The following is a 109339-nucleotide window of genomic DNA, read 5'->3' on the forward strand; positions in this document are numbered from 1 at the left end:
GATGCCGTGTCCCGATCCGCTACACCGACATCGACCACAACCAGGACTGGGCCAATGGTGGAAAGACCGACATCAGCAATCTTGCCCCGCTGTGTCGCCGGCATCACACGTTGAAGACCAGCGCCGGATGGAAGATCACCCCACACCCCGGCGGTGTCGTCGAATACATCACCCCAGCCGGCTACCACTACACCGAAGACCCCGAACCCCACACCGTCACCATCCCCACCCACCCCGGCGGTGGCGATATAGGCGGCCGCAACAGCGGAACATCATCCGACGGCGAACCACCCTGGTGAGCCTCATCAAGCTGAGTTATCGGCTCATCCGCCCTGAGCTGACTTCGCCAGGCGAGGGGGTGTCCGAGTGGACCTTACGTGGGAGGTGAATCGCGGGGGATGCGGGGAATGCGGGGGAGTGGAACGCTCACCTCGCCCATAGCGTGACGGACGGCGTCTGTGACCAGCGTGCGCGGATCGGCGCCGTACAGGGGCTCGCCGCGCCAGCGAGCGTCGAACGTGCCGACCTCGAGATCCACCACGATGCGGAAGCGGTGCGGCGTTGACGGGAGCACTACATCGCAGATGAGCTCCGTTGGGGTACGCGTTGCCCGAGCGACCACGGCGACGGTGCCCGTCGATCGGTCGGATCGACGGGCAGGTTTCCACCACCGAGGCCGCCAATCGCTCCGGCGATCCAGCCACCGCGAGCAGCATGGATGGTCGCTGTCTCGTTGTCAGCGAAGGTGAGATCGAAGCGGAACGCATCGTGATCGGCGTCGACCCGCAGCCCGGTGAGCGGCAGGTGGGCAGCGGAGAAGCCCGTCCAGAGAGCGCTGACCCCCGTTGGGCTCGCTGGCGTGTACGTCCGGGACGCGGCGTCGGTCGTGCTGCCACCGATGGCGTTGGTCTCGCTGCCACCGAAGGCGTCGGTCTCGCTGGCACCGAAGGCGTCGGTCTCGTTGGCACCGACGGCGTTGATGTCGCTGGTGACCTCGGCGCCACCGCGCGGCGCCGACAGCTCGATCGTGCGCGTGACCGTCCGCTCGACGGGGAGCTCGATGACGGGGAACAGGTGCTGCCACACGCGCTCCAACAGGGCCTTCGTCGTACCCTCGGTCTGCTCGCTGGTGATCGCGATGACCACGTCCTGCTCGGGAAGGACGAGCACGAACTGGCCGTATGCGCCGTCTGCGCGGAACCCGTGGCGCGAACGCCAGAGCTGCAGACCATAGCCGGCGCTCCAGTCCGGAGAGTCCGCCTCATAGTTGTCGATCTGAGAGCGAGTGAGCTCGTCGACGAGCTCAGCCGACACGATGCGCCGGCCCGCTGCCACTCCGCGGTCGCGGAGAAGCATGCCGATACGGGCCATGTCGGAGATCGTCAGGTGCAGCCCGCTGAAACCCTCGTCATCGCCGGCGGCGCGGAACCAGGCGAACTCGCCGATGCCGAGAGGCGCGAACACTCGGGTGCGGACCCGGTCCGCCAGCGACTCGCCGGTGACATGACGCACCAGCGCGCCGAGCACGTACGTTGCTCCGCTGTCATAGCTGAACGTCGACCCCGGCTCGGTGTCCAGCGGGAGCCGGAACCAGGCATCGACGAGCGAAATGCCTTCACGCGCGGCCAGCTCCAGCATGGGGTCGAGGGAGTCTGAGCTGTGGCCGGACGACATGCGCGCCAGATGGCGGACCGTCAGTCGCGCGGCGTCGGGATCGGCGTTCGTGATGCCGAGCGCGGTGACCGCGATCGCGATGTCATCGAGCCCGATGAGGCCATCGTCGATCGCCGTCGCGAGGGCGATCATCGTCACCGTCTTGCTGACGGAGTACACCAGGCGACGGTCGCCGAGCGATCGAGGCGTCGCCTCGAGCTCGGCGATGACGGCATCGCCTCGCACGATGAGCATGCTGTGCAGCTCGAGCGCATCATCGGTGAGGCCGGTGAGGAAGTCGTCGAGTGCGGAGTCGAGGTGCGTGATCGCCGGCATGCGCCACAGTCTACGAGGCGGCGCCGCACCGGATCAGACACCAGGTGATCCGTGTTGTGAGCGTCGGATCAGGGCTCGGGGTGCTCTCCGTCGTACGCACGGAAACGGGGGTTGAGCCGGGCCAGCACCGCGATGAGCACCACGATGATCAGACCGCCGAGCAGCGGCGGGAACCACTCCGCCAGCAAGGTTGCCAGCAGACCGCACCAGAGTGCGCCCAGACGCGGGCCGCCGGTGACGACGACCGTGAAGATGCCCTGCAGTCGGCCCCGCATCGCGTCGGGAACGGCGGCCTGCATCATGGTGCTGCGGAAGATCGAACTGATGTTGTCGGCCGCGCCGGACACGGCAAGCGCCACACACGCGAACACGATGAGGGCGACGTTCGCGTGAGCCGCATCCACGGTGGGAGGGGCGAGGAAACCGAGCCAGCCCGCCAGAACGATCGCCCCGAACACCGCGATTGTGACGCCGTAGACGATGATCGAGCGTTCGATGCCGCGACCATGCCACCGGTACCGGCTGACGGGACCGGAGAACAGACTCGAGAGGAACGCACCGACCGCGACGGCCGCCGTCAGGATTCCCGTGGTGATCGGACCGCCGCCCAGGATGGTCGCGCCGATGGCCGGGAGCAGCGCCATCGGCTGGCCGAACGTCATGGCAATGATGTCCATCAGGTACTGCACCCGGATGTTGCCGGCGCGCTTGAGGAAGCGCACGCCATCTTTCAACGAATCCAGACCAGGGCGGACGATCTCACCCTCGGGCTTGAGGGCGGGCAGGGTCCACAGCCCGAGGAAGAGACCGAACATCAGGATGACGTCGATCGAGTACGTCCAGGCGTAGCCGGTGGTGGCCACCAGAACGCCGGCGAGTGCTGGACCGACCATCACCATGATCCCGATGGTGATGCCGCCCAGCGCCGATGCCGCCGGAAGCAGCTCGCGCGGCAGCAGCCGCGGCGTGATGGCGCTGCGCGTGGCCATCACGATGGAGTTCGCGGAGGCGTTCACGATGGACAGGCCGTACAGCCACCACTCCGTCTCACGACCGCTCCACGCCAGCACGGCAAGGATCACCGTCGAGCAGAACGTGACGGATGCCGCCAGCAGCGCCACCTTGCGTCGGTCGAACGCATCGGCGAGCATTCCGCCGTACAAGCCCGCGAACACCATCGGCACGAGTCCGGCGACGGCGATCATCGACACCGCGAAGGTCGAACCCGTGAGGGCGAACATGTGGAGCATGATCGCGGCGATGGTCAGCTGACCGCCCAGGCCGCTGAGCGTCGAGCCGATCCACATCCGCGCGAACGCTGGCGAAGCGCGGAAGGGGGAGAGGTCGATGAAGGCGCTGCCGCTCATGCGCGGCCAGCCGTGTGGGACGGAGCGGACGCGGCGCAGAGCATGAAGTCCAGGATATCCGCGCCGGTCGGCCTGCGGATCGCAGGGAGTGCTGACTCTGCGGAACGCGAGCGAGGGTGGTTCAGTGGAGCGGGAGCGGGGTTGGTTCTGCGGAGCGGGAGTGGGGTTGGTTCTGCGGAGCGCGAGCGGGGGTGATTCAGCGGAGCGCGAGCAGGGGTGATTCAGCGGAGCGCGACCGGGGCTAGTTCAGCGGAGCCCGAGCGCAGACGGAGCGTCGTCGGCTGTGTCGACCAGGCGAATTCGCTCTCCCAGCGTGCGCTGCGCGCCGAGCGCTTGAAGAAGTGGCCACGCGGGCAGATCCTGCGTCCACTGCTGGGTTCCGACGAGCACCATTGGAGCCACGTCGCGCACATCGGCGTAGTAGTTCTCGCACGCGTCCGCGAAGATCTCCGACACCGTGCCGGCCGCTCCCGGCAGGAACACGATTCCGCCGTCACAGCGCGCCAGAAGCGTCGCCTCCCGGATGGGGTTGGCGAAGTACTTCGCGATCGCCGTCGCGAACTGCCCGGGCGGCTCATGACCGTAGAACCAGGTCGGGATGCCGACGGAGCGAGTGCCGTGCGGCCACCGAAGGCGCACCTCCCGCGCGGTGCTCACCCAAGCATCGATGTCGTTGTGGAAGTCGGGAGCCACCGCCAGCAGCTCGATGGCCGCGTCGAGAGCGCCGTCGTCTTCGCCTGCCAGGTAGGCACCGAGGTTCGTCGCCTCCATGGCGCCGGGGCCACCGCCGGTGAGCACCGTGCGGCCGAGCCGTGCGAGGTCTCGACCGAGACCCGCCGCGGCGCGATACTGGTCGTCGCCACGCTGCACGCCGTGTCCGCCCATCACTCCGACGACCGCGCCACGCGCACTGTCGGCGAGCTCGGCATCGAGCGCTGCGGAGATCGAATGATCGTGGAGCGCCACCGCGAGGGAGGCGGAAACCGTCGAATGCGGGGTGTGGGTGCGTGACCAGGCGTACACGATGCCGTCGAGGCTCGCAGCATACCGATCCATGCCATACAGCTCGTCCGCCGTGTAGAGCTCGCCGCGATAGGGGTCGAACGGCACATGGGGGATCCGCGGAAACACCAGAGCGCCGGCGCGACGCAGGCGTTCGTCGACCTCACCCACGAACAAGCACCCCAGGAAGACCGCGCCGGAAACCGCGGCTGACAGGAGTTCGTCGCTGCGGTCGCGTAAGTCGAGCGACTCAATCACACTTCCGCGCAGCGAGGGTCGGCCAGCCACGTCGCTGAACTCCGCGTCGAAGGCGGCGAGGGTGTCGATGCGTCGCACGTGCCGGGGCATGCCAGCACCCTAGCCGGTGTCCTCTCGATCACGATCGAGCGGTCGCGGCCCGTGTCGGCCGTGACGCTTCGGGTGGGGTAAGCTGTTGAGGTTGCCGTTTGATCGGCCGCGGATAAGAGAGCTCACGGATTCACCGATGGGCACCGCGCAACGAGAGAAAGGGGATCGTTCTATGGCACTGGAAGCAGACGTCAAGAAGGCGATCATCGAAGAGTACGCGACGCACCCCGGTGACACCGGATCCCCCGAGGTGCAGGTCGCGATGCTGACGCAGCGCATCAAGGACCTCACCGAGCACCTCAAGGAGCACAAGCACGACCACCACTCGCGTCGTGGTCTGTTCCTGCTCGTCGGTCAGCGCCGTCGCCTGCTGGGTTACCTGCAGGACGTGGACATCAACCGTTACCGCTCGCTCATCGAGCGTCTCGGTCTTCGCCGCTAAGCAGCGCAGCCGCGTACAATCGCGCAGAACATTCTTGGAGAGCCGCCCCACGGTGTGGGGCGGCTCTCGCTGTGTGTACCGGGCGATCCCGAGGAAAGAAGTCGACGAGCTACGGCAACTCCAGCGCGCTGAGCATCACTGCCGGTTTTCGCGATCAGGTGGTGGCGACGTTCGAGACGACCACCGATGACCGCGCCGGCGGCTAAGCGTTGTCCTCAGAGCTTCGGAGCACCCGGTCCCGATATTCCTGGAAGTCTGCGAATCCGCGGCCGAGCGCGGACGCCAGTTCCTCGGCGCTGTCGATGAGTACGGCGTCCTCGGCGTCGGGGAAGACCGCAGGATCGTGTACGCCGACGATGCCGACGTACATGGGCGAGCCCTGGGCGTTGATGATCATCAGGCGGCCGGCTCGGCAGAGGCCGAAGACGAACGAGCACTCATCGGCGGTCAGGGTGGCGTGTGCCAGGGATCCGGTCACGGGCTCGTCCTGGTCGAGCGGATCCAACGTGAGATCGGTCCAGGAGCCGTCGAAGGACAGCGCTGACTCGTCGCTCGTGCGATACAGGCCGGAACCGTCCGCATGAACGGCGAGACCCGCCGTATCGAGGAAAGCGGCGAGTCCCGCACGATCAGGTTCGACGAGTCGGTCGCGTTCGACCGGCATGAAATGGAGGGAGAAGCCCATCCGCCGACTCTAGCGGTGCGGCTGGCGCGGGCACGTCGTCCGGATCCGCGCGGAGAACAGCCGGCTCCGGGTCAAGCGCGGGCGGCGAGGAGGTCGGCGTGGTGGCGGGCTGCGACGTCCGGATGGGCGCGCAGGCGGGACTTCAGCGCGTTCTCGCCATAGAGGGCGTGGATCGGGTTGGTGGGATCGTCGGTGACGCCGCGGGCTTCCGCCGCCAACTCGGCCGGCAGGTCGATGATCGGCAGGCGCGCGTCCAGGGCGGGATTGAAGAAGAACGGGATCGAGATCCGGTCATCGGGCAGACGCGGCGAGACCACGCGGTGATTTGTGGCGATGAGGTATCCCTGCGTGGCGTACTCCAGCAGCTCGCCGATGTTCACCACGAACGCACCAGGCACTGACGGCGCGTCGACCCACTCGCCATCTCGGTGCACCTGGAGGCCGCCCTTGCCCGGCTCCACCCAGAGCAGCGTGAGAACGCCCGAGTCCTTGTGCGCGCCGACGCCCTGCTGGGGTTCCGGCGCGTCGGTGCCGGGGTAGCGGACGATCTTCAGCAGCGTCGAGGGCTCACCGAAGTGCCTGTCGAAGTAGTTCTCCTCCGCGCCGAGGGCCAGCGCCCACGCCCGCAGCAGCTTGCGCGCGACGCCGGTGAGATGGTCCTGCCAGAGCGAGACGACCTCACGCAGCTCCGGCTGCGCCGCGGGCCACAGGTTCGGTCCGATGAGACGGGAGTAGCCCGGTGCGGATTCGTCGGTGGTCGCGTCGTGCTCGGGTCCGATGTCGATCTGCTCGCGCCAGTCCACCTGTCCCTGAGTGCGCTCGCCGCCGACGCGGGTGTAGCCGCGAAACTGGGGGCTGTTGATGTTCTCGATCGCAAGCTTGTCGGCTTCGGGCAGCTCGAAGAACTCGCGGGCGGTGCGGTGCAGGCGTGCTTCGAACTCGGCGGGAATGCCGGTGCCGGTGAGGTAGAAGAAGCCGACGTCGTGCGTTGCGGCACGGAGCTGATCACGGAATGCGGCGGCGGATTCCGGGCCGCCGTCCAGCAGCGAGAGGTCAAGGACGGGGAGCGAGAGATCGGTCATGGCATGACCATAGGCGGCTCCGCGGGCCAGGTCATCCTGAGATGACAGACGGCTTCATCTGGCGTCACGCGACGTTATCTGGCCGGATCGGGCGCGACGACGGCCCGGTGTGACACTGCCGATCGGGAGCATGCGCGCGTATCCCAACTTGTCATCAGATGAAAGTAAGGCGTACCTTAGTCAAGCCCCTTCTGGGTGCAGTCGTGCCTGTGCCGTCTGCCTGATCAACGGAAGTTTCTGCTGTGCTCGGCTCTCTGCTCATCGGCCTTCGCGAAGGCTTGGAAGCTGCCCTCATCGTCGGCATTCTGGTCGCCTACCTCAGCCGCCTGGGCCGTCGCGATGTGCTGCCCCGCCTCTGGGCCGGCGTCGGTCTCGCCCTGGCCATCTCGCTCGGCATCGGAGCGATCCTGACGTTCGGCGCCTACGAACTGACCTTCCAGGCGCAGGAGATCATCGGCGGCACACTGTCGCTCGTGGCCGTGGGCTTCGTCACCTGGATGGTCTTCTGGATGCAGAAGACCGCTCGCACCATGAAGAAGTCGTTGGAGGGCGGCGTGGATCGGGCCCTCGCCACCGGCGGGCTCTGGGGCATCGTGGTGCTGGGATTCGTCTCCGTCATTCGCGAGGGTGTGGAGACGACGCTGATGCTGTGGTCCGTCGTGCAGTCTGCGGGCAACGCGCCCGCCAGCCTCACGGGCGCGCTGATCGGATTCGCGATCTCGATCACCGCCGGAGCCCTGCTCTCGCGCGGCATGCTGCGACTGAATCTCGGAACGTTCTTCACCTGGACCGGTGGCATCCTCGTCGTCGTCGCGGCCGGCGTCCTCGCCTATGCGCTGCACGATCTGCAGGAATCCGGCGTGCTGCCGGGGCCGTGGGGCGCTCTGGCGCCGCTCGCCGTGGCGGGCGCCGCCGCCGTGGGTGGCGTCGCGGTGGGACCCGCCGGCTTCCCGTTTGGCTACGCGTTCGACGTCTCCGCCGTGGTGCACCCGGGGGAGTGGCTGGCCGTCCTCGGTCAGGCCACCGTCGGATTCATGCCCACGATGACCTGGCTTCAGGTGATCGCCTGGATCCTCTACGTCGCGATCGTCGGCACGCTGTTCGTGCGCCGCGTGACCCGACGAGCTCCGCGGGTGCAGACGGCGTCCGTGTCGGCACCCGCCCCCGTTCCCGCGTGAACTGATACGTCGCCCGACTCTCCTCGCTCTTTGTCCTGATCTCCACACCGAACCTCCCCTAACCTCGTCCGGCTCGCCGGATCGGAAGGAACCGATGTCCTCGCTGCGCCCCCGTGCCCTGGCCGCCACCGCCGGTATTGCACTGTCTGCCCTCGCCCTCGCCGGTTGCGTCGCCAAGGCGGACATCGCCGCCGGTGGCAGCCTCTCCGTGGCCGCCGACGACTCGTCGTGCGCCGTCTCGACGGACACCGCAACCAGCGGAACCGTCACGTTCGCGATCGAGAACTCCTCATCGAAGGTGAACGAGTTCTACCTGCTCGCCTCCGATGGACTGCGCATCGTCGGCGAGGTGGAGAACATCGCGCCCGGCGCCTCCCGCACGCTCACCGTCGTCGCCCAACCCGGTGACTACTTCACGGTCTGCAAGCCGGGGATGATCGGCGACGGCGTGGGCAAGACCGCCTTCACCGTCACGGGTGACACGGTCGCGGCCACGGGCGACGACGCGGAGCAGATGACCCAGGCGGTCGACCTCTATGCGGCGTTCGTGAAGGAGCAGGTCTCCCAGCTCGTTCCGCAGGTGCAGGCTCTCGTCGACGCGTACGAGTCCGGCGACGATGAGACGGCGCGTTCGCTGTTCGCCTCTACGCGCGTGTCGTACGAGCGCATCGAGCCCATCGCCGAGGCGCTCGGCGATCTTGACCCGCGCATCGACTACCGCGAGGTGGATGCCGTGGCCGAGGGCTTGGACTGGACCGGCTTCCACCGCATCGAGAAGGACCTCTGGGTGCCGGCGAAGGATGCGCTGAACTCGGACGATGTCACGCCCGCATGGCAGGACTGGAACCCGTCGACCACCGAGGAGCGCAAGTCGTTCGGTGACCAGCTGGTCACCGACATCCAGGAGCTGTACGACTACGTGCACTCCGACGATTTCGCCTCCACGCTCGAGGCGCAGGGCGTCGCATCGCTGTCCAACGGCGCGATCGCTCTGCTGGACGAGGTCGCCACCGGCAAGATCTCGGGTGAAGAGGACTGGTGGAGCCACACCGACCTCTCTGACTTCGCCGCCAACGTCGAGGGCTCCAAGATGGCCTTCTCGCTGGTTCAGGACTTCGCCGAGACAAAGGGCGATGACGCGAAGAAGCTTGTCAGTGAGATCGCGGACGGCTATGCCAACCTGGAATCCGCCCTCGCGACCTACGGTTCGCTGGACACGGGCTTCGTGTCCTACCTCGAGCTCACCGATGCCGACCGCAAGACGCTGACCGATGAGGTCAACGCGCTCGCGGAGCCGCTGTCGCAGCTCACCTCAACCATCCTGGAGTGACGTGACCGGTATCCCGCATTCTGTTGGGACCGTCGTCTTGCCCCTTTCAACCATCCTGGAGTGATGTGACTGGTATCCCGTCGGGCGATTCGGTGCCCTCATCAACGGCTCCGCGCGGGCTGTCCCGTCGAGCGCTGCTCGGACTCGCCGCGGGTGCCGCGGGGCTCGTCGTGGGCGGTGGCGCCGGCGCTGCCGTCGCCACCTCGGTGGCGTCCGGAGGCGCGCGCGCTGCGGGCGACGTCCATCCCTTCTTCGGCCAGCACCAGGCGGGCATCTCCACGCCGGTGCAGGACCATATGCATTTCGCTGCGTTCGACATGATGGCCCGCACGTCGCGCGACGACCTCATCGAGCTGCTGACGGACTGGACCTATGCGGCCTCGCGCATGACACAGGGGCTGGACGTGTCCGCCACCGGCGCGGTCGGCGGCTCTCCCGAGGCACCGCCGGATGACACCGGGGAGGCTCTGGGCCTTCCGGCCAGCAACCTCACCATCACCTTCGGATTCGGGCCGGGCCTGTTCGAACATGACGGCGTCGACCGCTACGGGATCGCGGATCGTCGACCGGCGTCGCTCGAGCGCCTTCCCGCGTTCCTGAACGATGAGCTGGTGCCGCAGCTCAGCGACGGCGATCTGTGCATCCAGGCCTGCGCCGACGATCCCCAGGTCGCCGTGCACGCGATCCGCAACCTCAGCCGCATCGCCTTCGGCCGCGCGACGATCCGGTGGTCGCAGCTGGGATTCGGCCGCACCTCCAAGACGACCTCAGATCAGTCCACTCCGCGCAACCTTTTCGGGTTCAAGGACGGCACGGCGAACATCCTCGCCACCGATTCGGCCGCTCTGAAACAGCATGTGTGGGCCGCTGACGACGATGTGGCGTGGATGGCTGGCGGCTCCTACCTCGTCGCCCGCAAGATCGCGATGACCATCGAGACCTGGGACCGCGTCCGCCTCGCGGAGCAGGATCGGATCATCGGACGGGACAAGGCGATCGGTGCCCCGCTCTCGTCGCCGGGTGGAGCGGAGACGGCCGAGCCGGACTTCACTGCCCCCGATGCCGCGGGCAAGCCGCTGATCGATCCGGTCAGCCACGTCCGTCTCGCGCACCCGACATTCAACGACGGCATCCGCATCCTCCGCCGCGGCTACAACTATGTGGATGGCAACGACGCGCTCGGCAAGCTCAGCGCGGGGCTGTTCTTCCTCTCCTATCAGCGCACGCCGGAGCATTTCATCACTCTCCAGCGCGCGCTCGCGAAGGACGCGATGTCCGAGTACATCCGTCACATCGGCTCCGGCCTCTGGGCCGTGCCCGCGGGTGTGTCGGAGGGCTCGTACATCGGGTCTGCGCTGTTCGCGTAGTTGTCGGGAACACGGCAGTTCTCAGCTCAACGATCATCGGGAGTACTTCTCGGGGACATGCGTTACAGCGGGCTCGTGCATTCGACCCGCACTGTTCTCGTCGCTATCGAGATCATCGGGAATACTTCTCGGGGACATGCGTTACAGTCGATGTATTCACACGCATGGAAAATGAGGAGCGATCGTGAACGAGAACACGACTCAGGCAGCCCAGACCCCGGGAGCCTGGCCGGGTATGCAGTTCGGCCTGATGTCGGTCTCCGACATCACCCAGGACCCGATCACCGGACGCACGCCGTCCGAGGGTGAGCGCATTCAGGCCGCGGTGACCATCGCCAAGCACGCCGACGAGGCGGGGCTTGACGTCTTCGCCATCGGCGAGCACCACAACCCGCCGTTTTTCTCCTCGTCGCCGACCACGCTGTTGGCCGCGATCGCCGCGCAGACCGAGCGTCTGATCGTGTCCACCTCCACCACGCTGATCACCACGAACGACCCGGTGCGCATCGCCGAGGAGTACGCGATGCTGCAGCACCTGTCCGGCGGCCGCATGGACCTCATGATGGGGCGCGGCAACACCGGCCCGGTCTACCCGTGGTTCGGCCAGGACATCCGCCAGGGATTGCCGTTGGCGATCGAGAACTACGCCCTGCTGCACGAGCTGTGGACCAAGGACGTCGTCGACTGGGAGGGCAAGTTCCGCACCCCGTTGCAGGGCTTCACCTCCACGCCGCGGCCGCTGGACTTCGTACCGCCGTTCGTCTGGCACGGCTCCATTCGCACGCCGGAGATCGCCGAGCAGGCCGCGTACTACGGTGACGGCTTCTTCGCCAATAACATCTTCTGGCCGGCCGAGCACTACCAGCGCCTGATCAACCTCTACCGTCAGCGCTGGGAGCACTACGGTCACGGTGCCCCGGAGACGGCGATCGTCGGTCTCGGCGGCCAGGCGTTCATCCGCAAGAACTCGCAGGATGCCAAGAACGAGTTCCGTCCCTACTTCGATAACGCGCCGGTGTACGGTCACGGACCGTCGATGGAGGACTTCACCAGGATGACCCCGCTGACGGTGGGATCGCCGCAGGAGGTCATCGACCGCTACGCCGGCATGCGCGACCTGTTCGGCGACTACCAGCGCCAGCTGTTCCTCGTGGACCACGCGGGACTGCCGCTGAAGATCGTGCTGGAGCAGATCGATCTGCTCGCCGAAGAGGTCGTCCCGGTGCTGCGCAAGGAGCTTCAGGTGAACCGTCCGGCCACGACGCCGGACGCCCCCACGCACGCCGGTCGTCGGTTCGCCAAGTACGGTGACGATGCGCCTCGCGAGGCGGTTCCCAACCCCAACCGCGGTGACAACCTCACCGTCGGCTCGCCCTACCAGGACACCGACGCCGTCAACACGACCAAGCCCGGCGCCGCCTTCGGCGCTGCGGCCGTGAAGTGAACGAGGAGGATCAGATCATGACCGACCGTCGAATCGTCGTCGTCGCCGCAGGGCTCTCCAACCCGTCCTCGACGCGGATGCTGGCCGACCGGATGGCGGCGGCCGCCGTCGCTCAGCTCGCGGAGCGAAGCATCACCGCCTCCGTCGAGATCTTCGAGCTGCGCGACTACGCACACCAGATCATCGACAACATGCTGACAGGCTTCGCGCAGAAGGAACTGGAGTCGATGATCGAGAAGGTGGTGGGCGCGGACGCGCTCATCGTGGTGACACCCGTCTTCTCGACGAGCTACTCGGGACTGTTCAAGTCGTGGATCGATGTGCTGGATCCCGACTCGCTCTCCGGCAAGCCGGTGTGGATCGGCGCGAACGCCGGAACGGCGCGTCACTCCCTAGCCATCGACTACGCGGTGCGGCCGCTGTTCGCGTACCTGCACGCCGACACGATCTCCTCCGGAGTCTTCGCCGCCTCCAGCGACTGGGGCGCCAACGCCGATGAGGTCGCACCGCTGTCCAAGCGGGTGGAGAAGGGGGCGCGCGAGCTCGCCGAGGCGATCGCGGCACGCGAACCCGTCACCGACCTCGACCCGTTCGACCCGGCAAACTACCTGGGCGAGGGCAAGAGCTTCGGGCACCTGCTCGGGGGCCTCGCGGGGGAGTGATCCCAGCGCACTCGGTCAGCTTCGATTCGTCAGCGCCCGCTGCGACCAGGAGAATGCCGTCGGCTCCGGCCGGCGGCATTCGCGTTCTCACTCGCCGGAGTCGGTGCGTGCCGTGCGCTCGCGCCGTCGATTCACGAACGTGACGGCGAGATCGGCGAGCGCGCCGAGAGTGAGGGCCACCGCGATCGACACGACCACGGCCAGGATCGGCTCCCCGGGAATGAGTCGTGCCACCAGCGCTCCCACGACGGCCTGATACGCGCCCCACGCCACCGCGGCGACAGCGACGACCGGGAGGTAGCGCAGCGCTCGCACCCGGGTGGCCCCGGCGGCGACATTCACGGCGAGCCGGGCGAACGGAACGAACCGGGCCGTGAAGACGACGGTGGCTGTTCCGGCCTGCAGACGCACGCGTGCCCAGTCCAACGCCGTGCGGACGCGTCGGTGCCTCATCCACCGCCGCTCGGTGCTGCCGACGGAGCGACCCACCCAGAAGCAGCACGCATCGCCGGCGAAGGCGGCGATCGACGCGCACACGATGATCGCCCACAGGGGCGGCGTTCCGCTCACAGCCGAGACGGCGCCGAGGGCGGAGACCGCGATCTCGCCGGGAACAACCACGAGGAACGCATCGGCGAACACGAGCAGGACCATCAGGGACAGCCCCCACGGACCGCCGAGCAGGTCAAGGATCTGCGGCACACCCCACCGTCGCACCCGCCAGCCATCAGGGGGCGACGGGCGGGTGTCCGGTGATCGGAGATCGGATGAACAGCACATGAGGCGGCGCGAAGCTCGTCGGCCAGAGGGGAGCCTGCGCCCGGCAACGGGCGGGTGTCCGGTGATCGCAGATCGAGTGAACAGTACGTGAGATCACGGTGATCCGGCCGCCGACCGAGTGCGGATGCGCCACCCTGGTCGCGTGAGAGTCGCGATTGTCGCAGAGTCCTTCCTCCCGCATATGAATGGCGTGACCCGCTCCGTCATGGAGATCGCCGCACACCTGCACCGCCAGGGGCACCAGGCACTGATCATCGCGCCGACGGCTGCGGGCATTCCCGATGACCTGCATGGCGCTGCCGTAGTGGGCGTAGCCAGCGTTCCCCTGCCGGGCTACACGGATGTTCGCGTGGCAGCGACCGGGGTGGCGAGCATCGGCCGCATCCTCGATCGATTCGCGCCCGACGTCGTGCACCTCGCCTCGCCTTTCGCCCTCGGCTCCCGCGCCGTGGCCGCCGCACGGCAGCGCGGGGTCCCGGTCGTGGCCGCCTATCAGACCGACGTCATCGCCTACGCGGGCCGCTACGGCGTGGGCGTCACGACCGCAGCGGCCGCGCAGCACGTCGCACGACTGCATCGCCGCGCAACGCTCACGCTGGTGCCCTCATCAGCGTCGGAACGCCAGCTGGTGGGGCTCGGGATCGATCGGCTTCGGCGATGGGGGCGCGGCGTGGATACGACGCGATTCTCTCCCCGCCACCGGTCGGACGCGTGGCGCGAGCGCGTCGCTCCCGGTGCGGTGGTCATCGGCTACGTCGGCCGGCTTGCCGCGGAGAAGCAGGTGCACGACCTGGCGGTGCTGGGGGATCTGCCTGGCGCTCGGCTCGTGATCGTCGGCGACGGACCGGAGCGCGCCGCCCTTCAGAAGCGGCTGCCGCACGCGGTCTTCCTCGGCCACCTCGACGGCGCGGATCTCGCCGAGGCCGTGGCCTCGTTTGATGTCTTCGTGCACCCGGGGGAGAGCGAGACCTTCGGGCAGACGCTGCAGGAGGCGCACGCCAGCGGGGTGCCGGTCGTGGCCGTCGGCCGCGGCGGTCCGGTGGATCTGGTTCGCTCCAGCATCGATGGCTGGCTCTATCGTCCGGGCGATCTCGCCGATCTGCGGGCGCGCGTCAGCGACCTCGTGGGCGATGCTCGCAAACGTCGCGCGTTCGGCGCGGCGGGCATGGAGGCCGTCAGCGGGCGCTCGTGGACGGCACTGTGCGATCAGCTGCTCGGATACTTCACCGAGGCGATCGAGCTGGCAGCCGTGGATGGCGCGACGAGAGTGCGCCGCACCGTGCGAGCTGAACCGAGCGAGCCGGCGGCGCCCGTGCGATGGCACCGGGTCGTGGCCCTCGGCGACTCACTCACCGAGGGCCTGTGCGATCCGGATCCCGACGGCGCGCTGCGCGGCTGGGTGGATCGGCTGGCGATGCTCCTCGCCGGGGCGGGCACGATGTCCTATGCCAACCTGGCGGTTCGCTCCCGCCGCGTTGACGACCTGGCCGAACGGCAGCTCGCCCAGGCGCGCCGGCTGCGCCCGGAGCTGGTGACCATCCTGATCGGCTCGAACGATCTGGTGAAGCTGCGCCCCGACATCCCGGCTCTCGCCGCTCGCGTGGAGGAAGCGGTGCTGCGGCTGCGCGCGGACGGAGCGGACGTGCTCCTCGTGACGCCGTTCCTCCCGTCGCGGCCGGAGTCGCGCCCCCTCGCTCGTGCCTTCGCCGGCTTCGCCACCGCGCTCTCTGGCGTCGCCGCACGCACCGGTGCCCTGTTGCTGGACACCGATCTCATTCCCGAGCTGGGACGACGCGAGAACTGGGCCGATGACCTCGTGCACCTGTCGCCGGCCGGGCACCGCCTGCTGGCCTATCGGGCGGCGTCACTGCTGGGCGTCGCGCATGCCGACGAGCTGGCCGGCCTCGATGAGACCTTCCATGCCGCCGCCAATCAGCTGCCGCGGCGGGAGTGGTGGCGCCGACACGCGCTGCCCTGGCTGTGGCGTCGCGCGCGGGGACGATCCGCGGGGGACGGGCTGGGGCCCAAGCATGACGGCTATGTCCTCATCGGCGCCCACGGGACGAGTTCTCGTCGCCGTCAGGGTGCCTGAAACCCAAGGTGCCTGAGATAGAAGGGGCGTGAGACAGGAGGACGTCGTCCGGAGTGATCCGAACGACGTCCTCCTGTCGGACGACTGAGTGAACTCAGCCGCCGGACTTGCGACGGAACTCGCGCTTGTGGCCAGCAGCACCGTGGGTCTGGCCCACGGAACCCCTGCCGTCCAGGTGCGACTCGCCCGTGCGGCTGTGCGCGTTCTTCTTCTCGAGGGCCTCGCGGAACTTCCGCTTCAGGTCATCCTCGGGTGCATTCTGCTCGGACATGGCGTCAGTCTATGGCGCAGAGCGTGCAATGTGTAGGAGCGCGGTGGCGGTTCGCGGCCGGGACTGACGAATGTCGGAGGCCCAGAGCATGATGGGACCTGCGCTGGTGACGACGCCGGCAAGGAGGAAGAGATGGACATCAAGATCGAGGTCATTTTCGTTCCGGTCACCGATGTGGATCGCGCGAAGGAGTTCTACGTCGACAAGCTCGGTTTCAATCCGGACCACGACCAGCGTGTGAGCGAGGACCTGCGTTTCGTGCAGCTCACCCCACCCGGATCCGCGTGCTCCATCGCCATCGGCACAGGACTCGGGCACACGATCGCCCCGGGCAGCCTGGACGCGATCATGGCGGTCATCCCCGACGCCGATGCATTCCTCGCCGAGATGCGGGAGAAGGGCGTGGAGGCGGACGGTGTCGATGAGCAGGCGTGGGGCCGCTTCGTCACGGTGAAAGACCCGGACGGCAACACCTGGACCTTCCAGCAGCTGCCCTCCTGGTCCTGACCGAATCCGGCACCGGAGTCTCTTCGATGAGAGCGGGACCCGACGTCCGTGTCCCGCTCTCACCGACAGCCTGAGGGGCGCGGGGCTCGTCGCCGCACCCGGCACGCCCGGCGCACATGGTGCATTCGGGCGCGCCTGATAGGATCGCGTCGGTGGCACCCATGCGCCACCGGACAACTGAACACAGACTGGAGCAGGCTCGGCAGGAAGCTGGTCCCCTGAAGTGGATTCCCCGCGGTGAACACGGGTGATCTTCTCCTGGTGGCCAGCGCAGGTGAGCGAGAACTTCCCGCGCGCCCATATCTGCCTGCTCTGCTCCTTCGAGGAAACTCGCCCGTCACACGGATGGACGAGTCAAAACAAAGAAGGAGAGACCTCTTGGAAGGTCCTGAAATCACCGCAGCCGAGGCCGTTCTCGACAACGGACGCTTCGGCAAGCGCACGATCCGCTTCGAGACGGGTCGTCTGGCGCAGCAGGCACAGGGTGCCGTTGCCGCGTACCTCGACGACGAGACCATGCTTCTGTCGGCCACCAGCGCGAGCAAGCAGCCGCGCGACGGCTTCGACTTCTTCCCGCTGACCGTGGATGTCGAGGAGCGTTCATACGCTGCCGGCAAGATCCCCGGTTCGTTCTTCCGCCGCGAGGGCCGTCCCTCCACCGAGGCGATCCTGGTGTGCCGTCTGATCGACCGCCCGCTGCGTCCGTCGTTCGTCGACGGCCTCCGCAACGAGGTCCAGATCGTCGTCACCGTGCTGTCGATCGCTCCGGGCGAGTACTACGACGCGCTCGCGATCAACGCCGCTTCGGCGTCGACGCAGATCTCCGGTCTGCCCTTCTCCGGCCCGATCGCCGGTGTGCGCCTCGCGCTCATCCCCGGCTACGGCCAGCACGAAGACCAGTGGGTCGCGTTCCCCAACGTCGAGCAGGTCGCTCAGGCCGTCTTCGACCTCATGGTCGCCGGCCGCGTCGTCAAGAACGCCGACGGCTCCGAGGACGTCGCCATCATGATGGTGGAGGCCGAGGCTACCGAGGACAGCTGGAACCACATCCGCGGCGGTGCCGTGAAGCCCAGCGAGGAGATCGTCGCCGGCGGCCTGGAGGCGGCGAAGCCGTTCATCAAGCAGCTCGTCGAGGCGCAGGCCGAGATGGCTCAGCACTCGTCGAAGGAGCCGGGCGTGTACCCGGTCTTCCTGCCGTACGCGCAGGAGACCTACGACTTCGTGTCCAACAGCGCATACGCGGACCTGGAGAAGGTCTACGTCATCGCTGACAAGCAGGAGCGCCAGAGCGCCGATGACGAGGTCAAGGACCGCGTCAAGGCCGAGGTCGCTGCCGCTGTCGAGGCCGGCACGCTGCCCGCGTCGGCGCTCGGTGAGGTCTCTGCCGCCTACAAGTCGGTCACCAAGGCCATCGTCCGCGGTCGCATCCTCAGCGAGGGCGTGCGCATGGACGGTCGTGGCCTGGCGGACATCCGTCCGCTGGACGCCGAGGTGCAGGTCATCCCGCGCGTGCACGGCTCCGCCATCTTCCAGCGCGGCGAGACCCAGATCCTGGGTGTCACCACGCTGAACATGCTGAAGATGGAGCAGCAGATCGACTCGCTGTCGCCCACGACCAGCAAGCGCTACCTGCACCACTACAACTTCCCGCCCTACTCGACCGGTGAGACCGGCCGTGTCGGCAGCCCGAAGCGTCGCGAGATCGGTCACGGCTTCCTGGCCGAGCGGGCGCTCGTTCCCGTGCTGCCCAGCCGCGAGGAGTTCCCGTACGCCATCCGCCAGGTGTCCGAGGCGCTGAGCTCCAACGGCTCGACGTCGATGGGTTCTGTCTGTGCGTCCACCCTGTCGCTGCTGAACGCTGGTGTGCCGCTGCGCGCCGCTGTCGCCGGCATCGCCATGGGCCTCGTGTCCGACACCGTCAACGGAGAGACCCGTTACGCTGCCCTCACCGACATCCTCGGTGCCGAGGACGCGCTGGGCGACATGGACTTCAAGGTCGCCGGTACCAGTGAGTTCATCACGGCCATCCAGCTCGACACCAAGCTCGACGGCATCCCGTCGTCGGTGCTGTCGGCCGCGCTGCAGCAGGCTCATGACGCCCGCACCACGATCCTCGGCGTGCTCAACGCCGCGATCGACGGTCCGGACGAGATGGCGCCCACCGCTCCGCGCGTGATCTCGGTGCAGATCCCGGTCGACAAGATCGGCGAGCTGATCGGCCCGAAGGGCAAGACGATCAACGCCATCCAGGATGAGACCGGCGCTCAGATCTCCATCGAGGAAGACGGCACCGTCTACATCGGCGCCGTCGACGGTCCGTCCGCCGAGGCCGCCCGTGCGCAGGTCAACGCGATCGCCAACCCCACCAACCCGGAGGTCGGCGAGCAGTTCCTCGGAACCGTCGTGAACCTGCGCGATGGCCTGGGCGCGTTCGTCTCCCTGCTGCCCGGCAAGGATGGTCTGCTTCACATCAGCGAGGTCCGCAAGCTCAACGGCAACAAGCGTGTCGAGGAGCTCGGCTCGGTGCTGTCGGTGGGTCAGAAGATCCTGGTGCGCATCACGAAGATCGACGACCGCGGCAAGCTGTCGCTGGAGCCGGTCCTCGAAGAGGCTGCCGAGTCGGCTGAGGCTCCGGCCGAGGCCTGATCGGTTCGATCGACGGCCCGTCCCGCGCTGCGGGGCGGGCCGTCGGCGTTCGCTGGACCGTTACGGAAATGTCATCGGGAAGGCTCAGAATGCCTCGGCGCGCGCGGCGGAAGCCCGTACTCTAGCAACAACACGGCCCCGCGTGCGTGCGGGCCGCCCCTCTGGGAGGGGAACGGGGAACGCTTTCGGATCCTCGAGAACGGGGGAACGATGGACGCGTCAGCGGTAGGCGCCGTGCCGCAGGCCTCCGTTGCCGGTGCGGCCCACCCCTCACACCTGATCGACGTTCAGGCTCCGGGTGTCGGCACCGCTGTGCGCGTGCCCCTGGGGGAGTCGGGTCTCACCGTCTTCCCGCTCATGCTCGGCGGTGCCGAGTTCGGCTGGACCATCGATCGCGAACATGCCTTCGAGGTGCTCGACCGCTATCGCGCCCTCGGCGGTAATGCGCTGCACACCGCGGATGGATTCGCGAGCGGTCGCAGCGAGTACATCATCGGTCAGTGGCTGGCCGCTCGTTCCTGCCGTGACGAGATGGCGGTCACGGTGCGGATCGGCTCGCATCCCGACAACCCCGGTCTCGGCTCGGTCAACCTGGTGCGCGCCGTCGAGGCTTCGCTCACGCGCCTCGGTGTGGACCACCTCGACCTCATGTACCTCGACGGCACGGACTCCCGCGCGAACCTCGAGGACGTCCTGGCGACGTCCGAATGGCTCGTGGAGACCGGCAAGGTGCGCTCGATCGGGGCATACGCGTTCTCGCCCGAGCGCCTGGTCGAAGCGCGGATCCTCGTCTCGGCCGGCTACCCGCGCATTCACGTGCTCGACGTCGCCTACAACGCGCTGCGCCGCGGCGACTATGAGGGCGACATCCGCCTGATCGTGGGTGCGCAGGGACTCGCCGTCACGCCGTCTCACGCCCTTGAGCACGGATTCCTCTCCGGCGTGCACCGTTCCCGCTCGCGGCTGCAGGGCACGCGCGGGATGCAGTTGCTGAACAACCTGAATCGCCGCGGAACGAAGCTGCTTCGTGTCCTCGATGCGATCGGCGCCGAGCTGGGTGTCGCCGATGCGGCCGTGGCCCTCGCCTGGCTGCGCGCGCAACGTGGCATCGTCGCGCCGATCGTGAACGCGTACGCGCCCGCGCACGTCGACGAGCTCGTCCAGAGTGTCGGCGTGTCGCTGGGACGTGGACATCTCGCCGACATCGCCCGCGCCATCGCCTGAGTTCCCAGGCACGGAGCCGGAGAGTCGGCCTGCGTGTGCTGCACATGTGCACACCTGTGCGCAAGGCCCCACCCCGCGCGAGAGGCATCGGTTAGGCTGGAGGAGAACCTGCCTGACAACGAAGCGAGCTCTGACTGTGACCCACTGGATCTACATGGTGCGGCACGGCGAACAGCAAGACGCGGAGTACGGCCTCGATGACGGTCCGCTCTCGGCGCGTGGTCGTCGCCAGGCCGAATTGATCGCCGCGCGCTTGTCGGGTGTTCCCTTCGATGCCGTCTCGCACTCGCCGCTGGTTCGGGCCGCCGAGACCGCGCGCGTGATCGCCGATCGGATGCCCGCGATCGATCCGCAGCCGAACGCGCTGCTGTTCGACTGCGTCCCCACCGGGATGACGGAGGACACTCCTGCTTCCTACGAGTCCTTCTTCGGCTCGATCACGGAGGCCGAGACCGAGGCGGGGCACGCGCAGATGGCCGACGCCGTGGGGGAGTTCCTGGTGCGCAAGCCCGGTGATGTCCACGAGCTGCTGATCACCCACAACTTCGTGATCGCCTGGTTCGTCCGCGAGGTACTGGGAGCGCCGGAGTGGCGATGGATGACCCTCAATCAGGCCAACTGCGGCCTCACGGTGCTCGCCCAGAAGCCCGGACGACCCTGGACTCTGGTCTCGCACAACGACCTGTCGCACCTGCCGTTCGAGCTGCGGACCGGGCTCCCGGAGAACGCTCTGGTCTGAGCCGACGGTCTGCCGGCAGGCCGACGTCGGAGAATGCCGCGGCGGCCGGTGGCACAGGGCCAGCCACCTAGGATTGAATTATGGCCACGCGCGTCGCCCTGGTGGGGGCATCCGGAAAGCTCGGCACGGTGATCGGCGCAGTTCTTGCCGATCTTCCCGACTTCGATATCGTCCACGCTCTCGGATCGAAAGGCGATCTGAGCCTCATCGCTGACGTCGATCTCGTGGTCGATGCCACCACGCCTGAGGTGAGTGCGGACGTGGTGCGGCGCGCTGCCGACGTCGGCGTCAACGTCCTGGTGGCAACGTCCGGATGGTCCGAGTCGCGGCTGACGGAGATCCGTGCGCGGGTGGAGGCATCAGGGATCGGCGTGGTCGTCATCCCGAACTTCTCGCTCGGCTCGGTGCTCGGCACCGCCATCGCGACCGTTGCCGGACGCTTTTTCGACTCCATCGAGATCATCGAGTCGCATCGCGATACCAAGATCGACTCGCCGAGCGGAACGGCCGTGCGCACAGCCGAGCTGATCCAAGCCGCCCGGACGTTGCCGGTGGACGCTCCGCACGTGGACCAGCAGGCCCGCGGCGAGCAGATCGCCGGCATCCCGGTTCACTCGCTGCGGCGTCCGGGCGTGATCGCGCGTCAGGACGTCGTCCTGTCCGGCCCGGGTGAGAGCCTGACGATCACGCACGACACCGTGGATTCGGCGGCGGCATACGCTCCCGGCATCCGCATCGCCGCCCGAGCCGCGGTGTCTGCACGCGGCATCATCGTGGGTCTGGACTCATTTATCGACCTTGGGATCTCCGCTCCGGTGCTCGCGGAGGGTTCCGAATGAGCGCACGCATCGGTGTGATCGTCATGACGATCGCCCTGGTGCTGTACTTCATCCTGGCGGGACAACGTGCCTGGCTGTGGATGATGTCGGGTGAGCCGATCGCCGTGGCGATGGGCGTCGCGATGCTGTTCTTCCCCGTGCTGGCGGCATGGGGCATCGGTCGTGAGCTGATGTTCGGCGTCAGCGCCCAGCGCCTGGGGCGGCGACTCGAGGCGGAAGGTGCCCTGCCGGAGGAAGACGTCGCGACCTACGTCTCGGGGCGAGTGCGCCGCGATGAGGGCGACGCTCTGTTCCCGAAGTATCGCGACGCGGTGGAAGCCGCCCCCGACGACTGGCGCGCGTGGTACCGCATGGGGCTAGTCTACGATGCCGCCGGTGACCGGCGCCGAGCCCGCGAGGCGGTGCGGCAGTCCATCACCCTGGAGCGTCGCCAACGACGCGAGCGCCCGACAGGCTAGACACAGACTGTCGCGCTGGTGTGCCGGCCAGCGGTGGGGCTCTTCTTGCGCGATCCGATCAGCCTCGCGCGGACCGGGTGATCGCGTCGATGATGCGCTCGCGTCCATACCGGTAGGCGGCTTCCAGATCGCCTCCCAGCGCGAACCCGTCGGCACGCGCGCGGCTGATGAAGCCGAACAGCCACGACGTCACCGTCCGAGCGGCGTGCAGCGCATCCTCGTCCCCGGCCAGCTCCGCACATGCACTGAGCAGGGGAGCAGCGGTGGACGCGGTAGCCGGGTGAGGTGTGCGATGCGCTTCCGTGGGGTCGGAGATCGGGCGGAAGATCAGGTCGTAGGTGTGCGGGCGTTCATCGGCGAACGCTCGGGTGGCATCAGCGAACCCCGCGATCCGCTGCCGAGCGTCCGTCTCCTGGACGGCGAGGAGCGCCGCGCTCAACTCGCTGAAGGCCTGCGAACGCACGAGGGCGATGAGCCCATCGCGATCGCGCACGTGCTTGTACAGCGACGGGGCGCGTACCCCGAGCCGGGTGGCTACAGCGGCCATGGTGAGCGACGCCAGGCCGCCCTCTTCCAGCTGAGCGCTGGCGGCGGCGATCAGCTCGTCGCTGCGGACCTTCGTGGGTGCGGGCATCAGTCCTCCGCGACCAGTATAGCTATTGACAGTAGCCATGAAAGCTACGTATCGTAGCGTTCATGGAGATCGCACCCGGACTGCACCGCGTCGGTGACGACGTCATCGCCGCCTACCTTATGGTCGACGACGCGGGGGTGACCGTCGTCGACGCGGGTCTGCCCGGCTATCGCCGGGAGCTTCGCCGTGAACTCGCGGCGATCGGACGCACGGAACACGACATCCGAGCGATTCTGCTCACCCACGCGGATGCCGACCATGTGGGCTTTGCCGAGGCCGTTCGTGCAGACAGCGGCGCGCGCGTGTATTCCTCCGCGGCCGACGTGGAGCGCGCGACCGGAAGGGAGCGGGCACCGAAGACGCGGATGCCACGAGCGAAGCTCGCACCGACGCTTCGATTCATCTGGACCGGCCTCACCCACGCGGGGCGTTCTCGGCCGATCGCCGAGGTGACGGCGGTCGCTGACGGCGAAACGCTCGCGGTCCCCGGCCGTCCACGGGCCGTCGCGGTCCCGGGGCACACGCCCGGAAGCATCTGCTGGGTCAGCGAGGATCTCGACGCCGTGTTCGTCGGAGATGCACTCACCACTCGTCACGTGCTGACCGGGCACAGGGGCCCGCAGGACGCACCGTTCTCCGAGGACGAGTCGCTGGCTCGGCAGTCGCTTGACCGCCTGCGTGGGCTGGCGGTTCGTCACGTCCTTCCCGGGCACGGTCCCGTGTGGTCCGGCGGAGTGCCGAGCCTCCTGGCGGAGATTCAGGCATCGCGGCGCGCACCGACGGGCGGGGCATGAGCCTCAGGCTCTCTGAGGTGGCGGCGCATCCGTCACGGGGCCAGTCGCGACGCCTACCTGTCGGGTGACGCGAGCGCGTCCCGGACCGCGGACTCTGCGGTCCGGTGTCGCCACTCGAACCCACTGTCCGTGAGAACTGCGGGGGCGATATCGGAGTCGACCAGCAGGAGGTCCTCTGCCGCAGCTCCGAGGGCGAGACGCAGTGCGAACGCAGGCATCGGGATGAAGTACGGACGATTCAGCTCGCGGGCGATGGCGAACCCGATGTCGTTCTCTGACGCTCGCTCGGGACCCACCACGTTCACAGGACCGGTGAGATCGTGCTCGATGATGTGGCACAGCGCCGCGACCGTGTCATCCAGCGATGCCCACGGCCAGCTCTGACGTCCGGAGCCGAGCGGGCCGGCCACGCCGAGACGCGCCAGGATCATGAGCGGCTTCAGCACTCCATCCGGATGGATCACGGGGGAGAGCCGAACGTGTGCCACGCGCTGGCCCGCGTGATCCGCTGCCGCTTCCCACTCCGCGCAGAGATCGGCGAGGAAGCCGACGCCTCGCGCCTGGTCCTCATCGATGCGCCGCCCGGGCCGACTTCCGTAGAAGCCCGAAGCCGAGGCCGCCACGAACAGTGGGGGATCGTCGAGCCTGCGCAGCGCGTCCGCCAGCGTGCGTGTCGGGGTGACGCGCGACCACAGCAGCTCGGAGCGGTAGCGGCTTGTCCACGGCAATCGACCGATGGAGGCGCCATTGAGGCCCACCACGGCACGGGCACCGTCGAGTACGGCCGGATCCAGCGGTCCGGCGGGATCCCAGCGGACTTCATCGTTCGCTGCAGGTTCGCGACGCACCAGCTGTGTCACCACGGATCCTGACCCCCGCAGCGATGCGATGAGGGCGCGCCCGATCAGACCGGACGCGCCCGCGACGACGACCCGGTCTCCCGGGCCCAGCGGCTGATCAGCCAAGCGTGGCTTCCAGGGTGATGTCGATACCCGACAGTGCCTGCGAGACCGGGCAACCGGCCTTCGCCTCTGCCGCCAGGCGCTGGAAGTCGGCCTCGGAGAGTCCGGGAACCGACGCGTTGAGGTTCAGGTGGCTGCCGGTGATGCCGGTGCCGGGCTGGAACGTGACGGACGCCGTCACATTGAGCTTCTCCGGCGGGGTTCCGTTGCCGGACAGCGCGTGCGAGAGCGCCATCGCAAAGCACGATGCGTGTGCGGCGGCGATCAGCTCCTCCGGCGTGGTGGTGCTGCTGGAACCCTCGCTGCGAGCCTTCCAGTTCACATCGAAGCTGCCGATGCGCGAGCTGTCGAAGGTGACGGTTCCCGCCCCCTCCGTGAGGGATCCGCTCCAGACAGTGGTCGCTTCGCTCGTGACAGACATGGTGTCTCCTCCCGGTGGGTGTTTCGAACGCCAGCCTAGTGTCCGTGCGCCTGCGATGCGACGGTCAGGCCGTACGGGGCTGACGCAGGCGCGCCAGTGCGAGATACAGCATGCAGCCGAGGCAGACGCCGAACACGGAGTTCAGGAACGCGGCGGCGAAGGCGGCAGCGGCCGCGATCGGAAGCGCCCACGCAACACCCGCCAGATGCAGCAGGAGTCCCACCGTCACCACGAACAGCCCGACACCCTGCGCGAACCGCGGCGGACGCGGATCCTCGAGGTCGGTGGGCGGGGCGAGGCGCGGCGCGACGACGCTGCGAAACAGCCGACCCCACGGCGCGGTCGCGGGCGACACCACGCCCCAGAGGAAGAGCGCGGCGATCACGATCAGAAGCAGACTGCCCGGGTCGAGGAGGCGGGTGAGGACTGACACCTCTGTGATCGCCCAGCCGCCCGGCGAGAACGTGGCTCCGGCGAGCGGCTGCACCGCGTACCATCCGGCGCCGCCGCGCTGCGTCGAGATCCCGAGGAGCGCGAGCACCACGGCGACGGCCAGCAGCACCGCGGTGATCGAGGCGGCGAAGCGCGGACCCCGTGGATCGATGGGCCGCGGAGCGGGGGTTGATGCGGACATGGGCTCTCGTTTCTTCGGGCGAGGCTAGGGCAAGGGAGCGGACGCGGCGCGGGAGCTCCGATCAGGCGGGCAGGGTGACGGACGCGGGAGCCGCATCCAGCAGGCGCGAGAGTTCCCTCACGTAGGAGGATCGTGGAGCGGCACCGGTGAGACGCGATACCGGAACACCATCCCGGTCCAGCAGCAGCACGGTCGGCGTCTGCAGGATGTGCAGCTGTGCCGCGACGTCGGGGCGGTCGGTGATGTCGACCTCCACGTGCGCAACACCCACGCCATTCTCGGCGAGCGCACGCAGCGTCCTCGCGACGCCGGGGCACGATCCGCAGAACTGCGTGCTGAACTGCACGAGGGTCGCCGCATCGCCGCGTACGTCGGCGGGAACGATCTCTTCCGCGATCGCATCCGCGCGCGCAGCTCGGGGCCCCGCAGCGCGAGCGCGACCCCAGAGACCGATCGCCGTGACGACGGCCACCAGAGCGACCAGGATGAGGATCGCGATGAGCGGAGACATGATTCCACGGTAGGCGCGCGCGGGGCGCCACAGGCCGTCCGCGCAATCCGCGGTCACAAAACGGCGGGAGCGCGTGAGGCGGTGGACGCAGTGACGTCGCGAGGAACACGAACTCACCGCGTTGAATCTCGAGAGTCGACGACACAGTGACGTCGCGAGGCGGATTCGGCGGTGGTGCGGGTTGAGCGCTGGGTCACGATCGCTGCACGGCTGTTGAGGCGTTCCGAGAGTTTTCGGGTGTCGATGGCACGATGGGGGGATGGCGAACCCGCACCGATCCTCCCGCGTGATCGCCGCCGCGGTTGCGGGGGCTGTCCTGCTCACTGTCACGGCGTGCACCGCGACCGACACCACCACGCAGGCAACACCGACCAGCTCGGTAAGGGACACGCCCAGCCCGACCCCGGAACCGCAGCCCACCAGGCTCCTGTCGCCCACTCTGGCTGCCTACCAGCCGCCGGTGGCGTTCGCCGAGACCGGGTCCGTCCTGCTCCTGCCGAGCGGCTTCACCCCCAACACCCGTGGCACCATCGTCGATGCGCCGCTGGCGCTGGCGGGCACGGATCTCTTCGTCACCGGCGCTGCCGCGACGCGAATCGATGTGGAGTCCGGCCGCGCGCTCTGGCAGGACGACCTGTCCGACCTCCGCGGAGAATCGTCTGCGACGCCGACGAAGCCGATCATCACGGCTGACGGCACGACGGCCTGGGTCGCGATGGCGACAACCTCCGTGTCGGCGGCTCAGGAGACCGAGGGGAACGAGGCGCACGCTGTCCCCGTGGCGGCTCCGAGCGGCGAAGCGACCCCCGCGCTCACCGATCCGACTCCGGAGCCGACCGCCACGTCCGTCGCCGATGATGCCGGCGTCGTCCTCATCGGATACAACGCTGTGACGGGTGAGCGGCGAACAGTTGCTACCGCGCTCCCGACGGCGTCAGCCGCATCGGTTCTCGATCAGCGCGTGACCCTGGATCAGCTCTCGGACGGCTCGCTGCTGATCGGGCTGACGCCGCGGGGTGGCGGCGTGGACTGGACCTGGTCGGTCGACGAGGATGGTGTGACGCGATGGTCGGCGGATGGGAAGTTCGCGGGTGAGGCTGGCGATGTCATCCTCATGCGACTCTCCGGTCTGGCGGGTGAGCCGTATCCCCAGGTGGGCGGTCTAGATCGCGCCACCGGCAAGATCCTGTGGAATCGCGTGGGCGAAGAGGAGGCGGCTACCGATGCCTGGGCGTTCCCGGTGGCGGGCGAGACCGCGCTGACCACCGTTTCGTACACGACGACCCGCGCCACGACGCGGATGATCGACCCGCGCACCGGCGAAGACCTCGGCGGAGCGGCGAGCACGGTGGAGCACCCCCTCACCCAGGGCGGGCGCCTGTATGACGCGCAGTCCGGATTCCGCTCCCTCGACCCGGAGACCCTGAGCACCGAATGGACGCGCCGTACCTCCGGCTACGGGTCGCTTCGCGGCGTGGTCCTCGCGCAGGGGCTCGTATACGGAGTCGACTCTGCAGACGAAGGCGTGATCCTGGACCCGGAATCCGGCGATCGCATCGCCGACGAGCTCGCCTGGGAGTGGTTGGCGGTCAACGAATACGGCGCGGTTGTCGTGAACACCGCCGGAACTCTCACAGCGGCCGACGACACGTACTGGTTCCATCCGGCGGTGGCACCTCCGCTGCAGTGACGGTGCCGATCGCGCGGGTCCTGCGGGCGGTGCGGACCGGGTCGGGGATGTCAGCGACCGAAGCTGAACTCCACCATGAGATCCTGCGCGAGATCCTCCAGGGCCGTGCGCAGCGCCCTCTCATCGCCGTCGATGCGCACCGTCGCGTTCGCGGTGAAGAGCAGGCCCCCGGCCATCGGGGCTTCGGTGACACCGGTGGTCAACGTTTCGATGCTTCCGCCACTGCGGTGGATCGCGTCCGTCACCTGATGCACGATGCCGGGGTGATCATCGCCGACGAGCTCGATCTGCAGCCGCTCACCGGCGAGAGCCGCATCGTCGCGGCCGGGCTGTGCGGTGATCTCAAACAGCCCGGAGAGCGGCTCCAGCGCACGGGTGAGGTCCTCGACGCGCGAAGGATCGACCTCCACCAACACGATCCCGGCGAATTTCCCCGCCAGCTCACTCATCCGCGACGTCGTCCAGTTGCCGTCGTGTGCCGCAATCACCTCCGACAGGGAGCTGACCAGACCGGAGCGATCGTCGCCGATGACCGTGAGCACGAGAGTCGTCATGTCGGCGATCATACGTGCCGTGTCCGCCGGGCGGGAGAGCGGCGCGAGCGCGGGAAGTCGGCGAGCCCCGAAATCGGGTGCATGATCGTCATGGCGGCGAGTATCCTCAGCTGCGCCTGACCAGACCACGCGGGGAGAGACCGATGAGCAAGATCGCGGTGATCACGGGAGCCAGCTCCGGACTCGGTGCCGAGTATGCCCGCCAGCTCTCCGCTGCGGGAGGTGACCTGGTGCTCGTCGCTCGCGACAAGGAGGCGCTCGGGGCACTCGCCGATGAACTGCGCGCTCGCGGCAGCGACGTCGAGATCATCGTGGCGGACCTCCTCAAACCCCGTCATCGTGCCCGCGTCGAGGAGCGGCTGCGCGACCGCTCCCGCCCGGTGGACATCCTCATTAACAACGCGGGCTTCGGTCTGCCGCTGTCCTTCGCCGATGTGGAGATTGATCGCGAGGTCGATCACCTGCGCCTCCACGTCGAAGTCTCCATGCGCCTCATGCACGCGGTGCTGCCCGTGATGCGTGAGCGCGGAGGACGCATCCTCAACGTGGCATCTGTGGCGGCCTTCATTCCTCGCTCGACCTACGGAGCCGCCAAGGCCTGGCTGCTGAGCTTCAGCCGCTGGGCGAACGGGTACTACCCGGGTGTCACGGTGACCGCGGTGTGCCCCGGCTACACCCGCACCAACTTCCACGAGCGGCTGGGGCTTCCGCCCGGCGAGGAGGGAGTCGCCGGCTGGATGTGGCTCACTGCGCAGCGCGTGGTGCGTGAGTCGCTGCACGATCTGGCACGAGGGCGCTCGGTCTCCGTGCCGTCGCGACGATATCGCGCGCTGACGGCGCTGACGACGGTGGTTCCCGACTCGCTCCTGGCGCGCATCGGGTCCCGAGGACGCTGAGCGGCGCTCGGACCGAAACAGGTGCCGGCCCCGATCTGGGAGGATAGGGGTGTGGCTGCTGTGAACCCTCCGCGCGGAATGCGCGATTTCCTCCCCTCCGAGAAGACTCGTCGCGAGCGCGTGCTCGCCGTGATCCGCGACCGCTATCGCGCGCACGGTTTCGATGAGATCGAGACTCCCGTGATGGAGGACCACGCGCGCCTGCACGCGGGCATCGGCGGCGACAACGAGAAGCTCGCGTTTAACATCCTCAAGCGCGGTCTGGACGCGGATGGGATCCGCGATGCCGCAGAGGACCCGGCTTCGCTCAGCGACCTCGGTCTGCGGTACGACCTCACGGTCCCGCTCGCGCGGTTCTATGCAACGCACCGCGCGGAACTGCCCACGGTGTTCCGCTCCCTGCAGATGGCACCGGTGTGGCGTGCCGAGCGTCCGCAGAAAGGCCGTTACCGACAGTTCGTGCAGAGCGACATCGACGTGATCGGCGACGCGACCTTCCGCGCCGAGTCAGAGCTCATCACCGCGACACTGGACGCGATCGATGCGCTCGGCCTGCCCGGGGTGTCCGTGCGGATCAACGATCGCCGCATTCTGGACAGCCTGCTCGATCACTTCGGTTTCGCCGCCGAGGAGCGTCCTGGCGTGCTCATCACCATCGACAAGCTCGACAAGGTCGGGCCTGCGGGTGTGGCCACGGAGCTGCGCGAGCGGGGCGTGACGCCTACGGCCGTGGACGGCTTCGAGGCGTACCTCGCCGCCCTTGCTCCGGCGACGGAGTTCACGGCTGAGGCGATCCGCGCGGTGCTTCCGGACGGCGTCGGAGCCGGGGGCGTGGACAACCTGCTGGCCATCGCCGAGGCCGTGCGTGCCGGGCGAGACAGCGTGCCGTTCGAATTCGATCCGTTCCTCGTGCGCGGCATGGGGTACTACACCGGCACGATCTTCGAGCTCGCGCACCCGAGCGTGGGGTACTCGCTCGGCGGCGGCGGCCGCTACGACGGGATGATCGGCCGCTTCCTCGGCCAGGACGTTCCCGCCGTCGGCTTCTCCATCGGCTTCGAGCGCATCGTCGACCTCCTCGAGCAGGACGCCGCGGATGCGGCGCCGTCGGTGGTGCTGGTGCATGACAGGGATGTTCCGGTCGCACAGCTCGTCGCTCTGAAGACCGCCCTCGTGGGCGAGGGCACGCGCGTGCGTCTGGAGCAGCGCACCAAGAACCTCAAGGCGCTCCTGGAGCGCGCCGCGGCTGATGGGTACACCTCCTTCGCGACGGTGTCCGTGGACGTCGGTCGCGACGGCCTGGAGATCAAGCCGCTCGGCTGAGCTGACGAGCCATCGACTCGCCGGTTGCCCGGGTGTCAGGCGCGGGAGTCGGAGACGCGCCGCTTCTCTCGGATGTAGACCTCGCGCCGCACGCGCGCGACGACGTCTCCGGACCGGTCCGTGATCTCCGTGTCGAACCACTCGAGGACTTTCGCGCCGCCCTCGGCGCGACGGCGGATGTCGTCGGCGCGCTCACGGGGCACCTCGAACCGCGCGGTGAGGACGCCGTGCCCCGGCTTCACGAACTCGATCTCGCCGCGCGTGTCCCACACCACGTAGTCCCGACCCAGCTGATGCATGACCAGCATGAAGAAATACGGATCGGTCATCGCCGACATCGACCCACCGAACGCCGTCTTCACGTAGTTGCGGGTCAGCAGGTTGACATGCAGCTCGACGACGGCAACGGTCCAATCCGCACTGAAGCTGCGGACGCGGATGCCGCTGCACAGGTTCGGAAGCCAGAGACTCATGCCCCAGGCGAGGCGACGGGGAGTGATGCGCACCACGCGAGTGTGAATGAGGCGGCCCCATGATGCCAATCGATTGGAGAAAGTCACCAATTGCGGCCTGCTCTGGAGCATCTAATTCTAATAGAACTAGAATAAAAGCATGTTGGTGACCATTGATCCGGGGAGCGAGGAGCCGCTGTTCGAGCAGCTCGCGGCGGGCATCCGACGAGAGGCCGCCACGGGCGCCGTGCAGCCGGGGGAGCGTCTCCCGACGGCGCGGGAGCTGGCCGCCTCGCTCGGCATGAATCTGCACACCGTGCTCCGCGCCTACCAGGACCTCCGCGAGGAGGGACTGATCGATATGCGGCGCGGACGTGGCGCGGTCGTGACCGACGCGGCAGCGCACTGGCAGTCCCTCGGCCGCGAGATCGACGACCTCGTCGAGCGCGCTCGCGCTCTCGGGATATCCGCCGACACTCTCAGCTCGCTTGTGAAGGAGGCCTTCCGATGACCGACCGACAGCCCGATGAGAACGGTGTGGATTCCGGGACTCCAGACAGCGCCGCGCTCGAAGCAGCGCAGCGACGCTATGTGATCGTGGGTGTGGTGCTGCCGATCGCGATCTCGCTCGTGAGCGGCATTCTCATGCTGCAGTGGGTCGGTCGCCTCCCGGATCCGGCGGCGACGCACTGGGGCTTCTCCGGCCAGCCCGACGGATCCGGGCCGGGCTGGGTGCTTCCCGTGTTCGCCATGGCCTTCCCCATCGCGTTCGCCCTGCTGCTGTGGCTCGTGGTTGCGATGTCCGCCCAGCGTGGAGGATGGAACGGCAACTCGCGAGGGTCCGCGGCAATGTCCCTCGGGCTCGCCGTACTGCTGTCGACGGTGGCGCTGCGATCCACCGGAGTGCAGGTGGATGTCTCGGAGTGGCGCGATGCCGTGCTCACGCCGTGGGATGTGCCTGCCGCCATCGGTGCCGGCATCGTCGCCGGCCTCGTGGGGTGGTTCCTGCAGCCCGGTCTCGTACTCCGCACCGGGACCGACACCCCGGCGACGGCCATGGCCCTGCCGGAGAACAGCCGCACCCTCTGGACCCAGCGGGCGCGGGTGTCGCGCCCGACCGCGATTGTGCTGATCGTCCTGCTCGGGGTCACGTTGGCCCTGTCCGTTGTGATCGCCGCAGCGGGCTCTGCCGTGGCGTGGGTGGCGCTGGGTGTGATGGTGCTGGCCGCCGCGTTCGTTGCTATCGCGACGGATTTCCGCGTCCGCGTCGACGGCTCCGGACTCACCGTGCGGGCGCTGGCCGGCTGGCCGCGGGTGCATATTCCCCTGGCGGACGTCTCCTCCGTCGAGGTGACGGAGATCAATCCGCTGTCAGACTTCGGCGGCTGGGGCCTGCGTTACGGCCCGGGCGGCCGCTTCGGCGTGGTGGTCCGCCGTGGCGGGGCGATCGCCGTCACCCGCACCGACGGGCGCGAGTTCGTGGTGACCGTGCCGGACGCCGAACGCGGCGCGGCTGTGCTCGCGGCGCTCGCCGCGCGAGAGCGCGATTGACCGAAGAGAAACGAGGAGAGCATGACCGACAACAATCAACTGCCCGCTTCGGGACAGCCCACGATCTTTCCCAGCCGCGTGCCCTGGCGCGCGGTCATCGTCTTCGTCATCGTCGCGTGCGGGCTCGCCTGGGCGGTCACGCTGCCGCTGTGGCTGAACGGCGGACTCGCGAATCCGATCGCGGGACTGCTGCTGCCCGTGATGATGTTCACTCCGACCATCGCGATGCTGGTGGTGGTACTGGTGCTGCGCAGTCCCGCCCAGCATCGACTGCGCTTCCTCGGCATGTGGCCGCTGCGTCCGGCGGGGCGAACGATTCTCTTCCTGGCGCTCGGCCTCTTCGGACCGTGGATCCTGTCTCTCGTGATCGCCGGCGTCTCGGCGCTCTGCGGGTGGGCGATCATCGATCCCGAGAACTCGGTTGTCGCGCAGCAGCTCGCGGCCGCGCTGCCGGGTGAGATCGATCGCGAACTCATCACCACCGTGATCATCGTGCAGATCGTCGCGACTCCGCTCAATGCGATCCTCTCGTCGATGCTGGCCGTCGGGGAGGAACTCGGCTGGCGCGGGTGGTTGACCCCGGCGCTGCGTCCGCTCGGCACCGGGGCGACCCTGCTGCTCACGGGCGTCATCTGGGGACTCTGGCACTCGCCGATCATTCTGCTCGGCTACAACTTCGCGCGCCCCGATCTGTCCGGCGTTCTGCTGATGGTGGTGGGCTGTGTCGCCTGGGGCGTCCTCCTTGGATGGCTGCGCCTGCGCACTGCCTCCGTGTGGCCGGCGGTGCTCGCGCACGGCTCGCTCAACGCGTCCGCCGCAGTCTTCCTGGCGCTGTTCGACGCCCAGAAGCTGGATCTGGCTCTCGCCGGTCCGCTGGGAGTGGCAGCCTGGATCGTCCTGGCCGTCGTCATCGCGATCCTGCTGCTGACGGGACAGTTCCGTCGCCAGCCGGCACCGCTGCTGCCCGCGGCGTGGGGTCCCGCTCCGGTGTCCCTGCCTGCACCGCCGCAGGCGTCGAGCGGTCATGTTGTCGACATGGGCGGCAACGGATCGGACACGGACGGGCGCGCTGGATAGACTGGCCGCGGACCGACGTCGCTCCACCCAACTTTTTTCCACGAGCAAGGAGCATCCAACGTGGCATTGATCGAGGCTGTAGGCGCCCGCGAGATCCTGGATTCGCGCGGCAACCCGACCGTTGAGGTGGAGGTGCTCCTCGACGACGGTATCGTCCAGCGTGCTGCCGTTCCCTCGGGCGCATCCACCGGGGCTTTCGAAGCGTACGAGCTGCGTGACGGCGACAAGTCGCGCTACGGCGGCAAGGGCGTCCTCAAGGCCGTCGACGCCGTGCTCGACGAGCTCGGTCCGGCCATCGAGGGCTTCGACGCCAGCGAGCAGCGCGTCATCGACGAGGTGCTGATCCGCACGGACGGCACCGAAAACAAGCAGCGCACCGGTGCGAACGCGATTCTCGGCATCAGCCTCGCGGTCGCCAAGGCCGCAGCAGACTCCGCTGACCTGCCGCTGTTCCGCTACCTCGGCGGCCCGAACGCGCATGTACTGCCCGTTCCGCTGCTGAACGTCATCAACGGTGGTGCGCACGCGGACACCGGTGTCGACATGCAGGAGTTCTTCCTGGTTCCTCACGGCGCCGACTCGTTCGCCGAGGCGCTGCGCTGGGGCGCGGAGACGTACCACGTTCTCAAGAGCGAGCTGAAGGCAGGCGGCTACGCCACCGGCCTGGGTGACGAGGGCGGATTCGCCCCGGACCTGCCCAGCAACAAGGGTGCTCTCGAGTTCCTGATGGCGGCCATCGAGAAGGCCGGCTTCAAGCCCGGCGTCGACATCGCCGTGGGTCTGGATGTTGCCTCCACCGAGTTCTTCGCCGACGGCAAGTACGCCTTCGAGGGCAAGCAGCTCTCCAGCGACGAGCTCATCGAGTACTACGCCGACCTCGTCGCCAACTTCCCGCTGGTCTCGATCGAGGACGGCCTGGCCGAGGACGACTGGGAGGGCTGGAAGGCTCTCACCGACGCTCTGGGCAGCAAGGTGCAGCTGGTCGGCGACGACCTGTTTGTCACCAACCCGACGCGTCTCGCTGACGGCATCAAGAAGGGCGTCGGCAACTCGCTCCTGGTGAAGGTCAACCAGATCGGCACGCTCACCGAGACGCTCGACGCGGTCTCGCTCGCGCAGCGTTCCGGCTACACCGCGATGCTGTCGCACCGCTCGGGCGAGACCGAGGACACCACGATTGCCGACCTGGCCGTCGCCACCAACAGCGGCCAGATCAAGTCGGGCGCACCGGCTCGTTCGGACCGGGTCGCGAAGTACAATCAGCTGCTGCGCATCGAGGAGGAGCTGGGCGAGGCCGCCGTGTTCGCCGGGCGTTCCGCCTTCCCGCGTTACCAGGGCTGAGTCCTGACACGCTGACGCACGCATAAGCACGAGAGGGGAGATCATGGCCAGACGACCGGATCTCCCCTCTTCGCGTTCCCGCAAGACCCCGGCTGCGCAACCGGTGTCAGAGAAGAAGCGCGCGCCGGCGCGATCCCAGCGCGGCTCCAGCGCCGCGCAGCGCGTGGACGTTCGGGACTGGCTCGGAGGCGTCCGCCTGTCGGTCTTCATGATGATCATGTTCGGACTCGTGATCTTCGCCGTCTTCATGCTGGTGCCCACGGTCGGCACGTACATCGGCCAGGTGCAGCGCATCGACGCCCTGGAGCATTCGGTGCAGGTCGCCCAAGACAAGGTCGATGCTCTGGAGGCCGAGCGCGAGCGCTGGAATGACCCGTCGTATGTGATCACCCAGGCGCGGGAGCGCCTGTTCTATTACCGTCCCGGCGAGGTGGTGTATCTCGTTGTGGATGACCTCGATCCCGCGACGCTGCCGGGCGAGCAGAAGCCGGTGAGCGACTCCGTCGAGCAGGCACCCAACGACTGGATGGGAGCGATGCTCCGTTCCGTCACAGAAGCCGGCCTGACGCAGAGCGTCACAGACCAGCCCGCGGATACCACTCCCGATGCGCCGTCCACCGACGCGACTCCGGCGGGCTGAACCGATGGTGCCGGAGGTCGGCGCGTCGGTGCCCGTTAGGCTGGAGGGGTGAGCACGCCCCCCTTCGAACCCCTCCGCCCCACCGACCTCGACGTCATGAGCTCCCAGCTCGGTCGGCCGGTGCGCAACGTGGTGGGCGTTGCCGCGCGGTGCGTATGTGGCAACCCGACCGTGGTGGCCACGGCGCCGCGGCTGGAAGACGGCTCTCCGTTCCCGACCTTCTACTACCTCACCCACCCGGCGGCGACCATCGCGATGTCCCAGCTGGAAGCCGAGGGCGTCATGGTTGAGTTCACCGGGATGCTCGCCGGCGACGAGGAGCTGCAGGCGCAGTATCAGCGTGCGCACGAAGCCTTCCTGGCGGATCGCGCCCAGTTCGGCGAGGTCGAGGAGATCGCTGGGATATCCTCCGGGGGCATGCCCACCCGCATCAAGTGTCTCCATGCGCTCGCGGGTCACGCGCTGGCCGCAGGCCCGGGCGTGAACCCCATCGGAGATCTCGCCATCGAGCGCAGCAGCTACTCTCCGGATCGCTGCCAGTGCGCGCAGCCCGGTTCGGCATGATCCGCTCGGCGGTCGGGTTCGCGGTTGCGGCAGCTGCCGTGACCGGTCTCGCCGTCTTGCCGTCATCGGCTGCCGCGATCGAGTCAGCTCCTCTCTCCACCGCCGTTCTCGCCACCGCGGCGACGCCATCGCCATCGCCATCGCCATCGCCGACGCCCACGCCATCGCCCACACCGACCGTCGATCCGGTGCGCGCCGCGGAGTACTGGCTGCGCGACTACGGCATCGAGGAGGCGTGGAAGACGACGCGCGGTGCCGGCGTGACCATCGCTGTGATCGATACCGGAATCGCTCGCGTCTCCGAACTCGACGGCGCCGTCATTGACGGCACGGATGAATCGGGGATGGGCAGTGACGACGGCCGCACTCCGGTGGGGGTCGTCGACAACAATCACGGAACCTGGGTGGCGTCTCTGGCCGCAGGGCGGGGGACCGGGGCCGAGACCGGCATGATCGGTGTCGCTCCGGAAGCCGACCTGCTCTCGATCTCCGTCGGCTTCGGTGCCACCGCCACGGTGTCCGCCGTGGAGCAGATCGCGTCTGCCGTGCGCTGGGCTGTGGATCACGGTGCTGACGTCATCAATCTCTCGCTGACCACCAACACCCTCACCTGGGATGAATCCTGGGACGAAGCATTCCAGTACGCGTTCGATCACGACGTCGTGGTGGTGGTCGCCGCCGGCAACCGGGGAAACGGCACGGAATCCGTTGGCGCTCCCGCCACCATCCCGGGCGTCCTGACGGTCGCCGGTGTCGATCCCCAGGGTCGTGCCAGTGATCGTGCTTCCACCAGCGGCATCACCATCGCCGTGGCGGCGCCCAGTGAGAAGCTCCTGGGGGTCTCCTCGGACGGCAAAGTGGTGGAGTGGGCGGGCACGAGCGGTGCGGCTCCGATCGTCGCCGGTATCGCCGCACTCGTGCGTGCAGCTCATCCCGACCTCAACGCGGACAACGTCATCAACCGCGTTCTCGCGACCGCGCAGCATCCCACGGATGTCGATCAGGACCCGGACCCGCTGTACGGGTATGGGCTGGTCAATGCCGAAGCCGCGGTGAACGCGGATGTTCCGACCATCGACCACAGTCCGCTCGGTCTGACTCTGAAGGAATGGGTGCGTCTCTACCGCCGTGGTGCTGGTGCCGATCCGGAGGTGTCCTCGTCGCTGGCCGCACCGGTCGCGATCGAGCCGCTGCCGGCCGCCGACGTGCCGGTCAAGGCGAGTGCACCGCTTCTTCCCACCAGATCCACGATTCTGTACGGTACCCTGCCGCTCGTCGCCGCGACCGTCCCTGCTATTCTGGTAGTGCTCGGCGTCAACGCAGCTGCCCGACGCATCCGATCGGCGCGTTCTCAACGCACGCCGAGACAGTGATCATCCAAGGAGTTTTCTTCTCGTGCCCAAAATCCTGATTGTCGGCGGTGGATACGCGGGCTTCTACACCGCGTGGAAGCTGGAAAAGCACCTTCGCAAGGGCGAAGCCGAGGTCACGCTGGTCGACCCGCTTCCCTACATGACGTACCTGCCGTTCCTCCCCGAGGTGGCCGCCGGATCTATCGAGCCGCGTCACGCCGTGGTTGCGCACCGTCGTCACCTGAAGAAGACCAACGTCATCAACGCGAAGGTCACCAACGTCGACCACGCGAACAAGACGGCGACCATCACCCCCGCCGACGGCGAGCCGTACGAGATGACGTACGACCAGATCGTCGTGACGGCCGGATCGGTGTCGCGTACGTTCCCCATCGGCGGCATCGCCGACAACGCGATCGGCATGAAGTCGATCGAGGAGGCCGTCGCCGTTCGTGACCGCCTCATCAGCAACTTCGGTCGCGCGGCTGCGCTTCCCGCCGGTCCCGAGCGTGAGCGTCTGCTCACGGTCGTGGTGGTCGGCGGTGGCTTCGCCGGTATCGAGACGCTCGCCGAGCTGCGCTCGTTCGGCTCCGCGCTGCTGAAGGACTACCCGCAGCTCTCCTTCGATGAGACCCACTTCCACCTCATCGAGGCGATGGGCCGCATCATGCCCGAGGTGTCCCTGCCCACCAGCGAGTGGGTGCTGAAGGACCTCGCCAAGCGTGGCGCATTCGTTCACCTGGACACCCAGGTGAAGGACGCCACCGACGGCAACGTGCTGCTGTCCACGGGCGAGGTCATCCCGTCCGACCTCATCATCTGGACCGCAGGCGTGATGGCCAACCCGCAGGTCGTGCGCTCCTCGGGTCTGCCCGCGGACGAGCGTGGCCGTATCACGGCGCAGGCGGACCTGCGCGTGATCGACGCGGACAAGAACGTCGTGGAGGGCGCCTGGACCGCCGGTGATGTCGCCGCGGTTCCCGACCTCACCGGTGGCGGCGTTGGTGGCTTCTGCGTGCCCAACGCGCAGCACGCCGTGCGTCAGGCCAAGCGTCTCGCGAAGAACCTCGTCGCCGTCCTGCGTGGCGACGCTCCGGTGGACTACATCCACAAGAACCTCGGCGCGGTCGCTGGTCTCGGCCTCTACGACGGCGTGTTCCAGTCGGGCAAGATCGCGATCAAGGGCTTCCTCGCCTGGGTCGCGCACCGTGGCTACCACGGCCTGGCGATGCCGACGTGGGAGCGCAAGTGGCGCGTGCTGTGGGGCTGGTGGAACAACCTCTGGCTGGGTCGCGACATTGCTCCGCTCTACAACCTGAGCGAGCCGCGCGCGTTCTTCGAGGAGTTCGCCTCGCGTCCGAAGCCGGCTCCGGCTGAGGTGCCCGCTCCGGCGGTCGAGGCCGCGCCCGCGAAGGCCGAGAAGGTCGACGCCGGCAAGTGAGCCGATGACGAAACGGCGGCGGGTTGATCCCGCCGCCGTTTCGCATAGCCCCCATAGCCCAACGGCAGAGGCAGGCGACTTAAACTCGCTTCAGTCGGGGTTCGAATCCCCGTGGGGGCACGAGAATTTAACTCCTGACCAGGCATGAATCGCCTTCAACGTCACGCATTCCACGTGCTTGCGGGGTGATTCCCCCGCTCGTTGGTGTGAACCTGTGAGCCTCACATGCGGGGTGGGTAGCGTCCGGACTATGGATACGCAGACACGAACGAGCGGTGTCGTCACCGCCACGCTGGGCCTGGGATCGGTGCTGGTGGCTTCGTTGCCTGTTGCGCTGATGACAGACCATTCGCCGGCCCGATACTCGGTCGAGGTGGTTTTCAGCCGCCGTCCGGAACATGACGAGGTCAAGGGTCTTCTCGGCGCGCGGACTCTGGAGGTCCTGACCGACGCGGGATATCCGGAGGTGAGACTTGCTGTTGCTGACCGACGGCTCATCATCTCGAACACCACCCTTGAGGAGCTACGGGACGGGCTCGCGGGTATTCTGGCTGGCAGGGTCGACGAGATCAGCTCTGAGATTCAGGCGGTGCGGTCCCAGGCAGCCGCGCATTGGCGGGAAGCCGCCGTGGTCGAGGAGTCTCGGGTTGCCGCGGTCACAGCGCTGGCAGGGTCTGTGACGTTCCGCTCAGGACATCACGAACCCGGCCGCGAAGCAGACGCCGCCCAGTCGGAAAGCTGGGCCAACGAGGGAGGCCACGGCCGCTGACGCTGGTTCAGAGTCGTGGAGGCTCTGGCGCACCGTGCATCGGAGCCGCACGCCGCCGGTCGTCGCGCGGATATGTCGCGCGCTGGGACGGGCGCGACTGTGCATCGTCCATGAATTGGATAGGATTTGTCCTGCCGCGTACGCAGCGCGGCTTCATCTGAGGGGGAAAACATGCGCCGTTCCATCACGCTGTCCATGCTCGCTGCCACCGTGGTGCTCGCTGCCACCGGTCTCGTCGGCTGCACCGGCGGCGCCGCGAGCGCCAACCAGTCCGTCGAAGACGCCTGCAAGGTCGTTCAGACCGAGATGACGTCGTTCCAGACCGAGATGGCGGGCCTGGCCGGCGAGCTTTCGTCCGGCGACACCGACGCAGCCAAGAAGGCGTTCAGCGCCGTCACCACCAAGCTTGACGACATCGCAGGCAAGGTCGGCAACGCTGAAGTCAAGGACGCCGTCACCGGCATGTCGAAGGCTTTCGGCACGGTCGTCGAGGGGATTTCGGGCTCCACCCCGGACCCGTCGCTGCTCACCGAGCTGTCGGACTCCGCCAGCAAGCTGCAGACGCTCTGCCCCGGCCTGAACTGATCCGAGCGTGCATCGGCACTGATCCGAGCGTGCACCGGCACGCTGCACGAGACCCTCGCCGACATCGGCGGGGGTCTCGTCCTGTTCGGCTCACCCTCGATCGAGGTGGCTTCCCAACGCAGGGGAGACAGGTCCTAGGCTGATCCCGTGCTCCCGCTCACCACTGCATCCCCCGACCCGCTCGCCTGGCAGTCTCCCGACACCTGGTGGCCCGCACTGTCGCAGGCCACTGCCGGCATCCCCGCCCCGGTCGCTGTCGTAGCGCACGAGGCCCTCACCTACAACACCGCAGACCTCCTGGTCCGCTCCGGCGGCGTGCCGATTCGCGTCGCGAGCAAGTCCATCCGGGTGCGGGAGGTGTTGGACGCGGTGCTCGCGATGCCGGGCTACCACGGCATCCTGGCCTTCACGCTGGCCGAGGCTCTGTGGCTCGCCGAGGATCACGACGACGTCGTGCTCGGCTACCCCACGGCCGATCGCGAGGCCATCGCGCGCCTGGCGGCCGATGAGCGCCTCGCCTCACGGATCACGCTGATGGTGGATGACGAAGCTCAACTGGATCTGGTCGACTCGGTCGTCGCGCCCGCACAGCGACCCGTGATCCGTGTGGCGATCGACGTGGACGCCTCATGGGAAGCCCCAGCTCTCGGTCACCTTGGTGTGTTCCGTTCTCCGTTGTTCACCGCGGGCGACGCGGCCTCCTTCGCGCGTCGGATCGTGGCACGCGGCGGTTTCCGGCTGGTGGGCATCATGATGTACGAGGCTCAGATCGCCGGGCAGGGGGACAAGACCGGATCCGGTGACGGCGTGATCCGCTGGATGCAGCGACGCTCCGGACAGGAACTCCGAGTCCGACGCGGTGCCATCGTCGATGCGGTCAGCGCCATCACTCCGCTGGAGTTCGTCAACGGCGGCGGAACGGGATCGCTCGAGTACACCTCCGACGATGAAGCCGTCACCGAGGTCACGGCCGGATCCGGACTCTTCGGCGGACACCTGTTCGACGGATACCGTGCCTTCACCCCGGCGCCGGCAGCAGCATTCGCCTTCGACGTGGTCCGCCGTCCCCGCCCCGACATCGCCACCGTGTTGGGAGGGGGATGGATCGCGTCCGGTCCGCCGCTGGCCTCGCGCCAGCCCCTGCCCGTGTGGCCGAGCGGGCTGCGCATGCAGGCGCGTGAGGGGGCCGGAGAGGTGCAGACGCCGCTGCAGGGTGACAACGCACGAGACCTGCGCGTCGGCGATCGCGTCTGGTTCCGCCACGCCAAGAGTGGCGAGGGTTCGGAGCGGGTGCTCCGATACCATCTGGTTCACGACGGGAAAGTCATCGATGAGCTTCCCACTTATCGCGGCGAGGGAAAGGCGTTCCTGTGACACGACTCGGCGGTAGCTGGCAGAACTGGGGTCGCAGCGCGAGCATCACGCCGCAACGGGTGGAGCGTCCCCGTACCCCCGAGGCCGTGCAGCGCGCAGTCGTCGCCGCGGGCCAGCGCGGTCTGGAGATCAAGGCCGTGGGTGCCGGGCACTCGTTCACCGGCATCGCGGTGGCACCGGGAGTCCTGCTGGACCTCAGCGACTTGACCGGCCTGGTCAGTGCCGACGCCGCGCGCGCACGGGTCACGCTGCTCGCCGGTACCCGCCTGCACCAGATCCCCGGGTTATTGGCACCCTACGGATTGGCGATGCAGAATCTGGGCGACATCGATCGCCAGAGCATTTCCGGTGCCATCTCCACCGGAACCCACGGCACAGGTGCCGGCTTCGGAGGGCTGGCGACACAGGTGGTCGGCGTCACGGCGATCACCGCCGCGGGTGAGTTCCTCCGCATCGATGAGGACAATCAGCCGGAGCTGCTGGGTGCCTTCGCACTCGGACTGGGTGCGCTCGGAATCCTCGTGGAGGTCACCCTGCAGTGCGTCCCGGCCTTCGTGCTTCATGCGCTCGAGCGACCCGAACCACTCGGCGACGTCTTGGAGTCCGTGCATGAGCGGGTGGCGGGCGCGGACCACTTCGAGTTCTACTGGTTCCCGCACACCGACACCGCGCTGACCAAGACCGACACCCGGCTGCCGGAATCGGCGGTGCGCCATCCACTCCCGGCGGTGGGGAAGTGGCTGGATGAGACAGTGCTCTCCAACGGCGTCTACCGTGTGGCGTGCGCTGCCGGCACCGCGATTCCCGCCGTGATCCCGCCTTTCAGCAGGCTCGCCACGAAGCTCACCGGCAATCGCGAGTACACGGATCTCTCGCACCGTGTGCTGACACAGAGCAGAACGGTCCGCTTCCGAGAGATGGAGTACGCCTTGCCCGTGGCGGAGGTGGTGCCCGCATTCCGCGAGCTGAAGGAGCTCATCGAGCGTCGGGGGTGGCGGATCTCCTTCCCGGTGGAGGTGCGCTTCGCCGCGGCCGATGACCGGTGGCTCTCCACCGCACATGATCGGGCGAGCGCGTACATCGCGGTGCATCGATACTGGCGCGAGGACCCCAGCGCCTACTTCACGGCCGTGGAGGAGATCATGTGTGCTCACGGCGGCAGGCCGCACTGGGGCAAGATGCACACGCGCACCGCCGAGGATCTTCGCGACGTCTACCCGCGCTTCGATGACTTCGTTGCCCTGCGCGATCAGCTGGATCCGGATCGACTCTTCCGCAATCGCTATCTGGACCGCGTGCTCGGGACCTGAGCGCTGCATGGCTCGCGTGGTGCCCAGTCGCCTTCGAGTGATCTCTGAGAATCGACGCACGCTCGGTGGGAGCGCGAGGCGTCGATAGAATGTCTGTGACCTAAGGGGGTTCAGCAAACATGGACATGCTGGCTTGGCTCGTTCCGGTGCTGGTGATCGTTCTGATCGCCGTCATCGTCGGCATCTATCTGTGGGCGACCTACAACTCGCTCGTGCAGCTCAACGTGCGCGTCGACGAGGCGTGGAGCGACATCACGGTTCAGTTGAAGCGTCGCGCCGACATGATCCCCGCGCTCATAGAGACGGTGAAGGGGTACGCCGCGCATGAACGCGCGGTGTTCGAGAACGTCACGCAGGCGCGTGCAGAGACGCTCTCCGCACAGTCGCCCGGCGCGGCCGGCGTCGCCGAAGGACACCTGCAGAACGCGCTGAAGAGCCTGTTCGCGGTGGCGGAGGCCTACCCCCAGCTCCAGGCCAGCCAGAACTTCCTGCAGCTGCAGCGCGCCATCGTCGACACCGAGGACAAGATCCAGGCGTCGCGTCGGTTCTACAACGGCGGCGTACGTGAGCTGAACACCAAGATCAAGGTGTTTCCGAACAACCTGTTCGCCCGCAACCTCGGCTTCTCCGAGCGGGAGTTCTTCGAGGTCGTCGACGGGGCCGGCATCGCCGAGCCGCCGCGCATTCAGTTCTGAACCAGAATGTCTGAACAGAAGAAACGCCCGTCAGTCTGACGGGCGTTTCTTCGTAGGCGGAGCGGTTATCTGCTTCCACGATCATGACGTCCGCGGTGCTGCGGGTGCAGGGCGAGCGCGTCGGCCACAGCGTCGGACGCATCGCCCCAGCGGCCCACGCTGATGCTCTCGAGCCCCTTCCAACTCGCGGCTCGGCGCAGTTCGTCGGCGATGCGCTCCGTCGCATCCGGGCGGGGCGCCCCGTCCCACCACGCCGACTGCACCAGAAGCTCGGAACGGGCGCGATCAGCCTTCAGATCGACGCGCGCCACGAGCTGGTCATCGATGAGCACCGGGAGCGAGTAATAGCCGTAGCGACGCCGCGGCTCGGGCGTGTAGATCTCGATCCGGTACTCGACCCCGAACAGTCGCTCGGTGCGGTCGCGGAACCACACCACGGGATCGAACGGGGTGAGCAGCGCCGCGGCGGACACCCGGCGTGGCACCCGCGCATCACGATGGATCCATGCCGGGATCGGGCGGTCGCCACGCTCCCAACCCTGAACCCGGACGGGGAGGGCGACGCCCGCGTCCTCCAGATCGCGCAGCGCGACCAGGACTTCGGCACGGCCGAGGCGGTGGTAGTCGGCGATGTCGGCGGCGGTGGCGACGCCATGGAAGGCCAGCCCGCGGGCGGTGAGCTCGCGAATCGCGTCCGCGCGCGGGACGGGCGCCGCGAGGACCTCGGCGGGAATCACGTCGGAGGCGAGCGCATACCGTCGCTCGAACCCGCGCCGACCCGCGATCGCGACCTCACCGGCGAGGAACAGTCTCTCCAGTGCGCGCTTCGTGGCGCTCCAATCCCACCACGGGCCGCGCGGGCCGGTGGCGGCGTCCTGTTCGATCTCGGCGGGGCGCGAGGGGCCGCGTAGCGCAAGCTCGGAGCGCACCCAGTCCAGGGTCTGCTGATTGGCCTGCGCCCACGGATCGGCGGGGGAGATCCGGGCGGCATACTCGTCCATGCGGAAGCGCCAGAGGCCCCAGTCCGCGCTGGGGATGACGGTGGCGACATGCGCCCAGTACTCGGTGTAGGACGCGTGAGAGCCGAATGCGAGCCGATCCAGCGCGGCCGTGTCGTATGCCCCCAGCCGCGAGAAGAAGGGCATGTAGTGGCTGCGGGAGAAGACGTTGACCGAGTCGATCTGCAGGACGCCGATCCGCCTCATCACCGCGTGCAGCGACGCGGGCGAGACCCGCTCCGGGTGCGCGGAGCCGAAGCCCTGCGCGGCGAGAGCGGTACGGCGAGCAGCGGCGAGTGACAGTGTTTCAAGCACGGCGCTCAGCGTAACGCCAGCCTCCGACACCCGTAGAATCTATTCATGAGCGATCCGAATCCTCGACCCGGCTTCTTCGAATCGCTGCGCACTCGCGTGGAGACGCCCTCCGACGGAGCCCTCGTCCCCAGCGCGCTGCGCGTGACAACCGCGTATGCCTGGCGAATTCTCGTGATCGCCGGCGCCGTGGCTCTGGTGATCTGGCTGGTCATGCAGCTCAAGCTGCTGGTGATCCCGATTCTCGTGGCGCTGTTGATCACCGCCCTGCTGTGGCCGGCATTCACCTGGCTGATCAAGCGCGGACTGCCGCGGTGGCTGGCCATCGTGATCTCTGTGCTCGGCACGCTGGTGATCGTGGGCGGCCTGCTGACGCTGGCGATCTGGCAGATCTCCCAGCAGGCCTCGGCCGTGCGGGATCGTGCCGTCGAGGGCTGGGAGATGCTGCGTGACTGGCTCATCACCGGGCCCTTCGCGCTCAGCCCCGAGCAGATTGACGCCTTCATGAAACAGGCGCAGGAGACACTTGCCGAGCAGCAGGAGCTTCTGCTCAACGGGGCACTCGCGGTCGGATCCACGGCCGCGCACATCGGCACGGGTGCCGTGCTCGCGCTGTTCGTTCTGCTCTGCCTGCTCGCCGACGGCGGCGGCATTTGGAAGTGGGTCGTGCGCCTGTTCCCGCGCACAGCGCGTGCTGCCACTGATGGCTCCGGACGACTGGGCTGGCGCACGGTCGTCAACTACGCACGCACGCAGCTGCTGGTCGCGGTCATCGACGCGGTGGGAATCGGCCTGTCGGCCTTCTTCCTCGGCGTTCCGCTCGCCGTGCCGATCGGCATCCTCGTCTTCCTCGGCTCCTTCGTTCCGATCGTCGGCGCCGTGGTCACCGGATTCGTCGCCGTGCTCATCGCCCTGGTGTACAACGGCTGGCTGATCGCGGTGATCATGCTCGCTGCCGTGCTCGCGGTGCAGCAACTCGAGGGACACGTGCTCCAGCCGTTCCTCATGGGTTCGGCTGTCAAGGTTCACCCGCTGGCCGTGGTGCTGGTGGTGGCCGGAGGCACGATGGTGGCCGGCATCCCCGGCGCGCTCTTCGCCGTTCCGCTTGCGGCGTTCATCAACGTTGTCGCCGTCTCGCTCTCCAGCGGAGCGTGGCGCAGCGGCACTCTCAGCCAGGATCAGTTGATCTGGCGTCAGGTTCCCACAGAAAGGCGGGCCCGATGACGTACGGACCCCTGTTGTCCGACATCGAGTCCGCGGCCGAGAGCCTCAAGCCTCATATCGGCCACACCCCGCTCGAGTTCAGCCAGCACCTGTCCGACCTGCTCGGATCGCGCGTGATGCTGAAGATGGAGAACCTGCAGCGAACGGGCTCGTTCAAGATCCGCGGTGCGACCTATCGGCTGTCCCGACTGTCGGAGGAGGAGCGCTCACACGGCGTGGTGGCCGCCTCCGCCGGTAACCACGCACAGGGCGTGGCACTGGCCGCACGCGAGTTGGGAATCCCGGCGACCATCTTCATGCCCCTGGGTGTCCCGGTGCCCAAGCTGCTCTCCACGCGCGGGTACGGTGCTGAGGTCGTCCTCGAGGGCGAGACGGTGGAGACCCCGCTGCGGCTGGCGAAGGAGTTCGCCGAGCGCACCGGGGCGATCTTCATCCCGCCCTACGATCACCGCGATGTCATCGTCGGTCAGGGCACGCTGGGTCTGGAGATCATGGCCGATGCTCCGGACGTGGAGACCGTCATCATGGGCATCGGCGGTGGTGGTCTGATCGCCGGCGTCGCCGCGGCCATCAAGGAGAAGGCGGCAGCGTCGGGCCGCACCGTCCGCATCATTGGCGTGCAGGCCGAGAACGCGGCTCCGTTCCCGGTGTCGCTGGAGGCGGGCACTCCCGTCGAGGTGGTCACCCGGCCGACCATCGCGGATGGCATCTACGTTGCGCGCCCCGGCGACGTTCCATTCGAGATCATCCGGGATCTGGTCGACGAGGTCGTGACCGTATCCGACGACGACATCGCACGCGCTATCGTGACTCTCCTCGAGCGCGCCAAGGTCGTCGTGGAGCCCGCCGGTGCGGTGGGTGTCGCCGCCATCATGGCCGGGAAGATCCACGCGTCTGGCACGGCGGTCGTGATCCTGTCCGGAGGCAACATCGATCCGATGCTGCTGCAGCGCGTCGTGGCCCACGGCCTTGCCGCGTCCGGACGATACATGACCATCCGCATCCCCCTGCCGGATCGTCCCGGCCAGCTGTCTCGGGTGTCGGAAATCGTTTCCCAAGCCGGAGCGAACGTGGTCGAGGTGCAGCACACCCGTCATGGTCAGGGGCTGCAGATCAGTCAGGTCAGCCTGCAGATCAGCGTCGAGACGCGCGGCGAAGAGCACAAGGAGCTCACCCTGCGCGCCCTCCGCGACGGAGGGTTCGCCCCCGTCGTCATCAACGAGTGAGAACCATCAACGACTGAGAACCATCAACGACTGAGAACCATCAACGACTGAGAACAGCGAAGGGCCCCGCACACGCGAATTGACGCGGTGTGCGGGGCCCTGCGCTTGCGGCTCGCTGTCACACGGGGTTACTGACCGTTGTAGGTCTCGACCTTGATGATCTCCACCGGGATCTCGCGCCCGTTCGGAGCGGTGTAGCTGCCCTTCTCGCCCTCCTTGAGACCGAGGATGGCGGCACCCAGCGGGCTGACCTCGCTGTAGACGTCCAGCTCGCTGCCGGCGGCGATCTCGCGGTTTCCCAGCAGGAAGACCTCCTCGTCGCCCAGGATCAGCGCCGTGATCACGGTACCGGGCTCGACGATGCCGCGGCTGGCCGGAGCCTCACCCACGCGCGCGTTCTTCAGCAGCGACTGGAGCGTGCGAATGCGCGCCTCCTGCTTTCCCTGCTCGTCTTTGGCAGCGTGGTAGCCGCCGTTCTCCTTCAGATCGCCCTCTTCGCGGGCGATCTCGATGCGCTTGGCGATCTCGTCGCGTCCCACGGTCGAGAGGCGTTCCAGCTCGGATACGAGCCGATCGTGGGCGTCCTGCGTGAGGAACGTGACCTGTGCGTCATCAGACATGGCGATCCTTCCCAGGGGGAGGTATATGGAAAAAGACGCCCAGCGTGGCAGGGCGTCGGTCTCGCCAGTCTACGAAACTCCGTGGCCGAGGGCCAAACCGGGCGAGCGGCGGTCAGGAGCTCCAGCAGCCTTCGACAAGTCCTGTCGTCGCCTCTGCGACGGTGCGGATGATCTCGGTGTGACGCTGCTGATGCGACTCGCCCGCCTCATAGCGGATCACGCGGAAGCCCACGATGCCCTGCTCCGGATCCAGTGCCTGCAGCGCGCAGGTGACGTCCGTGCCCGGGTTCGTGGAGAACTGGAAGTCCACCGAGACAGCATGTGAATCGGTCACGTGATAGCCGAGATTGTCGACCGTGACGGAGTACAGCGATCCGCGCACGGTCATCCAGCCGAGCGCGCCCACGATGATCGCACCCACGACAGCCACAGCAATCCACCACGCCCGCCGACGGGCGGGGGAGCGGGTGCGGCCGTACCGGTCATCGAGCATTGCGGTGGTCGTCATGGCGTCCGATCGAAGATTAGGCTGGGGTTCCAGGCTAACCTCCCCCGAAAGGGAAAGCAGACCCGATGCACGCATTCGAGGCAATCGTTCGAGCGACCTCCACCCCCATCCCGACACCCACGATGACGGTTCCCGCCGAGTCGGTGACGCCGGGCGTCGCCGGGTTCCTCGTGATCGCGCTGCTCGTGGTCGGAGTGTTCCTGCTGGTGTGGGACATGCAGCGCCGGATCCGCCGCGCGCGCTACCGCGACGAGGTCAACGAGCAGCTGGACCGCGAAGCAGCGGACGCTGCACGGGCGGCCGAGGGCGACGAGAAGGCGTCCGAAGCAGACAGCAAGTAGGTCCGTCAGGCGGCACCCGTCAGGCAGGCATGCCGAGGGAGGGACGCAGCGGCTCCAGCGCGATGAGCAGGCACGCGGTCCAGTGGCAGAGGAACGCCAGCACCGTGCACACGTGGAAGATCTCGTGGAAGCCGAAACGTCCCGGCCAGGGGTTGGGCTTCTTCAGGGCGTAGACCACAGCGCCGCCCGAGTACAGCAGGCCGCCGACCACCACGAGCACCATCATCGCCACGTTGGCCTTCAACAGATCGACGATGTACATCATCGCGGCCCAGCCCAGCAGCAGGTAGATAAGGACGTAGAGCCAGCGCGGAGCGTCGATCCAGAAAACGCGGAAGAGGATCCCCAGCACCGTGCCGGACCACACCAGGATGAGCAGCAGCAAGCCCTTCTCCGGCGGCAGCGCGAGCACCGCGAGCGGCGTGTAGGTTCCCGCGATCAGCAACAGGATGTTCGCGTGATCGATCCGCTTCAGGACCATCTTGGTCTTGGGTTTCCAGTTGAAGCGGTGATACAGCGCAGAGTTGCCGAACAGCAGCATCGAGGTCGCCATGAACACCACGCTCGCCCATTTGGCGGGTGCGCCCTGAGCCACGCTGATCAGCACGATTCCGGCGATGATCGTCACCGGGAAGGTGCCCGCGTGGATCCAGCCGCGCCACGTGGGTTTGACTTCGTCGCCGGCGGCGTCGGCCGCTGCAACGTCCAGCAGCGGCAGCTTCGGCACCGGGGGTGGGGAGTTCTCGCGGGTCACATTCTGAGAGTACGACCTCGAGTATTCCTTCGGCTGTACATTCCACGACATTGCATCGGAGCCTCTCGGTCTCTCCCTCATGTCGCATCCATCCCGGGGCGGTAGCGTAGGGGAGTGAGCACAACGGGTCGATCCGAGGGCGCCGGTTTCCTGTACCGGTTGTACAGCTCACGACTGCGACGCCAGATCGATCCGGTCAAGGTGCCCCGTCACGTCGCCATGATGATCGACGGCAATCGGCGCTGGGCGCGTCAACTCGGGTTTCCGAGTCCAGCGCACGGACATCGCGCCGGAGCGGTCAAGATGCAGGAGTTCCTGCGGTGGTGCGACGACCTGGGGATCTCTGTCGTGTCGTTGTACCTGCTGTCGGCGGACAACCTCCGAAAGCGTGACTCGCAGGAGCTCGAAGATCTGCTTCAGATCATCGCGGAACTCGCTGACGCGCTGTCGCGGGAGGCCGGCTGGCGGGTGCAGATCGTGGGGCGTCTGGAGTTGCTGCCCGAGGGCTTGCGCGTCGCGCTGACCGAGGTTGCCGAGCGCACCGCGAACAACGCAGGCATGCATGTCAACCTGGCCGTAGGCTATGGCGGACGCAACGAGATCGTCGATGCCGTGCGGAAGATCATCGAGAAGCACGATGCGCGCGGTGCGTCGATGGAGGAGCTCGCCGCCAACCTGACGCCGGAGATGCTGGGGGAGCATCTCTACACCGGAGGCCAGCCCGATCCCGACCTGGTGATCCGCACCTCCGGCGAGCAGCGGTTGAGCGATTTCCTGCTCTGGCAGAGTGCACACAGTGAGTTCTACTTCGTCGAGGCACTGGGTCCCGACCTCCGCGAGGTCGACTTCCTGCGCGCCATTCGCGACTACGGAGATCGCGATCGCCGCTTCGGCAGCTGAGCGTCCGTCACCCGCCGTTCACCGACCGTCCTCCGACACGCCACGATCGGATCTGGCGACCTGAGCTCCGGGGCGCTAGCGTCTGAGCATCGGGCAAGGCGCTCGATCGAGTCGGCTGCGATACCGGACTCGTGGCTCTCGGCCGACGCGATTGATCCGGATGGATCCGGGTTGGGGGTCGGTTGTGACCAATGCAACAGGACAGCGGCACCAGCAGCGGACGCGGCGCGTCAGCGTGGATGCGAGCGAGGTGCGTCTGCGCACCTACGTGATCGACACCTCCGTGCTGCTCAGCGATCCGCGTGCGCTGTTCCGTTTCGCGGAGCATTCGGTGGTGTTGCCCGTGACGGTGATCAGCGAACTCGAAGGCAAGCGCAACGACCCGGAACTGGGATATTTCGCTCGCCAGGCGCTGCGTCACCTCGACGACCTGCGCATCGAGCACGGACGCCTCGACTTTCCCGTGGAGGTCGGATCCGGCGGGACGCTGCGCGTCGAGCTGGCGAACACGGACACCAGCGTGCTGCCGGCGGGCATCCGCCTGAGCGACAACGACACGCGCATCCTCGCTGTCGCGATGCACCTGCAGCAGGCCGGTGAGGACGTCACGATCGTCTCCAAGGATCTGCCCATGCGAGTGAAGGCGGCTTCTCTCGGGCTGGAGGCTGAGGAGTATCTCGCCGAGCAGGCTGCGCAGTCCGGTTGGAGCGGCATGGCGACCATTCACCTCGGTTCCGACGAGATCGCCGACCTCTATGACTCCGAGGTGGGCTCGCATCCGGATGCTGCGGGCCTGCCGGTGAACACGGGACTGGTGCTGCACTCAGACCGCGGCTCGGCGCTGGCCCGTGTGACCGGCGACGGTGAGTTCCGCCTGGTTCGGGGTGATCGCGAGGCATTCGGGCTGCACGGGCGTTCGGCGGAGCAGCGCATTGCGCTCGATCTCCTGCTGGATCCCGATATCGGCATCGTCTCCCTCGGCGGCCGAGCCGGAACAGGGAAGTCTGCATTGGCGCTCTGTGCGGGCTTGGAGGCCGTGCTGGAGCGTCAGCAGCAGAAGAAGATCATCGTGTTCCGACCGCTGTTCGCGGTCGGCGGGCAGGAGCTCGGATACCTTCCCGGCGACCAGGGCGAGAAGATGTCGCCGTGGGGGCAGGCGGTATTCGACACCCTGGGATCCGTCGTCAGCGGCAACGTCATGGAAGAGGTGCTGGAGCGCGGACTTCTCGAAGTTCTCCCGCTGACCCACATTCGCGGCCGCTCGCTCCACGACGCGTTCGTGATCGTGGATGAGGCGCAGTCCCTGGAACGCAACGTGCTGCTCACGGTGCTCAGCCGCATCGGGCAGAACTCCCGTGTCATCCTCACCCACGACGTCGCACAGCGAGACAACCTTCGCGTCGGTCGGCACGACGGCGTCGCGTCGGTGATCGAGACGCTGACCGGGCACGACCTCTTCGCGCACGTGACGCTGACCCGGTCCGAGCGCAGTGCCATCGCGGCCCTGGTGACAGAGCTGCTGGAGGACGGCGAACTCGCGTGAGGGAGCAAAGATGAGAAGAGTCTCACGGTGTTGTCACCCTGTCTTGGGGGTGAAACGGGGACAATAGACATGTCGGCCTCACAGCTGACATGTATCCCATCTCCCCGGGAGTAACAGAAAACGAGGAACTCTCACTGCTTCGGGTGCGGTGAGCATAACGAGCGGTTCGGGTCCGCTCACCTCGGCCCCCCGGCACCATGTGCCGGGGGTTTCTGTTTGTCCCGGCGAGAAGACCGTGAGCCGGGTGAGTCTCAGAGGAGCGTCTCTCGGACTCACCCGGGTCCTTTGCGTTCGGCGTCCGGCGTCCGGCGTCGAGCGTCAGAGCGTCAGAGCCAGCGGTAGCCGGCGCCGCGGACGGTCTCGATGTGCTCGGTGCCGAACTTCGTGCGCAGATATCGCACGTAGACGTCCACGACGTTCGAGCCCGGGTCGAAGTCCAGGCCCCACACGCGGCTGAGCAGCTGCTCTCGGCTGAGCACGAGTCCGGGGTTGCGCAGGAACTGCTCGGCAAGGGCGAACTCGCGGGCGGACAGTTCCACCTCCCGACCGCCCACGGTGGCACGACGAGCGAGCATGTCCAGCGAGACCTCGCGATGACTGATCACCATGGAGTTGGCGCTGGTGCCGCCCTCGCGCAGGCGGACGCGCACACGAGCGAGCAGCTCGTCGAACTTGAACGGCTTGGGGATGTAGTCATTCGCGCCGCTGTCGAGACCCTCAACCATGTCGCGCGTCGACGTGCGAGCGGTGAGAAGGATCACCGGCATCGTCGAACCGCTGCCACGGAGGTGGGTGAGCACGTCGAAGCCGTCCATCGACGGAAGTCCGACATCGAGCAACATGAGGGCGAAATCGCCGCCCAGCGCCGTCTGGAGCGCCTCGTTTCCATCTTCAACGACCTCGGTGACATACCCGGCTGCTTCGAGGCCCTTGCTGACGAATGACGAGATCCTGGGCTCGTCCTCCGCGATCAGGATGCGAGTCATGCGGTGTCCTCTCGTAGCGCCACTGTTCCGGCGCGAATCGGTTGGGGCAGGTTCGACCCCGGTCGCCCGAGGTGAGCCGGCACGCGGATCACGAACGTGGCACCGCCGCCGGGGGTGTCCGTAACGGTACAGGAGCCGCCGTGTGCGCGTGCGATCGCATCCACGATGGCAAGCCCCAACCCGGTCCCGCCGACATCCCGTCGGCCGCTCCCACGGTCGAAGCGGCGAAAGATCCGGTGGCGCATCGCCGGCGGTATGCCGACGCCGTGATCGCGCACCCACAGGTGCACCTCGTCGGCCGTCAGGGTGCTGCCCAGCTCGATCGGGCTTCCCCCCGGGGTGTACTTGGCGGCGTTGTCGATAAGCGCCAGCCAGGCTTGCAGCAGGCGATCCGGGTTGCCGCGCACGATGGTGTCGGCACGATCCAGCACCCGCCAGGGATGCCCGGGGATGGCGACGATCATCTCGCCGATGCGGCCCGTCAGGCGGCTGACATCGACCATTCCCATCGTATACTCATCGTCTTCGACGGTGGCCAGGAGGTCGATGTCCTCCACGAGACGGGTCATGCGATCCAGCTCCGACATGCCGATCTCGCGAACAGAGGCGACATCGGCCGGATCGGCCGGGTTCATCATCTCGAGGTGGCCGCGCACGATGGTGATGGGAGTCTTCAGCTCGTGGCGCACGTCATCGAGCAGTCGTCGCTGGACGTCTACGGACCCCTCGAGTCGGTCCAGCATCGCGTTGACAGAACGACCGACGTTGGCGAGGTCGTCGGTGCCGCCTTCCGGGACGCGCGCGGCGAGGTGGGAGAGCGAGATCTCCCCGGTGGTGCGCTGCAGGTGCTGCATGGGGGAGAGCAACCATCGACCCAGCACCACCCAGGTGATCAGACCGACCGTGATGAGGATGACGAGAGCCACCGCGCAGAAGACCAGCGCGGCCCAGTGCAGCGGACCGAGCGTGTCGTCCAGGTTGATGGCACGAATCGAGACCGCCGTCGAGGCATCGCCCTCGACGGAGACAGGAACCGACACCCAACGCACGGACGTGCCGCCGAGCTCCGCGGTACCGATCGCGGGCGAGTTCGTGCGGGTCGACGTGGCAGTCGCCGAAGCCACGAACTCCGTGTCGGCGGCCATCGCCGCGCTCAGGGTTCCCGCGGAACGCAATGCCACCTCGCCGTCGATGATGCCGATCGCAGCTTCGCCATGGCCGACGATGCGGCTCAGCTCGGCGCGCAGCAGAGACTCCGCACTGGTGAAGGTGCCCGGATCGAGCGAGCCGGAAACCACCTCGGCCGGCCCGTTCTGGTTGGCATCAGGATCGTCGGTCGAATTCCCCACGAGCGCATCCGCGTGTGCGAGCAGGTGGCGGTCCACACCGGACAGCTCCTGGTTGTACTGCATGGTGAACGCGACGCCACCGGATGCGATCAGGGAGATCGCCGTGACGACGAGGATCACGGCGAGCATGCGTGCGCGGGTGGAGAGCATGGTGCGCCGTGGGCGCGAGGGCAGACCCCCCGCACCCACGTTGCGTCTCACACCCGCGGTCACGCTGCTCTCAGCCCGGGTGGGTCATCGACAGCAGATCGAGCTTCTCGTCCAGCTGCTCTTCGGTGAGCTCACCGCGTGCGACGTAACCGAGGTCGATCACGGCTTCGCGCACGGTGACGCCCTGGGCGACGGCGTGCTTCGCGATCTTCGCGGCAGCTTCGTAGCCGATCAGCTTGTTCAACGGCGTCACGATCGATGGCGACATGCCGGCGAAGGCGGCCGCGCGGTCGAGGTTGGCTTCGAGTCCGTCGATCGTCTTGTCCGCCAGCACACGCATCGCGTTGGAGAGCAGACGGATCGATTCGAGGAGCGCCGTTCCCATGACCGGGATCGCGACGTTCAGCTCGAAGGAGCCCGATGCGCCGGCCCAGGCGACCGTGGCGTCGTTGCCGATGACACGGGCGCACACCATCAGGGTGGCCTCGGGGACGACGGGGTTCACCTTGCCGGGCATGATCGAGGATCCGGGCTGCAGATCGGGGATGTGGAGCTCGCCCAGGCCGGTGTTGGGGCCCGAGCCCATCCAGCGCAGGTCGTTGTTGATCTTGGTGAGGGAGACGGCGATGGTGCGCAGCGCACCCGAGGTCTCGACCAGGCCGTCACGGTTGGCCTGCGCCTCGAAGTGATCCTTCGCCTCGACGATGGGAAGGCCGGTCTCCTCGGCGAGCAGGGCAATGACCTGCTGCGGGAAGCCGAGCGGGGTGTTGATTCCGGTGCCGACGGCGGTCCCGCCGAGGGGCACCTCGGCGACGCGCACCAGAGCGGCCTGCACACGCTCCACGCCCAGGCGGATCTGGCGGGCGTAGCCGCCGAACTCCTGGCCCAGGGTCACGGGCGTCGCGTCCATCAGGTGGGTGCGACCGGACTTCACGGCGTCCTTCCAGAGGACGGCCTTCTTCTCCAACGCGGTGGCCAGGTACTCCAGCGCGGGGATGAGGTCTTCGATGAGGGCCTGCGTCACGGCGACGTGGACGGACGTCGGGAAGACGTCGTTCGAGGACTGCGAGGCGTTGACATGGTCGTTGGGGTGCACCGGTGAGCCCAGCTTGCCCGACGCCAGGGTCGCGAGCACCTCGTTCATGTTCATGTTCGAGGACGTGCCCGAACCGGTCTGGTAGGTGTCGACGGGGAACTGCGCGTCGTACTCACCGGTGACCACCTGGTCTGCCGCCCACGCGATGGCGTCGGCGATGTCGCCATCGAGCGTGCCGAGCCCCTTGTTCGCGAGCGCTGCAGCCTTCTTGATGCGCGCGAGGGCGGCGATCTGGCGCGACTCCAGTCCGGAGCCCGAGATGGGGAAGTTCTCCACGGCGCGCTGGGTCTGCGCGCTGTAAAGCGCGTCCTTCGGCACGCGGACTTCGCCCATCGTGTCGTGCTCGATGCGGTATTCGGTCTCAGCCACGTTTGTCTCCTTGTGGGTTCGTGTGATCAGGCAGCCGCGTCATTTGCGGTGCCCACGGTGAAGTGCGCGTCCACGGCGCCGTCGGCGAGGCGGTAGTTTGCCGCCACGATCGCCAGGCGACCGGCAGCCACAGCATCGGAGATGACCTCGGACGAGTGCAGCAGTTCGGCGACGGTGGACTGCAGGTGCAGCTTGCCGACCAGTTCTGCCGAGACGTCGACCGACGTGGTGCCGGTGTCGGCCTCGATCTTGCGGGCCGCGGGGACGATCGGCGCGATCAGCCGCCAGACAGCCGGCGGAAGCACCGGTGCATCGAGAGCCGTGGAATCGATGGCGGCGCGGACGGCACCGCAGGAGTCATGACCCAGCACCACGATGAGGGGAACGTTGAGGACCGCGACGGCGTACTCCAGCGAGCCGATCACCGAGGGGGAGGTCACCTGTCCGGCGTTGCGGACGACGAACAGGTCACCGAGACCCTGGTCGAAGATGATCTCCGCGGCGAGGCGCGAGTCTGCACAGCCGAACAGCGCCGCATGCGGGAACTGCGCCCCCACGGTCTCGTGTCGGCGCTCACTGTCCTGATGCGGGTGCCCCGGGGCGCCTGTCACGAAGCGCTGGTTGCCTTCCAGCATCTGGGACCAGGCCTGCGTGGGGGTGAGCTGCTGAGTCACTGCGCGGTTTCCTTCTCGATGGTCGTGGCGAGCTGCGTCGCGAATTCGCGGATGAGCTCATCCGTGGTCTTCCCGTAGAGCAGCACATAATCGTCGTCGACCTGCGTGCCCAATGCCTGCGTGACGTTTCCCGCCTTCTCGACATCCGGGATGGTGAACACCGTCCACTCGCGCCCGCCGAGCGTCTCGGTTCCCTCGGGAAGCGCGCCCGGAACGCGCAGCTGTGCGTACCTGTCGTCGGCGTTGTAGACGTCGTTCAGCCGGACGAAACCGGTGAGCTTGCTCTCCTCCGTGGGCACATAGGAGGCGTTGAACAGCGAGTAGTTCGCGAACGAGTCCATGATGGCGACATTCGACCACCAGTTCTTCGGCGCATCGATCGCGTAGGTGGGCTGGCCGCTCGCGTTGGTCTGCATCGCCGCGACTTTCACCGGGTCAGCTGGTTTGATCTCCGGAGCGGTGCCGCGCGGCACCACCCACACGATCACCAGGACGATGAGCATCGTGACGATGAGCGCCGCGATCAGATTGCGGAAGTTCTGGGACCCGCGGTACGCCGCCGACGACGCCGCCTTGCGATCGGCGGTCTCCTGGGGAGTCTCGGGGCGGCCGAGCTCCGCTACGACGCGAGCCATCAGACGGCCTCTCCGGCGGGGCGGGCGGCATCCAGGCGAGCCTTCGCGCCGAGCAGCCACTCCTCGCAGCGCTGAGCGAGACGCTCACCACGCTCCCAGAGGGCGAGGGAGCGTTCCAGCGTCGGTGCACCCTGCTCCAGCTGAGCGACAACCTGCGTCAGCTCATCACGAGCCTGTTCGAAGGAAAGCTCGGAGACGTCGACGGGCTCGGCAGTGGCGTCGGTCATGGTTCCATCCTAGTTCGGGCGGGGGAGGCGTCATTCGGGCAGTGCACCGCTGGAGCGGGCGCCGATGGTGCCGTCAGCGAGGAGGACGACCAGCTCGGTGCCCACGGGCGCTTCGACGGGGGAGCGGACGATGCCGTCGCCGGCGCGTTGCACGATGGCGTACCCCCGCTCAAGAGTGTGCTGGGGGCTCAGAGCGCGCAGCGTGGCGTGCAGCCGCGCCATGGCGGTGTGCTCTCGTTCGATTCGCAGCGATGCGGTGGCCGTCGCACGTGAACGCAGCTGCTCCACCTGCAGCTGGCGCTCCTGCAGCATGCGGTGAGGGTCGCGCATCACGGGGCGAGAGCGCAGGTGCTCGAGACTGGTGAGGTCGTGCTGGATCCGCGTCGCGACGCGGCCGATGATGCGTGCCCGTGCCTCGCGCACCTGGGCCAGCTGCTCCAGGACATCGGGTACGACGCGCTTGGCTGCGTCGGTGGGCGTGGACGCGCGGAGATCGGCGACGTCGTCGAGCAGCGGGCGATCGTTCTCGTGCCCGATGGCGCTCACCACGGGGGTACCAGCCGCCGCGACCGCACGGACCAGCTTCTCGTCGGAGAAGGTCAGCAGGTCCTGGAAGTCGCCGCCGCCGCGAGCGAAGATGATGACATCCACCGCGGGATCCGCATCGAGTCGATGGAGGGCCGCGAGCAGTTGCGGCACGGCCTGTTCGCCCTGCACGGCGGCGTGCTCGACCCGGAATTCCACCTGGGGCCAGCGCAGCTGAGCGTTTCGCAGGACATCCTTCTCGGCGTCGGTCCCCTTGCCCGTGATGAGTCCGATCCGCTGCGGCAGGAACGGCAGCGCTCTCTTGCGCGACGGATCCAACAGACCCTCGGAGCGCAGTTGCCGGCGCAGCACCTCCAGGCGTTCGAGCAGATCTCCGAGTCCGACGTGACGGATCGATGAGACCACGAATGAGAGCTCGCCTCGTTGCACGCGGTACTCCGGTTTCGCGCACACGATGACGCGATCGCCGGTCTTGAGGTCGGCGGGGATGCGTGCGCGGATGCTGGACCAGACGACCAGACGGATCGCGGCATCTCCGGACAGGTCTCGCAGGGTGGCGAAGGTGCCGACGGCGCGCACGTTCCACTCGGTGAGCTCCCCCTCGATCCACGGAGCGCCGAGCCGCGCGATGTAGTCGCGCATGTCGCGCGCGAGGTCGCCCACCTGGGTGGGGGAGTCCGGTGTGGAATCGCGCGGGCGCACGGGGCCGGCGAACGCTGGTTTCGTCTCGGTCACGCGGTGTCGCCGATCGGTGTGCAGGAGAAGGATGAAGAACGCTCCGGGACGGCGGCCCTCGACTTGCCGTCTGCGGGGCGGTGTCCCTCATCGAAGCAGGGAGTTGTTCGGAGAACGCGCAGACCAGCGGCGGTCGACCTCTTGTCTGTCATCGTGTCCTCTCGTGCCCGCCTCATGTTCGGCGCCGTCACAGGCCGATCACCCTAGACTCGAAGGGTGAGTTCCCCTGTCGTCCACCTTCCCGTTCCCCGGATTCCGGGCCGTCGCGGACGTCTTCAGGATATCCCCGTCGACGGACCCAAGCGGGTGCTGCTCGCCGCTCCGCGCGGCTACTGTGCAGGAGTTGACCGCGCCGTGGTGGCTGTGGAGAAGGCGTTGGAGCGCTACGGCGCTCCGGTGTACGTCCGCAAGCAGATCGTGCACAACATCCACGTCGTCACCGAGCTGGAGAAGCAGGGGGCGATCTTCGTCGAGGAGGTCGACGAGGTTCCGGAGGGAGCGCATGTCGTCTTCAGCGCCCACGGCGTCTCGCCGGCAGTGGTGCAGGCCGCTTCGGACCGCGGTCTCCAGGCGATCGACGCCACGTGCCCGCTGGTGACCAAGGTGCACCGCGAGGCCGTGCGCTTTGCGCGTGATGACTTCGAGATCCTCCTGATCGGTCACACGGGGCACGAAGAGGTCGAAGGCACGGCCGGCGAAGCCCCCGACCACGTCACCATCGTCAACAGTCCGGCCGAGGCCGAGACGGTCCAGGTGAAGGACCCGTCGCGCGTGGTGTGGCTGTCGCAGACCACGCTGTCGGTGGATGAGACCATGCTGACTGTCGAGAAGCTGCGTGAGCGGTTCCCGGAGATGCACAATCCGCCGTCGGACGACATCTGCTACGCCACCCAGAACCGTCAGGTGGCCATCAAGAAGGTGGCGAAGAACGCCGACCTGGTCATCGTTGTCGGCTCAGCCAACTCGTCCAACAGCGTGCGCCTGGTGGAGGTGGCGCTGGAGTACGGCGCGAAGGCGGCCTACCGCGTGGACTACGTGGACGAGGTGAAGCAGGAGTGGCTCGACGGCGTTCGCACCGTGGGCGTCACCAGTGGCGCGTCCGTTCCCGAAGTGCTGGTGCAGGAGGTGCTCGCAGAGCTTGCGGGTGCTGGCTACGGCGACGTCGAAGAGGTGCGCACGGCGGAGGAGGACCTCATGTTCTCGCTGCCGAAGGAGCTGCGCCAAGATGCATCCGGACGCCAGGACGAGCGGGCACGCGGAGGAAGGACCCGAGCATGACCGAATCGGAATCCCGTCCCCGTCCGCAGTATGGCGAGTACGCGACGCCCGAGGAGCAGCGGGCGCACATCCGTGAGCCGCTGCCGACGACGGCGCATCCCGACCCTGCCGAGTTCTCCTGGCCGGAGGCTCCCACCGCTGCAGCGGTCGCTCCCGCACCAGTCGCTCCCGCAGTTGAACCGCGCGTCGCGCCCACGGATCGGCTCATCACCATCGTGATGCTGGCGCTCGGAGCGATGCACGTCCTGCTGTCGACGACTTCGCTGCTGTCGTACTCCTCGGTCATGACCGAGGCACTCATGATCATGGGCCTCACCCGGGAGCAGGCCGATGTATCGCGGACCGATGCGCCCGGCTACGTCATGGCGGCCATTCTTGTCGTCGGTTTCGCTGTCACGGTGTGGCTCGCGCTTCGCCGCCTGCGCGGGCAGAAGCGGAGCTGGTGGGTTCCGCTCGCTGGCTGGGCCGTGACCTGGGTGGTGGTGATCGTCGTACAGACCATCGTGCTCGCGGGCGACCCCGCGTTCCAGACCTACCTCGAGATGGCCATGAGGGGTGCCAGTACACCCACTCCGTAGACCTGGACTCTCGAACACGACGATGGCGCGTCCCCGTGGGGACGCGCCATCGTCGTGTTGGGGCTGGTTCAGCCCTGCGACTTGCCGAACGAGCCGAGCTGCTTGGTGGCCTCGATGACCCGAGCGGCCATCGCCGTCTCAGCGACCTTGCCCCAAGCACGCGGGTCGTACAGCTTCTTGTTGCCGACCTCGCCGTCGACCTTGAGGACGCCGTCGTAGTTCTTCAGCATGTAGTCGGCGATCGCACGCGTGAACGCGTACTGCGTGTCGGTGTCGATGTTCATCTTCACGACGCCGTTCGCGACAGCCGTAGCGATCTCGTCGTCTGTGGAACCCGAGCCGCCGTGGAAGACGAGGTCGAGCGGCTTGGGACCGGTGCCGAACTTCTCGGCGATACCGGCCTGAATCTCGCCGAGCAGCTCGGGACGCAGCTTCACATTGCCCGGCTTGTACACGCCGTGCACGTTGCCGAACGTGAGCGCGGCGATCCAGCGGCCCTGCTCGCCGAGACCGAGCGCCTCGACTGCCTGGCTCACGTCGCCGACCGTGGTGTACAGCGCCTCGTTGGAGCCCTCGTGCTGGACGCCATCCTCTTCGCCTCCGACGACGCCGATCTCGACCTCGAGGATCGCGTTGATCGCCTTCATGCGCGGCAGCAGTTCGCGCGCAATGTCGATGTTCTCCGCCAGCGGCACGGCCGAGCCGTCCCACATGTGCGACTGGAAGATCGGCTGTCCGCCGGCCTTGACCTGCTCCTCGCTGGCCTCGAGAAGAGGCAGCAGGAAGGAGGGCAGCGCGTCCTTCGGGCAGTGGTCGGTGTGCACAGCGACGTTGATCGGGTAGTTCTTGGCAACCTCGGTGACGTAGCGCGCCATGGCGAGGGCGCCGGTCGCGCGTGCCTTGACGGTTTGTCCGGCGAAGTAGTCTGCGCCACCGGTCGTGACCTGCAGGATGCCGTCGGAACCGGCCTCCGTCAGGCCCTGGAGCACCGAGTTGATGGTCTGCGAGCTCGACACGTTGAACGCCGGGTAGGCGAAGGCACCAGCCTTCGCGCGGGCGAGCATGTCGACGTACTGATCCGGGGTGACGACGGGCATAGGTGCTCCTTTGATGAAGATCACGAGGTCGATGCCACTCTACCGAAACGCGAGGGATGCCCGCTTTCACCCCCGTCGCAGACGAAAGCGTGGGCATCCTGACGGAAATCGTAAATAGTTTGATTCCTTCGTTACGGGACGCGCAGAATTCCATAAATCCTGACTCGGCGGATGCCATGCTGGCCCCATGGTGAGCCTGACTGACGATATGAGCCCTCTGCACCCCGACCGTAACCTGGCGTTGGAGTTGGTGCGAGCCACGGAAGCGGCGTCGATTCGCGCGGTTCCGTTCATCGGTCGAGGTCAGAAGGAACTCGCTGATGGTGCCGCCGTTGATGCGATGCGGGCCTTCCTGCGCACTGTGAACTTCGAAGGACGCATTGTCATCGGTGAGGGCGAGAAGGACCACGCGCCGATGCTGTTCAACGGCGAAGCCGTGGGTTCGGGTCGAGGTCCGCAGTGCGACGTGGCGGTGGATCCGATCGACGGCACATCGCTGACGGCGGCAGGACGCAACAATGCGCTGTCCGTGATCGCCGTCGCGGATCGCGGGACCATGCTCGACGCGTCCAGCGTCTTCTACATGGACAAGCTGGTCACCGGACCAGCCGGTGTCGGGGTCGTCGACATTCGCCTCCCCATCGGGGAGAACATCCGCCTGCTCGCAAAGGCGCTCGGCAAGCCGGTGGACGAGATCGTGGTGTCGGTGCTGCACCGTCCCCGTCACGAACAGTTGATCGAGGAGATCCGCGAGGCGGGTGCCGGCACTCGCCTGATGAGCGATGGCGACGTGGCCGGCGGTATCAACGCCGCACGCCACAACGCACGCACCGACATGTGTGTGGGCATCGGCGGCAGCCCCGAGGGTATCGTCACGGCGTGCGCGATCAAGGCTCTGGGCGGCCACATTCAGGGGCGCCTCTGGCCGCAGACCGACGACGAGAAGCAGCGCGGGTTGGATGCCGGCCTGAAGTTCGACTACGTCTACGAGGCGGATGAGCTGGTCACGAGCAACAACACGATCTTCGTCGCCACGGGTGTCACGGACGGCCAGCTGGTGTCCGGCGTGCGCCGCGAGGGCGGCTACATCTACACGGAGTCGGTTGTGCTGCGAAGCGCATCGGGAACCCTTCGTCGCATCACCTCGGAGCACCTCGCGTCGAAGTGGCTGTGAGCGTGCGGTGAGTTCCGCGGGGTTCGCGGGGTATCGAGGTCGAGGCGTCCGCGCGCGGCGGCAATCGTGAATCTGTGCGTGACGGGATTTGCTACTTCGGTGCGAGACGGGTTGCGCAGCTTCGGTGCGTGACGAGATGCGTCGCTTTCGGTGCATGACGGGATGGCGCTGCTTCGGTGCGTGATGGAATGCGCCGCTGATTGTTCGCATACCGAACGCGGTGACCATTTCGTGACCGCGCCTCCCGTGTTTCTCGCGCCGGTCGGTGCGAGAATGGGACGCGGTGTGGGGGCGTCCGTCCCCACAGACACGAAACCGAGGCGGATGATATGACCACCGACACGACGAGTCCCCGGACCGGCGCACACGCTGTCATCGTGAACGCATCGGACCCCGCGCGTCGTGCAGACGTGTTCTTCCGTGTCCGCCGTGAGCCCGGTCAGGCGATGAGCTCATGGGTCCCGGTTGGCGCCTTCGTCGTCGTCAGCCTCGTCGTCGTGGGCCTCATGCGATTCATTCCCGGGGGTGCGTGACCTCCAATCGTGCGCGCAGCGCACCGATGTCGGCGCTCGTGACCTGATCGGTCACGAGCGCCGTTTGCATGTGCGCGGGGCTCGCGGTCGGTGCTTCAGCGATAGACGCGGCGGTTTGGTCTTCGGCTTGTGCGGCAGTGGCGGCAGCATGTGGCGCTGGCGCTGACTCCGATGTCGGCTGGGCCCGTCCATCGTCCAGAAATTCGGCGGCCAGGATTCGTCGAGGAGAAGTCTGAATCTCCGACGGTTCGGAGAGAGCGGAGATCTTCATCGGATCGATGCCCGGGAATCGGCGGGCGGTGACCAGCACCCTGCTCTCGAGCGATCCGGCGAAGCGGTTGTACGCACCCACCGCACGCTCCAGCGCGGCGCGCAGATCATCCGTGTGCTGCGCGAGGGTGCCGAGCCGATCGTAGAGCTGATTGCCGAGTACCAGCAGTTCCTGCGCCTGTTCGGACACGTCCTGCTGGGTCCAGGTGTACGCGACGGTCTTGAGCACAGACCACAGGCTGACGGGTGAGGCGAGCGCCACGCGCTGCGCGAATGCATGATCGAGCAGAGCCGGATCCGCGTCGAGCGCTGCCGACAGCATCGCCTCGCTGGGGAGGAAGCAGACGACGAGCTCAGGGCTGGCAGAGAGGCCCTCCCAATACGCGCGCTTCGCCAACGCGTCCACATGAGCGCGCACTGCTTTTGCGTGCTGGATCATCGCCGCGGCTTGATCCGAGTCATCCAGCGCTGTGGCGCGCAGGAACGCGTCGAGCGGGGCCTTCGCATCGACGGCCAGCGCCTTGCCGCCGGGAAGCCGCACCAGCATGTCCGGACGCCCGGTGCGGCCGTCATTGGTGGTGATGCTCACTTGGAGGTCGAAGTCGACGTGTCGGGTCAGCCCCGCCGCCTCGACGACACGGCGCAGCTGAGATTCCCCCCAGGTGCCGCGGGTGGTGGTGGAGCGCAGGGCCCCCGTGAGCGACTCCGTGGCATGCCGCAGCGACTCATCCGTCTCCTGCGCGCGGCGCAGCTGCTCGGCCAGCGCGCCGAACTGGGCGTGTCGGTCGCGTTCGAGGGCCGTGACACTTCGATGCATGAGTTGCAGGGTCTCGTGCACCGGGGAGAGCGCGGACAGCACGGCGGCGTCCTGACGCTCGCGTTCTCGCTGGGCAGCCGTCTCCTCCCGCAGCCGCTCGTGCGCCTGTGTGGCGAGCTGTTCTTCGCGGCCCAGCTGCTCGCGCAGGGCCGCGACTGTTGACTCACTCGCGGCCAGTCGAGCCTGCAGCGCCGCGTCTCCCGTGTCGCCTCCACCGCGCACCCGCCACCCGATGGCGAGGCCCAGCAGCAGGCTGATCACGCAGACCAGTGCGATCCAGATTGCGTCCATGTGTCCAGTGTGGTGAGGGGGTCGGACATTGGTCTGGACCGGTAGACGAGGATGCCCGACGGCTTCGTCCGGGATGCGAGGGATCGCCCACGCCGGATGCGCCAGATACGCACAAAGGATGCGTCAGCCAAGGACCCGGATACGCCAGACAAGGATGCCAGACACGCCAGCCAAGGACGCCAAATAGGTCAGACTCGGGCCCTCGCGATGCGTGGCACTCCCACGCGGATGAGTGACAAACGCACTCCCGATACGTCAGCCACGCTCGCCGGAAGCGTCAGGCTCACCCACGCCGGATGCGTCACACGAGGACGCTGAGTGCGGCTTCATCCGGGATGCGGGAGATCCGCACGCCGGTCGCGTCGCTCAGGGCGTCGATGCTCGCGGATCCGGTGCGCCGCGCGGCATCGATGACGATGTGCGCACACGCGAGGGCGTCGGCAGACGCATCGTGGTGCTGGAACTCCAGGAAGCCGGCCGCTGCGGCGGCATAGGGCAGGCTGTGCGACGGCAGCACGTAGATGTTGCGCGAAAGCTGCACGCTGCACATGTACCGATACGGAGCCAGATCGTCGCCCGTCGCAGCGCACGCGCGCCTCATGACGCTCATGTCGAAGCCGGCGTTATGCGCGACCAGCACATCATCGCCCAGGAAGTCGCGGAGCCGATTGAGCTGTTCCGACCACCCCGGAGCCGATACCACATCCGCGCGCGTGATGCCGTGAATCTCGACATTGCGCGGGTGGAATTCGTCGTGCCCCGGCGGCGGACGCATCAACCAGCCGTCGGTTGCGACCACTACGCCGTCGCGCACACGAGCGAGACCGACCGCGCATGCAGAGGCTGTGGACGAGTTCGCGGTCTCGAAGTCGATCGCGGTGAAGTCCACAGGCACCTCTCCACCATCTCTCTGATCCGCGCAGCCGTGGTCAGGCGCGCCGGGGTGTTCTCGGCTCCGCGGCGCGCCATAGAGTCGGGGCATGGTGAGCCACGACGACATGTCCCGTTCTTTCGGTGCCGCTGCTGATCTCTATCAGGCCGGCCGCCCCGAGTATCCGGTCGAGGCCGTCGCGTGGATGCTGGCGCCTGTGGGGACCAAGGCCAGGGTGATCGACGTGGGAGCGGGCACCGGAAAACTGACTCGCGCGGTGCTCGCCGTGGGTGCAGAGGGTGTGACGGCGGTCGACCCCGATCCGCTCATGCTCGCCCGACTGCATGCTGAACTCCCCGATGTTCCCGTGCTCGAAGGCACCGCTGAGCACCTTCCGCTCACCGATGACAGCGCCGACGCCGTCGTGCTCGGTCAGGCGTGGCACTGGGTCGACCCGGTCGCGGGCTCCCGCGAGATCGGACGCGTGCTGCGCGCGGGAGGGGTGCTCGGACTCATCTGGAACATTCGCGACGCCGGAGTGGGCTGGGTGGCGCGGATGAGCGACATCATGCACAACTCGAATGCCGAGGAGATGATCGCGTCCGTCGGTCCTCAGGTGGCGGCGCCCTTCAACACGCTCGAGTCCCGGTCCTGGGAGTGGTCGCGCGCGATGACGCGGGGAGACCTGCTGGCGATGGCTCGTTCGCGCAGCTACCTCATCACGGCCGAACCGGAGGAACGGGCACGAATCGAGGCTGGACTGGAAGCGCTGTTCGATGAGATCGGCGCCGTCGGAGATGCCACCGTTGATCTGCCGTACGTCACGACGGCCTTTCGCGCGGTGTCGTGATTCTCCAGAGCGGATGAGACGATCCGGACGGTGCGGACATCTCTTCACAACACCCGATACTCGGGTTCGTGAGGGGGAGTGGACATGGTCGTCATCGTCGTGGGAATCGTCATCGCCGGTCTCGCGGGTCTGGCACTTGCGTTTGTGCTGGACCGCCGCGTCGACGAGCAAGAGTTCACGGACTCTTCGCGCGGCTGAGTCGACGACCGTACAGCGGGTGGGGAGAGCGTGGCCCGCGCGAGCACCGCTCCTCGCGGGCAACGTGTGAGCGCTCCGGCCTCCGCGGGCAGGGACCGCCAGCGTCGTGTCAGTGGTCGAGCCTAGACTGATCGACATGACCAGTGGGCAGCGCAGGGGATACGCACCGCGTCGCCGCGCCGCCCCTTCCTGCCGTCGCGTATGACAGCGCGACTGGAGGTGCTGGGGCCCGTGCGCCTGAACGGCGCGGAGGTTCCCGGTCTGCCGATGCGCTCGCTGCTCGTCTCTCTGGCCCTCGCGGGAATCGGGATGACGCGAAGCGTGTCGGCGCTCGCCGAAGACGTCTGGGCGGATGCTCAACCGCAGAATCCCCGCGCGGCGCTGCAGACTCTCATCTCACGACTGCGAGCGCTCGGGGGGAGCGACCTCGTGTCGCGAGAGCCCGGCGGATACGCGCTGCGGGCGGCGACGAGCGACCTCGACGACGTGCGTCGAAGCCTGACTGACCGGCACACGACACCCGAAAGCACCGTGGCGGCTCTGCAGAAATCCGTCTCGTCCTGGCGAGCAGGTCTCGCGGACGATCTGGGAGACGGCACGTTTGCGGACAGTCTGAGATCTGCCGCCGCGAACCTTCGCGCGGAAGTGCTCCGGGGGCTGGCGTTGGCGCAGTCGGCGGTCGGCAGATCCGGCGGGGCAGCCGTCACGCTGGCGGAGCTTGCAGAATGTCGACCGTTCGATGAATCTGTCCACCTCGCTCTCATGCAAGCGCTCGCGGATGATCAGCGCGTCGCGGAAGCGCTGGACGTCTTCGCACGGTGGCGGGAAGCGCTGCGGGAATCGCTGGGCACCGCGCCCGGGGCTGCGATCACGGAGCTCAACACCCGACTGCTCCGCGCGGAAGATCCCGGACCCCGCGTACGGATCGGATTGCGGGCCGCTCCGAGTGAATTGATCGGCCGCGACGATGAGCTGACCCGAGCTCGCGCGCTGCTTCGGACGTCGCGGTTGGTGACGGTCCTCGGTGCGGGCGGGCTCGGCAAGACCCGGTTTGCGCTGGCGGTCGCTGCCGAGTCGGATGCCCCGGTGGTGATCGTCGTTCCCCTCGCGGGCGTTCGCACCGACGATGGCGTCCCCCTCGCGATCGCGGCAGCACTCGGCATCAGCGAGACGGCAGCGCATCGGCCCCTCGCCGAGCCCCTGCCGCGTCCCGATCTCGCCCAGCGGATCATCGGCGCCCTCGGCGAGCGAACCACACTGCTCGTGCTCGACAACTGCGAGCAGGTGGTTGACGGTGCCGCACGGTGGGCCGCCGACCTGCTCGCCGCGGCTCCCGCGCTGCGGATCCTGGCCACCAGCCGATCACCGCTCGCGATCGCTGCGGAGAGCGTGCTCGCTCTCGAACCGCTGCAGACAGAGGCGGAAGAGCACGCTCCCGCTGTGCAGCTCTTCCTGCAGCGCGCTCGTGCCGCACGTCCAGATGCCCACCTGCCGTTGGCGGTCGTCGCACGACTGTGTACGCGTCTGGACGGTCTTCCCCTCGCGATTGAACTGGCCGCCGCACGCGTGCGCACGATGTCGCTCGCACAGATCGAGGATCGTCTGGAGGATCGTTTCGCGCTGTTGCGGACAGGCGACAGATCGGCCCCCGAGCGGCACCGTACGCTCCAGGCCGTGATCGATTGGAGTTGGGATCTGCTTCCGGTTGACGCGCGTGAGGCACTGGCGAGTCTGTCGGTGCTCCCCGGCGGGTTCTCCGCAGCTGCAGCGGCTGCGATCCTCGGGCAGGCCTACGCGGACGATCTGCTGGACGCGCTCGCATCCCAGTCGCTTCTCACCGTCATCGAGGACGCAGATTCCGGCGCACTGCGCTTTCGCATGCTCGAGACGGTTCGCGAGTTCGGTCACGACCGTCTCGAGGAAGCCGGGCGCGTGGATGCGGCGTGGGAGGCCATGATCGCCTGGGCGGTCGCGTTCGCCGCCGAACACGGTGCTCCTGCCCGGAATTTCCCCTCGGGGCTCACGGCACGCGGGCACCGTGCCGTCACCGAGGAGCACGACAACCTCGTCCACGTTCTCCGCCACCTCATCGGCGCCCGCCGTGATGATCACGCCGCCGCGCTGTTCGCGGCGCTCGCCCAGTCGTGGTTCATCCGCGGTTCTTTCACGGAGTTCGTGGGGTACGCCCCCGATATGTCTGCAGTGGCGGCACGAGCCGATCCCGAAAGCGATCTGTCGTTCATCGCGCTCGCGCTGGCGGCACTCGGCTGCATGATCGCCGGTGATCCGGGTGCTGCACGCGCGCTGGCTCTCGTGCGCTCACGTGAGCGAACTGTGGGCGAAAGGCTCTCGCCTGCCTGGCGGCTTGTCGCCGGGTCGCTGCTCGCGTCCGGGCATGGCCTCGGTCTGGGGCTTCCCGCGCCCGTGGGCGAGGGCGAGCCGCCGGCTGTCCAGCTGGTCGCTGACCTCCTGCGCTCGCACGCGGCGGAGAACGATGGTGAGCCCGACGAGGCGATGACGGCGGCGCGCAGCGGATGGGATCGCGCTCGAGCGCTGGGGGAGCGGTGGGCCGAAGGAATGGCCGCTGATCTGGCCGCGCAGCTCGCGGCACAGTCGGGGCAGGTGCAGGAAGCGGGTGTCTGGCTCGAGCGCGCGGCCGCCGTGTTCAGCGAGTACGACGCCCAAGACCAGCTCAACCATCAGGAGTGGGTACGCGGCGGGGTGCTGCTGTGTCTCGGGCGCGCGGACGACGCTCGGACGCTCTTCCAGCACCTCATCGATGAGGGCGGACTCAGTCAGGACGGGGTGGAGCTGACGTCGATCGGCGCATATGGACTTGCTGAGGCGGACCTGCTGGACGGGGATCGAGCTTCCGCGGCGGCATCGTTCCATCGCGCGCTGTCTTCGTTCGCTCAACCGGAGACCCGCCGATCGCCGTGGTTTCTCATGGCGTTGTCCGGATACCTGAGCGCTGCCGTTCGCTCGCTCGAGCTGCCGCGCGACGACCTCGTCATCTGGGAACGACGCCTGCGCACGCGGACGATAGCCACCTGTCGGCATCGTCGCGAGGGCGTCGATCGCCCGGTCCTGGGAACCGCGCTACTGGGCTGGTCCGCGTGGGCGGTGCGTGATCCTTCATTGAGCGCTCGCGGAGTCGAAGCCATTGCGCTGGCGGAGGTGCTCGGTGGCCGACAGAACATGCCGACCCTGAATCTGGCAGCCCATCTCGCGGATGCGGAGACGTTCGTCGGCGTGGAGGCGGTAGCGAGTGCTCGTGATCGAGCGGGGGCTCTGAGTGCGGAGGAACGGGTCGCGCGCGGTCTGGCCGTGCTCGGGTACACACGCTGAAACGCGGGAGGGCGCCGAACTCGACGCCCTCCCGCGATGTCAGGCCTTGCGCATGTAGGCGCGGACCGTCAGCGGAGCGAAGATCGCGACGATGATGGCGGCGCCGAGCAGCGAGATCCAGGCATCCCCTCCGAACGTGCCGCTGTTGGCGAGATCGCGTACCGCCGTGACCAGGTGCGACACCGGGTTGATGTTGACGAACCACTGCAGCCAGCTCGGCATCGTGTCGACCGGAACGAAGGCGTTCGAGAGGAACGTGAGCGGGAACAGGATGATCATCGAGATGCCCTGCACGCTGGACGCGGTGCGGGCGATCACGCCGAAGAACGCGAAGATCCAGCTGATCGCCCACGAGCAGACGATCACCAGGACGCCGGCCGCGATGACGGCGAGCAGGCCGCCGGCGGGGCGGAAGCCCATGATGTAACCCATCGTGAACGTCAGCGTGGTGGCGATGGCGTATCGAATGGTGTCGGCCAGCAGCGCACCCGACAGCGGGGCGATTCGGGCGATCGGCAGCGAACGGAACCGATCGAACACTCCCTTGTCCATGTCCTCACGCAGCTGAACGCCGGTGACGACGGAGGTCGTGATGACGGTCTGAACGAGGATGCCGGGGATGATCACGGGCAGATACGACGCGACATCGCCGGAGATCGCACCGCCGAAGATGTACGTGAACATCAGCGTGAACAGGATGGGCTGCAGGGTGACATCCATCAGCTGCTCGGGCGTGCGCCGAATCTTGATGAGGCCGCGGCCAGCCATCGTGAACGTGTTGCTCACCGCGAGCCCCAGGCCCGCGCGGGCTTTCAGAGATCGCTCGGCGGCGGGAACGATGGGAGTGGCGGCGACGAGAGTGCTCATACGGAAACCTCTTCGCGTGAGGTGGAGGAGTCGGTGTCCTCCGCGGAATGGCCGGTGATGGTGAGGAAGACCTCGTCGAGCGTCGGCTTCTGCACACTCATCTCGGCGAGGTGGATGCCGGTCTCGCGCAGCGTGATGAGGAGGTCGGCGATGCGGTCGGCATCGGCCATCGGCGCCGTGATGCGCGAGGCTTCGGGGGAGAGGGTGCCGCGGACGCCGAGCGCGTGCTCGACGATGCGGAGGGCGTCTTCGGTGTCGGCGCTGTCGCGGACCCGAAGGTGCAGCGATGAGGTGCCCACCGAGGCCTTCAGCTCATCGGCGGTGCCCTCGGCGACCACGCGGCCGCGATCGATCACGGCGATGCGGTCGGCCAGCTGGTCGGCTTCGTCCAGGTACTGGGTGGTGAGCAGCACGGTGGATCCGGTGCGGACGAGCTCTCGGATGGTGTCCCACATCTGCCCGCGGGTGCGCGGGTCGAGCCCCGTCGTGGGCTCATCCAGGAAGATGAGCGGCGGTTGTGCGATGAGGGACGCGGCGAGGTCGAGTCGGCGGCGCATGCCTCCCGAGAAGTCCTTCAGTGGGCGCCGCGCGGCCTCGGTCAGTCCGAAGCGGTCGAGGAGGTCTGTCGCCTTGGTTCGCGCTTCCGCGCGGCTGAGGCCCAGCAGGCGGGAGAAGATCATCAGGTTCTCGTTCGCGGAGAGGGTTTCGTCGACGGAGGCGAACTGCCCGGTGACTCCGATGAGCTGGCGGACGATGTGGGGTTCGCGGACCACGTCGTGGCCGAAGACGCGCCCAGTGCCGCCGTCCGGTCGAAGCAGGGTCGCGAGCATGTTGATGGTGGTGGTCTTGCCTGCGCCGTTTGGTCCGAGCACGCCGTAGACGGTGCCGGTGCGGACCTGCAGGTCAACACCGTCGACCGCCCGGTTCGTGCCGAACACCTTCACAAGGCCGTCGGCCTCCAGGGCCCAGTCGGTGGTGGGATTCGTCATGGTTCGATCGTGCCGAGACCGACTTTCACGGCACTGTCGTCGCACTTTCTGGCTCTTTTCCGCGCGGACGCGGGCGTGACGTGCGCCCCGTAGACTGGTCTGTCGTGGCCCTGACTATCGGAATCGTGGGACTGCCCAATGTTGGCAAGTCCACCCTCTTCAACGCGCTGACCCGCAACAACGTGCTCGCAGCGAACTACCCGTTCGCGACCATCGAGCCCAACATCGGCGTGGTGAACCTCCCGGATCCCCGCCTGGACAAGCTCGCTGAGATCTTCGGCTCCGAGCGCATCCTGCCGGCGACCGTGTCGTTCGTCGACATCGCGGGTATCGTCCGCGGCGCCAGCGAGGGTGAGGGCCTCGGCAACCAGTTCCTCGCGAACATCCGTGAAGCCGACGCCATCGCCCAGGTCGTGCGTGGCTTCGAAGACGGCGACGTCATCCACGTGGACGGCGAGGTCAACCCCCGCAACGACATGGAGACGATCAACGCCGAGCTCATGCTCGCCGACCTCCAGACCATTGAGAAGGCCCTCCCTCGCTACGAGAAGGAGGGCAAGCAGAAGAAGGTCGACGGCGCCGTGCTGGAAGCGGCGAACGCCGCGAAGGACTCGCTCGAGCGCGGGCAGCTGCTGTCGACCTCGGGACTGGACCTCGCACCGATCCGCGAACTCGGCCTGCTGACCGCGAAGCCGTACATCTACGTGTTCAACGTGGACGAGGCGATCCTCACCAGCGAGGAGAAGAAGGCGGAGCTGTCCGCTCTCGTCGCCCCCGCCCAGGCCGTTTTCCTGGACGCGAAGATCGAGTCCGAGCTGATCGACCTCGACCCCGCCGACGCGCAGGAGCTGCTGGAGGCGACCGGACAGAGCGAGTCGGGCCTGGACCAGCTGGCCCGCATCGGCTTCGCGACGCTGGGTCTGCAGACCTACCTGACCGCCGGTCCCAAGGAGTCGCGCGCGTGGACCATCCCGCAGGGCGCCAAGGCCCCGCAGGCCGCCGGCGTCATCCACACCGACTTCGAAAAGGGCTTCATCAAGGCCGAGGTCATCTCGTTCGAGGACCTCGTCGCGACGGGTTCTGTGGTGGAGGCGCGTGCGAAGGGCAAGGCGCGGCTCGAGGGCAAGGACTATGTCATGCAGGACGGCGACGTGGTGGAGTTCCGGTTTAACGTCTAGCGTTATTGACGGACTTCGTTATAGTCTGGTCGCGTGATCAGATCGTTCGGCAACAAGGACACCGAGCGTATCTGGCATGAGCAGTACGTCAAGCGCTTTGACCGGACGGTGCAGCGGGCGACCTTGCGGAAGCTCGAGCTGATCCATGCGGCGAAGGATGTCGAGGATCTCAGGGTCCCGCCAGGGAATCGCCTGGAGCGTCTGGTCGGCGACCGACGCGGGCGGCACAGCATCCGCGTGAACGCGCAATGGCGTCTCTGCTTCGTCTGGAGAGAGGGAGGTGCGGACAATGTCGAACTCGTCGACTAGCACTGAGAGCGACCTGATCGAGCCGATCCACCCGGGAGAGATCCTGATGGAGGATTACATCGAGGGCTTCGGGATCACGCAGAATAAGCTCGCCGTGTCCATCGGTGTGCCGCCGCGCCGGATCAACGAGATCGTGCACGGCAAGCGGGGCATCACGGCTGACACGGCGATCCGGCTGGCGCGGTATTTCGGAACCTCCGAGGAGCTCTGGATGAACCTGCAGTCGAACTATGAACTGCGGCTCGAGCGCCGAGCGCTGCGCGACAAAGTCGCTGCGATCACGCCGCTGAAGGTCGCATGACCTCTGGGGTGACCGGCTCGGAGAGTTCTCGTCTGATCATCATCCGCGGGAACTCGGGCAGTGGGAAGTCGCATTTGGCGCAGGCGATCCGAGCTGCGCGAACGCGCGGCGTGGCGATGGGTGTCGGCTGACACCTTCGCAACGACGAAGCGGCTGCACTGATGTCAGCGCCGCCGCCTCGCCGTCTGTTCAACTCAATCGGATCGACCTCCGACTAGTGTCTGAATCGATCGGAGGTGCGAGATCAGCATGGCCTTCAGCAAACAACAGCACGACGCAGTGTGCCACGCCTTCTATCTGGCGGACTACGACGGTGATCTGCGCACACTTCCGGATCAGCCGGACGGCGTGATCGTCTTCGTCGTCGAGCTGACCCACCTCACGGGTGATGCCCGGTCGCTTGAGATCGTGCTGGAAGCGCTGCTGGGCCGTCGAGTGATGGTCATGGGAGACATCGGCTCCGCCACTCAGGCGTTCGAGTAAGCGGCGAGGTCTCGATTCAACGTCGGAGGCCCCGGCTACGGTCGGCGTATGACGATTCACCTCGAAGGCATCACCGTTCTCGCCGATGATGTTGCGGCACTTGCTGATTTCTACGAGCACGCGCTCGGCTGGCACGTGGAGGTTCGTGAAGAGGCGTACGTTGCGTTCGGGGGACAGGGGGTGCGCGTCGCGATCTTCTCTCGTCCGCTCATGAGCGGGAACACCGATGGGCATCCCGCGTATGCCCTTCCGTTCACCGGACAGGCGTTCGAGTTGAACCTTCAGTGTGAAAGTGCGGACGAAGTGGAGCGGCGCTACGATCTGCTGGTCGCTGCCGGGGCAACGCCAACCGGACGCCCGGCGCTCCGCGAGTGGGGTCAGTTCTCTGGGTTCTTCGCCGACCCGGAGGGAAACATCCACTCTCTATTCGCGAATGTGTAGTCAGTGTCATCATTCCAATGCAAGCTCGGAGGATGAATCGAAGGCGAGCCGAGCAGATGTGCTGCCGTACGGTGGGTGCGTGACAGGATCTGAAAGCTCCCGACTGATCATCATCCGCGGGAACTCGGGCAGCGGGAAGTCGCTTCTTGCGCATGCGATCCGCGCGGCAAGGCCACGGGGCGTGGCGATCATCGGGCAGGACGTGCTGAGGCGAGAGGTCCTCCATGTTCGCGATCATCCCGGCGCGCTGAGCGTGCCGTACATCGACATGTCGGTGCGGTTTGCGCTCGATAACGGGCTCGATGTCGTGGTTGAAGGGATCCTGCATTCCGAGAGCTACGGCGCGATGCTCACGCAACTGCGGCTTGATCACGTCGGTGTGACTCGCTGCTACTACTACAAGCTCGATCTTGACGAGACGCTCCGCCGCCACCGCACCAAGTCTCTGGCCGCCGAAGTCTCGGGGTCTGACATCGCGTCGTGGTACCGCGGCGATGATCGCGTGATCCCTCTTGACGAGTCGGTGTTTGACGCGAGCGTAACTACCGCGGATGCGCGAGACCGTGTGTTTGCGGACTCCGGATGGGGTCCGACGCCGCAACCACATTCGTAGTCGAGGGAAGCCTCGATGGCGGGCCAGTTTTGGGGTGCCGAACTGGCGGACGGGTGGACCGACACGCGGCCGACGCCGCCGTCACCGGGCCTTCGTCGAACTTCTGACTCGGGTCTGCCAATATGGCGTCATGTCTCGCACGGCGAAGTTCTCCAGCATCATGGCTGCGCTCGCGGTGGCCGCCATCGGAATCGCCGGATGCACCGCCGCCCCGTCAGCGGCACCTGAGACGGTCGAGACATCCCCTGCCGCAACGCCGGTCACCGCGGCATCTCCGACGCAGGCAACAGTGCCAATTGCTGAGGCTTCACCAACGCCGGAACCGACGGAGTCAGAGGCGTGCGCCCGCATGTCGGACGTCTCCGGCGACGGTGGACTGTACGGGGAGCGGAAAGGGACGCTCCGCGACCTGGGCGCTCGTGAGTTCGCGCAGGGCGAGGTGACATTCGATGCGGACGGCAATCCAGCGACATACACCGTCGAGCCCGGCGATGTCGAAGCCGTGATCGCTGAACGGCTCTGCGCCTACCCGGCTCTCGGCTCTATGAACCATGTGCGCATGATCCAACCGGGGCAGGTGCTGTGGCTCACTCCCGATCCGTCGATTCCCTGGCTGTCCCTCTTCGCCCCCGATGACGCGCCAGAGGGGTTCCAGCAGCTTCCGTACGAGGAGGCAATCGAAGCCGCAGGCGAAGCAGTGGATTCGGGCGACGTGGACGCCGTGCGGGAGATATGGAACGAGACGCTCAAGGGCATGTTCGTGAACCAGGAGACGATCGACACCGTCCAGAACATTGTTGACTCCGGAGACCTCGACGCACTTCGTCAGCTCTTCTCCTGACGCCCCCGGCGAAAGAGCCTCCGTGTGCGCAGTACCCGCCCCGCTCAGATCCACCCGCGCTCGTGCGCGTGGATCGTCGCCTGCTGTCGGCTGGCGAGACCCAGCTTGCCGAGCACTGCTGAGACGTGATTGCGTACGGTTCCCGGCGACAGATGAAGGACGGCCGCGATCTCGGTGATCGTCTCTCCACGCGCACCGGCACGCAGCACATCGAGCTCTCGGTCGGTGAGCGGGCTGCGCTCGTCGCTCAGCGCATCGGCGGCGATCTCGGGGTCGACATAGCGGCGTCCTGCTGCGACCTCGCGGATGACCGCGGCTACGTCGTCGGCGGGTCGAGATTTCGGCAGGAACCCGTGGACGCCCGCGCCGAGCGCCCGCCGAAGCACCCCTGGGCGTGCGTGACGGGTGACGATCACGCAGCGGGTCGGGACGCGTCGGAGGATCTGCGCGGCTGTGTTCACGCCGTCGAGACCGGGCATCTCGAGGTCGAGGAGGCACACATCTGGGCGCAGACGTTCAGCGTCTGTGATCGCGGTCTCCCCGTCACGGCACTCGCTCACGACCTCGAGGTCCGGCTCGAGACGGAGAAGAGCCGCCAGGGCCGTGCGGATCATGTCCTCGTCGTCAGCGATGAGCACACGGATCATGACACCACATCCTCGGGCACCGAAACGGTCACGCGGAATCGATCGCCATCGTGCTTGGTTTCCACAGCCCCACGCTCGCTCTCCACGCGCTCGGCGATGCCGGCCAGACCGCTGCCCCCGCTGCCGCCTGTCGAGCGGGCATCATTCTCGAGCGTGAACACCCACGCCCCGCGATCGCGGAGGAGGGAGAGGGCGGCCCAGCCTCCGCCACCATGCTTCAGCACATTCGTCGTGCACTCGCGAACCACGGGTCCCAGCACGTCGGCGGGGGCATCGGCGGCATCAGGTGCCATGACGAGATCGACGCGCAGGCCGGCCGCGCGCAGCAGGTCGGCGGCGTTTGCGAGCTCGTCCGGAAGCGGTACACCGCGGAAGCGCGTGGCCAGCTCTCGAGTGCCACGGCGCGCTTCGTCGACACTCGTACGGGCGAGTCTCACCTGCTGAGCCGCCGCGGCGGGGTCGCGCGCGAGCATCTTCTCGGCGAGCTCGAGCTGCAGAGCGATGACCTGCAGGTGATGTCCCTGCAGGTCGTGAAGATCGTTTGCGAGGCGCAGGCGTTCCTGGGCTGCGGCGAGACGTCCCTCGGCACGGCGGGCGCGGTCGAGCTCGCGCACGATGTCCCACCACCACAGCGACGTTGCCGACACCGGTGGAAGCATCGCGACGAGGAGACCCAGCGCGGCGAGCTGGGACATGTGTCCTGCGGGGTTGAGGCGGGTCGCCTCGATGACCCACGCCGCAATGATCATCGCGACGAGCAGCAGCACGAGCCGGATCCGGATGCGGGCCCGCCACCGAATCAGGCACAGCGACTGCGCTGCCAAGGCGGTGCCGAGCAACAGGGACCCACCGGTGGCGCCGACGAGGATCGCAGAGGCGATACCCGCGAGCACGAGCGGCCACACGGGTCGGCCCGCCGTTGCCTCGCCGTCGTCCAGCGGTTCTCGCCAATAGCGCACGAGCAGCAGGACGGCGGCCGCCGTCGAGCCGGACGCGCCGATGAGGAAAAGCACAGTCGTCGGCACAGGCTCATTCGATGCCACCACGAGTGTCCACACCGAGAGGCCGAACACCTGCAGCGCCATGATCGAGACCGCCGTGTACCACCACGTGGCACGAACGTCGCGTGCGTGGGTAGCGGGTGGGGAAGTGCTCACGTCGGCAACTGTACGGCCATGACATTTGTCATGGACCGCCGAACGAATCCTCCCGGCCCGTCATGACACTCTGACACTGCCGCGGAGCGGGCGCTTTCGATGGGATGGAATCACCGCGGAGCACACCGCGGACTCACCCCTCGGGAGCAGCAATGTCGAATATCGTGTCCGACCTCGTCCTCGGTTTCCAGAACCTTGTCGCGGGGGTGCCGGACCTCGTTCAGCCGCTTGTCGTGGCACTGGCCGGCGCGGTGCCCTTCATCGAGGGAGAAGGTGCCGCAGCTATCGGCATCATCGGCGGCATCCATCCGATCGTCGCGGCCCTCTCCGCAGCAATCGGAAATCTCATCTGCGTGGCGATCGTCGTGATGGTGACCTCGCGAGTCCGTACCGCCGTGACGAAGCGCCGCACAGGCGGAGACACGCCCGCCACTGCTCGGCGAGAGAAGTTCGAGCGTGCTTATCACCGATACGGAACCCCCGGCGTGAGCCTGCTCGGCCCGCTGCTGCTGCCCACGCAGTTCACGGCTGCCGCACTCACCTCGACGGGCGTGCCACCGGTGCGCGTGCTCGCCTGGCAGGCGGCCGCGATCGCCCTGTGGACCACGATCGTCACGCTGATCGCCACGGGTGTCATCGGCGCCGTGGCCTGACCGCGATCACCCGCAGCACTGTCGTCTCTCGCCCGTCCTCTCGGCATCTCGAGGAGCGCCGTCATCGCCGCGGGCTCAGCGATCGTCTGGCGCGAGGGAACCCGTGGCGGTGCGCCGCGATCGTCACGATGAGGGCCGTTCCGACGAACACCAGGGTCCACCAGGGGAGAGATGCGGCCCCGGTGGTGAGGATGAGACCTCCACCGAGGGCGCCCGCGGCGATGCCGATGTTCCAACACGTGACGATCAGAGACTGAGCGATATCGCTCGCGGCGCCCGCGACGTCGGCTGACGCGGTCTGTAGCAGTGTCGCTGTCCCGCCGAAGCCGAGCCCCCAGACTGCAGCCGAGAAATAGACCAACCCGGCGACGCCCGATGAGACGCCCAGCAGAAGTGTGGCGGCCGCGAACAGAGCGCAGGCAGCGATCATCAGGCGGCGAAGGTGTCGGTCGATCAGCGCGCCGGTGATCCCGATGCTCGCGAGAGCTGCGACGCCGAAGATCAAGAGCACGAGGTCCACTCGATATCCCAACCCGTACTCGTCGAGAAGGGGCGCGATGTAGGTGTACAGCAGGTTGTGTGCGAGGACGAAGGTCAGCGTCACGATCAGCACGGCGGCGATTCCGGGGGTGCGCAGAACGTGACGGAACGGTACTCGTTCCGTCGCGGTTGTGCCGGCGAAATCGGGGACGGCGGCGATCACCCGCACGATCAGCGCGATGGTGAGCACCGTGACGATTCCGAACGTCCACCGCCACCCGATGAGGTTCGCGAGAGAGGTGCCCGCGGGGATGCCGATGGATAGGGCGATGGGCGTGCCGGCCATGGCGATCGCGGTGGCTCTGCCGCGTTGATGGGCGGGGACCAGGCGCCGGGCGTAGCCGGCGAGGAGCCCCCACAGCAGACCGGCGGCAGCGCCACCGATGACCCGCGCAACGATCGTCACCGCGAACAGGGTGGACAGCGTAGCGGTCGCGTTCGACAAGACAAAGCCGACGAGAGCGAGGACGAGGAGTCGTTTGCGCGGCCAGCGGACGGTTGCGGCGGTCAGCGGCACGGCTGCCGCAGCCGATCCGATCGCATAGACGGTCACGAGCTGTCCCGCGACCGATTCGGTCACTCCGAGATCGGCACTCATCGCGGGCAGCAGGCCCGCGGGCAGCGCCTCCGTGAGAATTGTGAGGAAACCGGCCGCGCCGAGGGCGACCAGGTTTGCGATCGGCAATTTTTCCGAACGTCGGGCGCCGTTGAACGGGGGAGTGGCGGTAGTCATTCGGCTACTGTCGATGCTTGACACTAATGTCAAGGTCAAATCCACTGGGCGAGAAGGGAAGTCGCGCATGAGAATCGGTGAACTGTCCACGCAGACCGACACCCCGGCGCGTTCCCTGCGCTACTACGAGGAGCAGGGACTGATCGAGCCGAAGCGGCTCCATAACGGCTACCGCGACTACGACGACTATCTGGTGGACCGCGTGATCCAGATCCGAGGACTTCTCGAGGCAGGCCTTCCCACGCGCATCATCAAGCAGATCCTGCCCTGCCTGGACAAGCCGCGCACCATTCATTTCGCCGACGCGACGCCGGAGATGCTCGCCACCCTGCAGCGCGAACGTGATCAGATGACTCGGCGTATCGAGTGCCTGATCCGCAACCGCAACGCCATCGACGGCTACCTCGGTGCCGTCAGTGAATTGGCCTGACGAACTCGGGTTCCCTGCTCATTTGACCATGACATTGGTGTGATGGTTTTACGGTTCCTCTATGTCATCACAGAGCATCTGGTCCACCGAACGCGGCCACGGCATGCCCGTCGTCATGATCCACGGCTACACCGTCGATCATCGCGTCCTGCTCCCTCTCGAAGCCGCCTTCTCCGGGGAGGCGAGTCTTCGGCGGATCTATGTCGACCTGCCCGGTCACGGCAACAGCCCCCGCCTCCCCGGTGTGACAACGGCGAGTGCGCTCGCGGACGCGGTGATCGACTGGATCGAGAACACGATCGGGAGCGAGCCCTTCGTCGTGGTCGGCCAGTCCTTCGGCGGGCAGATCGCGCGTGCCGTCACTGCTCGCCTCGGGGTGCAGGTCCTCGGAATGGCTCTGCTGGTGCCTGTCGTCACCTGGGGCGAGGATCGGATTCTGCCCGCGATGACGACCGTTGGTCGAGATGAGGCGCTGCTTGCACAGCTCCCCGCCTCAGAGCGGGAGCTCTTCGCGGCCGTCATGACCCGATTGGACCAGCCCGGATGGGAACTCTTCACCACGCACATCCTCCCGGGGTGGGAGGCTCATGACCGCGACGCAGCTGCGGAGCTCGAAGCCGAGTTCCTCCTGCCTCGACTTCCCGAGGCGACAGCCGCGCCGCATGACGGACAGCACCTGTTGATCACCACGCGAAACGATGCGCTCGTGGGGTGGCACGACCAGTTGAGCCTGCTGGAGCACTACCCCCACATGAGCACCGCGATCCTCACCGACGTCGGTCACAGCCCCCAGGTTGAGTCGTCGGCTGTCGTCTGCGACCTCATCGGTCACTGGCTCGACCGGCTCGAGCTGCAGGGCTGACGGAGGACAGGGCTGATCGCGAGTCAGTTGTGAGTGTCATCCGTAGGTTGACACTCACAACCCTCGCCCGTACGCTCGCCCCATGGACGAATCACCGGCGCATGGCTTGTCGCTTGCCGACCTCGCTTCCCTCGTGGAGGCGGGTGGGCAGGGGACGCCGTCCCGCGCCGGCGACGAGGTCCTGATGATCCAACACGCGGATGAGCTGGTGCGTCGTTCGCGTGAGCGCCTGCAGGAGCTCGTCTCCATCGCGCGTACGCACGATGTTTCCTGGCAGGAGATCGGCGACACGCTCGGCGTGAGTCGGCAGGCCGCGTTCAAACGATTCGGCAGCAGGAATGAAGGAGAGATGATGACGGCATCGGTGACAGACCTTTCGGATCGCACGAGCGAGGTGTTCGCGCACTTGGACGCCGGTGACTACGAAGCGGTGCGAGCGCACATGACCTACGCCTGCAGTCGTGCGCTGAGCAGGCGCAAGCTGATGGGCGTGTGGGAGCAGGTCCGGAGTGAATCCGGCCGCCTGGATGCCTGCGTCGATGCGACGACACAGACTCCGGATGGCAGCACGGCGCTCGGCAAACTCGCCAATCGGCACCTGAGCACCGGCGCGATCGTGCAGGTGACCCTGCAGCACGAGGCCGGCGAGTGGATCGGTCGTGTGGCCTATAACGGCACCGGCAAGATCACCGGCATCCTCATCGCGGCTCCCGGCTCACGCGACCTACCGTTCTGAGCCCGGGAAGGCGCCGCTGTGTAAGCTGTCGGCGGGTTCGGCGCAGAGACCGGCGCGTATCCGAGGGGGGAATCGCATGATCAGCTCTGTCGACAACGACCGACACGACTCCGACCGGTGGGCTGGGGTGAACTGTGATGTCTGACGCCGTGTTGGTGGTGCGATACCGGGAGCCCGATCGCACCTTCGCGGAGCAGAAGCTTCGGCGTCTGATGCGCACGAGGTCGATCCTGATCATGGTGCTTGCGCTTCTGATCGCTCTCTTCGGTCCAGGGTTACTCCTCTTCGCGATGGTTGAAACGCGTGATTTCTCCGTGGGCGGCGTCCTCGTCACCATCGTGCTGTTCATGATTCCGGTTGCGATGTGTGTATTCGCAGTGCGGCAGCTTCGGCGAAAGGCTTACCTCCCCGAGCTGGCGGTCACGATCACGCCGGACGCCGTGATCTTTCCTGCGATCGACCGGTTGACGGCGCTCTCTCCCCGGCTCCGTGCCGAGGAGTGGGTCCGCGACGGAACGCGCGCCGAGATCCTCGCACCAGCCGGTCTGAGTGCAGCCCGTGTGGTGTTCACGCGACAGGACAACGGCAAGCGGCGTCGGCGCGCGATCGCGGCCGGCACCCTCGACGTCGACCCCCGCCTCATCGTGGACGTTGTGAACAGCGCACGAACCTCCGAGCAGTGAGCATCGGGCGCTCCGACCGCGGCGATGACAGCACACATGCAGGTCCTCGCCATGCGTGACCCGGCGGTGCGAGGATGGGCGCATGCCCGAGTCTCCTGAGGTGCAGGCGCTGGTCGAGTTCGTCGATGAGCGGGTCGTCGGTCGCTCGATCACCGACCTGGATGTTGCCGAGTTCCGCGTCGTGAAGACACGCGATCGTCCTCCGGCTTCGCTTGTCGGGGCGACGATCAACCGCGTGCAGCGCTTCGGCAAGCACATCGGATTCCAGACGACCGCCGGGTGGCTGATGGTGGGATTCGGGCGCAACGGGTGGCTTCGCTGGCGCGATGCCGGTGAGGCGATCGATGAGCCGCCGGTTCCGGAGGTCATGCGGATCGGCTTTGACGATGGCGTGCGGATCCAGGTGGTCGACACGGGGGACTTCCTCGCGGTCACCGCCGCGGTTGTCGATGTTCCCACGGACGTCTCCGGTATTGCCGCACTCGGTCCTGATCCGCTGGCACCCGAGTTCTCGCGAGACGATCTCGAACGGGCGCTCGGGACGCGCCGGAAGCAGATCAAGGCCTTGCTGCAGGAGCAGCCGTCGATCGCAGGCATCGGCAACGCGTACTCCGACGAGATCCTGCATCGCGCGCGATTGCCGCACGGCCTGCATGCGGTCGCCCTCGATGAGTCAGCGCGGGAGCGGCTGTATGACGCGATCGTCGACATCATGCGGGGTGCCCTTGAGGATCGCCGCGGCGTGGCGCCGGAACGGCTCAAACAATCGAAAGTCGAGGCGATGATCGTCCACGGGCGCGGCGGGGAACTGTGCCCCGTCTGCGGCACGGTGATCGTGGACGAGGTCTTCTCCGGGGCATCCGCCCAGTTCTGCCCGCACTGCCAAGCATGAGCAGGGTCCGTGTCGTCGGGTTCGACCTCGACGGAACCCTGTTCGATCACCGCGGATCCGCCACGACGGGCGTCCGGGAGTTCCTCCGCGGGCTGGGTGTGGAGCCGACAGATGAGATCGTCACCTTCTGGTTCGCCGTCGAAGGAGCCGAGTTTGAACAGTGGCGAGCGGGACGGATCACGTTCGGGGAACAGCGGCGGCGTCGCCTCAGGCGCGTTCTCGCCGAGTTGGGTATCAACCACACCGATGACCCGGACGATCTCGACCGTCTCTTCGACCGATACCTGATCGACTACGAGCGGGCTTGGCGACTGTACCCGGACGTCACCGAGGTCTTGGCGATGCTCCGTCAGCGCGGCCTACGTCTGGGGCTGCTGACCAACGGAAGTGAGGATCAGCAGCGCCGGAAACTGTCAGTGACAGGTCTTGACGACCACTTCGACGCCATCTGCGTGTCCGAAGCAATCGGCGCACAGAAACCGGATCGGGCTGCCTTCCTCGCCCTCGCGCGATCTCTCCAAGTCGAACCCCACAGCTGCCTCTTCATTGGGGACAATCCAGAGCAGGATGTTGTCGGTGCTATCAGGGCGGGAATGCGTGCAGCGCGGATCGAGCGCGATCGCGCGGGCGCGCCGGGACTCGCGGCGGTCATCGACGCCGCATTGGCAGCGGCTGCCGACGAAGGGCCGGAGGCGTGGCATCTGTAGGAATCCCGTAGCGGAAGCTAGCTCGTCGCGCGCAGTGCCTCCGGCAGCATCGCGGATAGGAGATCGACGATGTCTTCGTGGTTCGTGATCGTCCCCTGCTCGAGCGCCAACAAGGCTGCATGGACGACACCGGCGCTCACGAATTCCGCGATGAGATCGATCTGCGCGTCATCGCGGTCGTCGTAGGCCCGGGCGATCGTGTCGCGCGTGTAGAGGGCGAACCACGAGACCATGTTCGCGACCACGGAGGAGCGGGAACCCTCGGCGAACGAGTACTCGATCACGGCACGCTGATCCGCCAGCATGGCGACCACCCGCGCGAGTCCCGCGTGCGCGGCGTCGGAACCGGAGACGCCAGAGCTGCGAGCACGAATGTCCTCCTCGGCGAGCTCATCGAAACCGGACGTCACCACATACGCCGCAAGATCCTCGACCGCTGAGAAGTGCGTGTAGAACGTTGAGCGCCCGACCCCGGCCCGTTCACAGAGCCAGCTCACGCTGACGCGCCGCACGTGTTCGGTCGCGGCGTCTTCGTATGCAGTGCGGAGCTGCCGACGGGTGGACAGAGAGTTCGGGTCGGACGCGTCCCGCAGCCGGGCACGGCGCTGAGTCTGGGTGATCATTCCACTCCTGGTAGACAGTGTCTATCGTGTCGTAAGCTAACGTCGAGCGGCGTGAGCGCCGCGGATGATCTATTCAGTCTGGACGAAGGACGTGACCATGAAGGCGTGGCTCCTCGATGAAGTTGACGGCGACCTGCGGGAGGCGGAGGTCCCGCGACCGACGCCCGGCCCCGGTCAGGTGCTCGTGGAAGTGGTGGCCTCCGGGCTCTGCCACAGCGACGTCGGGTACATGGAGGGTGTGATTCCGCTCACGATCCCGTTGCCGGCGATTCTCGGCCACGAGGTGTCGGGCCGCATCGCCGAACTCGGGGAGGGGGTCACCGACTGGAGCATCGGCGACGCCGTGGTGAGCGCGATCTCGCCCGAGGATGCACCGGGCGTTTCGCGTGACGGAGCCTATGCCGAGTACGTGCTGATCACGGCGGATCGCCTCGTGCGCCTGCCGGAAGGCATGGACTGGTCGCAGGCCGCTGCCGCGACGGATGCCGGCCTCACCTCCTACACGGGCGTGGTCGTCTACGGCAAGGTCCAGCTAGGTGACCGGGTCGGCATCGTCGGCCTCGGCGGGCTGGGCATGACCGGCGCGCAGATCGCCGTCGCGAAGGGCGCGACTGTGGTGGGGGTCGAGCCGCGCGAAGCGCTCTGGGAGACGGCAAGGAGCTTCGGGGTCAGCGAGGTTGTCGCCGATGTCGCTGAGCTCGAAGGCCGCGATCTCGACGTCATCATCGACTTCGCCGGATTCGGCACGACGACATCCGGAGCCATCCGCGCCGTGAAGACGCGTGGTCGCGTGGTGCTTGTCGGGCTCGGACGTTCCGAGTGGACTCTGAACTCCATCGACCTGGTCAGCCGCGCCGTCGACCTGCAGGGCGCGACGGTTGCGGGGGTGCCGGAGCACCTGGAGGAGGTCATCGAGCTGATGGGCGACGGTCGCGTCGTGGTCAAGGCGGAGGAGATCGGGTTCGCCGAGATTCCCGACGGGCTCGAGCGGCTGCGCCGTGGCGAGGTCAACGGTCGCCTGGTCGCCCGTCTCGACGCGTGAAACTGCGGACGTCCGAGTCGCTCTGAGGACCTCTGGCAGCGGCACCGGACGGAGCGCATCTCGGCACTCAATGCCGAGGTGCGCACGTCCGTTCGCGTAATGACCGACAAGTCTCGTCAGTCCTTCTCGACGTCCACTTCCACCTCAAGTCCGCCGCGAGCCTCCTCGGGAAGCTGCGCCAGCGCGCGTTCCAGGGTGGCGGCATCCGCGTCATTCGCCGCACGGAACACCGCTCGGGAATCCGTGGTCCACACGAGTCGGATCAAGGCGAGCGTCGGCGCATCGAGCTGCGCCAGCATGACCCGCACTTCGTCGCCGGTCCCGTTCTGGCCAAGCTGGACCAGCGGACTGCCGAAATGCACCGGGATCAGTGGCGGGGGAGCGACGGCCTGCACGATCGCCTGCGCTCCCGGAACATCGGCCTCGTTCTCAAGAATCAGCGTGATCCGGTCCTGATCACCGCGCACACCGATCACCGGGAACGCCGGATTCACCTGAGCCCACGACGACTCCGTGTCATCGAGCCACTGCCCGGGCGCTCCCTCAAGTCGGATCGCCAATCCGGAGTCACTCACCGATACGTACGCGCCACCCGGGCCGGCAAGCGGCGCGAGCCGCTCGGGTGCCGAATGAGCGAGAGCGAAGGCCGTCGCCAGGTCCGGTTCGATCACGATGCCGACGCCCGTGATGCGACTGTCCTGCGACGGTCCGCGCAGCGTCACGTTGGTGACCAGGGGATCGGCCGCGATGTCTGATGCCGCGGTCACCGCGGCCGCGGTCACTGCGTCGTCGCCGAACACGGGCAGCGTGATGTCGCCGGCTGGGGCGGTGACAGAGACCCGGACGGGCTCGTCACCGTGTTCGCGGATGAACGCGCTGAGCCGCGTCAGCAGTTCCGCCGTGTCCGCGTGAGCGAGGTCGTGAGACAGCGTCACCTCTGCCCGCACGCCGTCGGTGAACGGCATGTTGTCGCCCGTCGTGAGCTCCATCTCGGCGATGGCTGGATCTCCACGAAACTCCTGCGAGAAATCCGAACGCGCGCCCGTGCACCCGGTGAGTGCGAGTGCTGCCGCCACGATGGCGCCGATACCCGCCCATCGCGTTCGTCGTCGCCCCTGTCCCATGCGATCAGCCTAGGGCGATCCGCGTTGGTCAGGAGACATGACGAATCTGCTGGCTCGGCGGCTCACATCTGGGTATCGCCGTGGTCGGCGACGGTAGCGTTGGCCACATGGCAGACACGAACGTGTGCGCATCTCCCGAGGAGCGCGTCCAGAAGTTCATGGCGGAGTACGAGGCGCAATGGCGGATCGCGGCTCCCGAGTTCGAGATCCGGGACCCTGAGCATCCGCGTCGGGCGTTCGTCGTCTGGGGTGAGCTCATGGCGGCGACGCGGCACAACCACTTCTCGGAGACGTCGAGTCTCGACCTCGCAGGGTCCTTCGGGAGGCCGGCCGAGTACGGTCCCGAGGCTGAGGAGTTCGTGCGCGTGGATGTCCACGGGGACACTGCGTACGTGATCACGCAGACCACCTCGGTGGTCAAGAGCCTGCACGAGTATGCCCTGCAGCGCGAAGGATCGGATTGGCGGATCGTCGCGATCGCCGACCACTACGGCGAACCGACGGCGCCGTTCGTCGACCGGGTCACCATCGAGTCGAACCTCGCCACGAGCAAGCCCGACGCTCCGTTCACCGATGTGCCCCCGGAGCAGCGCTTGCTCGATGAAGTACGCAACTTCACCGAGCGTGACGTCGCGCGCCCGGACGACCAGCACACGATTCGAGCGGAGGTCTCATCCGTCGGAACTCTCACCACCTCCAGCGGCGCGCTCGCGGTCATCGACTTCGGCTACGACAACGACGACGCGCGTCCGCTCGCGCGTCGGGTGGCGCCCGGTTCGTATCCCATCGAGCGCGTGACCGCGTTCGGCCGCAACGCGGCGGTCCGGGTGCGTTTCAGCGACCACGAGCCGGTCGCGTGGCATCCGGCTTCGCTTCCTGAGAGCGGTCACGTCATCGGCGTAGACGCCGGGTGCGTGTGCATCGTCGACTACGCCGCATACGCGTCGATGTCACGCCGCGACAAGGCCGCGGCTGATGGCACCTACCTGGCCGCCGCGCGCCCGGCCGCGATGACCTTCGGGCTGCCGACGGGTGACGTCGGCGTCGTCGTGGATTCAGGCTACGGCGACGGCAGCTACCCCGTGTACTGGGGCGTGGATGCGCAGGGCGACATCGCGCAGCTGGTGGTCGATTTCCTGGTGCTCGTCACCGCAGATGAGAACGGCGTTCTCATCGCTCTCTGAGACCCGATCGGATCGGTCTCGGCTGATCGGGCGCGCGTGCGCGGCCCACCGCAGAGTGGATATCGAAGGGAGCCATGATGATCGAGATCCTCAACCGCATCGTCGACGAGATCGAGTCGCATCTCGGCGCCGACATCGATATCGATGCGCTCGCGGCGCGATCGGGAACCACGGGATACCACGCGCGGCGGATGTTCTCGTCGCTGGCGGGCATGCCGGTATCCGAGTATGTCCGTCGGCGCCGCATGACCGTGGCGGCAGCGGACGTCGTCGGCGATGACGATCTGCTCTCCATCGCGGTGCGATACGGATATGGGTCGATCGAAGCCTTCGGTCGCGCCTTCCGCGCCGTGCACGGTGTCAGTCATGGCGACGTACGTCGCGACGGTGGCCCCCTTCGCAGCCAACCACAGCTCAGGTTCCGCCTGACCGTCGAAGGGAGCATCTCCATGGATGCACGAATCACTCACCGACCCGCCTTCCGCCTTGTCGGTCATGCCGCGCGGGTTCCGCTCATCCACGAGGGCGTGAATCCGCACATCCAGGCCCACATCGCGGGTCTTCCTGTCGAAGAACACGCACGCCTGAAGGCTCTCAGCAACACCGAGCCGCGCGGGCTGCTGCAGGTGAGCGACGACGTGGACGCCGACTACAGCGAGGGCGCGGAGCTCACCTACCTGCACGGGGTGGCCGTGACGGAGAACGCTGCGGTCCCCAACGCTCTCGACGTGATCGAGGTTCCGGACGGCTCATGGGCTGTCTTCCGTTCTGAGGGTCCATACCCCGCGGCCCTGCAGTCGGTGTGGGCCGCAACAGCGACCGAGTGGTTCCCTTCTAACCCCTGGCGACTGCGGCCCGGTCCGTCGATCGTCGCCGTGATCGACCGCTCGGAGGACTTCAGCACCGCCACGTGCGAGCTGTGGCTTCCGATCGAGCGCGCCTGACGTCAGGCGCGTGTGAACGGGCGAGCGCGGCGTGAACCCGCGCGAGCGACACGCGTCGTGCTCGTCACCGTTCCCAGCATGCGACCATCCGACATGACTCGGTAGGTTCCGCACCGACACTTCTCGTAGCGGATCCACCCTTCGCTCGTGGCGTGCGCTGATTCCTGAACCCAGTCATGCTGGTGCGCTTCGCTGTACATCGTTCCTCCTGCTCGTCGTTGCCGACGCCCGCTGGTGCCGTCTTCTCGACTGTGATGCAATGAGTCAGTGCAGTTCAACCATGACAACATGACGGGTCCGCTGTTGGCGGCGGACCTGGTGACGCTGGCGGGTCGGGGGTGGAGTCGCGCGGCCGTCGCCGAGCTGCTCACCGAACACGCCATCCGTCGACGTGAGCTGTCGGAGGAGGCGTGTGAGCGGTTGCGCTTATGGGCGATGGAGCTGCGCGCCGCGTTCGCGGCCCGTTCCGTGCCGGAGCGGATCGAGGCCATCAACGCGCTCCTGGCCGTGGGTACATCGCATGCGTATCTGACCACGCATGATGAGCTCCGCCCGCACCTGCACTTCGCGGCCGAGAACGATGATCTCGTCGCGCGTGTGCAGGCCGTCACAGCCGGAGGTCTGGCGATCTTCTCCGTGGAGGCGGAGGGAACACGGCTCGGCGCGTGCGAGCGCAGCGGATGCCCCGCAGTGTTCGTGGACACCAGCCGCAACGGTCGCCGCGCGTACTGCAGCACCACGTGCGGCAACTACGAGGCGGTGCGCCGTCATCGCGGAGCCGCTCGTGCCTGTGGGATCAGCTGATCCGCTCGGCGAGACCCAGCAGGATCGACTCCGGGCCACGGACGTAACACAGGCGATAGACGTCCGCGTAGGCGACGACCTCGCCGACGAGTTCTGCGCCGTGGTCCCGGAGCCGGACGAGGACATCGTCCAGATCCTCCACCTCGAACATCACGCGAAGATAGCCGAAGGCGTTCACCGGCGCGTCTCGATGATCCGCGATCACGTCCGGTGCCCGGAATCGTGAAAGCTCGAGGCTGACGTCCCCGCCCGGCGTCCTCATCATGGCGATGTCGACCTGTTGATCCATCAGTCCCGTCACACGACCCGCCCAGGGGTCGTCAATCGATGCGCGCCCATCGAGCACCAACCCGAGCGCCTCGAAGAAGGCGATCGTGGTGTCGAGGTCCTGCACCACGATCCCGATGTTGTCCATGCGCACTGTCATGGCGTCAGGCTACGCTGTGATTCCTCGCCAGGGGTGGCCGAGGTGCGAAAGTGCGAGGGGGCGTCATGGCGAAGCAGACGGACGTGCAGCGGAAGTGGAGCGCCGAGCGGCGGCTGGCGGCTCGGCGCCGTGGTCTGCGCTATCACGGTGGACCGTACATCGTCGATGACGTGTACATCTGCAGCTTCTCGTCGTGGATCGGACGCACCGATCGCCGCACCGGGCTGAGTTCGATCAGCTGGGAAGTCAAGGTCAAGCCACGCGCGATCGACGAGGTGTACTGGGCGGCTGTCGTGCCCGGCAAAACGCCACCGCGCGTTCCCGTGCATCGCCACCTGAGTGGTCTCAGCGCTTCACCACTCTCGATCGCGCGCGGCAGCATGGAGGTCTCAGACGATGACCCCGCCGATTGGGAGGGGGTGTTTGACGAGTTCGAGCGAGCCCGCCTCACGTTCATCGAAGAGACGCCCACGTTGGCAGCCTTTGCGGATCTTGTCGTCGACCCCGCGAGGAATCGCAGCGTTCACGATCTCCGGCGGCAGATCTGCACGCTGGCCGCTGCGGGCCGCGTCGACGACGCGTTGACGCTCTTAGCGGCAGCGATTGCAGGCGGAAACCGTGGGTCGTACTTCTGGGAGGCCGGAGAGTTCGAGTACTTGGATGCCTACCTTCGCGGCCCGGCGGCGTACGTAGACTTCCGCGAGGCACTCCGCCCCACGCACACGATGACGTATCTGGAGGAATCCCGCCCGCGGATCTCAATCACGATCTCCCGTAATCGAGATCGCAACGGTTTCCTTTTCTCGCTCTCGCGGCTGGACGGAACGGAGCGCTGGGCGATCATCCTGGATGCGGATGGCGGTGTGCCCAACACCGACGTTGCGCAGCTCCGCTACATCCAGTGCGCGGGCAGCGCCGAGCGCATGACTGTCGAAGTGTGTCTTCCTGGTGCCTCCGTGCCGGGATTCGTGGCCATCCAATCGGTCGTGGGGCGGCACGTCTCCGTCGCTCAGCCGATCGATCAGACGATCTCCCTGCCCTCCGTGGAGGTCACCGTCGCAGCTCACGAGGTGTTCGACGCCGCCGCGGCAGCCGAACTGTTCGACGCCTTCTTTCTCGCCGATGACCTTCCACCCGGTTTCGCGCTGCGGCCGTTGGGTGGCTTCACCGCTGACGGCGAGCGCATCGACTTCCCACAACAGGGGTGGTCGCGCAGCAAAGATCTCAGTTGATGATCTCGCCGCCGTTCGCGTTGATCGCGGCGATGCGGTCGCGCCAATCCTGCAGCACCTCCGGTGCGAGGCGTGTCCAGTCATCGACCTCCGCGAGCACCCGCAGGGGCGCGGTGCTGCGATAGGAGCGGGTCGGATTGCCGGGGAACTTCTTGTCGGTCACGTTCGGATCGTTCTCGAACTCGCCGGTGGGCTCGACGAGGTAGACCCGCGGCGCACCGTCGCCCGCGGCCAGTTCCGCCGCGAGCCCTGCTCCGTCCTTCAGCGCCGTGAAGTAGATGTGGTTCATCACGATCTCCGGCCGATAGTTCGAGCGGAATCCGGCGGTGAGGAGGTCGCCGATGGTCAGGTTCGCCTTGGTCCCGTGGAAGAACGGGCCGTCATCGAGGACTGCGTTCATCCTGACAGCGTAGGCCGCGCCGTCAGTCCGAGGCAGGAGGTCGCCGATTCTGCTTCGTCTCGCTGCGACTGCGCTTCGCCTCCAGACGGCGACGCTGCGAAGACCGCGTTGGTCGCGTTGCCCGTCTCGGCGTCTCTGGCGCCACGGCCTCCCGGATCAACTGGGCGACCCGCTCGCGCGCAGCCATGCGGTTGCGCAGCTGCGATCGATGCTCGCTGGCGGTGACGATCAGCGTGGTGTCGCTGATGCGGGCAGCGAGTTGGGCGACGACTCGCTCGCGCTGAGCGTCGGGGAGGGGCAGCAGCGTGAGGTCGACGGACAGTTGAACGCGGGAATCGGCGGTGTTGACGCCCTGACCCCCGGGGCCGGAGGCGTGGGAGAACTGCTCGACCAACGCGGAAGCGGGAATGATGAGCCCGCGAGGAATGCCCGGGCCGGGCATCACGCGAAGATCATCCATGCCTCCAGTGTGCCGCATCGGCTCAGCTGGGCGCGTTCGGGTCCTGCTCTTCGCGCAGCCGCGGCTCCACGCGGTGCTCGGGGCGCAGGCCTGCCTTGTCCGCGTAGAACGCACGAATGCGATCCATGTCGGCCGAGATGTCGCCGGTGAGCCCCAGCGTGGGCCCGAGCCCGGTTGTCATGGTGGTGCGGTCGACATAACCGAGCGTCACCGGCATCCCCGTTTCGCGGGCGATGCGATAGAACCCGCTCTTCCAGTGGGTGTGACCGCTCCGAGTGCCGTCCGGAGTGACGACGAGGCTGAACACCTCACCCGAGCGGATGCGATCGACGACCTCGGCAACGACGCGACTCGGGTCGGAACGGTCAACCGGGATGCCGCCCAGCCGGCGCATGATGCCTCCGCGCCAGCCGCGGAACAGGCTCTTCTTGCCCAGCCAGCGAACATCGATGCGCAGTGACCAGGCGATGGCCAGCATCAGCACGAAGTCCCAGTTCGACGTGTGCGGAGCGCCGATCAGGATGCTCGGGCGGGTAGGGGCGGGCTCGGAGACCAGCCGCCACCGAGACAGTGACCAGAACAGGCGCGCGATCAGCCGAGAGAGCATCCCTCCACCGTAGGCGAGCGCATATGCTCACCGCCGTACGTGAACACCCGCAAGTTCCGGCGCGTCGCGCCGGAGAGCGGTGTCGTGGTGGGCACCTAAGTTGTCGGGAGTGCGCGGGGCCGCTGTTTCGCTTTCACCTCGGGCACGCGTGCCTGATGTCGGAAGCCACCCGTACGCTCGGACCATGCCAGTGATCGATGAGGTGCGCCGTATCGCGGACGATCTGCCGGGCAGCGAGGAGCGCGAGACGACGGCCGGTCCGGCATGGTTCGTACGCAACAAAGCCTTCGTGTGGGAGTGCCGAGCCTGGCCGAGCATCCCGGCGGAGCTGCGCGAGATCATCGAGCGGGAGCTGGTCGTCGGGGTGAAGGTCGCCCAATCGATCGACGCCGAGGCACTGCGCGAGATGCATCCCGACGTGTTCTTGGCACAGACCACACGTTGGGGTGAGCCGAAGATCGCGTTTCGCATGGGCGGGATCGATGCCGAGCATCTTGAGGAGCTCATCATCGAGTCCTGGCGCGTTCAGGCTCCCCGTTACCTCCGCCGGGAGCTGGACGAGCGGATGGGCTTCGCTGAGTCGTGACGCATTGGACGGTGAGGGACGGATTCCGTAAGCTGTCCGGAACATTCGAACCCGTCCCCGGCCCCGATGCGACAAAGCTGTCGCGCGCTCAGAAGCGGCTCCGTCCGTGTGGTGGAGGGTTCGGGAGAGGAACCTATGCGGCCCGACGCTCGCGATCCCACGTCTCCGATGCCCGCGCAACAGCAGCGCTCTCTGTTCGGCAGGGTGCCCTGGTGGGCCTGGATCGCCATCGGCGGTGTGACGGTGATCCTGGCTGCGGTTCTTGCGCCGCTGCTGGTTCTGGCTTCTCTTGTCGTCCTCGTGGCCGGCATCATCAGTCTGGCGCGCGGCACGCCGACCTGGCTGGGGCTCCGATCCCGCCGCACCGCCGCAATGACGGTTGCGGGTGCGGCCGTTGTCCTCGTGATCGCCTCCGTGATCACCTCGGTGACTCAGCACGCCGACAAACCTTCGGCGAGCACGCCTGTTGGCTTTGCCGCCATGGAGCCCACGCCCACTACTCACACGGAGCGAGCCGCGACGGCGCCCGCCCCGGAAGCTGTGCCGACCCCGGTGGTCGTGGTGAGCGAACAGACCGTCACCGAGCCCATCGCATTCACCGAATCCGTGGTTGACGACAACACCATCCCGCAGGGCGAGACGCGCGTCACGACCGTCGGCCAGCCGGGCGAGATCGCGGTCGTGTATCGAGTGACGACGGTCGACGGCATCGAGACGGAACGGGTCGAGGTATCCCGCACAACGACGGTGGAGCCAGTCGGACAGGTGATCGCCAACGGCACATATGTCCCGCCGCAGACCTTCGTCGGCGGAGTGGAGGAAGCGGTCGCGGAGGACGACGGATGCGACCCGAACTACGCGGAAGCGTGCGTCCCCATCGCATCCGACGTCGACTGTGCCTGGGGTACCGGCGACGGACCTGCCTACTTGGACGGCGTCGCCCGCGTCATCGGCTCCGACATTTATGGCCTCGATCGCAACAACGACGGCTGGGCGTGCGAGCGAGACTGATCCGCATGGTCACTTCTTTCGGGCGATCCACCAGTCCGTGAACTCCACGGCGCGGCCGTCGTCATCGAAGCGCACGAGCCAGAGGTTGTCGTATGTGCCCTGCTTCGCACCGGTCGGATAGGTGGTGACACCCCGAATGGCGGCGGCATTCGCATCTTCCGCGGCGATGGACCACTCGAACTCCCAGGTGCCGGGTTCGTCGCGCTCTGCCAACCAGAACGGGACGATCTCGTCAATGCCGGAGGCGATCTGCGACGCGTTCGGACGCGGATGGTAGACCGCGTCCGGCGCGAAGACCGCGGAGATGTCGGCGGGGTCGTTCGTCCGCCACGCGGTGAGGTAGCGCGCCACGAAGTCGGTTGCGTTTGTCATGGAGCAAGTCTGGCTCGGGCCTCCGACATTGGGCCAGATCGAACCGGGGGAGTCAGCTTGTGAGAGCCAGGCGCTGCTCCATTGCCAGCTCTGCGGCCGCGTTCACCGTGGCGAGAGGAAGGCGACCGTCTGCGACCGCGGCTTCGAGACCACTCAGTAGGTCCGCCGGCGAGATCGGATGGGGTCCGTCGGCGACGATCACGAGCATCGTCGTGCCCGCCACGAGGGCAGACACGGCGTTCGTGACGCGACCCGCGTAGACCGGATCGCCCGAGTTCTCCAGCATCCCCATGTCGTCCGAGACGATCAGGCCGTCGAAATCCAGATCGTCGCGCAGGATGTCGTGCCAGCGTGGCGACAGCGACGCTGGAAGCGAATCGACCGCCGAGTACACCAGGTGACCCAGCATCACGGCATCTGCCCCCGCGTCGATTCCAGCCGCAAAGGGTCGGGCCTCGGCGGCCTTCCAGCGGTCGAAGTCGAGATCCGTGTGAGGCAGGGAAGAGTGTGAGTCGCCCGCGGCAGCACCGTGTCCTGGGAAATGCTTGAGCGTCGAGAGCACGCCGGCCGACGCCTCCGCCCGAACAGCGGCGGCGACGCGCTCAGACGCGGAACCGGGGTCGGTTCCGAGGACCCGGGAGAAGATGAACGAGTCCGGGTCGGCCGTGATGTCGGCGACGATGCCGAAGTTGGTGTTGAGCCCGGCCTGCCTCACCAGGGCCGCGCGCTGCGTGAAGGCATCGGTCGTACTCTGTGCCGGAGCCTCGGCAAGGTGGTGGCCGGCGGGCAGGTCATCCTCGGGCAGCCGGGCCACATCGCCGCCCTCCTCATCGATCGAGAGAATCAGTGGCGGGTCTGCAGACACGGCTCGGGTGATCGCTGCGACGTCCGTGATGCCCGCACCGACGTTGTCGCCCATCAGGATCAGCCCACCCGGGTGATACGCATCCACGAACGTCTTCAGCGCCGCCGGGTCGGTTCCGGCGGAATGAAGGATCAGGAGCGACGCGAGACGGTCGCGAACGCTCATCGCCGCAACGAGTTCCGCCGCGACGTCCGGCGTGGGTGTGGGCGTCGGCGAGGGGGTCACGGAGGGCGACGCCATGCGGGTCTGAGATGGCGTGGAAGCGGGTCCAGCCGCCGGTTCAGGGGCGCACGCGGCGAGCCCGAGGAGGAGGACAGCCGCCGTCGCGCCCAGAATGCGGCGAAAGAGAGGGGAGCGGTAAGACATCCTCTCCACCGTACGTCCGGTCTCCGACGTTCGTCTGGGGGCCTCAGCTCGTGACCGGGTCCGGCCGAACCCTCACGTTCCCCTGCCACGCCCAGATCAGAAGTGCCGTGATCGCCCCCGCGCAGAGGATCGTGGCGAGCACGACGATCTGGAATCGGCCCGCCTCCAGCGGTGAGATCCCGCCGAAGATGGCCCCGACGAACGCGCCGGGGAGCACCACGAGCCCCGTCGTGCGGGTCTGATCGAGCGAGGGAATGAGCGCTTCACGCACCGCGAGGCGGCCGATGTCCGCGGTCGCACGTCGAGGCGTGGCACCCAGAGCCAGCCACCCTTCCACCTGATCCCAGCGCTCCTGCACGGCGTGCACGAAACCGCGTCCGGTGAGGGTTGCCATGCTCATCGCGTTGCCGATGACGATCGCCCCGATCGCCAGTGCGTACCGCGGCGTGAGGTCAAGTGCGCCGGTCGTGAAAACGACGGTGGTCGCCGTGAGAATGCCCGCGAGCATGGCGCTCCCGCAGACGAGAAGCCCCCGCCAACGGGTGCCGTGCGCAAACGTTCGCTGTGCCGCGACGGTGATCGCAATGGCGAACATGACCACCAGAGCGAGTGCGATCCAGCCGGGAGATGAGATCACCCCACTCAGGAGCACGCTGATCACTGCGAGTTGGATGACGCCGCGCCCGATCGCGGTGACAGCGGAGCCCGGGTGCGCGATACCGGCGGCATACAGCGCTCCAGTGGTGATCGTGGCAAGCACCGCTGCGCCGACCAGCGAGGGCAGCAGTGCCGACGAACTCACCAGGTCGATCGACATGCTGACACGGATCAGTGAGTGTTGCCCTCGGCGGTGCCGATCTCGACGGGATCGGGGTCGGCGACTTTCCGATCCTGGCGGGGGAACACCACCTGCTGCAGGATGATGATCACGCTCGCTGCGACCGGGATCGCGACGAGCGCGCCCAGGATGCCACCGATCGCACCACCAGCCACGGCACCGATCACCACGACGGCACCGGGCACGGCAACTGCCTTGGCCATGATGCGCGGGCTGAGCACGTAGGCCTCGATCTGCATGTAGACCAGGTACCAGATGCCCACGACGATCGCCGGGACGTAGCTGCCACCGCTCGCGAGAGCGCCGATGAGCACGATGGTCGTATTGATCACCGAGGCAGAAAGGGTGCCGACCAGGGGGATGCACGAGCCGATGAACGCGATGAGGGCGAGCAGCACGGGCATGGGAGCTTGCACGACGAGCATAAGAGTCAGTGTCAGCACGCCGTTGATCGAGGCGAGGCTCGCCTGCCCGATCACATAGCGGCCGACCGCTGCCGACACGTCCTCCATCACGTCGCTGAATCCTGCGCGCTGGTAGGCGGGAACGAAGCGCACCGCCACGCGCTTCATGCCGCGCAACGATGCCATGAAGTAGAGCGTGAGGATGAGCACGATGATCACGCCGGTCACGCCGCTTGCGATCCCGGAGCCCACCTGCACGATGCCGCCGCCCACCGAGAAAATGTTGTTCGGGTCTTGAATGAACGACAGCGCGCTGTTCAGCGCCTCCTGGATGTTGGAACCGTAGCGTGTGGTGATGTCGTGGTACCAGTCGGACGCCTGCACATCGCGGACGACCTTCGGCAGCGTCTGCGTGAGGTTCGTGATCTGCTCGATGATCACCGGCACGATGGCCCACAGGATGCCGGCGAACACGATCAACACGATCGCCACGACGATGCCGACGGCCGCGCTACGCGGCATTCGTCGCTCCAGGAACGAGATGACCGGGTCCAGTCCGAGCGCAAGGAACAGCGCCACGCCCACGTAGACGAGGACAGTGGCCATCTGACCGATGACCATGCCGATCGTGAGGGCAACGAGCACACCCAGGCCTCCGAGCAGACCCCAGATGAACGGCTGCACCCGGAACGAGCTGGCGGCGACGGGCTGCCTGCTGGAAACGGAGAACTCCAGCGGTCGCTTCTTCATTTCCGCTCCCCTCTGCGAACGTGTTCTGACCAGAGTAGTGTGCGGCACGGACAGTCCTCGTCTGACGCCCGTGATGTGCCGCGAGGCGAGTAGCATTGCGCCATGACCACTCCTCAGACGACCGTCCAGCCCCTCACCCCCGCCCTCAACGGGCTCAACCTGTTGGGCGATGACGCCGCAGGTGCATCCTGCTGCGGCGGTTCCGCGTGCGGAATCTCCGAGGGCTGAACGACGCTCTGATGATGCAGAAGGCCCGGGCGATCGCCCGGGCCTTCCGCGTACCGTCGGCGTTCAGTGTGCGGGCGCACCCTCGGGCGCGTCCGCCGGCTTGCGGATGAAGAACGACATCACGAAGGTGACGACGGACAGCGAAGCGGCGATCGTGAACGCGGCCCCGGTTCCCGCGGCACCCGCCACACCGTCAGCAGCGCCATGAGCCGCCGCGGATGCCTTGGCAGCCTCCAGGATCGTGATCATGAGGGCGATTCCTGCGGCACCCGCCACCTGCTGCACGGTGCCGAGCACCGCGCTGCCGTGTGAGTAGAACCTCCGCTGCACCGAACCGAGTGAAGCCGTGAACAGCGGGGTGAACGCCATCGCCAGGCCGATCGACAGCAGCGTCTGGGCCACGCCGATCACCCACACACTGGTGTCTGCGGTGAGGGTGGTGTAGAACCACAGCACCGCCGCCGCGATGAACGAGCCCGGAATCAGCAGCACACGAGGACCACGCGCGTCATAGATGCGCCCGATGAGCGGTCCGAGCAGACCCATGGCGAGCGAGCCCGGCAGCAGCAGCAGACCGGAATCGAGGGCCGAGATGCCCAGCACGCTCTGCATGTACAGCGGCAGCACCGTGATGGCGCCGAAGAACGACAGCGACAGGAACAGCATCATCAGGATGGACAGCGTGAAGTTGCGCGAGAGGAAGACGCGCAGATCCAGCAGCGCGTCATCCTTGCGCTGAAGCACCAGCTGGCGCCAGATGAACAGCGCCAGTCCGATCACGCCGACGGCCAGCGATGCGGCGAGCGTGATGCCCGCCAGCGGGCCCGCACCGTCGCCGCTTGCCGCGGCCTTCTCCGCGCCACCGATCTGGCTGAGCCCGAAGACGATGCCGCCGAAGCCGAACGCCGACAGCACGATGGAGAGCACATCGAGCGGAGCCTTCTTGGGCTCGCCGACGTTGACCATCCACTTCGCACCCGCGAGCATCGCGAGGATGGCGATGGGCAGCACGATGCCGAAGATCCAGCGCCAGCCGATGGAGTCGAGGATGAGACCGGCCATGGTAGGGCCGATGGCGGGCGCGAGCGACATCACGATGCTCATGCGGCCCATGAAGCGACCACGAGAAGCGGGCGGAACCAGCTCCATCACCGTCGTCATCATGAGCGGCATCATCACGGCGGTGCCGGACGCCTGAACGACGCGCGCGACGAGCAGCACCTCGAAGCCGGGCGCCAGGAACGCGATGAGCGTGCCCGCGCTGAACAGCGTGATGGCCGCGAGGAACACCTGGCGGGTGGTGAAGCGCTGCAGCAGGAAGCCCGTGGTCGGGATGACCACGGCCATGGTCAGCATGAACGCGGTGGTGAGCCACTGAGCGGCTCCCGCGGTGATGTGCAGGTCGTCGATGAGGTGCGGGATCGCCACGCCCATCGTCGTCTCATTGAGGATGGCGACGAAGGCCGCCGCGAGAAGAAGGGAGAGGAGTCGATTGGCGTTCGCGGGCATCGCGCCGGAGCGAGTGGATACGGCGGCGGTGTCGGTCATGAGGTGCTTCCTGATTCAAGTGCTCGAGATGCGAGCGGGTGCGACGGGACGGGTGCGCCCCGAGGACTGCTGGATAAGCGTAACGAGAGGGTCGGACATTGCATTCCCGAGTCGTCGCGACGCGGGTCGAACGTCGTGGGACGATGGCGCCATGCGTTTCGTGCACATGCCGCTGGTTCGCATCATCACCAGCGCGATCATCGGGGTGGTCGTGGGGCTGTCGGTCGGATCCGTCCTTGGGCCGGCGGCGGGTTCCCTTGCTGGATGGGGCGCCGCTGCCCTGGTGGTGTCGGCGTGGATTCTGCTCGCGGTGTGGCCGATGGATCCGGAGCGAACCCGGACCCACGCCGTGCGCGAGGATCCTGGTCGTGACTTCGCCCGTGCGCTGTCCCTGCTCGGCAGCATCGTGTCGCTCGGTGCGGTCGTGCTCGTGGTGTTGCAGAGCAACGCCACCGACCACACGCGGGCCGGGGTGCTCGCCGCGATCGCCGTGGGAAGCGTGATCGCCACCTGGATCCTCATCCAGACCAACTACATGCTGCGCTACGCGCGCATCTACTACTCCGAGCCGGAGGGCGGGATCGATTTCAACGAGGACCAGGCGCCGCAGTACAGCGACTTCGCCTACCTCTCCGTGGGCCTCGGCATGACCTACCAGGTGGCAGACACGAACGTGCGAACCAAACAGCTGCGTAAGGTCGTCATCGCGCAGACGATGCTCGCGTACCTGTTCGGGGCGGTGATCCTCGGCACCGTCATCAATCTGGTGACGGGACTGGCCTGATCAGCGCTGGTTGCCGTTGCCCTCACCGTGGACGAGGTCGGTCGGGACCGCACGCGGCATGTAGTTCTTCCACAGAACTTCCTCCGGTGTGTCCCGGTCATCGAGCTCGGCGTCGGTGGGACGGCGCGGTTCATTCGGAGTGCTCATGCCGCAACCCTAGACCCGGGCATAGGGTGAGGGGATGAGTTTCGGCGGATTCGGCGGCGGCATGGGAGGCGGCGGTCCGTTCCGAGGAGTCGATGCCGATTCGCAGCGGAAAGCGAACGCCGCCGCCCCGCGAATTCCGGATATCGGTCGCCGCGTCGTGGCGCTGTTCCAGCCTTATCGCGGACGCATCCTGATCACCGTGCTGCTGGTGATCGCGGGGGCTGCGGTGGCCGTTGTGCCGCCCCTGCTGGTGCAACGGGTGTTTGATGACGCGCTTTTCCCCATGGACGCGCGCCCGCAACTCACCCTGCTGATCGCCTTGGTGTCCGGCATGATCGGACTCTTCCTGCTCTCCGCGCTGCTGGGCGTCGCGCAGACATGGTTCACTTCCACGGTCGGCAACGCCGTGACCGGTGACCTACGCGTCAAGCTCTTCGAGCACCTGCAGGCGATGGAGCTGGGTTTCTTCACGCGGACGAAGACGGGCGTCATCCAGTCGCGCCTGCAGAACGATGTGGGCGCGGTGTCGAACGTGCTCACCTCCACCGTGACGAGCATCATCGGCAACACCGTCACCGTGGTCGCCTCCATCGTCGCCATGGTGCTGATCGACTGGCGACTGACGATCCTCGCGGTCATCCTCATGCCGATCCTGGCGATCATCCAGCGCCGAGTGGGACAGGTGCGGGCGCGCATCGCCGGTCAGACCCAGGAGTCGCTGTCGGAGCTGAGCTCCATCACCCAGGAGACGCTGAGCGTCTCGGGGATACTGCTGTCGAAGTCCTTCAACCGCCAGCGCACCGAGTCGGCGCGCTACGCCGCGGAGAACACCAATCAGGTGGGCCTGCAGGTCAGGCGAGCGATGAGCGGCCAGGGCTTCTTCGCCGTCGTCCAAGTTCTGATGGCGTCGGTTCCAGCGGTGGTGTACCTGGTCGCGGGCTACCTCATCACCGGTGGTGCGGACACGATCACCGCGGGAACGATCGTCGCATTCACCACCGTGCAGGCACGCCTGCTGCAGCCGCTCATGGGCCTGATGCGCGTGGCGCTGGATCTGCAGACCTCGGTGGCCGTTTTCAGTCGCATTTTCGAGTACCTCGACCTCACCCCGGCCATCACGGATTCCCCGAATGCCATCACTGTCGCGGACGCGCCCGGTCCTCGCGGCCGGATCGAGTTTCGCGATGTGGTCTTCCGCTACCCCGACGCTGGCCCACAGGCGCGGGCGACGCTCGACGGCGTCAGCTTCACCATCGAACCCGGTCAGAATGTGGCATTCGTCGGCCCCTCGGGCGCAGGCAAGACCACGATTCTGTATCTGGCGCCGCGGTTCTACGAGGTCAGCGGGGGAGCGGTGCTGTTCTCCGGTGCCGACGTCCGCGAGCTCACCCAAGCATCGATCATCGACAACGTCGGCATCGTCTCGCAGGAGACGTACCTCTTTCACGCCACGATCCGGGAGAACTTGCGCTACGCCAAGCCGGACGCCACCGATGAAGAGCTCGAGACTGCGTGCCGCGCGGCGAACATCCATCACGTCATCGCCAGCTTCGAACACGGGTACGACACGGTGGTGGGCGAGCGCGGGTACCGGCTCTCCGGCGGCGAGAAGCAGCGGATCGCCATCGCGCGGGTTCTTCTCAAAGACCCGCCGGTGATCCTGCTCGATGAGGCGACCAGCGCCTTGGACACCGTCTCCGAGCGCGTGGTGCAGGAGGCGCTGGATGAGGCGTCGAAGGGCCGGACGACGCTGTCCATCGCACACCGTCTGTCCACCGTGATCGGGGCGGATGTGATCCACGTGGTGGAGGCCGGACGGATCGTGGAGTCGGGAACACACGCCGAACTGCTGTCGGCGGGCGGACTCTACGCGCAGCTTGCACAGCAGCAGATCGACGCCACTCGCGTGCTGCGCGAGGATGCCGCCGAGGCTCAGATCCCGGCCCAGAGCCCGATCGCCGTCGAGGCGGATGAGGATCCGCAGCTGGACACCGGGACGATCGCCACTCCGCCAGTGCGGTGACGCGTGGCCGCAGCGCCCCTCGACCGCTATGCTGGCCTGACAATCGAACACGACTCATGGTCGCCGCGGGAGAGTCCGTCACGGACACCGAAGGAGCAAGCCTCCCCGCCAATCTCTCAGGTCAACACACCGCGGGGACCCAGTCACTCTGAAAAGCGATCCATATATGGATCCGCCGACGGTGAAAGCACCCCTGGTGTGAAACTCTCAGGCCCATGACAGAGGGGGAGCTCCAGACGCCGTCCGGCGTCCGGCTCGCCCTTTCGCCGGGAGAATCATGACGGAACCCCGCTACACGCCCCTCCGAGACCGCCACGAGGCGCTCGGCGCCGCCTTCACCGACTTCGGCGGCTGGATGATGCCGGTGCGCTACACGTCCGATCTGGCCGAGCACAAGGCGGTCCGCGAGAGCGCGGGACTGTTCGACATCTCACACATGGCGGAGTTCCTCCTGGCCGGCGAAGACGCCGCCGCATTCCTGGACTACGCCGTCGCGGGCCGCATCTCCACGATGAAGGTCGGTAAGGCCAAGTACTCGCTGCTGCTCGACGAGCGCGGCGGCATCATCGACGACCTCATCGTCTACCGGATGGCCGACGAACGGTTCCTGATCATCTCGAACGCGGGCAACCGTGCCGCCGTCAGCTCCGCGCTCGCGGACCGTGCCTCCGACTGGGACGCGGGTGTCGCCGAGCGGCTCACGGGTGCGGCTCCGCAGCGCGCGGAAGCACTGGTGGATGACGTCTCCGACGACATGGCCCTGATCGCCGTGCAGGGACCGCAGGCGCGCGCCATCCTCGAGGCGCTGCCGGGCTTCACCGTGAGCGGCGTCGCGTTGGAAGAGCTCGCGTACTACGCGTGGAGTGAAGGCGACTTCGGCGAGACCCCGGTCTTCATCGCCCGCACCGGCTACACCGGCGAGGACGGCTTCGAGCTGCTGGTGCCAAACTCTGCCGCCGGTGAGCTGTGGGACGCACTCCTGGTGTCCGGTGCAGACGCGCTGGTCCCCGCGGGTCTCGCTGCGCGCGACACGCTGCGTCTCGAGGCGGGCATGCCGCTCTACGGACACGAGCTCTCGCTGGAGACCGCGCCCGCTCAGGCGGGTCTCGGCCGCGTCGTCGCCGTCGACAAGGACGACTTCGTCGGCAAGGACGGACTGGCGGCGCGGGATCTCACCGACGCTCCGGTGCTGGTCGGCCTGAGTGCCGAGGGCAAGCGTGCCGGTCGTGCCGGGTACGACGTCTACCGGGGCGAGGAGAAGGTCGGGGAGATCACCTCCGGCGCCCTCAGCCCGACGCTGGGCCATCCCATCGCGATGGCTCTCGTCCACCCCTCGGCCGCTGCCGAGGGCACCGATCTTCAGCTGGACGTGCGGGGCACCCGCATTCCGGCCACCGTGACCGCCCTGCCTTTCTACCGGAGGACCAAGTGACCGATCTCAACTCCCTCAAGTACACGTCCGAGCACGAGTGGATCGCCCTCGACGGCGACATCGCGACCATCGGCATCACGTCGTATGCCGCGGCTCAGCTCGGCGACATCGTCTACCTCGACCTGCCGGCCGTCGGCACGGAGATCGCGATCTCCTCCGTCGTCGGCGAGATCGAGTCGACCAAGTCGGTCGGCGAGCTGTACGCTCCGCTGAACGGCGAGGTCGTGGAGACCAACGACACGGCAGCTGCCGAGCCGTCGCTGGTCAACTCCGAGCCGTTCGACGGCGGCTGGCTGATCAAGGTGCGCGTCTCGGGCGATCTGCCCGGCGACCTCCTCGACCACGCCGCCTACCAGGCGCTGGTGGGCGAGGCGTGACCCGCTTCCAGGACCGCCACATCGGGACGGACGCCGCGGCGCAGCACGTCATGCTGGATGCGCTGGGCATCAGCGATGCCGAGGGTGACGGACTCGACACTCTTGTCGCGCAGGCGCTGCCCGCCGTGATCCGGGGCGAGCGTCCGGAGTCGGTGCTGCCCCTCGCGGCGTCGGAGGCAGAGGCTATCGCGGAGCTGCGCGCGCTCGCGTCGCGCAACCGCGTGAGCCGTCCGATGATCGGCCTCGGCTACTACGGCACGCTCACGCCGTCGGTGATCCAACGCAACGTGCTGGAGAACCCGTCCTGGTACACGGCGTACACGCCGTATCAGCCCGAGATCTCGCAGGGCCGGCTGGAAGCGCTGATCAACTTCCAGACGATGGTGTGCGATCTGACTGGCCTCGACACCGCCAACGCGTCGATGCTGGACGAGTCCACGGCCGTCGCCGAGGGGATGCTCCTCGCGCGTCGGGCGTCGCGGGCGAAGACGGACGTGTTCGTAATCGACGCCGACGCGCTGCCGCAGACGAAGGCCGTGCTCGCCACCCGCGCCGACGCCGTCGGGATCACGCTCGTCGAGGTCGACTTCGCCGCCGGCGAGGAGATGCCGGCCGAGCTGTTCGGATCCTTCGTGCAGTACCCGGGCGCGTCTGGTCGCGTCTGGGACATCTCCGGTGTGATCGACGCGACGCACACGGCGGGCGGTCTATCCGTGGTCGCGGCCGATCTCCTGGCTCTCACCCTGCTGCGTTCGCCCGGTTCGATGGGTGCGGATGTCGCGGTGGGCACCACCCAGCGCTTCGGTGTGCCGCTCAGCTTCGGCGGACCGCACGCCGGGTACATGGCGGTGCACTCCGGATTGGAGCGCCAGCTGCCCGGTCGCCTCGTTGGCGTTTCCGTCGACGCGGAGGGCAAGCCCGCGTACCGCCTCTCGCTGCAGACGCGCGAGCAGCACATCCGCCGTGAGAAGGCGACCAGCAACATCTGCACCGCTCAGGTGCTGCTGGCTGTCATGGCCTCGATGTACGCGGTGTATCACGGGCCTGATGGGTTGCGTCGCATCGCGATGGACGTCGCAGGCAAGGCGGCGACCCTGGCGTCCTGGCTGCGCCAGGCTGGCCTGGAGATCGCGGAGGATACGTTCTTCGACACCATCCAGGTGCGCGTGCCGGGGCGTGCTGGCGAGGTCGTCGCTTCGGCTCACGAAGCCGGTTACCTGCTGCGCGAGGTCTCGGACGACGTCGTCGGCATCGCCGTGGACGAGTCGACGACCCATGACGATCTGCTCGCGGTGGTCGCGGCGTTCGGCGCCGACGCACCGGGCGGCATCGTGTTCGGCGCGACGCCCTACTCCGGGGCGTTTCAGACGCTGAAGGCGGTGTGGGGCGATCTGCTCCGCCGGGACACGTACCTCACCCACCCGGTGTTCAGCCTGCACCACAGCGAGACGGCGATGATGCGCTATCTCAAGCAGCTGGCCGATCGGGACTACGCGCTCGATCGCGGCATGATCCCGCTGGGTTCGTGCACGATGAAGCTCAATGCCGCCACGGAGATGGCCGCGATCACCTGGCCGGAGTTCGCGGGTCTGCACCCGTTCGCCCCGGCCGAAGACGTGGCGGGCATCCTCGAGCTGGTCGACCAGCTCGAGACCTGGCTGGCCGATGTCACCGGGTACGACGCCGTGTCACTGCAGCCGAACGCCGGTTCGCAGGGCGAGCTCGCCGGTCTGCTGGCGATCCGCGGCTACCACCTGTCCCGCGGCGACGATCACCGCACCGTGTGCCTCATCCCGTCCTCGGCCCATGGCACGAACGCGGCTTCCGCGGTGCTGGCCGGCATGCGGGTGGTCGTGGTGGCGACGGACGATCTCGGCAACGTCGACCTGACGGACCTGAAGGCGAAGATCGCCCAGCACGCCGACGAACTCGGCGCGCTGATGATCACCTACCCCTCCACGTTCGGTGTGTACGAGAGCGACGTGATGGAGGTCACCTCTGCGGTTCACGCCGCGGGCGGCCAGGTCTACATCGACGGGGCGAACTTCAACGCCCTCGTGGGGATCAGCCGGTTCGGCGATCTCGGTGGCGATGTGTCGCACCTGAACCTGCACAAGACGTTCGCGATCCCGCATGGCGGTGGCGGGCCCGGTGTGGGTCCGGTCGCGGCGAAGGCGCACCTCGCGGCGTTCCTTCCGGGACACCCGCAGGCTCAGCGTGCCGAGCACGCCGGCGGATACGTCTTCGCCGGTGGTCCGGTGTCGGGCGCTCCGTACGGTTCCGCTGGCGTGCTGCCGATCTCATGGGCGTACGTGCGCATGATGGGCGCGTCCGGTCTGCGCGATGCGACGGCGGCTGCCGTGCTGTCGGCGAACTACATCGCCAAGCGCCTCGAGGACCACTACCCGGTGCTGTACACGGGCGAGGGCGGTTTCGTCGCGCACGAGTGCATCCTGGATCTGCGTCCCCTCAAGGAGGAGACCGGCGTCACGGTCGACGATGTCGCCAAGCGCCTCATCGACTACGGCTTCCACGCTCCGACCATGTCGTTCCCCGTCGCGGGCACGCTCATGGTGGAGCCCACGGAGTCGGAGGATCTCGGTGAGATCGACCGCTTCATCGAGGCGATGATCCAGATCAAGGCGGAAGCCGATCAGGTCGCTGCCGGCGTCTGGCCCGCCGACGACAACCCGCTGGTCAACGCTCCGCACACCGCGGAGTCGGTGATCGCGGGCGAGTGGACCCACGCCTACTCGCGTGAGCTGGCGGTCTACCCGGTGCACACCCTGGTGCGCACCAAGTACTGGCCCCCGGTGCGCCGGATCGATCAGGCCTACGGCGATCGCAACCTCGTCTGCGCCTGCCCCCCGATCGAGGCCTTCGCCTAACCCGCCCTCTGCCACCCGCGCCCTGACACCCCTCACCGGTCACCCCGGGCGAAACATGTCCCGCGAGACTTCCGTCTGTGGGCGAGAATTGCCGCAATGCGCGGATTCTCACCCACAGACGGAAGTCTCGCGGGACGTTCGTGGTCACAGGGTGCGCTGGTTGAAGAAGAGCCGACGGAGGGAGGCCAAGCGCGTGCCGTCGGCGGCCATCCGCGGACGCAGACCCGCTTCGTGCAGCGCGCGCTGCAGGCCATCCACCGAGATCACATCGTCAAGATCCCACCGCGCGAAGCCGCGCACTCGCGTGCGAATCCGATCTTCACGTCTCTTCTCCTGTCGGAGCGCCGCCTTGTCGTTGCTTTCGAGACGGTATTTCGCATACCCGTCGAACTCACCCCACAGCCGCGCCTGCGGCCACCAGAAATCACCGCGGTAGTTCTCGCCGTCGATCGTCACCTCGTGTTGGAGGACCGGGGCCGGATACCCGAGCCAGGCGATCGCGGCGCGGCTCACAGACTCGCCTGGTGATTCAGCACGTCCATCGGCGAAAGACGCCAGCCACTGGATCTTTCGGACTCCTCGCGTTGTCCGCAGCGCGTTGCTTCGATCCGTGAGTTCGTCTGTGGAGCAGCCCACTCGCGCTGCGGCATCCCAGGCGGCGAGCGCGGGAGCCGGGGCAAGTGTCCGCCCCAAGTCCACGGTGGTGTCGATCAGGCTGGTCAGAAGGACGCCGTCGACATCGATCACGTCCCGCGGCGTTGCACTGGTGTGAAAGACGACGTCGCCGCTGCGGGTTGATGATGACCGATCGACCGCGAGGACATGGATATCGCGTGGTTCACCGAACAGAGGCAGGCCCAGCAGACACGCGGCTGACTCCATGCAGAGCACGGCGTCGGGGGACTTGTGCAGGAACGCCCGTACCCGCGCTTCGTATCGCTGCCACGGCGTCAGCAGCTGCCAGGCGTCGGCGCTGACGTAGACGCCGTGGCGCACTCTGTGCAGGTCGCGGCGGTCGCGGATACGTACGGACTCGTCGTGCCCGCGCGAATGCAAGAGACGGATCGTCGGCTCGTTCATGGCTCCACCATGCGAGCCCGTCTGGTCGATTTTGGCCCGATTCAGCCAGATGTGAATGGATTGGCGCCCGCGGTGCCGTGTGCAGAGCTCGCGAGACTTCCCTCTGTGGGCGAGACGGACCGCGATGCACCGATTCTCGCCCACAGACGGAAGTCTCGCGGGAGATGTGTGGCGGGCGCGCAGGGGGTTGACGTCGGGGAGGGGAAGGTAG

Annotated in this window: 117 protein-coding genes, 1 tRNA gene and 1 riboswitch; of the genes, 71 read left to right on the forward strand and 47 right to left on the reverse strand. The window is 67.3% G+C overall.

What is annotated here, in order from left to right; genetic code table 11:
• Positions 1-299, forward strand: a 299-nt coding sequence (locus ACI3KU_RS06455) for an HNH endonuclease signature motif containing protein (protein WP_404921477.1), incomplete at its 5' end; no start/stop codon positions are given.
• Between the two features lie 74 nt (positions 300-373).
• On the opposite strand, the gene ACI3KU_RS06460 is transcribed toward ACI3KU_RS06455, so the two are convergent.
• From ACI3KU_RS06460 to ACI3KU_RS06475, 4 genes are all read right to left on the reverse strand, one after another.
• Positions 374-574 carry a hypothetical protein gene (locus ACI3KU_RS06460; protein ID WP_404921478.1) on the reverse strand — a complete coding sequence of 67 codons (201 nt, stop codon included), beginning with the start codon at positions 572-574 and terminating at the stop codon, positions 374-376.
• Positions 574-1989, reverse strand: coding sequence for a serine hydrolase domain-containing protein (locus ACI3KU_RS06465; RefSeq protein ID WP_404921479.1), 1416 nt, complete (start codon positions 1987-1989; stop codon positions 574-576). Before ACI3KU_RS06465 ends, ACI3KU_RS06460 begins: the two co-directional genes overlap by 1 nt.
• Before the next feature lie 68 nt (positions 1990-2057).
• Positions 2058-3356 (reverse strand): MFS transporter, encoded by a 1299-nt coding sequence (locus tag ACI3KU_RS06470; protein WP_404921480.1) that lies wholly within the window; start codon positions 3354-3356, stop codon positions 2058-2060.
• Positions 3357-3602: 246 nt separating this feature from the next.
• A complete protein-coding gene (locus ACI3KU_RS06475) occupies positions 3603-4706 on the reverse strand; it encodes an LOG family protein (protein ID WP_404921481.1) in 1104 nt (367 codons plus the stop codon).
• Between the two features lie 172 nt (positions 4707-4878).
• Here ACI3KU_RS06475 and rpsO point away from each other — a divergent pair, with 172 nt between their 5' ends.
• Positions 4879-5148 carry a 30S ribosomal protein S15 gene (rpsO, locus tag ACI3KU_RS06480; RefSeq protein WP_018187174.1) on the forward strand — a complete coding sequence of 90 codons (270 nt, stop codon included), beginning with the start codon at positions 4879-4881 and terminating at the stop codon, positions 5146-5148.
• Between the two features lie 71 nt (positions 5149-5219).
• Entirely contained in the window at positions 5220-5354 is a 135-nt protein-coding gene (locus ACI3KU_RS06485; RefSeq protein ID WP_404921482.1) for a hypothetical protein, read from the forward strand.
• Here ACI3KU_RS06485 and ACI3KU_RS06490 read toward each other — a convergent pair.
• A complete protein-coding gene (locus ACI3KU_RS06490; protein ID WP_404921483.1) occupies positions 5351-5833 on the reverse strand; it encodes a hypothetical protein in 483 nt (160 codons plus the stop codon). The two genes, ACI3KU_RS06485 and ACI3KU_RS06490, sit on opposite strands and share 4 nt — an antisense overlap.
• A 71-nt stretch (positions 5834-5904) precedes the next feature.
• A complete protein-coding gene (locus ACI3KU_RS06495) occupies positions 5905-6915 on the reverse strand; it encodes an isopenicillin N synthase family dioxygenase (RefSeq protein WP_404921484.1) in 1011 nt (336 codons plus the stop codon).
• Between the two features lie 242 nt (positions 6916-7157).
• Between ACI3KU_RS06495 and efeU the strand changes: the two genes are divergently transcribed.
• The 5 genes from efeU to ACI3KU_RS06520 all read left to right on the forward strand — a co-directional run bounded on the left by efeU (position 7158) and on the right by ACI3KU_RS06520 (position 12896).
• Positions 7158-8093 carry an iron uptake transporter permease EfeU gene (gene efeU / locus ACI3KU_RS06500; RefSeq protein WP_404921485.1) on the forward strand — a complete coding sequence of 312 codons (936 nt, stop codon included), beginning with the start codon at positions 7158-7160 and terminating at the stop codon, positions 8091-8093.
• Between the two features lie 94 nt (positions 8094-8187).
• The gene (efeO, locus tag ACI3KU_RS06505; RefSeq protein ID WP_404921486.1) at positions 8188-9423 is read left to right on the forward strand and encodes an iron uptake system protein EfeO; all 1236 of its coding nucleotides are present in this window, start codon (positions 8188-8190) and stop codon (positions 9421-9423) included.
• A 65-nt stretch (positions 9424-9488) separates the two neighbouring features.
• Positions 9489-10790, forward strand: a complete 1302-nt coding sequence (efeB, locus tag ACI3KU_RS06510) for an iron uptake transporter deferrochelatase/peroxidase subunit (RefSeq protein WP_404921487.1) — start codon at positions 9489-9491, stop codon at positions 10788-10790.
• A 235-nt stretch (positions 10791-11025) separates the two neighbouring features.
• On the forward strand, positions 11026-12234 hold the full coding sequence (locus ACI3KU_RS06515) for an LLM class flavin-dependent oxidoreductase (protein ID WP_404921587.1): 1209 nt from the start codon (positions 11026-11028) through the stop codon (positions 12232-12234).
• Between the two features lie 17 nt (positions 12235-12251).
• A complete protein-coding gene (locus tag ACI3KU_RS06520; RefSeq protein ID WP_404921488.1) occupies positions 12252-12896 on the forward strand; it encodes a CE1759 family FMN reductase in 645 nt (214 codons plus the stop codon).
• Between the two features lie 87 nt (positions 12897-12983).
• On the opposite strand, the gene ACI3KU_RS06525 is transcribed toward ACI3KU_RS06520, so the two are convergent.
• On the reverse strand, positions 12984-13598 hold the full coding sequence (locus tag ACI3KU_RS06525; protein WP_404921489.1) for a DedA family protein: 615 nt from the start codon (positions 13596-13598) through the stop codon (positions 12984-12986).
• A 259-nt stretch (positions 13599-13857) separates the two neighbouring features.
• On the opposite strand from ACI3KU_RS06525, the gene ACI3KU_RS06530 reads away from it, so the two are divergent.
• Positions 13858-15768 carry a GDSL-type esterase/lipase family protein gene (locus ACI3KU_RS06530; RefSeq protein WP_404921588.1) on the forward strand — a complete coding sequence of 637 codons (1911 nt, stop codon included), beginning with the start codon at positions 13858-13860 and terminating at the stop codon, positions 15766-15768.
• A 94-nt stretch (positions 15769-15862) separates the two neighbouring features.
• On the opposite strand, the gene ACI3KU_RS06535 is transcribed toward ACI3KU_RS06530, so the two are convergent.
• Complete coding sequence (locus tag ACI3KU_RS06535) at positions 15863-16039, reverse strand: DUF5302 domain-containing protein (protein ID WP_404921490.1); 177 nt, start codon at positions 16037-16039, stop codon at positions 15863-15865.
• A gap of 132 nt (positions 16040-16171) precedes the next feature.
• Between ACI3KU_RS06535 and ACI3KU_RS06540 the strand changes: the two genes are divergently transcribed.
• From ACI3KU_RS06540 to ACI3KU_RS06565, 6 genes are all read left to right on the forward strand, one after another.
• A complete protein-coding gene (locus tag ACI3KU_RS06540) occupies positions 16172-16546 on the forward strand; it encodes a glyoxalase superfamily protein (protein WP_404921491.1) in 375 nt (124 codons plus the stop codon).
• A gap of 378 nt (positions 16547-16924) precedes the next feature.
• Entirely contained in the window at positions 16925-19192 is a 2268-nt protein-coding gene (locus ACI3KU_RS06545; RefSeq protein ID WP_404921492.1) for a polyribonucleotide nucleotidyltransferase, read from the forward strand.
• A 210-nt stretch (positions 19193-19402) separates the two neighbouring features.
• Positions 19403-20416 carry an aldo/keto reductase gene (locus tag ACI3KU_RS06550; protein ID WP_404921493.1) on the forward strand — a complete coding sequence of 338 codons (1014 nt, stop codon included), beginning with the start codon at positions 19403-19405 and terminating at the stop codon, positions 20414-20416.
• 136 nt (positions 20417-20552) lie between these two features.
• The gene (locus tag ACI3KU_RS06555; RefSeq protein WP_404921494.1) at positions 20553-21155 is read left to right on the forward strand and encodes a histidine phosphatase family protein; all 603 of its coding nucleotides are present in this window, start codon (positions 20553-20555) and stop codon (positions 21153-21155) included.
• A gap of 80 nt (positions 21156-21235) precedes the next feature.
• Entirely contained in the window at positions 21236-21994 is a 759-nt protein-coding gene (gene dapB, locus ACI3KU_RS06560; RefSeq protein WP_404921495.1) for a 4-hydroxy-tetrahydrodipicolinate reductase, read from the forward strand.
• Positions 21991-22452 (forward strand): hypothetical protein, encoded by a 462-nt coding sequence (locus ACI3KU_RS06565; RefSeq protein WP_404921496.1) that lies wholly within the window; start codon positions 21991-21993, stop codon positions 22450-22452. The genes dapB and ACI3KU_RS06565 overlap by 4 nt, the downstream gene beginning before the upstream one ends.
• A 58-nt stretch (positions 22453-22510) precedes the next feature.
• On the opposite strand, the gene ACI3KU_RS06570 is transcribed toward ACI3KU_RS06565, so the two are convergent.
• A complete protein-coding gene (locus ACI3KU_RS06570; protein WP_404921497.1) occupies positions 22511-23086 on the reverse strand; it encodes a TetR/AcrR family transcriptional regulator in 576 nt (191 codons plus the stop codon).
• 62 nt (positions 23087-23148) lie between these two features.
• On the opposite strand from ACI3KU_RS06570, the gene ACI3KU_RS06575 reads away from it, so the two are divergent.
• Positions 23149-23880 carry an MBL fold metallo-hydrolase gene (locus tag ACI3KU_RS06575; RefSeq protein WP_404921498.1) on the forward strand — a complete coding sequence of 244 codons (732 nt, stop codon included), beginning with the start codon at positions 23149-23151 and terminating at the stop codon, positions 23878-23880.
• Between the two features lie 53 nt (positions 23881-23933).
• On the opposite strand, the gene ACI3KU_RS06580 is transcribed toward ACI3KU_RS06575, so the two are convergent.
• The 4 genes from ACI3KU_RS06580 to ACI3KU_RS06595 all read right to left on the reverse strand — a co-directional run bounded on the left by ACI3KU_RS06580 (position 23934) and on the right by ACI3KU_RS06595 (position 26408).
• On the reverse strand, positions 23934-24845 hold the full coding sequence (locus tag ACI3KU_RS06580; RefSeq protein WP_404921499.1) for a TIGR01777 family oxidoreductase: 912 nt from the start codon (positions 24843-24845) through the stop codon (positions 23934-23936).
• Entirely contained in the window at positions 24838-25263 is a 426-nt protein-coding gene (locus ACI3KU_RS06585; RefSeq protein ID WP_404921500.1) for an OsmC family peroxiredoxin, read from the reverse strand. The genes ACI3KU_RS06580 and ACI3KU_RS06585 overlap by 8 nt, the downstream gene beginning before the upstream one ends.
• A 64-nt stretch (positions 25264-25327) precedes the next feature.
• A complete protein-coding gene (locus tag ACI3KU_RS06590; protein WP_404921501.1) occupies positions 25328-25897 on the reverse strand; it encodes a DUF4395 domain-containing protein in 570 nt (189 codons plus the stop codon).
• 61 nt (positions 25898-25958) lie between these two features.
• Positions 25959-26408 carry a thioredoxin family protein gene (locus ACI3KU_RS06595; protein ID WP_404921502.1) on the reverse strand — a complete coding sequence of 150 codons (450 nt, stop codon included), beginning with the start codon at positions 26406-26408 and terminating at the stop codon, positions 25959-25961.
• Positions 26409-26667: 259 nt separating this feature from the next.
• Here ACI3KU_RS06595 and ACI3KU_RS06600 point away from each other — a divergent pair, with 259 nt between their 5' ends.
• Positions 26668-28098, forward strand: coding sequence for a hypothetical protein (locus ACI3KU_RS06600; RefSeq protein WP_404921503.1), 1431 nt, complete (start codon positions 26668-26670; stop codon positions 28096-28098).
• Positions 28099-28148: 50 nt separating this feature from the next.
• Here ACI3KU_RS06600 and ACI3KU_RS06605 read toward each other — a convergent pair whose 3' ends face one another.
• Positions 28149-28652 (reverse strand): glycine cleavage system protein R, encoded by a 504-nt coding sequence (locus ACI3KU_RS06605; RefSeq protein ID WP_404921504.1) that lies wholly within the window; start codon positions 28650-28652, stop codon positions 28149-28151.
• A 143-nt stretch (positions 28653-28795) separates the two neighbouring features.
• Between ACI3KU_RS06605 and ACI3KU_RS06610 the strand changes: the two genes are divergently transcribed.
• Both ACI3KU_RS06610 and hisS read left to right on the forward strand, forming a co-directional pair.
• Entirely contained in the window at positions 28796-29548 is a 753-nt protein-coding gene (locus ACI3KU_RS06610; protein ID WP_404921505.1) for an SDR family NAD(P)-dependent oxidoreductase, read from the forward strand.
• Positions 29549-29626: 78 nt separating this feature from the next.
• On the forward strand, positions 29627-30871 hold the full coding sequence (gene hisS, locus ACI3KU_RS06615) for a histidine--tRNA ligase (RefSeq protein WP_404921589.1): 1245 nt from the start codon (positions 29627-29629) through the stop codon (positions 30869-30871).
• Between the two features lie 35 nt (positions 30872-30906).
• On the opposite strand, the gene ACI3KU_RS06620 is transcribed toward hisS, so the two are convergent.
• Entirely contained in the window at positions 30907-31377 is a 471-nt protein-coding gene (locus ACI3KU_RS06620; protein ID WP_404921506.1) for a DUF4442 domain-containing protein, read from the reverse strand.
• A 106-nt stretch (positions 31378-31483) separates the two neighbouring features.
• Here ACI3KU_RS06620 and ACI3KU_RS06625 point away from each other — a divergent pair, with 106 nt between their 5' ends.
• From ACI3KU_RS06625 to ACI3KU_RS06690, 14 genes are all read left to right on the forward strand, one after another.
• Complete coding sequence (locus ACI3KU_RS06625) at positions 31484-31834, forward strand: GntR family transcriptional regulator (RefSeq protein ID WP_404921507.1); 351 nt, start codon at positions 31484-31486, stop codon at positions 31832-31834.
• On the forward strand, positions 31831-32874 hold the full coding sequence (locus tag ACI3KU_RS06630; protein WP_404921508.1) for a DUF1648 domain-containing protein: 1044 nt from the start codon (positions 31831-31833) through the stop codon (positions 32872-32874). The genes ACI3KU_RS06625 and ACI3KU_RS06630 overlap by 4 nt, the downstream gene beginning before the upstream one ends.
• 21 nt (positions 32875-32895) lie before the next feature.
• On the forward strand, positions 32896-33951 hold the full coding sequence (locus tag ACI3KU_RS06635) for a CPBP family intramembrane glutamic endopeptidase (RefSeq protein ID WP_404921509.1): 1056 nt from the start codon (positions 32896-32898) through the stop codon (positions 33949-33951).
• 60 nt (positions 33952-34011) lie between these two features.
• Positions 34012-35292, forward strand: a complete 1281-nt coding sequence (gene eno, locus ACI3KU_RS06640) for a phosphopyruvate hydratase (protein ID WP_404921510.1) — start codon at positions 34012-34014, stop codon at positions 35290-35292.
• A gap of 43 nt (positions 35293-35335) precedes the next feature.
• Entirely contained in the window at positions 35336-35932 is a 597-nt protein-coding gene (locus tag ACI3KU_RS06645) for a septum formation initiator family protein (protein WP_404921511.1), read from the forward strand.
• Positions 35933-35980: 48 nt separating this feature from the next.
• Entirely contained in the window at positions 35981-36496 is a 516-nt protein-coding gene (locus ACI3KU_RS06650; protein WP_404921512.1) for a DUF501 domain-containing protein, read from the forward strand.
• A complete protein-coding gene (locus ACI3KU_RS06655) occupies positions 36466-37869 on the forward strand; it encodes a S8 family serine peptidase (RefSeq protein ID WP_404921590.1) in 1404 nt (467 codons plus the stop codon). The genes ACI3KU_RS06650 and ACI3KU_RS06655 overlap by 31 nt, the downstream gene beginning before the upstream one ends.
• Before the next feature lie 22 nt (positions 37870-37891).
• Positions 37892-39289: an NAD(P)/FAD-dependent oxidoreductase gene (locus tag ACI3KU_RS06660; protein ID WP_404921513.1), complete on the forward strand. Its 1398-nt coding sequence runs from the start codon at positions 37892-37894 to the stop codon at positions 39287-39289.
• A gap of 47 nt (positions 39290-39336) precedes the next feature.
• A tRNA-Leu gene (locus tag ACI3KU_RS06665) sits at positions 39337-39409 on the forward strand.
• 130 nt (positions 39410-39539) lie between these two features.
• Entirely contained in the window at positions 39540-40058 is a 519-nt protein-coding gene (locus ACI3KU_RS06670; protein ID WP_404921514.1) for a hypothetical protein, read from the forward strand.
• A 171-nt stretch (positions 40059-40229) separates the two neighbouring features.
• On the forward strand, positions 40230-40643 hold the full coding sequence (locus ACI3KU_RS06675) for a hypothetical protein (RefSeq protein WP_404921515.1): 414 nt from the start codon (positions 40230-40232) through the stop codon (positions 40641-40643).
• 147 nt (positions 40644-40790) lie between these two features.
• On the forward strand, positions 40791-42017 hold the full coding sequence (locus ACI3KU_RS06680) for an alanine racemase (RefSeq protein WP_404921516.1): 1227 nt from the start codon (positions 40791-40793) through the stop codon (positions 42015-42017).
• The gene (locus ACI3KU_RS06685; RefSeq protein WP_404921517.1) at positions 42014-43327 is read left to right on the forward strand and encodes a D-arabinono-1,4-lactone oxidase; all 1314 of its coding nucleotides are present in this window, start codon (positions 42014-42016) and stop codon (positions 43325-43327) included. Before ACI3KU_RS06680 ends, ACI3KU_RS06685 begins: the two co-directional genes overlap by 4 nt.
• Before the next feature lie 128 nt (positions 43328-43455).
• A complete protein-coding gene (locus tag ACI3KU_RS06690; protein ID WP_404921591.1) occupies positions 43456-44022 on the forward strand; it encodes a LemA family protein in 567 nt (188 codons plus the stop codon).
• A gap of 65 nt (positions 44023-44087) precedes the next feature.
• On the opposite strand, the gene ACI3KU_RS06695 is transcribed toward ACI3KU_RS06690, so the two are convergent.
• Positions 44088-45335 (reverse strand): winged helix-turn-helix domain-containing protein, encoded by a 1248-nt coding sequence (locus ACI3KU_RS06695; protein WP_404921518.1) that lies wholly within the window; start codon positions 45333-45335, stop codon positions 44088-44090.
• A 45-nt stretch (positions 45336-45380) separates the two neighbouring features.
• Between ACI3KU_RS06695 and ACI3KU_RS06700 the strand changes: the two genes are divergently transcribed.
• Together ACI3KU_RS06700 and ilvA are read left to right on the forward strand one after the other, a co-directional pair.
• Positions 45381-46556: an AI-2E family transporter gene (locus tag ACI3KU_RS06700; RefSeq protein WP_404921519.1), complete on the forward strand. Its 1176-nt coding sequence runs from the start codon at positions 45381-45383 to the stop codon at positions 46554-46556.
• Complete coding sequence (ilvA, locus tag ACI3KU_RS06705; RefSeq protein WP_404921521.1) at positions 46553-47782, forward strand: threonine ammonia-lyase; 1230 nt, start codon at positions 46553-46555, stop codon at positions 47780-47782. The genes ACI3KU_RS06700 and ilvA overlap by 4 nt, the downstream gene beginning before the upstream one ends.
• A gap of 128 nt (positions 47783-47910) precedes the next feature.
• Here ilvA and greA read toward each other — a convergent pair whose 3' ends face one another.
• Both greA and ACI3KU_RS06715 read right to left on the reverse strand, forming a co-directional pair.
• The gene (gene greA, locus ACI3KU_RS06710; protein WP_404921522.1) at positions 47911-48402 is read right to left on the reverse strand and encodes a transcription elongation factor GreA; all 492 of its coding nucleotides are present in this window, start codon (positions 48400-48402) and stop codon (positions 47911-47913) included.
• A 112-nt stretch (positions 48403-48514) separates the two neighbouring features.
• Positions 48515-48910, reverse strand: coding sequence for a DUF4307 domain-containing protein (locus ACI3KU_RS06715; RefSeq protein WP_404921523.1), 396 nt, complete (start codon positions 48908-48910; stop codon positions 48515-48517).
• 65 nt (positions 48911-48975) lie between these two features.
• Here ACI3KU_RS06715 and ACI3KU_RS06720 point away from each other — a divergent pair, with 65 nt between their 5' ends.
• Positions 48976-49251 (forward strand): hypothetical protein, encoded by a 276-nt coding sequence (locus ACI3KU_RS06720; RefSeq protein WP_404921524.1) that lies wholly within the window; start codon positions 48976-48978, stop codon positions 49249-49251.
• 19 nt (positions 49252-49270) lie between these two features.
• On the opposite strand, the gene ACI3KU_RS06725 is transcribed toward ACI3KU_RS06720, so the two are convergent.
• A complete protein-coding gene (locus tag ACI3KU_RS06725; protein ID WP_404921525.1) occupies positions 49271-50005 on the reverse strand; it encodes a hemolysin III family protein in 735 nt (244 codons plus the stop codon).
• Between the two features lie 114 nt (positions 50006-50119).
• Here ACI3KU_RS06725 and ACI3KU_RS06730 point away from each other — a divergent pair, with 114 nt between their 5' ends.
• Complete coding sequence (locus ACI3KU_RS06730; protein WP_404921526.1) at positions 50120-50905, forward strand: isoprenyl transferase; 786 nt, start codon at positions 50120-50122, stop codon at positions 50903-50905.
• Between the two features lie 160 nt (positions 50906-51065).
• Positions 51066-52448, forward strand: coding sequence for a PhoH family protein (locus tag ACI3KU_RS06735; RefSeq protein ID WP_404921527.1), 1383 nt, complete (start codon positions 51066-51068; stop codon positions 52446-52448).
• 326 nt (positions 52449-52774) lie between these two features.
• Here ACI3KU_RS06735 and ACI3KU_RS06740 read toward each other — a convergent pair whose 3' ends face one another.
• From ACI3KU_RS06740 to xseA, 7 genes are all read right to left on the reverse strand, one after another.
• Positions 52775-53434, reverse strand: a complete 660-nt coding sequence (locus tag ACI3KU_RS06740) for a response regulator transcription factor (RefSeq protein ID WP_404921528.1) — start codon at positions 53432-53434, stop codon at positions 52775-52777.
• Positions 53431-54933: an ATP-binding protein gene (locus ACI3KU_RS06745; protein WP_404921529.1), complete on the reverse strand. Its 1503-nt coding sequence runs from the start codon at positions 54931-54933 to the stop codon at positions 53431-53433. Before ACI3KU_RS06745 ends, ACI3KU_RS06740 begins: the two co-directional genes overlap by 4 nt.
• Positions 54934-55003: 70 nt before the next feature.
• Complete coding sequence (locus ACI3KU_RS06750; RefSeq protein ID WP_404921530.1) at positions 55004-56398, reverse strand: class II fumarate hydratase; 1395 nt, start codon at positions 56396-56398, stop codon at positions 55004-55006.
• Between the two features lie 26 nt (positions 56399-56424).
• Positions 56425-57072 (reverse strand): carbonic anhydrase, encoded by a 648-nt coding sequence (locus ACI3KU_RS06755; protein WP_404921531.1) that lies wholly within the window; start codon positions 57070-57072, stop codon positions 56425-56427.
• Positions 57069-57707 carry a DUF4245 family protein gene (locus tag ACI3KU_RS06760; protein ID WP_404921532.1) on the reverse strand — a complete coding sequence of 213 codons (639 nt, stop codon included), beginning with the start codon at positions 57705-57707 and terminating at the stop codon, positions 57069-57071. The genes ACI3KU_RS06755 and ACI3KU_RS06760 overlap by 4 nt, the downstream gene beginning before the upstream one ends.
• Entirely contained in the window at positions 57707-57934 is a 228-nt protein-coding gene (locus tag ACI3KU_RS06765) for an exodeoxyribonuclease VII small subunit (RefSeq protein ID WP_404921533.1), read from the reverse strand. Before ACI3KU_RS06765 ends, ACI3KU_RS06760 begins: the two co-directional genes overlap by 1 nt.
• A 30-nt stretch (positions 57935-57964) precedes the next feature.
• A complete protein-coding gene (xseA, locus tag ACI3KU_RS06770) occupies positions 57965-59215 on the reverse strand; it encodes an exodeoxyribonuclease VII large subunit (protein ID WP_404921534.1) in 1251 nt (416 codons plus the stop codon).
• 216 nt (positions 59216-59431) lie between these two features.
• Here xseA and ACI3KU_RS06775 point away from each other — a divergent pair, with 216 nt between their 5' ends.
• Positions 59432-60493 (forward strand): 4-hydroxy-3-methylbut-2-enyl diphosphate reductase, encoded by a 1062-nt coding sequence (locus ACI3KU_RS06775; RefSeq protein ID WP_404921535.1) that lies wholly within the window; start codon positions 59432-59434, stop codon positions 60491-60493.
• On the forward strand, positions 60490-61071 hold the full coding sequence (locus ACI3KU_RS06780; RefSeq protein ID WP_404921536.1) for a DUF6264 family protein: 582 nt from the start codon (positions 60490-60492) through the stop codon (positions 61069-61071). Before ACI3KU_RS06775 ends, ACI3KU_RS06780 begins: the two co-directional genes overlap by 4 nt.
• A gap of 68 nt (positions 61072-61139) precedes the next feature.
• On the opposite strand, the gene fbaA is transcribed toward ACI3KU_RS06780, so the two are convergent.
• Positions 61140-62168 carry a class II fructose-bisphosphate aldolase gene (fbaA, locus tag ACI3KU_RS06785; RefSeq protein ID WP_404921537.1) on the reverse strand — a complete coding sequence of 343 codons (1029 nt, stop codon included), beginning with the start codon at positions 62166-62168 and terminating at the stop codon, positions 61140-61142.
• A 187-nt stretch (positions 62169-62355) separates the two neighbouring features.
• Between fbaA and glpX the strand changes: the two genes are divergently transcribed.
• Positions 62356-63342 (forward strand): class II fructose-bisphosphatase, encoded by a 987-nt coding sequence (gene glpX / locus ACI3KU_RS06790; RefSeq protein WP_404921538.1) that lies wholly within the window; start codon positions 62356-62358, stop codon positions 63340-63342.
• 329 nt (positions 63343-63671) lie between these two features.
• On the forward strand, positions 63672-63875 hold the full coding sequence (locus ACI3KU_RS06795; protein ID WP_404921539.1) for a UDP-N-acetylmuramyl pentapeptide phosphotransferase: 204 nt from the start codon (positions 63672-63674) through the stop codon (positions 63873-63875).
• Here ACI3KU_RS06795 and rmuC read toward each other — a convergent pair.
• On the reverse strand, positions 63856-65253 hold the full coding sequence (gene rmuC, locus ACI3KU_RS06800) for a DNA recombination protein RmuC (protein ID WP_404921540.1): 1398 nt from the start codon (positions 65251-65253) through the stop codon (positions 63856-63858). The two genes, ACI3KU_RS06795 and rmuC, sit on opposite strands and share 20 nt — an antisense overlap.
• A gap of 301 nt (positions 65254-65554) precedes the next feature.
• Positions 65555-66148 carry a 3'-5' exonuclease gene (locus tag ACI3KU_RS06805; protein ID WP_404921541.1) on the reverse strand — a complete coding sequence of 198 codons (594 nt, stop codon included), beginning with the start codon at positions 66146-66148 and terminating at the stop codon, positions 65555-65557.
• 85 nt (positions 66149-66233) lie between these two features.
• Between ACI3KU_RS06805 and ACI3KU_RS06810 the strand changes: the two genes are divergently transcribed.
• Both ACI3KU_RS06810 and ACI3KU_RS06815 read left to right on the forward strand, forming a co-directional pair.
• Positions 66234-66974, forward strand: coding sequence for a class I SAM-dependent methyltransferase (locus tag ACI3KU_RS06810; protein ID WP_404921542.1), 741 nt, complete (start codon positions 66234-66236; stop codon positions 66972-66974).
• A gap of 399 nt (positions 66975-67373) precedes the next feature.
• Positions 67374-70520: an AfsR/SARP family transcriptional regulator gene (locus ACI3KU_RS06815; RefSeq protein WP_404921543.1), complete on the forward strand. Its 3147-nt coding sequence runs from the start codon at positions 67374-67376 to the stop codon at positions 70518-70520.
• A 39-nt stretch (positions 70521-70559) separates the two neighbouring features.
• On the opposite strand, the gene ACI3KU_RS06820 is transcribed toward ACI3KU_RS06815, so the two are convergent.
• Both ACI3KU_RS06820 and ACI3KU_RS06825 read right to left on the reverse strand, forming a co-directional pair.
• Complete coding sequence (locus ACI3KU_RS06820) at positions 70560-71387, reverse strand: ABC transporter permease (RefSeq protein ID WP_404921544.1); 828 nt, start codon at positions 71385-71387, stop codon at positions 70560-70562.
• Entirely contained in the window at positions 71384-72376 is a 993-nt protein-coding gene (locus ACI3KU_RS06825; protein WP_404921545.1) for an ATP-binding cassette domain-containing protein, read from the reverse strand. Before ACI3KU_RS06825 ends, ACI3KU_RS06820 begins: the two co-directional genes overlap by 4 nt.
• A gap of 104 nt (positions 72377-72480) precedes the next feature.
• Between ACI3KU_RS06825 and ychF the strand changes: the two genes are divergently transcribed.
• The 7 genes from ychF to ACI3KU_RS06860 all read left to right on the forward strand — a co-directional run bounded on the left by ychF (position 72481) and on the right by ACI3KU_RS06860 (position 76542).
• Positions 72481-73554, forward strand: a complete 1074-nt coding sequence (gene ychF / locus ACI3KU_RS06830; RefSeq protein WP_404921546.1) for a redox-regulated ATPase YchF — start codon at positions 72481-72483, stop codon at positions 73552-73554.
• Positions 73555-73587: 33 nt separating this feature from the next.
• Entirely contained in the window at positions 73588-73863 is a 276-nt protein-coding gene (locus ACI3KU_RS06835) for a type II toxin-antitoxin system RelE/ParE family toxin (protein ID WP_404921547.1), read from the forward strand.
• A complete protein-coding gene (locus ACI3KU_RS06840; protein WP_404921548.1) occupies positions 73844-74164 on the forward strand; it encodes a HigA family addiction module antitoxin in 321 nt (106 codons plus the stop codon). Before ACI3KU_RS06835 ends, ACI3KU_RS06840 begins: the two co-directional genes overlap by 20 nt.
• 249 nt (positions 74165-74413) lie before the next feature.
• Positions 74414-74647, forward strand: coding sequence for a hypothetical protein (locus ACI3KU_RS06845; protein WP_404921549.1), 234 nt, complete (start codon positions 74414-74416; stop codon positions 74645-74647).
• A 48-nt stretch (positions 74648-74695) separates the two neighbouring features.
• Positions 74696-75088, forward strand: coding sequence for a VOC family protein (locus tag ACI3KU_RS06850; RefSeq protein WP_404921550.1), 393 nt, complete (start codon positions 74696-74698; stop codon positions 75086-75088).
• 79 nt (positions 75089-75167) lie between these two features.
• On the forward strand, positions 75168-75701 hold the full coding sequence (locus ACI3KU_RS06855) for a kinase (protein WP_404921551.1): 534 nt from the start codon (positions 75168-75170) through the stop codon (positions 75699-75701).
• Positions 75702-75831: 130 nt separating this feature from the next.
• Positions 75832-76542 carry a hypothetical protein gene (locus ACI3KU_RS06860; RefSeq protein WP_404921552.1) on the forward strand — a complete coding sequence of 237 codons (711 nt, stop codon included), beginning with the start codon at positions 75832-75834 and terminating at the stop codon, positions 76540-76542.
• A gap of 44 nt (positions 76543-76586) precedes the next feature.
• Here ACI3KU_RS06860 and ACI3KU_RS06865 read toward each other — a convergent pair whose 3' ends face one another.
• Both ACI3KU_RS06865 and ACI3KU_RS06870 read right to left on the reverse strand, forming a co-directional pair.
• Entirely contained in the window at positions 76587-77189 is a 603-nt protein-coding gene (locus tag ACI3KU_RS06865) for a DNA-binding response regulator (protein WP_404921553.1), read from the reverse strand.
• On the reverse strand, positions 77186-78346 hold the full coding sequence (locus ACI3KU_RS06870; RefSeq protein WP_404921554.1) for a sensor histidine kinase: 1161 nt from the start codon (positions 78344-78346) through the stop codon (positions 77186-77188). The genes ACI3KU_RS06865 and ACI3KU_RS06870 overlap by 4 nt, the downstream gene beginning before the upstream one ends.
• A 152-nt stretch (positions 78347-78498) precedes the next feature.
• Between ACI3KU_RS06870 and ACI3KU_RS06875 the strand changes: the two genes are divergently transcribed.
• Positions 78499-78999: a small multidrug efflux protein gene (locus ACI3KU_RS06875; RefSeq protein WP_404921555.1), complete on the forward strand. Its 501-nt coding sequence runs from the start codon at positions 78499-78501 to the stop codon at positions 78997-78999.
• A gap of 61 nt (positions 79000-79060) precedes the next feature.
• Here ACI3KU_RS06875 and ACI3KU_RS06880 read toward each other — a convergent pair whose 3' ends face one another.
• Positions 79061-80272 (reverse strand): MFS transporter, encoded by a 1212-nt coding sequence (locus tag ACI3KU_RS06880; RefSeq protein ID WP_404921556.1) that lies wholly within the window; start codon positions 80270-80272, stop codon positions 79061-79063.
• 67 nt (positions 80273-80339) lie between these two features.
• Here ACI3KU_RS06880 and ACI3KU_RS06885 point away from each other — a divergent pair, with 67 nt between their 5' ends.
• The 6 genes from ACI3KU_RS06885 (at position 80340) to ACI3KU_RS06910 (ending at position 84582) form a co-directional block, all read left to right on the forward strand.
• Positions 80340-80702, forward strand: coding sequence for a MerR family transcriptional regulator (locus tag ACI3KU_RS06885; RefSeq protein ID WP_404921557.1), 363 nt, complete (start codon positions 80340-80342; stop codon positions 80700-80702).
• A gap of 61 nt (positions 80703-80763) precedes the next feature.
• Complete coding sequence (locus ACI3KU_RS06890; RefSeq protein WP_404921558.1) at positions 80764-81564, forward strand: alpha/beta fold hydrolase; 801 nt, start codon at positions 80764-80766, stop codon at positions 81562-81564.
• Positions 81565-81646: 82 nt separating this feature from the next.
• Positions 81647-82300: a hypothetical protein gene (locus ACI3KU_RS06895; protein ID WP_404921559.1), complete on the forward strand. Its 654-nt coding sequence runs from the start codon at positions 81647-81649 to the stop codon at positions 82298-82300.
• Positions 82301-82437: 137 nt separating this feature from the next.
• The gene (locus ACI3KU_RS06900; RefSeq protein WP_404921560.1) at positions 82438-82983 is read left to right on the forward strand and encodes a hypothetical protein; all 546 of its coding nucleotides are present in this window, start codon (positions 82438-82440) and stop codon (positions 82981-82983) included.
• An 82-nt stretch (positions 82984-83065) separates the two neighbouring features.
• Positions 83066-83875 carry a DNA-formamidopyrimidine glycosylase family protein gene (locus tag ACI3KU_RS06905; RefSeq protein WP_404921561.1) on the forward strand — a complete coding sequence of 270 codons (810 nt, stop codon included), beginning with the start codon at positions 83066-83068 and terminating at the stop codon, positions 83873-83875.
• Positions 83872-84582 (forward strand): HAD family hydrolase, encoded by a 711-nt coding sequence (locus ACI3KU_RS06910; protein WP_404921562.1) that lies wholly within the window; start codon positions 83872-83874, stop codon positions 84580-84582. The genes ACI3KU_RS06905 and ACI3KU_RS06910 overlap by 4 nt, the downstream gene beginning before the upstream one ends.
• 17 nt (positions 84583-84599) lie before the next feature.
• Here ACI3KU_RS06910 and ACI3KU_RS06915 read toward each other — a convergent pair whose 3' ends face one another.
• Positions 84600-85205: a TetR/AcrR family transcriptional regulator gene (locus tag ACI3KU_RS06915; RefSeq protein WP_404921563.1), complete on the reverse strand. Its 606-nt coding sequence runs from the start codon at positions 85203-85205 to the stop codon at positions 84600-84602.
• A 97-nt stretch (positions 85206-85302) separates the two neighbouring features.
• On the opposite strand from ACI3KU_RS06915, the gene ACI3KU_RS06920 reads away from it, so the two are divergent.
• The gene (locus ACI3KU_RS06920) at positions 85303-86247 is read left to right on the forward strand and encodes a zinc-binding dehydrogenase (RefSeq protein WP_404921564.1); all 945 of its coding nucleotides are present in this window, start codon (positions 85303-85305) and stop codon (positions 86245-86247) included.
• A gap of 116 nt (positions 86248-86363) precedes the next feature.
• On the opposite strand, the gene ACI3KU_RS06925 is transcribed toward ACI3KU_RS06920, so the two are convergent.
• The gene (locus tag ACI3KU_RS06925; RefSeq protein ID WP_404921565.1) at positions 86364-87371 is read right to left on the reverse strand and encodes a hypothetical protein; all 1008 of its coding nucleotides are present in this window, start codon (positions 87369-87371) and stop codon (positions 86364-86366) included.
• A 107-nt stretch (positions 87372-87478) separates the two neighbouring features.
• Here ACI3KU_RS06925 and ACI3KU_RS06930 point away from each other — a divergent pair, with 107 nt between their 5' ends.
• The 3 genes from ACI3KU_RS06930 to ACI3KU_RS06940 all read left to right on the forward strand — a co-directional run bounded on the left by ACI3KU_RS06930 (position 87479) and on the right by ACI3KU_RS06940 (position 90303).
• Positions 87479-88555 carry a DUF4241 domain-containing protein gene (locus ACI3KU_RS06930; RefSeq protein ID WP_404921566.1) on the forward strand — a complete coding sequence of 359 codons (1077 nt, stop codon included), beginning with the start codon at positions 87479-87481 and terminating at the stop codon, positions 88553-88555.
• Positions 88556-88632: 77 nt separating this feature from the next.
• Positions 88633-89499 carry a GyrI-like domain-containing protein gene (locus ACI3KU_RS06935; RefSeq protein ID WP_404921592.1) on the forward strand — a complete coding sequence of 289 codons (867 nt, stop codon included), beginning with the start codon at positions 88633-88635 and terminating at the stop codon, positions 89497-89499.
• A 288-nt stretch (positions 89500-89787) separates the two neighbouring features.
• Positions 89788-90303 (forward strand): CGNR zinc finger domain-containing protein, encoded by a 516-nt coding sequence (locus tag ACI3KU_RS06940; RefSeq protein ID WP_404921567.1) that lies wholly within the window; start codon positions 89788-89790, stop codon positions 90301-90303.
• Here the strand turns inward: ACI3KU_RS06940 and ACI3KU_RS06945 are convergent.
• A complete protein-coding gene (locus ACI3KU_RS06945; RefSeq protein WP_404921568.1) occupies positions 90296-90730 on the reverse strand; it encodes a VOC family protein in 435 nt (144 codons plus the stop codon). The two genes, ACI3KU_RS06940 and ACI3KU_RS06945, sit on opposite strands and share 8 nt — an antisense overlap.
• Before the next feature lie 65 nt (positions 90731-90795).
• On the opposite strand from ACI3KU_RS06945, the gene ACI3KU_RS06950 reads away from it, so the two are divergent.
• Complete coding sequence (locus ACI3KU_RS06950; protein ID WP_404921569.1) at positions 90796-91962, forward strand: hypothetical protein; 1167 nt, start codon at positions 90796-90798, stop codon at positions 91960-91962.
• Here the strand turns inward: ACI3KU_RS06950 and arr are convergent.
• From arr to ACI3KU_RS06965, 3 genes are read right to left on the reverse strand one after another with little or no spacing between them, the layout of a single operon-like run.
• Entirely contained in the window at positions 91955-92362 is a 408-nt protein-coding gene (gene arr / locus ACI3KU_RS06955) for an NAD(+)--rifampin ADP-ribosyltransferase (RefSeq protein WP_404921570.1), read from the reverse strand. The two genes, ACI3KU_RS06950 and arr, sit on opposite strands and share 8 nt — an antisense overlap.
• Positions 92363-92384: 22 nt before the next feature.
• Positions 92385-92822, reverse strand: coding sequence for an alternative ribosome rescue aminoacyl-tRNA hydrolase ArfB (gene arfB, locus ACI3KU_RS06960; RefSeq protein ID WP_404921571.1), 438 nt, complete (start codon positions 92820-92822; stop codon positions 92385-92387).
• 22 nt (positions 92823-92844) lie between these two features.
• Positions 92845-93429, reverse strand: coding sequence for a 1-acyl-sn-glycerol-3-phosphate acyltransferase (locus ACI3KU_RS06965; RefSeq protein WP_404921572.1), 585 nt, complete (start codon positions 93427-93429; stop codon positions 92845-92847).
• A 184-nt stretch (positions 93430-93613) separates the two neighbouring features.
• Between ACI3KU_RS06965 and ACI3KU_RS06970 the strand changes: the two genes are divergently transcribed.
• Entirely contained in the window at positions 93614-94015 is a 402-nt protein-coding gene (locus ACI3KU_RS06970; RefSeq protein ID WP_404921573.1) for an MmcQ/YjbR family DNA-binding protein, read from the forward strand.
• A 135-nt stretch (positions 94016-94150) separates the two neighbouring features.
• Entirely contained in the window at positions 94151-95026 is an 876-nt protein-coding gene (locus ACI3KU_RS06975; RefSeq protein WP_404921574.1) for a G5 domain-containing protein, read from the forward strand.
• A gap of 9 nt (positions 95027-95035) precedes the next feature.
• Here the strand turns inward: ACI3KU_RS06975 and ACI3KU_RS06980 are convergent, their stop codons facing one another.
• The 4 genes from ACI3KU_RS06980 to ACI3KU_RS06995 form a co-directional block, all read right to left on the reverse strand.
• Entirely contained in the window at positions 95036-95398 is a 363-nt protein-coding gene (locus ACI3KU_RS06980; RefSeq protein WP_404921575.1) for a nuclear transport factor 2 family protein, read from the reverse strand.
• A 52-nt stretch (positions 95399-95450) separates the two neighbouring features.
• On the reverse strand, positions 95451-96503 hold the full coding sequence (locus ACI3KU_RS06985; RefSeq protein ID WP_404921576.1) for a glycoside hydrolase family 3 N-terminal domain-containing protein: 1053 nt from the start codon (positions 96501-96503) through the stop codon (positions 95451-95453).
• A 169-nt stretch (positions 96504-96672) separates the two neighbouring features.
• A complete protein-coding gene (locus tag ACI3KU_RS06990; RefSeq protein WP_404921577.1) occupies positions 96673-97446 on the reverse strand; it encodes an ABC transporter permease in 774 nt (257 codons plus the stop codon).
• 11 nt (positions 97447-97457) lie between these two features.
• Positions 97458-98621 carry an AI-2E family transporter gene (locus tag ACI3KU_RS06995; protein WP_404921578.1) on the reverse strand — a complete coding sequence of 388 codons (1164 nt, stop codon included), beginning with the start codon at positions 98619-98621 and terminating at the stop codon, positions 97458-97460.
• Between the two features lie 102 nt (positions 98622-98723).
• Here ACI3KU_RS06995 and ACI3KU_RS07000 point away from each other — a divergent pair, with 102 nt between their 5' ends.
• Positions 98724-98849, forward strand: coding sequence for a hypothetical protein (locus ACI3KU_RS07000; protein WP_404921579.1), 126 nt, complete (start codon positions 98724-98726; stop codon positions 98847-98849).
• Between the two features lie 63 nt (positions 98850-98912).
• On the opposite strand, the gene ACI3KU_RS07005 is transcribed toward ACI3KU_RS07000, so the two are convergent.
• A complete protein-coding gene (locus ACI3KU_RS07005) occupies positions 98913-100397 on the reverse strand; it encodes a DHA2 family efflux MFS transporter permease subunit (RefSeq protein WP_404921580.1) in 1485 nt (494 codons plus the stop codon).
• 151 nt (positions 100398-100548) lie between these two features.
• Between ACI3KU_RS07005 and ACI3KU_RS07010 the strand changes: the two genes are divergently transcribed.
• A complete protein-coding gene (locus tag ACI3KU_RS07010) occupies positions 100549-101181 on the forward strand; it encodes a DUF1345 domain-containing protein (RefSeq protein ID WP_404921581.1) in 633 nt (210 codons plus the stop codon).
• Here the strand turns inward: ACI3KU_RS07010 and ACI3KU_RS07015 are convergent, their stop codons facing one another.
• Positions 101182-101328, reverse strand: a complete 147-nt coding sequence (locus ACI3KU_RS07015) for a hypothetical protein (RefSeq protein WP_404921582.1) — start codon at positions 101326-101328, stop codon at positions 101182-101184.
• A gap of 34 nt (positions 101329-101362) precedes the next feature.
• Between ACI3KU_RS07015 and ACI3KU_RS07020 the strand changes: the two genes are divergently transcribed.
• From ACI3KU_RS07020 to gcvP, 4 genes are all read left to right on the forward strand, one after another.
• Positions 101363-103351 carry an ABC transporter ATP-binding protein gene (locus tag ACI3KU_RS07020; RefSeq protein ID WP_404921583.1) on the forward strand — a complete coding sequence of 663 codons (1989 nt, stop codon included), beginning with the start codon at positions 101363-101365 and terminating at the stop codon, positions 103349-103351.
• A 56-nt stretch (positions 103352-103407) separates the two neighbouring features.
• Positions 103408-103493, forward strand: a riboswitch (glycine riboswitch).
• Between the two features lie 135 nt (positions 103494-103628).
• Entirely contained in the window at positions 103629-104783 is a 1155-nt protein-coding gene (gene gcvT / locus ACI3KU_RS07025; RefSeq protein ID WP_404921584.1) for a glycine cleavage system aminomethyltransferase GcvT, read from the forward strand.
• A complete protein-coding gene (gene gcvH / locus ACI3KU_RS07030) occupies positions 104780-105160 on the forward strand; it encodes a glycine cleavage system protein GcvH (protein WP_404921585.1) in 381 nt (126 codons plus the stop codon). The genes gcvT and gcvH overlap by 4 nt, the downstream gene beginning before the upstream one ends.
• A gap of 50 nt (positions 105161-105210) precedes the next feature.
• The gene (gene gcvP / locus ACI3KU_RS07035; RefSeq protein ID WP_404921593.1) at positions 105211-108048 is read left to right on the forward strand and encodes an aminomethyl-transferring glycine dehydrogenase; all 2838 of its coding nucleotides are present in this window, start codon (positions 105211-105213) and stop codon (positions 108046-108048) included.
• A 144-nt stretch (positions 108049-108192) separates the two neighbouring features.
• On the opposite strand, the gene ACI3KU_RS07040 is transcribed toward gcvP, so the two are convergent.
• On the reverse strand, positions 108193-109128 hold the full coding sequence (locus ACI3KU_RS07040) for a hypothetical protein (RefSeq protein ID WP_404921586.1): 936 nt from the start codon (positions 109126-109128) through the stop codon (positions 108193-108195).
• Positions 109129-109339: the final 211 nt, after the last annotated feature.

The sequence above is a fragment of the Microbacterium sp. ZW T5_56 genome (genome assembly GCF_044987425.1).
Taxonomy (GTDB): Bacteria; Actinomycetota; Actinomycetes; order Actinomycetales; family Microbacteriaceae; genus Microbacterium.

What these genes read in the sequence shown, in the direction of transcription:
- ACI3KU_RS06520 (WP_404921488.1), top strand. Translation starts at nt 12,252, where the DNA reads ATGACCGACCGTCGAATCGTCGTCGTCGCCGCAGGGCTCTCCAACCCG.
- ACI3KU_RS06815 (WP_404921543.1), top strand. Translation starts at nt 67,374, where the DNA reads ATGACAGCGCGACTGGAGGTGCTGGGGCCCGTGCGCCTGAACGGCGCG.
- ACI3KU_RS06550 (WP_404921493.1), top strand. Translation starts at nt 19,403, where the DNA reads ATGGACGCGTCAGCGGTAGGCGCCGTGCCGCAGGCCTCCGTTGCCGGT.
- ACI3KU_RS06735 (WP_404921527.1), top strand. Translation starts at nt 51,066, where the DNA reads ATGGATCCGGGTTGGGGGTCGGTTGTGACCAATGCAACAGGACAGCGG.
- ACI3KU_RS06645 (WP_404921511.1), top strand. Translation starts at nt 35,336, where the DNA reads ATGGCCAGACGACCGGATCTCCCCTCTTCGCGTTCCCGCAAGACCCCG.
- ACI3KU_RS06605 (WP_404921504.1), bottom strand. Translation starts at nt 28,652, where the DNA reads ATGACGACTCTCGTGCTCACGGTCATCGGCGACGATCGCTCCGGTCTG.
- ACI3KU_RS06925 (WP_404921565.1), bottom strand. Translation starts at nt 87,371, where the DNA reads ATGGGACAGGGGCGACGACGAACGCGATGGGCGGGTATCGGCGCCATC.
- rpsO (WP_018187174.1), top strand. Translation starts at nt 4,879, where the DNA reads ATGGCACTGGAAGCAGACGTCAAGAAGGCGATCATCGAAGAGTACGCG.
- ACI3KU_RS06535 (WP_404921490.1), bottom strand. Translation starts at nt 16,039, where the DNA reads ATGTCCGAGCAGAATGCACCCGAGGATGACCTGAAGCGGAAGTTCCGC.
- glpX (WP_404921538.1), top strand. Translation starts at nt 62,356, where the DNA reads ATGGTGAGCCTGACTGACGATATGAGCCCTCTGCACCCCGACCGTAAC.
- ACI3KU_RS06850 (WP_404921550.1), top strand. Translation starts at nt 74,696, where the DNA reads ATGACGATTCACCTCGAAGGCATCACCGTTCTCGCCGATGATGTTGCG.
- ACI3KU_RS06920 (WP_404921564.1), top strand. Translation starts at nt 85,303, where the DNA reads ATGAAGGCGTGGCTCCTCGATGAAGTTGACGGCGACCTGCGGGAGGCG.
- ACI3KU_RS07005 (WP_404921580.1), bottom strand. Translation starts at nt 100,397, where the DNA reads ATGACCGACACCGCCGCCGTATCCACTCGCTCCGGCGCGATGCCCGCG.
- ACI3KU_RS06795 (WP_404921539.1), top strand. Translation starts at nt 63,672, where the DNA reads ATGACCACCGACACGACGAGTCCCCGGACCGGCGCACACGCTGTCATC.
- ACI3KU_RS06880 (WP_404921556.1), bottom strand. Translation starts at nt 80,272, where the DNA reads ATGACTACCGCCACTCCCCCGTTCAACGGCGCCCGACGTTCGGAAAAA.
- ACI3KU_RS06840 (WP_404921548.1), top strand. Translation starts at nt 73,844, where the DNA reads ATGTCGAACTCGTCGACTAGCACTGAGAGCGACCTGATCGAGCCGATC.
- ACI3KU_RS06875 (WP_404921555.1), top strand. Translation starts at nt 78,499, where the DNA reads ATGTCGAATATCGTGTCCGACCTCGTCCTCGGTTTCCAGAACCTTGTC.
- ACI3KU_RS06825 (WP_404921545.1), bottom strand. Translation starts at nt 72,376, where the DNA reads ATGACGAATCCCACCACCGACTGGGCCCTGGAGGCCGACGGCCTTGTG.
- ilvA (WP_404921521.1), top strand. Translation starts at nt 46,553, where the DNA reads ATGACGTACGGACCCCTGTTGTCCGACATCGAGTCCGCGGCCGAGAGC.
- ACI3KU_RS06745 (WP_404921529.1), bottom strand. Translation starts at nt 54,933, where the DNA reads ATGCTCTCCACCCGCGCACGCATGCTCGCCGTGATCCTCGTCGTCACG.
- ACI3KU_RS06760 (WP_404921532.1), bottom strand. Translation starts at nt 57,707, where the DNA reads ATGGCTCGCGTCGTAGCGGAGCTCGGCCGCCCCGAGACTCCCCAGGAG.
- ACI3KU_RS06980 (WP_404921575.1), bottom strand. Translation starts at nt 95,398, where the DNA reads ATGACAAACGCAACCGACTTCGTGGCGCGCTACCTCACCGCGTGGCGG.
- ACI3KU_RS06635 (WP_404921509.1), top strand. Translation starts at nt 32,896, where the DNA reads ATGACCGACAACAATCAACTGCCCGCTTCGGGACAGCCCACGATCTTT.
- ACI3KU_RS06945 (WP_404921568.1), bottom strand. Translation starts at nt 90,730, where the DNA reads ATGACAGTGCGCATGGACAACATCGGGATCGTGGTGCAGGACCTCGAC.
- ACI3KU_RS06575 (WP_404921498.1), top strand. Translation starts at nt 23,149, where the DNA reads ATGGAGATCGCACCCGGACTGCACCGCGTCGGTGACGACGTCATCGCC.
- gcvP (WP_404921593.1), top strand. Translation starts at nt 105,211, where the DNA reads ATGCTGGATGCGCTGGGCATCAGCGATGCCGAGGGTGACGGACTCGAC.
- ACI3KU_RS06595 (WP_404921502.1), bottom strand. Translation starts at nt 26,408, where the DNA reads ATGTCTCCGCTCATCGCGATCCTCATCCTGGTCGCTCTGGTGGCCGTC.
- ACI3KU_RS06810 (WP_404921542.1), top strand. Translation starts at nt 66,234, where the DNA reads ATGGTGAGCCACGACGACATGTCCCGTTCTTTCGGTGCCGCTGCTGAT.
- ACI3KU_RS07040 (WP_404921586.1), bottom strand. Translation starts at nt 109,128, where the DNA reads ATGAACGAGCCGACGATCCGTCTCTTGCATTCGCGCGGGCACGACGAG.
- ACI3KU_RS06585 (WP_404921500.1), bottom strand. Translation starts at nt 25,263, where the DNA reads ATGTCTGTCACGAGCGAAGCGACCACTGTCTGGAGCGGATCCCTCACG.
- ACI3KU_RS06530 (WP_404921588.1), top strand. Translation starts at nt 13,858, where the DNA reads ATGAATGGCGTGACCCGCTCCGTCATGGAGATCGCCGCACACCTGCAC.
- ACI3KU_RS07015 (WP_404921582.1), bottom strand. Translation starts at nt 101,328, where the DNA reads ATGAGCACTCCGAATGAACCGCGCCGTCCCACCGACGCCGAGCTCGAT.
- ACI3KU_RS06475 (WP_404921481.1), bottom strand. Translation starts at nt 4,706, where the DNA reads ATGCCCCGGCACGTGCGACGCATCGACACCCTCGCCGCCTTCGACGCG.
- ACI3KU_RS06675 (WP_404921515.1), top strand. Translation starts at nt 40,230, where the DNA reads ATGCGCCGTTCCATCACGCTGTCCATGCTCGCTGCCACCGTGGTGCTC.
- greA (WP_404921522.1), bottom strand. Translation starts at nt 48,402, where the DNA reads ATGTCTGATGACGCACAGGTCACGTTCCTCACGCAGGACGCCCACGAT.
- fbaA (WP_404921537.1), bottom strand. Translation starts at nt 62,168, where the DNA reads ATGCCCGTCGTCACCCCGGATCAGTACGTCGACATGCTCGCCCGCGCG.
- ACI3KU_RS06940 (WP_404921567.1), top strand. Translation starts at nt 89,788, where the DNA reads ATGACGGGTCCGCTGTTGGCGGCGGACCTGGTGACGCTGGCGGGTCGG.
- efeO (WP_404921486.1), top strand. Translation starts at nt 8,188, where the DNA reads ATGTCCTCGCTGCGCCCCCGTGCCCTGGCCGCCACCGCCGGTATTGCA.
- ACI3KU_RS06915 (WP_404921563.1), bottom strand. Translation starts at nt 85,205, where the DNA reads ATGATCACCCAGACTCAGCGCCGTGCCCGGCTGCGGGACGCGTCCGAC.
- ACI3KU_RS06515 (WP_404921587.1), top strand. Translation starts at nt 11,026, where the DNA reads ATGCAGTTCGGCCTGATGTCGGTCTCCGACATCACCCAGGACCCGATC.
- ACI3KU_RS06630 (WP_404921508.1), top strand. Translation starts at nt 31,831, where the DNA reads ATGACCGACCGACAGCCCGATGAGAACGGTGTGGATTCCGGGACTCCA.
- ACI3KU_RS06865 (WP_404921553.1), bottom strand. Translation starts at nt 77,189, where the DNA reads ATGATCCGTGTGCTCATCGCTGACGACGAGGACATGATCCGCACGGCC.
- ACI3KU_RS06935 (WP_404921592.1), top strand. Translation starts at nt 88,633, where the DNA reads ATGATCGAGATCCTCAACCGCATCGTCGACGAGATCGAGTCGCATCTC.
- ACI3KU_RS06995 (WP_404921578.1), bottom strand. Translation starts at nt 98,621, where the DNA reads ATGAAGAAGCGACCGCTGGAGTTCTCCGTTTCCAGCAGGCAGCCCGTC.
- ACI3KU_RS06860 (WP_404921552.1), top strand. Translation starts at nt 75,832, where the DNA reads ATGTCTCGCACGGCGAAGTTCTCCAGCATCATGGCTGCGCTCGCGGTG.
- hisS (WP_404921589.1), top strand. Translation starts at nt 29,627, where the DNA reads ATGCGCGATTTCCTCCCCTCCGAGAAGACTCGTCGCGAGCGCGTGCTC.
- ACI3KU_RS06495 (WP_404921484.1), bottom strand. Translation starts at nt 6,915, where the DNA reads ATGACCGATCTCTCGCTCCCCGTCCTTGACCTCTCGCTGCTGGACGGC.
- ACI3KU_RS06930 (WP_404921566.1), top strand. Translation starts at nt 87,479, where the DNA reads ATGGCAGACACGAACGTGTGCGCATCTCCCGAGGAGCGCGTCCAGAAG.
- ACI3KU_RS06905 (WP_404921561.1), top strand. Translation starts at nt 83,066, where the DNA reads ATGCCCGAGTCTCCTGAGGTGCAGGCGCTGGTCGAGTTCGTCGATGAG.
- ACI3KU_RS06590 (WP_404921501.1), bottom strand. Translation starts at nt 25,897, where the DNA reads ATGTCCGCATCAACCCCCGCTCCGCGGCCCATCGATCCACGGGGTCCG.
- rmuC (WP_404921540.1), bottom strand. Translation starts at nt 65,253, where the DNA reads ATGGACGCAATCTGGATCGCACTGGTCTGCGTGATCAGCCTGCTGCTG.
- ACI3KU_RS06990 (WP_404921577.1), bottom strand. Translation starts at nt 97,446, where the DNA reads ATGTCGATCGACCTGGTGAGTTCGTCGGCACTGCTGCCCTCGCTGGTC.
- ACI3KU_RS06490 (WP_404921483.1), bottom strand. Translation starts at nt 5,833, where the DNA reads ATGGGCTTCTCCCTCCATTTCATGCCGGTCGAACGCGACCGACTCGTC.
- arr (WP_404921570.1), bottom strand. Translation starts at nt 92,362, where the DNA reads ATGAACGCAGTCCTCGATGACGGCCCGTTCTTCCACGGGACCAAGGCG.
- ACI3KU_RS06625 (WP_404921507.1), top strand. Translation starts at nt 31,484, where the DNA reads ATGTTGGTGACCATTGATCCGGGGAGCGAGGAGCCGCTGTTCGAGCAG.
- ACI3KU_RS06950 (WP_404921569.1), top strand. Translation starts at nt 90,796, where the DNA reads ATGGCGAAGCAGACGGACGTGCAGCGGAAGTGGAGCGCCGAGCGGCGG.
- arfB (WP_404921571.1), bottom strand. Translation starts at nt 92,822, where the DNA reads ATGGATGATCTTCGCGTGATGCCCGGCCCGGGCATTCCTCGCGGGCTC.
- ACI3KU_RS06465 (WP_404921479.1), bottom strand. Translation starts at nt 1,989, where the DNA reads ATGCCGGCGATCACGCACCTCGACTCCGCACTCGACGACTTCCTCACC.
- ACI3KU_RS06910 (WP_404921562.1), top strand. Translation starts at nt 83,872, where the DNA reads ATGAGCAGGGTCCGTGTCGTCGGGTTCGACCTCGACGGAACCCTGTTC.
- ACI3KU_RS06720 (WP_404921524.1), top strand. Translation starts at nt 48,976, where the DNA reads ATGCACGCATTCGAGGCAATCGTTCGAGCGACCTCCACCCCCATCCCG.
- ACI3KU_RS07010 (WP_404921581.1), top strand. Translation starts at nt 100,549, where the DNA reads ATGCGTTTCGTGCACATGCCGCTGGTTCGCATCATCACCAGCGCGATC.
- ACI3KU_RS06600 (WP_404921503.1), top strand. Translation starts at nt 26,668, where the DNA reads ATGGCGAACCCGCACCGATCCTCCCGCGTGATCGCCGCCGCGGTTGCG.
- dapB (WP_404921495.1), top strand. Translation starts at nt 21,236, where the DNA reads ATGGCCACGCGCGTCGCCCTGGTGGGGGCATCCGGAAAGCTCGGCACG.
- ACI3KU_RS06820 (WP_404921544.1), bottom strand. Translation starts at nt 71,387, where the DNA reads ATGAGCACTCTCGTCGCCGCCACTCCCATCGTTCCCGCCGCCGAGCGA.
- ACI3KU_RS06715 (WP_404921523.1), bottom strand. Translation starts at nt 48,910, where the DNA reads ATGACGACCACCGCAATGCTCGATGACCGGTACGGCCGCACCCGCTCC.
- ACI3KU_RS07020 (WP_404921583.1), top strand. Translation starts at nt 101,363, where the DNA reads ATGAGTTTCGGCGGATTCGGCGGCGGCATGGGAGGCGGCGGTCCGTTC.
- ACI3KU_RS06845 (WP_404921549.1), top strand. Translation starts at nt 74,414, where the DNA reads ATGGCCTTCAGCAAACAACAGCACGACGCAGTGTGCCACGCCTTCTAT.
- ACI3KU_RS06885 (WP_404921557.1), top strand. Translation starts at nt 80,340, where the DNA reads ATGAGAATCGGTGAACTGTCCACGCAGACCGACACCCCGGCGCGTTCC.
- ACI3KU_RS07000 (WP_404921579.1), top strand. Translation starts at nt 98,724, where the DNA reads ATGACCACTCCTCAGACGACCGTCCAGCCCCTCACCCCCGCCCTCAAC.
- ACI3KU_RS06970 (WP_404921573.1), top strand. Translation starts at nt 93,614, where the DNA reads ATGCCAGTGATCGATGAGGTGCGCCGTATCGCGGACGATCTGCCGGGC.
- ACI3KU_RS06610 (WP_404921505.1), top strand. Translation starts at nt 28,796, where the DNA reads ATGAGCAAGATCGCGGTGATCACGGGAGCCAGCTCCGGACTCGGTGCC.
- ACI3KU_RS06470 (WP_404921480.1), bottom strand. Translation starts at nt 3,356, where the DNA reads ATGAGCGGCAGCGCCTTCATCGACCTCTCCCCCTTCCGCGCTTCGCCA.
- ACI3KU_RS06540 (WP_404921491.1), top strand. Translation starts at nt 16,172, where the DNA reads ATGGACATCAAGATCGAGGTCATTTTCGTTCCGGTCACCGATGTGGAT.
- ACI3KU_RS06895 (WP_404921559.1), top strand. Translation starts at nt 81,647, where the DNA reads ATGGACGAATCACCGGCGCATGGCTTGTCGCTTGCCGACCTCGCTTCC.
- ACI3KU_RS06900 (WP_404921560.1), top strand. Translation starts at nt 82,438, where the DNA reads ATGTCTGACGCCGTGTTGGTGGTGCGATACCGGGAGCCCGATCGCACC.
- ACI3KU_RS06975 (WP_404921574.1), top strand. Translation starts at nt 94,151, where the DNA reads ATGCGGCCCGACGCTCGCGATCCCACGTCTCCGATGCCCGCGCAACAG.
- ACI3KU_RS06700 (WP_404921519.1), top strand. Translation starts at nt 45,381, where the DNA reads ATGAGCGATCCGAATCCTCGACCCGGCTTCTTCGAATCGCTGCGCACT.
- gcvT (WP_404921584.1), top strand. Translation starts at nt 103,629, where the DNA reads ATGACGGAACCCCGCTACACGCCCCTCCGAGACCGCCACGAGGCGCTC.
- ACI3KU_RS06780 (WP_404921536.1), top strand. Translation starts at nt 60,490, where the DNA reads ATGACCGAATCGGAATCCCGTCCCCGTCCGCAGTATGGCGAGTACGCG.
- ACI3KU_RS06565 (WP_404921496.1), top strand. Translation starts at nt 21,991, where the DNA reads ATGAGCGCACGCATCGGTGTGATCGTCATGACGATCGCCCTGGTGCTG.
- ACI3KU_RS06890 (WP_404921558.1), top strand. Translation starts at nt 80,764, where the DNA reads ATGTCATCACAGAGCATCTGGTCCACCGAACGCGGCCACGGCATGCCC.
- ACI3KU_RS06670 (WP_404921514.1), top strand. Translation starts at nt 39,540, where the DNA reads ATGGATACGCAGACACGAACGAGCGGTGTCGTCACCGCCACGCTGGGC.
- ACI3KU_RS06965 (WP_404921572.1), bottom strand. Translation starts at nt 93,429, where the DNA reads ATGCTCTCTCGGCTGATCGCGCGCCTGTTCTGGTCACTGTCTCGGTGG.
- ACI3KU_RS06765 (WP_404921533.1), bottom strand. Translation starts at nt 57,934, where the DNA reads ATGACCGACGCCACTGCCGAGCCCGTCGACGTCTCCGAGCTTTCCTTC.
- ACI3KU_RS06570 (WP_404921497.1), bottom strand. Translation starts at nt 23,086, where the DNA reads ATGCCCGCACCCACGAAGGTCCGCAGCGACGAGCTGATCGCCGCCGCC.
- ACI3KU_RS06740 (WP_404921528.1), bottom strand. Translation starts at nt 53,434, where the DNA reads ATGACTCGCATCCTGATCGCGGAGGACGAGCCCAGGATCTCGTCATTC.
- ACI3KU_RS06985 (WP_404921576.1), bottom strand. Translation starts at nt 96,503, where the DNA reads ATGGCGTCGCCCTCCGTGACCCCCTCGCCGACGCCCACACCCACGCCG.